Origin of the sequence: Hymenobacter caeli (assembly GCF_013294115.1) — a bacterium.
Lineage (GTDB): Bacteria > Bacteroidota > Bacteroidia > Cytophagales > Hymenobacteraceae > Hymenobacter > Hymenobacter caeli.
Genome location: NZ_JABSNP010000009.1, coordinates 113,435 through 201,111, shown reverse-complemented (window position 1 = coordinate 201,111; position 87,677 = coordinate 113,435). Strand labels below are relative to the sequence as shown.

General features: G+C 65.4%; 67 protein-coding genes and 1 tRNA gene (1 of these 68 cut by a window edge). 40 read left to right on the top strand and 28 right to left on the bottom strand.

What is annotated here, in order from left to right:
* Positions 1-296: 296 nt before the first annotated feature.
* The 3 genes from HNP98_RS11550 to HNP98_RS11540 form a co-directional block, all read right to left on the bottom strand.
* Complete coding sequence (locus tag HNP98_RS11550; protein ID WP_173810225.1) at positions 297-554, bottom strand: hypothetical protein; 258 nt, start codon at positions 552-554, stop codon at positions 297-299.
* A gap of 24 nt (positions 555-578) precedes the next feature.
* A complete protein-coding gene (locus HNP98_RS11545; RefSeq protein ID WP_173810224.1) occupies positions 579-1,349 on the bottom strand; it encodes a prolipoprotein diacylglyceryl transferase in 771 nt (256 codons plus the stop codon).
* Between the two features lie 205 nt (positions 1,350-1,554).
* Entirely contained in the window at positions 1,555-2,619 is a 1,065-nt protein-coding gene (locus HNP98_RS11540; RefSeq protein ID WP_173810223.1) for an SDR family NAD(P)-dependent oxidoreductase, read from the bottom strand.
* A 196-nt stretch (positions 2,620-2,815) separates the two neighbouring features.
* On the opposite strand from HNP98_RS11540, the gene HNP98_RS11535 reads away from it, so the two are divergent.
* Together HNP98_RS11535 and HNP98_RS11530 are read left to right on the top strand one after the other, a co-directional pair.
* On the top strand, positions 2,816-3,307 hold the full coding sequence (locus tag HNP98_RS11535; RefSeq protein ID WP_173810222.1) for a hypothetical protein: 492 nt from the start codon (positions 2,816-2,818) through the stop codon (positions 3,305-3,307).
* 79 nt (positions 3,308-3,386) lie between these two features.
* Positions 3,387-4,442 (top strand): LLM class flavin-dependent oxidoreductase, encoded by a 1,056-nt coding sequence (locus tag HNP98_RS11530; RefSeq protein ID WP_173810221.1) that lies wholly within the window; start codon positions 3,387-3,389, stop codon positions 4,440-4,442.
* Here the strand turns inward: HNP98_RS11530 and HNP98_RS11525 are convergent.
* Both HNP98_RS11525 and dnaB read right to left on the bottom strand, forming a co-directional pair.
* Positions 4,330-5,178: a sulfite exporter TauE/SafE family protein gene (locus HNP98_RS11525; RefSeq protein ID WP_173810220.1), complete on the bottom strand. Its 849-nt coding sequence runs from the start codon at positions 5,176-5,178 to the stop codon at positions 4,330-4,332. The genes HNP98_RS11530 and HNP98_RS11525 overlap by 113 nt on opposite strands.
* A gap of 120 nt (positions 5,179-5,298) precedes the next feature.
* Positions 5,299-7,950 (bottom strand): replicative DNA helicase, encoded by a 2,652-nt coding sequence (gene dnaB / locus HNP98_RS11520; protein ID WP_173810219.1) that lies wholly within the window; start codon positions 7,948-7,950, stop codon positions 5,299-5,301.
* Between the two features lie 205 nt (positions 7,951-8,155).
* Here dnaB and HNP98_RS11515 point away from each other — a divergent pair, with 205 nt between their 5' ends.
* Complete coding sequence (locus tag HNP98_RS11515; RefSeq protein WP_173810218.1) at positions 8,156-9,562, top strand: UDP-N-acetylmuramate--L-alanine ligase; 1,407 nt, start codon at positions 8,156-8,158, stop codon at positions 9,560-9,562.
* Between the two features lie 225 nt (positions 9,563-9,787).
* On the top strand, positions 9,788-10,537 hold the full coding sequence (locus tag HNP98_RS11510) for a hypothetical protein (protein ID WP_173810217.1): 750 nt from the start codon (positions 9,788-9,790) through the stop codon (positions 10,535-10,537).
* A gap of 206 nt (positions 10,538-10,743) precedes the next feature.
* Here HNP98_RS11510 and HNP98_RS11505 read toward each other — a convergent pair whose 3' ends face one another.
* Together HNP98_RS11505 and HNP98_RS11500 are read right to left on the bottom strand one after the other, a co-directional pair.
* Positions 10,744-11,289 (bottom strand): hypothetical protein, encoded by a 546-nt coding sequence (locus HNP98_RS11505; RefSeq protein ID WP_173810216.1) that lies wholly within the window; start codon positions 11,287-11,289, stop codon positions 10,744-10,746.
* 41 nt (positions 11,290-11,330) lie between these two features.
* Complete coding sequence (locus HNP98_RS11500; RefSeq protein ID WP_173810215.1) at positions 11,331-12,125, bottom strand: M48 family metallopeptidase; 795 nt, start codon at positions 12,123-12,125, stop codon at positions 11,331-11,333.
* 166 nt (positions 12,126-12,291) lie between these two features.
* On the opposite strand from HNP98_RS11500, the gene HNP98_RS11495 reads away from it, so the two are divergent.
* The 9 genes from HNP98_RS11495 (at position 12,292) to HNP98_RS11455 (ending at position 21,209) form a co-directional block, all read left to right on the top strand.
* Positions 12,292-12,906 (top strand): fumarylacetoacetate hydrolase family protein, encoded by a 615-nt coding sequence (locus HNP98_RS11495; protein ID WP_173810214.1) that lies wholly within the window; start codon positions 12,292-12,294, stop codon positions 12,904-12,906.
* 200 nt (positions 12,907-13,106) lie between these two features.
* Positions 13,107-15,143, top strand: a complete 2,037-nt coding sequence (locus HNP98_RS11490) for a peptidoglycan DD-metalloendopeptidase family protein (protein WP_173810213.1) — start codon at positions 13,107-13,109, stop codon at positions 15,141-15,143.
* Between the two features lie 232 nt (positions 15,144-15,375).
* Positions 15,376-15,825: a thioredoxin-dependent thiol peroxidase gene (gene bcp, locus HNP98_RS11485; RefSeq protein WP_173810212.1), complete on the top strand. Its 450-nt coding sequence runs from the start codon at positions 15,376-15,378 to the stop codon at positions 15,823-15,825.
* 171 nt (positions 15,826-15,996) lie between these two features.
* Positions 15,997-17,424 carry a vWA domain-containing protein gene (locus HNP98_RS11480; protein ID WP_173810211.1) on the top strand — a complete coding sequence of 476 codons (1,428 nt, stop codon included), beginning with the start codon at positions 15,997-15,999 and terminating at the stop codon, positions 17,422-17,424.
* Between the two features lie 3 nt (positions 17,425-17,427).
* Positions 17,428-18,036: a hypothetical protein gene (locus HNP98_RS11475; protein ID WP_173810210.1), complete on the top strand. Its 609-nt coding sequence runs from the start codon at positions 17,428-17,430 to the stop codon at positions 18,034-18,036.
* Positions 18,037-18,202: 166 nt separating this feature from the next.
* Positions 18,203-18,748: an RNA polymerase sigma factor gene (locus tag HNP98_RS11470; protein ID WP_173810209.1), complete on the top strand. Its 546-nt coding sequence runs from the start codon at positions 18,203-18,205 to the stop codon at positions 18,746-18,748.
* A 52-nt stretch (positions 18,749-18,800) separates the two neighbouring features.
* Positions 18,801-19,271 carry a hypothetical protein gene (locus tag HNP98_RS11465; protein WP_173810208.1) on the top strand — a complete coding sequence of 157 codons (471 nt, stop codon included), beginning with the start codon at positions 18,801-18,803 and terminating at the stop codon, positions 19,269-19,271.
* Positions 19,272-19,291: 20 nt separating this feature from the next.
* On the top strand, positions 19,292-19,807 hold the full coding sequence (locus tag HNP98_RS11460) for a hypothetical protein (protein ID WP_173810207.1): 516 nt from the start codon (positions 19,292-19,294) through the stop codon (positions 19,805-19,807).
* A gap of 208 nt (positions 19,808-20,015) precedes the next feature.
* Entirely contained in the window at positions 20,016-21,209 is a 1,194-nt protein-coding gene (locus HNP98_RS11455; RefSeq protein WP_173810206.1) for an aspartate aminotransferase family protein, read from the top strand.
* Between the two features lie 118 nt (positions 21,210-21,327).
* Here the strand turns inward: HNP98_RS11455 and HNP98_RS11450 are convergent, their stop codons facing one another.
* Positions 21,328-21,774: a tellurite resistance TerB family protein gene (locus HNP98_RS11450; protein WP_173810205.1), complete on the bottom strand. Its 447-nt coding sequence runs from the start codon at positions 21,772-21,774 to the stop codon at positions 21,328-21,330.
* Between the two features lie 231 nt (positions 21,775-22,005).
* Between HNP98_RS11450 and pfkA the strand changes: the two genes are divergently transcribed.
* Positions 22,006-22,977, top strand: a complete 972-nt coding sequence (pfkA, locus tag HNP98_RS11445; protein WP_173810204.1) for a 6-phosphofructokinase — start codon at positions 22,006-22,008, stop codon at positions 22,975-22,977.
* Positions 22,978-23,056: 79 nt separating this feature from the next.
* Here pfkA and miaA read toward each other — a convergent pair whose 3' ends face one another.
* The 3 genes from miaA to HNP98_RS11430 are packed head-to-tail and all read right to left on the bottom strand — an operon-like array spanning position 23,057 to position 26,878.
* Positions 23,057-23,998 (bottom strand): tRNA (adenosine(37)-N6)-dimethylallyltransferase MiaA, encoded by a 942-nt coding sequence (gene miaA, locus HNP98_RS11440; protein ID WP_246275091.1) that lies wholly within the window; start codon positions 23,996-23,998, stop codon positions 23,057-23,059.
* Between the two features lie 2 nt (positions 23,999-24,000).
* Positions 24,001-25,689 carry an amidase gene (locus HNP98_RS11435; protein ID WP_173810203.1) on the bottom strand — a complete coding sequence of 563 codons (1,689 nt, stop codon included), beginning with the start codon at positions 25,687-25,689 and terminating at the stop codon, positions 24,001-24,003.
* 34 nt (positions 25,690-25,723) lie between these two features.
* Entirely contained in the window at positions 25,724-26,878 is a 1,155-nt protein-coding gene (locus tag HNP98_RS11430) for a glycosyltransferase (protein WP_173810202.1), read from the bottom strand.
* Between the two features lie 80 nt (positions 26,879-26,958).
* Here HNP98_RS11430 and HNP98_RS11425 point away from each other — a divergent pair, with 80 nt between their 5' ends.
* From HNP98_RS11425 to HNP98_RS11405, 5 genes are all read left to right on the top strand, one after another.
* A complete protein-coding gene (locus HNP98_RS11425) occupies positions 26,959-30,780 on the top strand; it encodes a PAS domain S-box protein (protein WP_173810201.1) in 3,822 nt (1,273 codons plus the stop codon).
* Positions 30,781-30,824: 44 nt separating this feature from the next.
* Entirely contained in the window at positions 30,825-31,211 is a 387-nt protein-coding gene (locus HNP98_RS11420) for a response regulator (protein ID WP_173810200.1), read from the top strand.
* A gap of 106 nt (positions 31,212-31,317) precedes the next feature.
* Complete coding sequence (locus tag HNP98_RS11415; RefSeq protein ID WP_173810199.1) at positions 31,318-32,085, top strand: MBL fold metallo-hydrolase; 768 nt, start codon at positions 31,318-31,320, stop codon at positions 32,083-32,085.
* A 4-nt stretch (positions 32,086-32,089) separates the two neighbouring features.
* Positions 32,090-32,587, top strand: a complete 498-nt coding sequence (locus HNP98_RS11410; RefSeq protein WP_173810198.1) for a hypothetical protein — start codon at positions 32,090-32,092, stop codon at positions 32,585-32,587.
* 23 nt (positions 32,588-32,610) lie between these two features.
* Positions 32,611-34,203, top strand: coding sequence for an NFACT RNA binding domain-containing protein (locus HNP98_RS11405; RefSeq protein WP_173810197.1), 1,593 nt, complete (start codon positions 32,611-32,613; stop codon positions 34,201-34,203).
* Positions 34,204-34,260: 57 nt separating this feature from the next.
* On the opposite strand, the gene HNP98_RS11400 is transcribed toward HNP98_RS11405, so the two are convergent.
* Positions 34,261-34,342: transfer RNA gene (locus tag HNP98_RS11400), tRNA-Leu, on the bottom strand.
* Between the two features lie 195 nt (positions 34,343-34,537).
* Between HNP98_RS11400 and HNP98_RS11395 the strand changes: the two genes are divergently transcribed.
* The gene (locus HNP98_RS11395) at positions 34,538-35,011 is read left to right on the top strand and encodes a low affinity iron permease family protein (protein WP_173810196.1); all 474 of its coding nucleotides are present in this window, start codon (positions 34,538-34,540) and stop codon (positions 35,009-35,011) included.
* A 54-nt stretch (positions 35,012-35,065) separates the two neighbouring features.
* Here HNP98_RS11395 and HNP98_RS11390 read toward each other — a convergent pair whose 3' ends face one another.
* The gene (locus HNP98_RS11390; RefSeq protein ID WP_173810195.1) at positions 35,066-35,731 is read right to left on the bottom strand and encodes a Dps family protein; all 666 of its coding nucleotides are present in this window, start codon (positions 35,729-35,731) and stop codon (positions 35,066-35,068) included.
* A gap of 174 nt (positions 35,732-35,905) precedes the next feature.
* Between HNP98_RS11390 and HNP98_RS11385 the strand changes: the two genes are divergently transcribed.
* The gene (locus HNP98_RS11385) at positions 35,906-36,484 is read left to right on the top strand and encodes an MOSC domain-containing protein (RefSeq protein ID WP_173810194.1); all 579 of its coding nucleotides are present in this window, start codon (positions 35,906-35,908) and stop codon (positions 36,482-36,484) included.
* 102 nt (positions 36,485-36,586) lie between these two features.
* Here HNP98_RS11385 and HNP98_RS11380 read toward each other — a convergent pair whose 3' ends face one another.
* The 3 genes from HNP98_RS11380 to HNP98_RS11370 all read right to left on the bottom strand — a co-directional run bounded on the left by HNP98_RS11380 (position 36,587) and on the right by HNP98_RS11370 (position 42,443).
* Complete coding sequence (locus HNP98_RS11380; protein WP_173810193.1) at positions 36,587-37,987, bottom strand: RtcB family protein; 1,401 nt, start codon at positions 37,985-37,987, stop codon at positions 36,587-36,589.
* Between the two features lie 384 nt (positions 37,988-38,371).
* On the bottom strand, positions 38,372-39,610 hold the full coding sequence (locus HNP98_RS11375; RefSeq protein WP_173810192.1) for a PcfJ domain-containing protein: 1,239 nt from the start codon (positions 39,608-39,610) through the stop codon (positions 38,372-38,374).
* 1,306 nt (positions 39,611-40,916) lie between these two features.
* Positions 40,917-42,443, bottom strand: a complete 1,527-nt coding sequence (locus HNP98_RS11370; protein ID WP_173810191.1) for a TROVE domain-containing protein — start codon at positions 42,441-42,443, stop codon at positions 40,917-40,919.
* Between HNP98_RS11370 and HNP98_RS11365 the strand changes: the two genes are divergently transcribed.
* From HNP98_RS11365 to HNP98_RS11355, 3 genes are all read left to right on the top strand, one after another.
* Entirely contained in the window at positions 42,442-42,795 is a 354-nt protein-coding gene (locus tag HNP98_RS11365; protein ID WP_173810190.1) for a hypothetical protein, read from the top strand. The genes HNP98_RS11370 and HNP98_RS11365 overlap by 2 nt on opposite strands.
* A 400-nt stretch (positions 42,796-43,195) precedes the next feature.
* The gene (locus HNP98_RS11360) at positions 43,196-44,098 is read left to right on the top strand and encodes a histone deacetylase family protein (protein WP_173810189.1); all 903 of its coding nucleotides are present in this window, start codon (positions 43,196-43,198) and stop codon (positions 44,096-44,098) included.
* Between the two features lie 29 nt (positions 44,099-44,127).
* Positions 44,128-45,123, top strand: a complete 996-nt coding sequence (locus HNP98_RS11355) for a J domain-containing protein (RefSeq protein ID WP_173810188.1) — start codon at positions 44,128-44,130, stop codon at positions 45,121-45,123.
* 394 nt (positions 45,124-45,517) lie between these two features.
* On the opposite strand, the gene HNP98_RS11350 is transcribed toward HNP98_RS11355, so the two are convergent.
* The 3 genes from HNP98_RS11350 to HNP98_RS11340 all read right to left on the bottom strand — a co-directional run bounded on the left by HNP98_RS11350 (position 45,518) and on the right by HNP98_RS11340 (position 49,370).
* Entirely contained in the window at positions 45,518-47,932 is a 2,415-nt protein-coding gene (locus HNP98_RS11350; RefSeq protein WP_173810187.1) for a T9SS type A sorting domain-containing protein, read from the bottom strand.
* 315 nt (positions 47,933-48,247) lie between these two features.
* Positions 48,248-48,970 (bottom strand): PD-(D/E)XK nuclease-like domain-containing protein, encoded by a 723-nt coding sequence (locus HNP98_RS11345; protein ID WP_173810186.1) that lies wholly within the window; start codon positions 48,968-48,970, stop codon positions 48,248-48,250.
* 82 nt (positions 48,971-49,052) lie between these two features.
* Positions 49,053-49,370, bottom strand: a complete 318-nt coding sequence (locus tag HNP98_RS11340) for a hypothetical protein (protein WP_173810185.1) — start codon at positions 49,368-49,370, stop codon at positions 49,053-49,055.
* Positions 49,371-49,606: 236 nt separating this feature from the next.
* Here HNP98_RS11340 and HNP98_RS11335 point away from each other — a divergent pair, with 236 nt between their 5' ends.
* The 7 genes from HNP98_RS11335 (at position 49,607) to HNP98_RS11305 (ending at position 60,927) form a co-directional block, all read left to right on the top strand.
* Positions 49,607-50,026: an EamA family transporter gene (locus HNP98_RS11335; protein WP_173810184.1), complete on the top strand. Its 420-nt coding sequence runs from the start codon at positions 49,607-49,609 to the stop codon at positions 50,024-50,026.
* Between the two features lie 158 nt (positions 50,027-50,184).
* The gene (locus HNP98_RS11330) at positions 50,185-50,985 is read left to right on the top strand and encodes a glucose 1-dehydrogenase (protein ID WP_173810183.1); all 801 of its coding nucleotides are present in this window, start codon (positions 50,185-50,187) and stop codon (positions 50,983-50,985) included.
* A gap of 127 nt (positions 50,986-51,112) precedes the next feature.
* Positions 51,113-53,734 carry an MGH1-like glycoside hydrolase domain-containing protein gene (locus tag HNP98_RS11325; RefSeq protein ID WP_173810182.1) on the top strand — a complete coding sequence of 874 codons (2,622 nt, stop codon included), beginning with the start codon at positions 51,113-51,115 and terminating at the stop codon, positions 53,732-53,734.
* Between the two features lie 485 nt (positions 53,735-54,219).
* On the top strand, positions 54,220-55,314 hold the full coding sequence (locus HNP98_RS11320; protein ID WP_173810181.1) for an efflux RND transporter periplasmic adaptor subunit: 1,095 nt from the start codon (positions 54,220-54,222) through the stop codon (positions 55,312-55,314).
* 132 nt (positions 55,315-55,446) lie between these two features.
* A complete protein-coding gene (locus HNP98_RS11315; protein ID WP_173810180.1) occupies positions 55,447-58,641 on the top strand; it encodes an efflux RND transporter permease subunit in 3,195 nt (1,064 codons plus the stop codon).
* Positions 58,634-60,070 (top strand): TolC family protein, encoded by a 1,437-nt coding sequence (locus tag HNP98_RS11310; RefSeq protein WP_173810179.1) that lies wholly within the window; start codon positions 58,634-58,636, stop codon positions 60,068-60,070. Before HNP98_RS11315 ends, HNP98_RS11310 begins: the two co-directional genes overlap by 8 nt.
* 242 nt (positions 60,071-60,312) lie before the next feature.
* On the top strand, positions 60,313-60,927 hold the full coding sequence (locus HNP98_RS11305; protein ID WP_173810178.1) for a cyclase family protein: 615 nt from the start codon (positions 60,313-60,315) through the stop codon (positions 60,925-60,927).
* Between the two features lie 7 nt (positions 60,928-60,934).
* Here the strand turns inward: HNP98_RS11305 and HNP98_RS11300 are convergent, their stop codons facing one another.
* The 3 genes from HNP98_RS11300 to HNP98_RS11290 all read right to left on the bottom strand — a co-directional run bounded on the left by HNP98_RS11300 (position 60,935) and on the right by HNP98_RS11290 (position 63,938).
* The gene (locus tag HNP98_RS11300; RefSeq protein ID WP_173810177.1) at positions 60,935-61,672 is read right to left on the bottom strand and encodes an outer membrane beta-barrel protein; all 738 of its coding nucleotides are present in this window, start codon (positions 61,670-61,672) and stop codon (positions 60,935-60,937) included.
* A gap of 68 nt (positions 61,673-61,740) precedes the next feature.
* Positions 61,741-62,766 (bottom strand): LacI family DNA-binding transcriptional regulator, encoded by a 1,026-nt coding sequence (locus HNP98_RS11295; RefSeq protein WP_173810176.1) that lies wholly within the window; start codon positions 62,764-62,766, stop codon positions 61,741-61,743.
* Between the two features lie 95 nt (positions 62,767-62,861).
* Positions 62,862-63,938: a glycoside hydrolase family 43 protein gene (locus HNP98_RS11290; protein ID WP_217425735.1), complete on the bottom strand. Its 1,077-nt coding sequence runs from the start codon at positions 63,936-63,938 to the stop codon at positions 62,862-62,864.
* 243 nt (positions 63,939-64,181) lie between these two features.
* Between HNP98_RS11290 and HNP98_RS11285 the strand changes: the two genes are divergently transcribed.
* Both HNP98_RS11285 and HNP98_RS11280 read left to right on the top strand, forming a co-directional pair.
* Positions 64,182-66,602, top strand: coding sequence for a sugar-binding domain-containing protein (locus HNP98_RS11285; protein ID WP_173810174.1), 2,421 nt, complete (start codon positions 64,182-64,184; stop codon positions 66,600-66,602).
* 90 nt (positions 66,603-66,692) lie between these two features.
* On the top strand, positions 66,693-67,802 hold the full coding sequence (locus HNP98_RS11280) for a glycoside hydrolase 5 family protein (protein WP_173810173.1): 1,110 nt from the start codon (positions 66,693-66,695) through the stop codon (positions 67,800-67,802).
* A 265-nt stretch (positions 67,803-68,067) separates the two neighbouring features.
* On the opposite strand, the gene HNP98_RS11275 is transcribed toward HNP98_RS11280, so the two are convergent.
* Together HNP98_RS11275 and galK are read right to left on the bottom strand one after the other, a co-directional pair.
* Positions 68,068-69,180: a UDP-glucose--hexose-1-phosphate uridylyltransferase gene (locus HNP98_RS11275; protein WP_173810172.1), complete on the bottom strand. Its 1,113-nt coding sequence runs from the start codon at positions 69,178-69,180 to the stop codon at positions 68,068-68,070.
* A gap of 165 nt (positions 69,181-69,345) precedes the next feature.
* Positions 69,346-70,515 carry a galactokinase gene (gene galK, locus HNP98_RS11270; protein ID WP_173810171.1) on the bottom strand — a complete coding sequence of 390 codons (1,170 nt, stop codon included), beginning with the start codon at positions 70,513-70,515 and terminating at the stop codon, positions 69,346-69,348.
* Positions 70,516-70,825: 310 nt separating this feature from the next.
* On the opposite strand from galK, the gene HNP98_RS11265 reads away from it, so the two are divergent.
* Both HNP98_RS11265 and HNP98_RS11260 read left to right on the top strand, forming a co-directional pair.
* Complete coding sequence (locus HNP98_RS11265) at positions 70,826-71,869, top strand: glycoside hydrolase family 43 protein (RefSeq protein ID WP_173810170.1); 1,044 nt, start codon at positions 70,826-70,828, stop codon at positions 71,867-71,869.
* Between the two features lie 38 nt (positions 71,870-71,907).
* Positions 71,908-73,488, top strand: coding sequence for a family 43 glycosylhydrolase (locus HNP98_RS11260; protein ID WP_246275090.1), 1,581 nt, complete (start codon positions 71,908-71,910; stop codon positions 73,486-73,488).
* Between the two features lie 102 nt (positions 73,489-73,590).
* On the opposite strand, the gene HNP98_RS11255 is transcribed toward HNP98_RS11260, so the two are convergent.
* Positions 73,591-73,983 carry a hypothetical protein gene (locus HNP98_RS11255; RefSeq protein ID WP_173810169.1) on the bottom strand — a complete coding sequence of 131 codons (393 nt, stop codon included), beginning with the start codon at positions 73,981-73,983 and terminating at the stop codon, positions 73,591-73,593.
* Between the two features lie 296 nt (positions 73,984-74,279).
* On the opposite strand from HNP98_RS11255, the gene HNP98_RS11250 reads away from it, so the two are divergent.
* Together HNP98_RS11250 and HNP98_RS11245 are read left to right on the top strand one after the other, a co-directional pair.
* Positions 74,280-76,442 carry a glycosyl hydrolase gene (locus tag HNP98_RS11250; RefSeq protein WP_173810168.1) on the top strand — a complete coding sequence of 721 codons (2,163 nt, stop codon included), beginning with the start codon at positions 74,280-74,282 and terminating at the stop codon, positions 76,440-76,442.
* Between the two features lie 344 nt (positions 76,443-76,786).
* The gene (locus HNP98_RS11245; RefSeq protein ID WP_173810167.1) at positions 76,787-78,010 is read left to right on the top strand and encodes a CBM35 domain-containing protein; all 1,224 of its coding nucleotides are present in this window, start codon (positions 76,787-76,789) and stop codon (positions 78,008-78,010) included.
* 137 nt (positions 78,011-78,147) lie between these two features.
* Here the strand turns inward: HNP98_RS11245 and HNP98_RS11240 are convergent, their stop codons facing one another.
* A complete protein-coding gene (locus HNP98_RS11240) occupies positions 78,148-79,320 on the bottom strand; it encodes a glycoside hydrolase family 26 protein (protein WP_173810166.1) in 1,173 nt (390 codons plus the stop codon).
* Positions 79,321-79,352: 32 nt separating this feature from the next.
* Entirely contained in the window at positions 79,353-80,387 is a 1,035-nt protein-coding gene (locus HNP98_RS11235; RefSeq protein WP_173810165.1) for a glycoside hydrolase family 43 protein, read from the bottom strand.
* 151 nt (positions 80,388-80,538) lie between these two features.
* On the opposite strand from HNP98_RS11235, the gene HNP98_RS11230 reads away from it, so the two are divergent.
* Together HNP98_RS11230 and HNP98_RS11225 are read left to right on the top strand one after the other, a co-directional pair.
* Entirely contained in the window at positions 80,539-82,539 is a 2,001-nt protein-coding gene (locus tag HNP98_RS11230; RefSeq protein WP_173810164.1) for a sialate O-acetylesterase, read from the top strand.
* Positions 82,540-82,643: 104 nt separating this feature from the next.
* Positions 82,644-83,720 (top strand): SGNH/GDSL hydrolase family protein, encoded by a 1,077-nt coding sequence (locus tag HNP98_RS11225; protein WP_173810163.1) that lies wholly within the window; start codon positions 82,644-82,646, stop codon positions 83,718-83,720.
* Between the two features lie 42 nt (positions 83,721-83,762).
* Here HNP98_RS11225 and HNP98_RS11220 read toward each other — a convergent pair whose 3' ends face one another.
* Entirely contained in the window at positions 83,763-84,638 is an 876-nt protein-coding gene (locus HNP98_RS11220) for a helix-turn-helix domain-containing protein (RefSeq protein WP_173810162.1), read from the bottom strand.
* Between the two features lie 250 nt (positions 84,639-84,888).
* Between HNP98_RS11220 and HNP98_RS11215 the strand changes: the two genes are divergently transcribed.
* Positions 84,889-87,677 carry the 5' portion of a SusC/RagA family TonB-linked outer membrane protein gene (locus tag HNP98_RS11215; RefSeq protein ID WP_173810161.1) on the top strand. Its footprint extends 403 nt past the window's final position, so only the first 2,789 of its 3,192 coding nucleotides appear in the window; it begins with the start codon at positions 84,889-84,891; the stop codon falls past the right edge of the window.

Below are 87,677 nucleotides of genomic sequence, written 5' to 3'. Positions count from 1 at the left end.
TGGCCACCCGGTACGATAAGCTGGATGCGCATTTTCTGGCTTTTATTCACCTGGCCGCAACCGTCCTCTGGCTGCGTGACTGTTAACACTTCCTAATTTCAATCAGGTTGGACTGACTTAGCAGAGCATCCAATGCATCTAGGCTTTTTGCCAATCCCATGTGCCGCTCCACTATCTCGGCATACTCGGCCAGAATTTCGGTAGTCACGCACCACTCAAATGCGCCCGCCCGAAAGCTGCGGAATATCTAGTGCAGTGGTGAGCGGTCGGACACGCATACGAGCATCACATTGGTATCAATGACGCAGCGTAGCATCCACGTCAGGCCGACCGGCCCGCATTTTAGTATTCAACATCCGGTCTACGTCGGCGTTGGTGAAGTTATTGGCATCCCACCAGGCGTTAGCGCCTTCAACGGCCCGCTGTGCGAAATAATCGGCTAACAGCTTCTTAATGTCACGCAATTCTTCGTCGGGTAGATTACGCGAATACAACCGCAGCAATTCCAATTGCAGGTTGCTAAAGCGGGGCGAGGTTTCAGGAATCGGCTGCATGGCGCTACTTATAAATTGAGTGACCTAATGTACTTCTAACGCGGCATTTGCGGGCCGGGGGCCCCGGCTCCACCACAACCAAATATAATACCCCAGCCCGGCTACGCAGGCCCACTGAATGGCCGTGAGGCCCAGCCCCGGCAAGGCCGCCGTGGGCTTGATGAATTCCACCAGCAGGCGGAATAATAAATACCCGGCCAGGAACAGCTCGAAGCGCCGGCCGTTGGGCAGCCGGCGGCTGCGCTCCAGGGCCCCCAGCAGCAGCGCCAGGGCCCCCAGGAATAGGATTTCGTAGAGGTTGGTGGGGTGGCGGGCCACGCCGTCGCCGAAGTTGATGCCCCAAGGCAGGGCGGTGGCGGTGCCGTAGGTGCCGTCCTCCAGGCCGCTGAGGAAGCAGCCGACGCGCCCGATGCCCAGGCCCAGCAGCAGCGGAAACACCATCAGGTCGCCGGAGGAGGCGGTGATGCGCAGGCGCTTTTTCACCAGTTCCACCCCCACCAGGCCGCCCAGGAAGCCACCCACGATGGTTTTGTTGGTGGCGTAGTAGAGCCAGCCGCCGGGCGGGTGCAGCAGCAGGGCGGGGTGCTCGAGCAGGCCCAGCAGCCGCGAGCCGAGCAGGGCCCCGGCGGCGGCCCCCACGAATATCCACTGCCGGCCGGCGTCGCCGATGCGGTCGGCGGTGCGGGCCCGCAGGTACACGTAGAGCCGGTAGCCCAGCGTGTAGGCCAGCGTTTCGCAGAGCAGGTGCACCGGCAGGCGCACAGGGCCCCAGGCCAACTCGACGGGGAATTGCATGGGGCGAAGATGGCAGGAAATTGCGGCTACCAGGCCCAGGGAACCTCACCCCCTAGCCCCCTCTCCAAAAAAGAGGGGGAACTAGCGCTAGTTCTAGATTTTAGAAGCTAAGCCTAAAAACTAGTTCCCCCTCTTTTTTGGAGAGGGGGCTAGGGGGTGAGGTTCTCCGAAACGGAGGCCAGCCTGGCCGCCCGCGCCGGGGGCCCTAGTCCAGCTCGTTGTTGTCGCGCGCGGCTTTGCGGGTGAGCGCCGTCAGGGGCGAGCGGGTGATGGCCGACTCGCTGTCGTAGCCGCGGCGGCGCTCGTTGGCGGCGGGGCTTTCGCCGGTGGCGGGCAGGGCGTGGTTCACCCAGCTCAGCAGGTCGGTGGTGACGCCGGGCAGCAGGCCGTGGAAAGCGGCCAGCAGCTTGGCCGGCAGCGAGAGGATAATTTCGCCGTCGCCGCGGCGGGTGGCGTTCCAGATTTGGCGGGCGGCCTGCTCGGCGCTCATCGTGAGGCCGGGCAGGGCGTCGGCGACGCTGAACCAGGCAAACTCCTTTTTGTGCTTGCCCTTCACCTGGGCCTGGCCGGCGCTGCCGGTGCGCAGCAGGCCGGGGCACACCGTGGTCACGCGGACGCCCTCGTGCCGCAGCTCGGCCCGGAAGCCTTCCGAGAGGCCCACCAGGGCAAATTTGCTGGCGCTGTAGGGGGCCATGTGCGGGATGGCCACCTTGCCGCCCAGGCTGGAGATGTTCACAATGCGGCCCTCGCCACGCCGGCGCATGCTGGGCAGCACGGCCTGCATGGCGTGCAGGGGGGCCCAGAAGTGGGTGGCCATCGAATCCTCAAAGTCGCGCAGCTCCATGTTGTCGAGCGGGCCGGCGGTGATGATGCCGGCGTTGTTCACCAGCACGTCGACGGGCCCCAGGCGGGTTTCTACCTCGGCCACCATCGTGCGCACCTCGTTGGCATCGGTGAGGTCGCGGGCCAGGGTGAGCACGTCGGCCTCGGCGGCCCCGTGGGTCAGCAGGTCCTGGCGGGCGCGTTCCAGCTCGGCCGCGTCGCGGGCGCAGATGGCCACCCGGGCCCCTTCCGCCACCGCCTGCCGGGCCAGCACCAGGCCCAGCCCGCGCGAGCCGCCCGTGATGAGCACCACCCGGCCCGTTAGCTCGTAGCTGCCGCGGCGGTTGGCCCACAGCGTGGCGGCCACGGCGGCGGCCCCCAGGCCGGCAGCCAGCAGCCAGTGGGTAGGTTTGCGGGGCAACGAAGCGGGGGCGGGGGCGTGGCTCATGCGCCTTAGTATGGAAAGCGCGGCGGAAAGGTTACGTTTCGCGCCGAATTGGGCCCCGGGAAAATGGGGCTGGCCCCCGGAAACGCCGCCAGCCCCGGATTGCCGGGGCCGGCCGCCGTTTTTTGGCCCGATATTTACAGGGCCACGGCCAGGAGTGGGCGGCGCTAAATTCCCCGCCGGGCCTTATCTTTTTGTTATGAAGCGTTTCTTTTTCTTATTACTGGGCGCAACGGTTGCCCTGGCCGCGCCGGCCGCCCGGGCCCAGGCCGTGGTCAAAACCAAAACGAAGGCCGACGGCCAGACCGTCATCAAAACCAAAACGACGGCCCCGGCCGACCCGGCCGAAGCGCCGCTGCCCACCTCGGCCAGCGCCGAGGCGCGGGCCAACGCCCTCACGGCCAACATGCAGCAGAACCTGGGCCTTTCGCCCCAGCAAACCGAAAAGGTGCGGGCCATCAACCAGCGCGGCGTGGCCGCCGTGGAAAATGCCCGCGCCCGCTACCGCAACGACCCGGGCAAACTCAAGGGCTTCGTCGAAGGCGTGGGGCAGTCGCGCCTCGAAGCCTTGAAAGAAGTGCTCACCGCCGCGCAGTTCGACAAGTACCAGCGCAAGCGCGAGGAGAAAATGGGCGTGCCCAACGTGCAGGGCGTGCAGGGCAACCCGGCCCCCGGCCTGGGCAACGAGTAGCCGCCGCCGAACTACCGGGCCGGTCGGGCGGTTTAGGAACATCGGGCCAACCCCTGGCCCCCCTCCTTCCGTCTCCGTTATGCCCACTCCCCTGCGCCTCAGCGTCCTCGACCAATCGCCCGTGCGCCCCGGCACCACCGCCCGCCAGGCCCTGCTTGAAACCACCGAGCTGGCCCGGCTGGCCGACCGCCTCGGCTACACCCGCTTCTGGGTGAGCGAGCACCACAACACCCACACGCTGGCCGGCTCGGCCCCCGAAGTGCTGCTGGCCCACTTGGGCAACCACACCGGGCGCATCCGCCTGGGCTCGGGCGGCGTGATGCTGCCCCACTACTCGGCCCTGAAAGTGGCCGAGAACTTCCGCCTGCTCGAGGCCCTGTTTCCAGGCCGCATCGACCTGGGCATCGGCCGGGCCCCGGGGGCCGACCGCCTCACGGCCCACGCCCTCAACCCGCACAACACCTTCAGCGACCAGGACTTTGCCGAGCAGCTGATGGATTTGCAGGCGTATTTGCGCGACGACAGAATCCCCGACACCATCCACGAGCGGGTGATGGCCATTCCGCAGTCGGCCACCCAGCCGGCGCTGTGGCTGCTCAGCTCCAGCGGGCAGAGCGGGCTGTTTGCGGCCCACGTAGGCGCGGCCTTCACATTTGCCCAGTTCATCAACCCCCACGGCGGGCCCCAGGCGGTGCAAAATTACCGCGAACGGTTCCGCCCCTCGCCCGAGCTGGGGGCCCCCGAGGCCAACGTGGCCGTGTTCACGCTCTGCGCCGACACCGAGGAGCACGCCCGGGCCCTGCGCGCCGCGATGGAACTGCAGCTGCTGCGCTTCAACAAGGGCGAGCGGCTCACCTTCCCGACCGCCGAAGACGTGCGTGCCTACCGCTTCACGGCCGACGACCAGTACCAAATTGCCCAAAGCCGCGGCCGCATCGTGAGCGGCACCCCCGCGCAGGTGAAGGCCGAGTTCGAAGCCCTGGCCGACGCCTACGGCGTCGACGAAATCGTGGCCACGACCATCACGGCCGACCACCAGGACCGGCTGCGCTCGTACGAGCTGCTGGCGGAGGCGTTTGCGCTGCCGGCGGCGCAACCGGCGTTGGTGCACGAAATGTCTCCCAGCCTAGCTTGAGGATGAACGTGCCGACGATGGCCAGGAACAGCACCCGCACGAAGCCCGTGCCGCGCCGCAGCGCCACCTGAATGCCCAGCGTGGCGCCCAGCACGTTGCACACGGCCATCGGCAGCGCCACCTGGTAGATGACCTGCTTCGTGTACACGAAGTAGGCCAGCCCGGCCACGTTGGTGGCCATGTTCACAAACTTGGCCGAGGCCGAGGCCGCCAGGAAATCGTAGCCGAACAGGCCCACGAAGGCAAACAGCAGCAAGCTGCCCGTGCCGGGCCCAAAAAACCCGTCGTAAAACCCGATGGCCGCGCCCAGCACCACGCCCACCAGTACCTCGCGGCGGCCGTGCAAGCGCGGCGCGTGCGTGCTCCCAAAGTCCTTGCGCCAGAGCGTGTAGGCGGCCATCAGCACCAGCAGTACCAGCACCAAGGGCCGCACGGCTTCTTTGTGCAGCCCGCTCACCGCCCGGGCCCCCAGCAGCGCAAAGCCCCCCGCCACCAGCGCCGTGATGGCCACCGTGCGCCAGCGCAGCGGCACCGCCGTGGGCCCGCTCAGGTAGCGCCGCAGCGCCGCGGTGGTGCCCGCCAGGCTAGCCACTTTGCCGGTGCCCAGCAGCGTGGGCACCGGCACACCGGGCAGCAGCAGCAGCAGCGCCGGCAGCTGGATGAGGCCCCCGCCGCCCACAATGGCGTCAATGAAGCCGGCCAGGAACGTAAAAAAGCACAGCAGGGCGATGGTCATTCGCGTAAAGATTCTCGCGCAAGGTTTCGCTAAGTAAAAAGCAGGTTTCGCCAAGGTTGATCCACAGGTCAACTTTGGCGAAACCTACTTTTTACTTAGCGAAACCTTGCGCGAAATCAATTAAAAAGGCGGCTCCTCGTACTTGTTCAGGTTACCCTTCGGGAACGGCGTGGGCGACTCGTTGATTTTTGAGCCCAGGCGGATGGTATTAGGCGCGAAATTGCCGCCGCTGGGCTCCTCGTCGAAAGTGCTGGCGGGCAGGCCGGCGGGCTGGTAGCCCAAGGGCCCGCCGAAGCCGCCGCCGGTTTCGCTGTCCAGGTCGGCGAATTTGGTGAAGCGGCCGATGAACTTGAGCTGCACGGTTTCGAGCGAGCCGTTGCGGTGCTTGGCGATGATGACCTCGCCCATGCCCTGCGTGGGGTTGCCCTCGGCGTCCTGGTCGAGGCCGTAGTACTCGGGGCGGTAGAGGAAAATCACCATGTCGGCGTCCTGCTCAATCGAGCCCGATTCGCGCAGGTCGCTCAGCTGGGGCTTCTTGTCGCCGCCGCGCGTTTCCACCGAGCGCGAGAGCTGCGACAGGGCCAGCACGGGCACGTTCAGCTCCTTGGCAATGCCCTTGAGGGCCCGCGAGATGCTGGCAATCTCCTGCTCGCGGTTGCCGCCGCGCCCGTCAGTGTTGCCGCTCATCAGCTGCAGGTAGTCCACGATGATGAGCTGCACGTCCTTCTGCGAGCGCAGGCGGCGGCACTTGGTGCGCAGCTCGCGGATGCTCAGCGCCGGCGTATCGTCGATGTAAATGGGGGCCGCCGAGAGGTCGGTAATCTTGTGGTTGAGCTGCTGCCACTCGTGGTCGGCCAGCGTGCCCTTCTTAATCTTGTCCGAATCCAGTTCCGCCTCGGCCGAAATCAGGCGGTTGACGAGCTGCAACGACGACATTTCCAGCGAGAAAATGGCCACCGGCCGCTTAAACTCTACCGCCGCGTTGCGCATGGCCGACACCACGAACGCCGTGTTGTGCGTCACCGTCAGGTCCTGGAGCAGGAACAGGCGGTTGCCGTCAATCTCGAAGCCGTAGTAGTCATCGACTTTATCGAACTCCACGGTGATGCCCGTCATGCGCCAGTCCACGGGCGAGGCCCAGGGGTTGGCTTTTTTGCGGGCCACGCGCACCGGCACGCGGTCGAGGTCGCCGTAGCAGCGCACGCGCCACACGTCGCACACGTAGCCGATGCGCGTGATGACGGCCCGCTTTTTCGTCAGCGACGTGCGGAAGCCCAGCGAGTCGCACAAAAACTTGATTTGGCGGGCCAGGGCCTCGTTTTTCTGCGTGATTTCGTAGCCGTTGCTCACCACGTTCAGGTGGCCGTCGCTGTCGATAAGGCCGGCCAACAGGCGCAGGCGGTTTTCCGTGGAATTAATTAAGTACCGCTGCGGGATGTGCTTGCGGCCCAGCACGTCCAGCTGGCGCAGCTCGTCCTGCACCGAGAACTGGGCCAGGCTACCGCCCTGCTGCCCGCGTGTGATGCCGTAGCTGTTGCAGCGGTTGGTGGCCGTGCCCACCGTCACCTGCATGTTCAGGTCGGCGGCGTATTCGTGCAGATAGTCAATGATTTCCGCGTCCTGCCCCGTGATGCAGCAGTCGTTGGACGAGCCGTCGCCCAGCCACACGCCCAGGAAATACGGGTCGATGGGCAGCGCCTTTTCCGCAAACTCCACGGCCACTTTGTAGCCCTTGTAGTTGGAGCGGAACTTGGGGCCCCGGGCCAGCCAGTCGCGCACTTCGATGTTCAGCACGTCGCCGTGGCGGTGGGGGCCCTCGGTGCGGCTGCGCTTGAGCGAGAGGATGTGGCTCTCGTTCACGCGGTAGTCGTCGCCCTTGTTCTGGCGCACCCAGTACATGTTTTCGCGGCCCCGGGCAATGCTTTTCACCCGGCGCGGGGTCGAGTCGTCGCCCATCAGCAGCTCACCTTCGCGCACGTCTTCCACGTTGCGCAGGCTGCCGTCAAACATCAGCACCTTTGTACCCTTGCCCAAACATTTTCCCATGCCCGGCCGGGCCGCAATAATCACCAGGTCAGACGGTTGCCAGCCGCTGGTTACGCGGTCCAACGCGGTGAAACCGGAGGGCACGCCGGTGAGGCCGTCCTTTTGGTTCTTCTTCTCCTCCAGCTCCTTGATGGCCTTGCCCATCAGGCTGCGCATGTCGTCGAAGTTCTTGCGAATGTTCGATTCCGACACTTCGAACAGCGACTGCTCGGTCTGGTCGAGCAGGGCGAATACGTCGGTGGTGTCCTCGAAGGCATCGCGCTGGATTTCGCTGGCGATGCGAATCAGCTCGCGCTTGATGGCAGCCTCCGTGATGATGCGGGCGTGAAACTCGACGTTAGCCGCCGAGTTCACCTTCATGGTCAGGCCGGCCACGTAAAATGCACCGCCACAGGCCTCTAGCTCGCCCATCTCGCGCAGCTCGTGCACCACGGTGAGCTGGTCGATGGGCTCCGACTTGTCGAACAGGTTCAGGATGGCTTTGAAGACGCGCTGGTGGGCGTCTTTGTAAAAGCTCTCGGGGCGCAGGATGTCGATGACCGAGGTGAGGGCGTCTTTTTCCAGCATCAGGGCCCCGAGCACGGCTACCTCCAGCTCCAGGGCCTGGGGCGGCAGCTTGCCGGCAGCGCTGGCCTGCTGGGGCTGGCCCCCGGTGCCGCGCCCGGCCCAGGCGGCTTTGGCGCGGGCGGCGGATTGCTTGACGCGGTCGTCCATCGGGTCTGGCATGTGATTGTGAGGCAATTGTAAATATAACGGCAGAAAATCGGCAAAAACCACGGCAGGGCCGAACAACAAAGCTAACCCCCGACGGGGGGAAACGGCTTATAAAATCGTGGCCCGCCGGGGGCCCGGGCCAGATTTGGCGGGGCCGCTTTTGTACTTTCGCGGCCCCCGGCGCGGCGGCCGGGGCCGTCCGCTCACTTCGACTTGCATGACCGATTTAATTCCTACCGATTCTGCGCCGCGCCGCGTCCACCTCATCGCCGTGGGCGGCAGCATCATGCACAACCTGGCCCTGGCCCTGCACCGCCAGGGGGCCCGCGTGACGGGCACCGACGACGAGATTTTTGAGCCCGCCCGGGGCCGCCTGGCCGCCGCCGGCCTGCTGCCGGAGGCCGAGGGCTGGGACGCCGCCCGCATCACCCCCGACCTCGACGCCGTGATTGTGGGCATGCACGCCCGCCCCGATAACCCCGAGCTGCTGCAAGCCCAGGAATTGGGCCTGAAGGTGTATTCCTTCCCCGAGTACATCCACGAGGCCAGCCGTGACAAGCAGCGCGTCGTCATCGGGGGCTCGCACGGCAAAACCAGCATCACGGCCTGCATCCTGCACGTGCTGCGCTTCTACGGCCGCAAGTTCGACTACGCGGTGGGGGCCCAGCTGGCGGGCTTCGACCTGATGGTGCAGCTGACGGACGACGCGCCGGTCATCATCATCGAAGGCGACGAGTACCTGTCGTCGCCGGTCGATAGGCGGCCCAAGTTTCACCTCTACCAGCACCACATCGGCGTGATTTCAGGCATCAGCTGGGACCACATCAACGTGTTCCCGACCGAGGAAATTTACCGCGAGCAGTTCCGCATTTTTGCCGCGATGACGCCCAAGGCGGGCGTGCTCATCTACGACCGCGACGACGAGCAAACCCAGCTCATCGCCGTGCCCACCAGCCCCGACGTAACCTACATCGGCTACGGGCCCCACGAGAGCGTGGTGCGCGACGGCCAAACGTTTTTGCTGACCAAAAAGGACGAGGAGGTACCGATTCAGGTGTTCGGCGAGCACAATTTGCGCAACCTCTCGGCGGCCCGCGAGGTGTGCAAGCAGCTGGGCATCAAGGGCAAGGACTTTTACCGGGCGGTGGCTTCGTTCCCCGGGGCGGCGCGGCGGCTGGAACTGCTGGCCCGTGGGGCCACCTCCGTGGTGTACAAGGACTTTGCCCACGCCCCCAGCAAGCTGCGGGCCACGGCCGGGGCCCTGAAGCAGCAGTTCCCCGGGCGGCGGTTGGTGGCCTGCCTGGAGCTGCACACCTTCAGCTCGCTCAACCCCGATTTCCTCCCGCAGTACGCGCACTGCTTCGACGCGCCCGACGTGGCGGTGGTCTATTTCAACCCCCACGTGCTGGAACACAAGCGCCTGCCGCCGCTACCGCCCGCGGCCGTGACGGCGGCTTTCCAGCGGCCCGACCTGCGCGTCATCACCGACAGCCACGAGCTGGCCGAGTTCCTGCACGCCCAGCCCTGGGCCGACACCAACCTGCTGCTCATGTCGTCGGGCACGTTCGACGGGTTGGACTTGCCCGCCCTGGCGGCGCGGGTGGCGGGGCTGGAGGCGCAGTAAGCCAATCTATATCCTTGTTGTAACGCGCCCATAGCCTTGAAGTTGGTAAAAAAGGCTGCTCCGCCCGCCGCTTGGGCAACAGCAGGCCTGCCGGTCCCAGCGCTACAGCCGGCCAAAGCCGGAAAAACCGATACCTTTAGCAAGTCGGCCAAGCCCCCGTTGGCCCCGGCCGGCCGCCGCAAGCGGCTCGTAGGCAGCGGCTTGTCACCTAATCCCTCGTTTCCTATGCGCTTCGTTCCCCAGTTTTTGAGCCTGGCCCTCGCCGCCGCCTGCGGCGGATTGCTGCCGGGCTGCGCGGCCAAGAAATCCGACCCGAAGGCCACGGCCGTGGCCGACCGCGTGATGCAGGCTATGGGCGGCACCGACGCCTGGAACAACACCCGCTACCTGGCCTGGGACTTCTTCCACGGCCAGTACCAGATTTGGGACAAGAAAACCGGCGATTTCCACTGGGAGCAAGACACGCTGGTGGCCAACTACAACCTCAACTCCAAGCAGGGCCACGTGTACAGCCGCGGCAAGGACATCTCGGCCACGCCCGCCGGCCAGAAAGTGCTCGACGGCCTCTACCCCGCGTGGGTCAACAACTCGTACTGGCTGGACATGCCCTTCAAGCTCCAAGACCCGGGCGTGAACCTCACGTACAAGGGCGCGGGCAAAACCATGGACGGGGCCCCGGCCGACGTGCTGGGCATGACCTTTGAAAACGTGGGCGTGACGCCCGAAAACCGCTACGAAGTGCTCGTGAACCGCGCCACCGGCCTCGTCGACGAATGGGCCTACTTCCCCAAGGCCACCGACGCACAACCCGCCTTCCGCCGCCGCTGGAACGAGTACGCCCGCCACGGCCAACTGCTGCTGGCCGCCGGCCGGAGCGAGGCCGCCAAGCCCGCCCGGTTCGATTTCGTGGCCGCCGCCCAAACCCTGCCCGACGGCGTAATGACGAGCCCGGTGCCCGTCACCAAACTCAAGTAAGACCGGAATGGATTGACCCCGCACCGGCCGGCCGGGTCGGGAAATCGGTCGAAAACCGGGTAAAGCTAAAAAGCCTGCCTATTCGGCGGGCTTTTTGGCTTTGGGGGCCGGCGCGGAGGGCCGGCGGCGGTCGGTGGTGAGGAGCACGGCCAGGGCCGTGAGGGCAGCGCGGAGCAGCCACTTGTGGGCGGGCTTCACGGCGCGGGCTACTTGGGGAAGAGCGTATTGCCCGGCTCGCGGCGCAGGTCGCAGCGGCCGCCGCCGGGGTTACCTTCGCACAGGGTACCCACAATTCGGTCGCCTTCGAAGTTGAAAAAGCACGACGAGCAGCCCACGCCGGTGATGATATAGCGCGAGGCGCTGGGGCTGAGGAACACCGTGTTGTCGCCGCCCCCGAGCAGCGGCAGGGCCATGGCCCGGAACATGCCGTTGCGCAGGCCCATGCCCACCAGGTAGTACACGGTGGGCTCGTTGGGTTCGGCCGGGGCCTTGTGCACCAGCACGCGGTCGATGACGGTGCCGTCGCCAAACTCCCGAATGAAGGCCGTGGCCAGCTCCGACTGCGACACCTTAAAATCTATTTGCTCGCCCGACGTTTGCGCAATCTGCTTATTAGGCACGGTGACTTTGGTGTTGTACTCGGGCATGGTTTGCTCGTTGGTGCTGCGCCGCGAGGTTTCGCAGGCCCCCAGCAGCAGGCCCATTAATAAAGTGAGCAGGCCCAGGCCCAGCAAACGGGGTAGAATCGACATTGCAGTGGTTTAAACGAAGGAAAGGAGATGGCAAAACGTGGTTAGCGGGGCTTGTAGTACTTCTGGGCTTCGGGCAGCAGGCGCCCGATGTCGGCGATGCGGGTGGCGTCGGCGGGGTGGTCGGACAGGAAGACGGGGGTGCTGTTCTGGCTTTGGGCGGCCATGCGCTGCCAGAACGGCAGGGCCCCGCGCGGGTCGTAGCCGGCCATGGCCATGAAAATCAGGCCCAGGTGGTCGGCCTCGCTTTCCTGGCGGCGGCTGAAGGCCAGCGATGCCCCCTGCTCGCCGGCCCCGATGACCGTGTTGAAGAGGCTGCCGGTGGCGGCCGGGTTTTGCGAGAAGGCCGTGGACAGGGCCGTGCCGCCCAGTTGCAGCGCCAGCTGGTCGCTCATACGCTCGGCCCCGTGGCGGGCCACGGCGTGCGAGATTTCGTGGCCCAGCACCACGGCCAGCCCGTTTTCGTCGCGTGTGAGGGGCAGGATGCCGGTGTACACCACCACTTTGCCGCCGGGCATGCACCAGGCGTTCACCGTTTTGGGGTCGTCGATGAGGTTGAATTCCCACTGGTAGCCTTCGAGCTGGGCCGACTGGCCCTGCTGGCGGAAGTACAGCTCCACGGCCGCCTGGATGCGCTGGCCCACGCGCCGCACCGTGGCCACTTCGGCGGCGTTGGTGGAGAGCTTGGCCGTGCCCAGGGTTTGCTTGTACTGGGTCACGGCCAGGGTGTTCATCTCGCCGTTGCTCACCAGGCTGAGCTGGCGGCGGCCGGTGATGGGCACCGTGGTGCAGGCGGCCAGCAGCGTGAGGCCGGCGAGGAGAAGAGGTTTGCGCAGCATGGGAAAGAATGGTTTAGGAAAGATAGAACGGGGGGGTTTCGCCCCTGGCATTTTTTAGGCCAAAGCCGGGCCCGGGGCCCCGAACATACGCAAACCTACCGGCCAAGTGTTCGGGCGGACCGGCCGCCGGCCGTAGTTTTGGGCTTTCGCACCCCCGTCCGCCCCTATGAAAATCATCTGCATCGGCCGCAACTACGCCGACCACATCGCCGAGCTGCACAATGAAACGCCCGCCGCGCCCGTCATCTTCCTCAAGCCCGAAACCGCGCTGGTGCAGCGCGGCCAGCCCTTCTTCTACCCCGATTTTTCTACCGACATTCACTACGAGCTGGAGCTGGTGCTGCGCGTCAGCAAAAACGGCCGCCACATCGACCCGGCCTTCGCCCCCACGTACTTCGACGCCATCGGCCTGGGCCTCGACTTCACGGCCCGCGACCTGCAAAACGACCTGAAAAAGAAGGGCTTGCCCTGGGAGCTGGCCAAGGCCTTCGACGGCTCCGCGCCCATCTCCCCCACCTTCCGGCCCGCGGCCGACTTCGCGGACCTGGCCAACATCAACTTCCATTTGGAAGTGAACGGGGCCACCCGCCAGACCGGCAACTCGGGCCTGATGCTGCACCCGTTCGCCCAGATTATCAGCTTCGTCTCGCGCTACATCACCCTCAAGCAGGGCGACTTGCTGTTCACCGGCACCCCGGCCGGCGTGGGCCCCGTGCACGTGGGCGACCAGTTGACGGGCTACCTCGAAGGCGAGAAGCTGCTGGAAGTGGCGGTGAAGTAACCACCGGCGTTTCGGGCGCGGGGAGGGGCCCGGGTTATTTGCCGCCCCGCTCCCCGGCGGCACCCGGAACGCCAACCATCCACGTAAGAAGCAGTAACAGCTAGTAGTTCATAAGTAAACGAGTCGTTAGCTATTCGTTGTCAGGCCAAGGTTTGTTCCTAGCCTGACAATGAATAGCTGACAGCTTAAATCTGTTGGTTTTGAGGGTATTAAAAAATCAGTTGGCGGCTTTCCGGCAGTGGAAAGCTTGGGGTTGGGCGTTGGTGTGGGGCCTGGCGCTGGGGCTGCGGCCCAGCCCCGCCGGGGGCCAGGAGGCCGACACGGCCGAGGAGCGCCGGGCGGCGCGGCCAGGGCCGGCGGGGGCCCGGCCCGTGGTGGCCCCGGGCTACTTTCTGTTCCCCATCGCGCCGGGCACGCCGAGCTTTCTGGCGGGCAGCATGGGCGAGCTGCGGCCCAACCACTTCCACGGCGGCCTCGACATCAAGACCGCCGGCGGGGTGAACCGGCCCGTGTACGCGGCGGCCGACGGCTACGTGTCGCGGCTCAAGCAGTCGTCGTTCGGCTACGGCAACGTGCTGTACCTCACCCACCCCAACGGGCTGACGACGGTGTACGGCCACCTCAACGCGTTCCGGGGCCCCGTGGCCGCTGAGCTGCTGCGCCAGCAGTACGCGCAGCAGGCCTACGAGGTGGAGCTGTTTTTTCCGAAAGACCAGTACCCCGTGCGGCGCGGCGAGGTGGTGGCCCTGTCGGGCAACACCGGCGGCTCGGTGGGCCCCCACCTGCACTGGGAAGTGCGCGACGCCCAGGACCGCCAGTACAACCCGCTGCAATGGGGCGGCTTCGCCGAAATCCAGGACCACGTGGCCCCCACGCTCCAGGCGTTTGCGGTGGAGCCGCTGGGCATCGAGGCGCGGGTGGATAAGCGGTTCGACAAGAAGCTGTTCGTGCCCCGGGTGCTGCCGGGGCCCGGCGTGGCCACGGCCTGGCCCGACACCATCGGCTGCTTCGGCACCGTGGGCCTGCTGGTGCAGGGCTTCGACCGCTTCGACGGGACGTGGAACAAGAACGGCATCCAGCGGGTGGCGGTGAAGGTGAACGGCGTGCCCTACTACGAGCACCGCATCGACGCCGTGCCCTTCCCCACGGGCACCCGGCAGGTGGCCAACTTCGTCGATTTCCAGTACCAGCACACCCTGGGCCGCACCCTGCAAAAGCTGTGGGTGGACGAGGGCAACGACCTGGCCATGTACACCGCCCCGGGCCCCGGCCGGGGCCGCCTGACCGTGGAGGCCGGCCGGGTGTACACGGTGGACGTGGTGCTGGCCGACTCCTACAACAACCAGACGGCCCTGCGCTTCGTGCTGCGCGGCGAGGCCCCGGCCTACTTCAAAACCCGCTCGGCGCGGGTGAAGCGCCCGGCCCTGCGCTACGAGATTGACCGCAACCTGCTGAAGGCCGTGGCCGCCGACCCCGACACGGCCGCCGTGGGCGGCAACCTGCTGCTGTACAAGGGCAACCGCCAGCTGGAAGTGCGCCCCAGCTACACGGTGGGCAGCGAAAACGTGTACCTCTACGACCTGCGGGCCGGCCTGCCCGACTCGCTGCGCTTCGGGCCCGTGACGAAGAAATTTGACCGCCAGGTAATGATTCCAGCCGGCCGGGAAACCAGCTACGCCACGGCCCACGTCGGCCTGGCGTTCGGGTCCCAGTCGCTGTTCGCCAACCTCTACCTGAGCACCGGCTTCCGGCCCGAGGCCCCCGGCAGCGGCTTCTGGACGGTGGGCTCGCCCCTCGCGCCGCTCTACTACCCGGTGCGCCTCACCCTCAAGCCCGCCGCCCCGCCGGCCGACCTGCGCCGCTCGGCCATTTACGCGGTTGCGCCCGGCAGCGGGCGGGCCTACGTGGGCGGGCTCTGGGACGAACAAGGCCAGATTTCGGCCGTGGTGAAGCAGTTCGCTTCCTACCGCATCCTCACCGACGAAAAGGCCCCCACCGGCAGCCTGGTGGGCCGCCCCGGCGGCCAAGTGCTGTTCCGCGTCGGCGACGATATGTCGGGCCTGGCCAGCTACAAGCTGCTGGTGGGCGGGCAGTTCAGGTTGCTGCGCTACGAGTACAAGAACGCCACCCTCTTCACCGTGCCCACCGATACGCTGGGCCCCCGCCTGCGCGGCCCCGCCGAGCTGCGCCTCACCGACCAGGCCGGCAACGAGCGGGTCATTCCCTTGCAACTGTGAAATGGTTGAATGGAGGAATGGGCGAATGAGTGAATGAGGCCGCCATGCCGAGCGCAGCCGAGGCATCTCGTGTGCTCCACTAATCTCAATCGGTTGGTTTACTCAGTACGCGAGATGCCTCGGCTGCGCTCGGCATAACGGCCTGGGGCCCGCCCATTCACTTTCATCCGCCCATTCACTCATCCACTTTCATCCGCTCATTCACCCATTCACCCATTCAACCCCTCCTCCCATGTCCCTCGCCCCTGGCCAACCCGCTCCCGATTTTTCTGCCCTCGACCAAGACGGTAACACCGTTTCGCTCGTCGCTTTGCGCGGCCAGCGGGTGGCCTTGTATTTCTACCCCAAGGACGACACGCCCGGCTGCACCGCCCAGGCCTGCAACCTGCGCGACCACCAGGCCGAGCTGACGGCCCAAAACATCAAGGTAATCGGCGTGAGCGTGGACGGCGAAACGGCCCACAAGAAGTTCGCCGTGAAGTACGACCTGCCCTTCCCGCTGCTGGTGGACACCGACCACAAAATCGTGGAAGCCTACGGCGTGTGGCAGGAAAAGAAAAACTACGGCAAGACGTACATGGGCACCGTGCGCACCACGTTTCTCATTGACGCCGAAGGCATTATTGAGAAAATTATCAAGAAAGTGGATACCCAGCAACACGCCGGCCAGCTGCTGGCCTGAAACCGGCCAGCGCAAGTGGTAGCGCGAACTTTGTAGTTCGCGTCGCTCGCTTCGTCCCGCCGATTAATCGTTGAGCGGCCGGGCAGCGACGCGAACTACAAAGTTCGCGCTACTATTCGTGCTACGGCGCGTCACGCGTACATTCGCCGCCGGCAAATAGCTCATCCGACGATGGTACTTGGTGGCCTCTTTTCTTTTGTCCGAAAAGCCGGTACTGGGGGGGCCCTGGGGCTGGGCTTGCTGCTGCTCGGTTCCGGGGCGCGGGCGCAAAACGCCCCACCCGAGAAGCCCCAAGTTACCCGCATCCTTTTCCTGCTCGACGCCTCGGGCTCGATGATGGCCCCCTGGGAGGGCCAGCCGCGCTGGGAAGTAGCCAAGCGCATGCTGGGCAAGATGGCCGACTCACTCAACGCCTACCCCAACCTGGAGCTGGGCCTGCGCGTGTACGGCCACCAGTTTCCGAACAGCGCCAAAAACTGCGAGGATTCGCGCCTCGAAGTGCCCTTCGCGCCGCGCAACGCCCAGGCCATCAAGGCCAAGCTCACCACGCTCAAGGCCCAGGGCAACACGCCCATCACGTACGCGCTGCGGCAGTCGGCAGGCGACTTTCCGGCTGATAAAACGGCCCGCAACGTGCTGCTGCTCATCACCGACGGCCTCGAATCGTGTAATGCCGACCCCTGCGCGGCTTCGCTCGACTTGCAGCGCAAGCGCGTGTTTTTGAAGCCGTTCGTAATTGGTATCGGGGCCCAGCAGGATTTTGGTAAGCAGCTCGAATGCCTGGGCCAGTACTACAACGCCGCCGAGGTGAAAACCTTCCGCACGGTGATGAACGACGTCGTTGCCCAAACGCTGGCCAAAACCACCGTGGCCGTGAACCTGACCGACGCCGACGGCCGCCCGGTGGAAAGCAACGTCAACCTCACGTTCGTCAACAACGTGACCGGCCAACCCGAGTACAACTACGTGCACTACCGCGACGCCCAGGGCCGCGCCGACGTGCTGGCCATCGACGCGCTTCAGAGCTACGACCTGGTGATTAACACCGTGCCGGCCGTGCGCCAGGCCAACGTACCCATCCGCGCTGGCAAGGCCAACGTGCTGACCTTCAAAACGCCCCAGGGTACGCTGTTCCTGCAACCCCCGGCGCTCACGCCCAACCCCTACGGCGCGGTACAGGCCGTGGTGCGGGCCGCCGGGGCCCCCGCCACCGCCGTGGCCCTGCCCTTCGGCACCCGCCAAAAACTGCTGGCCGGCCCCTACGACGTGGAAGTGCTGACGCTGCCGCGCCTCACGCGCCGCGTCAGTGTCCGCCAGGGCCAGGAGGTGGCCGTCACCTACCCGGCCCCCGGCACGCTCAACATCACCACCGATTTGAAAGGCTACGGCAGCATTTACCAGCTCAACAACGACGAGTCGCAAACCTGGGTGTACAACCTGCCCGACGGCGGCAGCAGCAAGCTCAACTTACCCATGCAGCCGGGGGCCTACCGCCTCGTGTTCCGCACCAAAACAGCCCTCGGCAGCAAGTTCACCGACGTGCGCAACTTCACGATTCGCAGCGGGCAAACGACGTCAGTGGGGATATTTGGACGGTAGGTTATGAAGAAAGGTCTTTTATATAAATTACTACCTTATATTGAGGTTATCGACTGGGTGCTGGTTTGCGTAGGCTTTGGCTTGATGTGGGCTTTGCGGCCGGCTGGCAGCCGAGTATTTTTGGCAGGAATGCTAGCGTTGGCAACCAGCTATTTCCTGGAAGCATTTAAGCCTTCCCCACCCGCTAACGCAGTCGCAGAAGAATTTTCTGGCGCACAGACTGCGTTGCCACCGGAAACTTCCGGGCCTTTTTTGATGCTCAAGTCTATACTGCTCAAGCTGCTGAATATTTCCGCCGCCGTCGTACTAGTAGGCATTCTTTACAAGCTACTGTTTTTTCCTGGCTCCCGGCCACTTTTGTTAACTGGCACCGTCACGCTGGCAATTGCGGCGGGGCTGCTGGCCCCGACTGATAATCTTGCCAAAAAACACGCCCTCGTCCTGGTGCTAGGCCTGGCTACCTGGGCCACAGACTCCGAAACTTTGGTGCGCCAGTTTCACCGCGACGACCCGGTACTGGTGGAGAAACTAATTTTCAGCCTGCACCATCCGTACGACAAAGCAGCGGCCGAAGACCTGCGCAAATACCGGCAGGCGAAACCAAGCGGGTAGCCTTTCGTGGTGAGCCTACCTACGCAAGGTCAGGCCCATAGATAGCCCCTGACTATTATCAGCCGAACAAGCACTCACTATTGAATCAGCACCGGTTGAGACAGCGCTGTATTAAACCAAAAGTACCTTCCGGCATCCAACCCGCACTCCCGCCCCCGCCCCGCGTTTGGAAGACCACGAAATCCTCCTCAAGTTCCAAGACCCTGCCAGTCGCAATTTGGCGTTTAATCAACTGGTGCGCAAGTACCAGCGGAAGGTGTACTGGCACGTGCGCAAGATGGTGGTGGACCACGCCGACGCCGACGACCTCACCCAGGACGTGTTCATTAAGGTGTGGAAGCACCTCGAAAACTTCCGCCAGGACGCCCAGCTTTTCACCTGGATTTACCGCATCGCCACCAACGAGTGCCTGAATTTTTTGGGCAGCAAGCGCCGCAAGTTCCTGCTGCCGCTCACCGACGTGGGGGCCGAACTGGCCGCCAAAATGGAAGCTGACCCGGCCCTGGCCGGCGACGAGATTGAGTTGAAACTCCAAAAAGCCATCCTGCAACTACCTGACAAGCAGCGCCTGGTGTTCAACCTGCGCTACTACGACGAGATGCCCTACGAGCAGATGGCCGAGGTAACCGGCACCAGCGTGGGGGCCCTGAAGGCCAGCTACCACCACGCCGTGAAAAAAGTAGAAGACTACGTGACCCGCGCCAGCGAGTAAGATTTTTTCGGGACCGGGTTAAACGTTGCCGCGTCCTATTCATCCAACCGCCATGAAAACTGCCTTTAAGCTGGACGCGCACCCCCGGCGGCCTCACCCGCCGCTCAGCGAGCCGCCAGTTGCTTATTTTGATCAACTCCCCGCCCGCGTGATGGCCCGCCGGCCCGTGCCCCGCGCCCTGGCGGGCGGCGCGGCTTGGTGGGCCCTGCTGCCCGGGGCCCTGCGCACCAGCCTAGCCTCGGTGGCCGTGCTGGGGACTTTTGTGGCTTCGTTCTGGCTTGGCCTGGGCAGCCCGGCGGCCCCCGCGGTGAGTGCCAGCGCGGCCGCGGCTGCCCTCGACGCCGTGCCTCAGACCGAGCTGGTGGCCTACTTGCTGCGGCCCAGCGCCCGCCTCGACGCCAACGACCTGGCCCAGATGGTGGCCGCCCGGCCCGGCATGGCCGCAACTTTTCTCCAACCCTCGCAAGACGAGTTGAACGAGGCCCTGGATTCCCAGGCCACGGAAGACGCGCAGTATTTATAGTTCTTGCTTACCCGATGACCATGTTTGTTTTTCCTTTCTCCGTCCGCGCTACGCGCCGGCTGGCCCTGGCCGCGGCCCTGGTGCTGGTCGCTGCCGGCACCCAGGCACAGGTATTTGGTCCGGGCCCGCGCCGCCCCATGCGGGCGGCCCAGGCCGAGCGCCTCACCCAGCTCGACAACGCCCGCATTGCTTTTTTCACCACCCGCCTTTCCCTCACCCAGGACCAAGCCCAGCGCTTCTGGCCCCTGTACAATGAGTTTATTATGCGCCGCCGCGAGCTGAACCGCACCGGCCGGCTATTGAAGCGCGAGCAAATTGAGACCCTTACTGACCAGCAAATCCGCGACAACCTCACCCAAACCTACGCCACCCGGCAGCAGGAGCTGAACCTGGAAAAGGACTACTTCGACAAGTTTCAGCGGGTGCTTTCGTTGCGGCAAGTGGCCCAATTGCTAGCCGCCGAACGGGACTTCACAAAAGAGGTTATCCGGCGCGTGGCCGGGAACCCGGGCCCCGCACCCGTGGGCACTGAGTAGATTTATCGTTCTTGCCTCCCCCCGCTTGCCGGGGCCGCTGCGCCCCGCAGCGGCCCCTTTATTTTTTGCGGAGCGGCCACGGCAGAATCTAAACGGGCCGGCAGCGGTTGCAATGTTTCGCCGCCGCGAAGACGCGGCATCAACCAGCTATCCACCGGATGCGGAACCCCAAAAAGTCCGTTATACCCGTTAAAAATCCGTTAAATCTGTGGTCAGTTACCGCCAGCTTTTTCTTAAACACCAGGCCCAAACGTCCGATTTTCCGCTGCTACTGGAGATTGAGCGGGCCGAGGGCGTATACATGTACACGCCCGAGGGCCGCCCGATTCTCGACCTGATTTCGGGCATCGGCGTGAGCAACGTGGGCCACCGCCACCCGCGGGTGCTGGCCGCCATCCACGCCCAGCTCGACAAGTACCTGCACCTGATGGTGTACGGCGAGCTGGTGCAGGCCGTGCCCGCCCAGCTGGCCGAGGCCCTGCACCGCACCCTGCCCGCGCACCTCGATTCGGTGTACTTCACCAACTCCGGCACCGAGGCCATCGAGGGGGCCCTGAAGCTAGCCAAGCGCCACACCGGCCGCACCGAGCTGGTATCGTGCCTGAACGCCTACCACGGCTCCACCCACGGGGCGCTGTCCATCACCGGCTCCGAAAGCTTCAAGAACAGCTACCGCCCGCTGCTGCCCGACGTGCGCCACATCCGCCACAACGATTTCGCCGACTTGGCCCTGATTACCGAGCGCACGGCGGCCGTCGTCATCGAAACGGTGCAGGGCGAGGCCGGCGTGCGCCTGCCCACGCCCTACTACCTGCCGGCCCTGCGCCGCCGCTGCCGCGAGGTGGGGGCCCTGCTCATCCTCGACGAAATTCAGTGCGGCTACGGGCGCACGGGCACCATGTGGGCCTTCGAGCAGTACGGCATCGAGCCCGACATCCTGGTCTGCGCCAAGGGCATGGGCGGCGGCATGCCCATCGGGGCCTTCATTTCCAGCACCGAAATCATGAGCGGCTTCAAAACCAACCCCATCCTGGGGCACTGCACCACCTTCGGCGGCCACCCGGTGAGCTGCGCGGCGGCCCTGGCCACGCTGCACGTCATGCAGGACGAAAACCTGGCCGCCGGCGTGGCCGAAAAAGCGGCCCGGTTCCGGGCGCAGCTGCACCACCCGGCCATCCGGGCGGTGCGCGGCAGCGGCCTGCTCATGGCGGTGGAATTCGACTCCTTCGAGGTCCTCAAACCCATCATCGACAGGGCCCTGGAACACGAAAACATCCTCACCGACTGGTTCTTGTTCTGCGACAACTCGCTACGCCTGGCCCCGCCCCTGGTCATTACCGACGCCGAGATTGACGCGGCTTGCGCGGGCCTGCTGCGGGCCATTGAGTTTGTAGCAGGTTAATTTTGTCCTCCTTCCACATTAAAAGCACGGGCCGCGGCTCCAGGTTCTGACTGGCCGAGCGGTACACAGTCGGCAGTTAGAGCGTGGAACCGCGGCCCGTTAGTAGATGCAGCAGCGCTTAGCGCTGGGGCAGTGCATTGTAGTTCAGGAAGCTCAGGCTTTCTTCTTTAATACGGTCTTCGGGCAGGCCGTCCTTCACGCCCTGCGAGATTTTGCGGACCAGCACGCCCACGATGGCTTTGCGGAAGCCCAGCTTCTCGGCCATCATGATGCAGAAATCCATCTCGTTCTCGTCCACGATGCCGTCGGAGAGCATCATCTCCACGAGGTCGTAAATCTGGTCGAACCGCTCCGAATCCGTCGCGGGCAGGTCGGAGAGGCAATTGGTGTTGCCGGCCACAATTTTGCGAACTTCGGCCGCGCCCATCCCGTTTTTCTTGCCCACGGTGATGATGAAGTTCATCTCCCGGTCGTCGATGTGGCCGTCGGCTTTGGCCAGGGCGGCGAGGTTGCAGAGGTGGCCTTTGATTTTTTTGGCCTGCTCATTTTCGAAAAACCCAAACATAGGACAAGGATTAGGGGTAGGAAGCGGGTGGGATGCGGCTTCGGGCGAAAGCCGACGGTAAGTTACACGGATTTCATCAAAAAATTGCACTTGTTTGACCGAAAACCTGAAATAGGCCGCCGGCCGCGGCTGCTGTTGCTAACGGCGAAAAACTAGGTTTGTTCCGCCGAAAACCGCACCTTTGCGCGGTTTGCACCGAAAACGGCGCAAAATTGGATTTTTTGAATTGCCATGAAACGAATTGGAGTCTTTACCAGCGGCGGCGACTCGCCGGGCATGAACGCCTGCATCCGGGCGGTGGTGCGCACCGCTACTTACCACGGCATCGAGGTGTACGGCATCATGCGCGGCTACTCGGGCATGATCCGGGGCGAATTTGTGAAGCTGGACTCGGCCTCGGTGTCCAACACGGTGCAGAAGGGCGGCACCATCCTCAAATCGGCCCGCAGCCACTCGTTTCGCAGCAAGGAAGGCCGCCAGCAGGCCTTCGACCAGCTCGTGAACAACGGCATCGAGGGCCTGGTGGCCATCGGCGGCAACGGCACTTTCACCGGGGCCATGATTTTTGAGGAGGAGTTCGGCATCCCCACCGTGGGGGCCCCCGGCACCATCGACAACGACCTCTACGGCACCGACTACACCATCGGCTACGACACGGCCGTGAACACGGCCCTGGACTGCGTGGACAAAATCCGCGACACGGCCGACTCGCACGACCGCTGCTTTTTCATCGAAGTGATGGGCCGCGACTCGGGCTACATCGCCATTCCGTGCGCCATCGGCGGCGGGGCCGAAATCGTGATGGTGCCCGAAACCCAGATGAGCGTGGAGGCGGCCATCGAAACCCTGCAAAACGGCTGGCACCGCCACAAAACCTCGTTCATCGTCATCGTGGCCGAGGGCGACGTGGAAGGCAACGCCCACCACGTGGCCGCCCACGTGAAGGAAGCCATTCCGCAGCTCGACACCCGCGTCACCGTCATCGGCCACATCCAGCGCGGGGGCTCCCCCACCGCCTCCGACCGCCTGCTGGGCTCGCAAATCGGCATCGCCGCCGTGGAGGGCCTCATGAACGGCATGAAGAATGTGATGGCCGGCATCATCGACCGCAAGCTGGTCTACACGCCCTTCATCGACACCATCAGCAAGAAGAAGCCCATCAACCAAAACTTCATGCGCATGGTGGAAATCCTGAGCGTATAATAACCAATGAGTGAATGAGTGAATAGATAATAAAACCATTCCGTAGCAACGTCACTCATTTGCTCATTTCCTTACTCACTCATTGAATTTCCACCCACTGGTAGGCCGCATCCCTTCGCAGCCACGTGAGCTGGCGCTTGGCGTAGCGGCGGGTGTTGCGCTGGAGCAGGCGTACGGCTTCGGCCCAGTCGTATTCTCCGGCGAGGAAGCCGAAGATTTCCTGGTAGCCCACGGTTTGCAGGGCGGGGCGGTGGCGCTGGGGCAGCAGGCTTTTTACTTCTTCTAAGAGGCCCTCCGCCAGCATGTTCTCCACGCGCTGGTTGATGCGTTGGTACAGCGCTTCCCGCTCGCGGGCGAGGGCCACTTTAACGACGCGAAAGGGCCGGGCCGGGCCGCGGGCGGCCGTGTCCTGGGTGTGGAAGCTGGAAAATGGCTGGCCCGTGCCGCGCGTAATTTCCAGGGCCCGGAGCACGCGCTGGGGGTTTTGCGGGTCGATGCGGGCGCGGGCCACGGGGTCGGTGGCGGCCAGCTCGGCCACCAGGGGCCCCAGGCCGTGCGCGGCCAGCTCGGCTTGCAGTTGGGTGCGCACCTCGGGCAGCACGCCGGGCAGCTCGTCGAGGCCGTCGGTCACGGCCTGCACGTACAGCCCCGAGCCGCCGGTGAGGACGACGACGGGGTGCGTTTGAAACAACTCATTGAGCTTGGCCAGTGCGTCGGCGGCGAAACGCCCGGCGCTGTACTCTTCGGCAATGCTATGGCTGTCAACGAAATGGTGTTTTACGCCGTCCATCTCGGCGGCCGTGGGCTTGGCTGTGCCGATGCGCATCTCGCGGAAAAACTGGCGCGAATCGGCCGACACGATTTCGGTGCCGAAATGCTGGGCCAGGCGCACGCACAGGGCCGTTTTGCCCACCGCCGTGGGCCCGGCCACCACGAGCAGCACCGGGCGCGCATCGTCGGCCCGGGGCCCCAATTGGGCCAGGATTTCCGGGGGCAGCAAGTCGGTTGGTGCGTCAGGCAAACCTAAAAATTCAGCGGTGGGTGTTTCTCGTCGAAGTCGGTGGCGTCCTGGTACGCCTTGGCCAGGGCCAGCAGCTTGGCCTCGCCGTAGAGCTGGCCGGTGAAGGTGATGGTGGCCGGCAACCCGTTGGGCCGCATGCCGTTGGGCACCACCACGGCCGGGTGCCCGGTGAGGTTGGTGATGACCAGGCTGGGGCTGTTGAACGAGGGCCCCACGTAGGCGTCGAGGCCCAGCAGGCGCTTGTCCACTTCCTCGATGAGCACGCGGCGGGCCCGCTGGGCCTGGAGGTACTCCACGGCCGGCACGAAGCGGGCGGCCCGGAACGTGGTGGGCCAGGCGTTGCGGCCCTGGTTCACCATCAGCGCGTCGCGGCCCGAGCGGGTGAGGTCGTCGAAGGCCGCCGCGCCCTCGGCGCTGAGCAGAAACGTCAACTCGCCGCCGGGCAGGCCGTGCAGGTCGAGCGGCACCAGCTCCACGCCCAGCTGGCGCAGCACGGCCAGGGTGGCCTGGTCGGTGGCTTTTGACGGGTATTCTCCTTCAAAATCAGCCTTGAGGTAACCCACGCGCAGCTTTTTCACGTCGGTATTGAAGGCGCAGCGGAAATCGGCGGCGGCGCGGGGGCGCAGCAGCGTGGCCACGTCGCGCGGGTCTTCGCCCTGGATGGCCCGGAACACCAGCGCGCAGTCTTCGGCCGAGCGGGTGAGGGGCCCTACTTTGTCCATGCTCCAGCTCAGGGCCATGGCCCCGGCGCGGCTCACCTGCCCGAAGGTGGGGCGCAGGCCGGTGGTGCCGCAGGCCGTGCTCGGGCTCACGATGGAGCCCAGCGTCTCGGTGCCCAGCGCGAAGGGCACCAGCCCCGCCGCCACCGCCGAGGCCGAGCCCGCCGACGACCCGCTGGAGCCCTGCTTGATATCCCACGGCGAGCGGGTTTTGCCGCCGAACCACACGTCGCCCATCGCCAGCTCGCCCAGCGTGAACTTGGCCACCAGCACGGCCCCGGCGTCGCGCAGGCGCGTCACCACGGCGGCGTCCTCGTCCAGCATTTGGTCCTTGTAAGGCACCGAGCCCCAAGTGGTTTTGTAGGTTTTGGTGCTGAACAAGTCCTTCACCCCGAAAGGCACGCCGTGCAGGGGGCCCCGGTAGCGCCCAGCCTTTATTTCGGCATCGGCGGCGCGGGCCTGCTGCATGGCCAGCTCCTCGGTAAGGGTGATGACGCACAACAGTTGCGGCGAATACTTGCGCAGCCGCGCCAGGAAAAATTCCGTCAGTTCGACCGACGACACCTGCTTGGTGCGCAGCAGCTCGCCCAGCTGCCGCACGGTGTAAAAGGCCAAATCGTCGCGGTTGGCGGGCATTTTTACTTTGCCGATGGAAGCCATCCGGTCGGGGCCCGGCTGGGCGGCGGGCACGGCCAGGCGCAGGCGCAGCGGCACCGGGTCGAACACCAGCGCGGGGGCCACGGTGTTGGGCAGCGCAATTTTGCGCAGCTCGTCGTAGCTGCCGCGGTTGCGCCCGACGGGCCCCTTGGCCGAGTCGAGCTGGGCGTCGGTAAAATGCAGGCCCAGCAGCTCCTGGGCGGCCCGCAGCAGCGGCACGGTCACGGGCTCGGCGGCGGTGGGGCGGGCCACCAGGGCCCCGGCCCCGAAGCCGGCCGCGCCCAGCAGCAAAGCGGGTAGTAGTTTTTTCAGCATAAAAAATCTGGGGTAAGTGCTACTGGCAAAGCTACTACGCCGGAGGGCCCAATAGGTCCGCGTACAGCCCCACCAGCACTTTTTCTTCGTGCTCCCAGCTCAGGTGCGGGGCGGCGCGGCGGCAGTTGGCGGCCAGCTGCCGGGCGCGGGCGGCGTCGCCGCCGGGCAGCAGGCGGTTGAGGGCGGCGGCCAGGGTGGCCGGGGCCAGGTCGGGCACCAGCTCGGCCACGTCGTATGTCTCGTTCAGGGCCCGGTACTCGGGGAAGTCGATGAGCACCTGCGGGATGCCGGCGTGCACGTAGTCGAAAAACTTGTTGGCCAGCGAGTAATAGTAGCTCAGGCCCCGGTTTTCGAGCAGCATCACCCCCACCGCCGCCCGGGCCGTCACGGCCCGCAGCGCGTCGGGGCCCACGAAGCCCCGGAATTCCACCTGGCCCGAAGCCAGCAGGCCCAGCCGGGCCGCCTGCGCCCGCAGCCCGGCCGAGCAGTCGCCCTCGCCGCACAGCACCAGGCGGCCCCGCACCAGCGGCATGGCGTCGAGCAGGGCCTCCAGGCCGCGCCCCACGTTCAGCACGCCCTGGTAGAGCACGTAGCCGCCGGCCGGGGCCCCGGCCGGCGCGGGCCGCAGGCGGGCGGCGTTGCGCACCACCGCAAACGGCCGCCCGTAGCGGCCTTCAAACACCCGCGCCAGGGCCGGGCCCACGGTGTAGGCCAGCCGGGCCCGGGGCACCACGAAGGCCTCCACCCAGCGCCAGGCCCGCCGCACGGCGGGCCGGCCCACCACCTCGGGCGTTTCGGTGAACAGCTCGTGGGCGTCGTACACCAGCGGCTGGCCGCCCAGGCGGGCCCGAAGCCACACGGGCAGGGCCGTGTCGAGGTCCACGGCGCACCAGGCGTCGGCCCGCCGGCGCAGCAGGTAGCCCAGCAGCCGCAGGTTGTATTCGAGGTAGAACAGCTTGCCCTGCTGGAACCAGCCGCGCAGGCGGTGCTGCCGGTAGCTTTGGGCCGGCAGGGGCCCCGAGGCAGGCCGCTCCCACCCCACCAGTTCTACCTGGTAGCCAGCAGCTTGCAGGCTGCTACAGATGCGCTGCATGCGCTGGTCGTGGACCAAATCGGAGGTGGCGGCGAAGAGCAGCCGGGGGGCCGGGGGCCGCGGCCGCGTAGGCGATTTTAATTTCCCCGGCGGCATAAGTTTTTTGGTGGTAATTTGGGCAAATTTACGTCCGTTCGCGCCGGGCTCCGCCGGCCCTATTTCCTATCCAATATTTTATGTCTCCCTCCGCTACCGCGCAGCTGCCAACGCCCGTCGTTCCGCCTTTGCCCGCGCTGTTTGACCAGCTGGGCCAGTCGTACGTGCTGGCCGACCGGCAGGGGTTAATTCTGGACGTGAACGCCACGTTCCTGGCCCTCACCGGCTACGAGCGGGAGCAGGTGCTGGGGCGCTCTTTCCACCGGCTGTTCGTGCCGCCCCTCGAACGCGCCCTGCGCGAGCAAACGTACCAGAACTACCTGCAAACCGGGCGCTGCGACGAAGGCCAGGAGCACACCGTGCTCACCCGCTCGGGCTACTCGCGGCTGCTGCGCTGGCAGTGCGGCTTCGCCCGCGACCCCAGCGGCCGCGTGACGGGCATCTGGCTGGCCGGCCAGGAAACGGCCGACCGCAGCGTGGCCCCGCGGGTGCTCACCGGCGACGGCTCGCACCTCCAGGAGTTCCTCGACAACGCCCAGGACCTGGTGATGCACCTGAGCGCCGACAACGCCCTGCTCTTCGTGAACAAGGCCTGGAAGGAAAAGCTCGGCTACACCGACGCCGACCTGGCCCAGCGCACCCTCACCGACGTGGTGCACCCGTACTACAAAGCCAAGCTGCTCTACCAGCTGCGCAACCTGTACGAGGGCGAGCCGGTGAACAAAATCGAAACCGTGTTCCTGACCAGCACCGGCAAGCCGGTGCACCTGATTGGCAGCCTGAGCGCCGTGCGCGAGGCCGGCCAGCCGGTGAGCGGCCGCGCCATCCTGCACGACATCACCGACCGCATCAAGGCCGAGCGCCTGCAAAAGGTGTACTACAGCATCGCCAACCTGGCCATCAGCGCCAAGGACTTGGCCGCCCTCTACGGGGCCATCCACCGCGAGCTGAGCAAAATCATCGAAACCAGCAACCTGTTCATCGCCCTCTGCGACGACGCCCGCACCGAGCTGCAGTTTTCGTACTACGTGGACCAGCACCCCGCGCCCCGGGCCCACGCCCCGCGCCCGTTTTCCAACGGCCTCTCGGAGTACGTCATCCGCGGCGGGCAGCCGCGCTTCCTCACCCGGGCCGAAATGCAGGAGCTGGTGCGCAACGGCACCATCACGGCCTTCGGCCAGCTGCCGGAGGTGATGCTGGCCTCGCCGCTGAGCGTGGGCGAGCGCATCATCGGGGTGCTGGCCGTGCAGGACTACCACCGGCCCGACGCCTACGCGCCCGGCGACCTGGACGTGCTGCACTTCATCTCGAACCAGGTGGCGCTGGCCATCGAGCGCAAGCGCAACGAAGAGCAGATTCAGCGCCAGAACGCCCGCCTGAACGCCATTTTCGAGAGCGGCTCGCACCTGATGTGGACCGTGGACGGCCGGGGCCAGCTGGCCTCGTTCAACCGCAACTACGGGGCCTACTTCCTGCGGCGCAACGGCGTGCCCGCCACCCGCGGCCTCGACCTGCGCAAGGCCGACCTGGCCCGCATGGAGGAAGACGCCAGCGCCACCTTCGTGCAACACTACGAGCTGGCCGAAACCGGCCAGCCCCAGCGCTTCGAGGTGCGCCTGCGCGATTTGCGCGGCCGCGACCTCTGGATTGAGGTGCACCTGAACCCGATCTACCTCGGCGACGGCTCGTTTGAGGAAACCTCGGCCATTGCCCACGACATCACCGAGCAAAAGCGGGCCCAGCTGGCCCTGGAGGCCCAGGAAGAGAAGTTCCGCTCCATCTTCGAGTCGTTCCAGGACGTGTACTACCGCACCGACGAGCAAGGGCTGCTCACCATCGTCAGCCCCTCGGTGCGCGACGTGCTGGGCTACGAGCCCCACGAAGTGCTGGGCCGCCCGGTGAGCGACTTTTACTTCGACGCCGAGGCCAACGCCCGCCTGGCCGGCCTGGTGGAAAACACCGGCAGCCTGCGCAACTTCGAAACCGCCATGCGCCACCGCGACGGCCGGCCCGTGAGCGTGCTCATCAACGCCCGCCAGGCTGTGCAGGGCACCCCCGGCACCGAAGGCATTGCCCGCGACGTGACGGAGCTGCACCAGATGCAGGACGACCTGCTGACGGCCAAGAACACCGCCGAAGCCGCCCTGGAGGCCAAAACGCAGTTCCTGGCCAACATGAGCCACGAGCTGCGCACGCCCATGAACGGCATCATCGGCATGATTGACCTGCTCAACCAGACCGTGGACACCGACGAGCAGCGCGAGTACGTGGACACGCTGCGCAAGAGCAGCGACGCGCTGCTCACCATCCTCAACGACATCCTCGACCTGAGCAAGATTCAGGCGGGCAAGATGCGCGTGCAGGAAGGGGCCCTGGAGCTGAACGCCGTGCTCGAGCGCATCCGGGCCCTGTTCCTGTACCGGGCCGAGCAGAAGCACCTCGCCTTCACCTACCTCATCACGCCCCACACGCCGCGCTACGTGGTGACGGACGAAATCCGGCTGCTGCAAATCCTCTCCAACCTGGTGGCCAACGCCCTCAAGTTCACCAACGAAGGCACGGTGAGCGTGGTGGTGTCGTCGGTGGCCACCGAGGACGACTTCCACACGCTGCGCTTTGCGGTGCAGGACTCGGGCATCGGCATCTCGCCCGACGACGCCTCGCGGCTCTTCACCAACTTCACCCAGCTCGACAACACGTCGAGCAAAACCTACGGCGGCACCGGCCTGGGACTGGCCATCAGCCGGCAGCTGGCCGAGCTGCTGGGCGGCGAGATTGGGGTGTTTTCCGACACCGGCCAGGGCAGCGTGTTCTGGTTCACCATTCGCTGCCGCCAGGCCGAGGCCGGCGACCTGCCCGTGCCGCTGCCCGAATCGGACGAGCCAGTGCAGGTGTTCCTCACGCCGCCCCGCATCCTGCTGGTCGACGACAACCCCATCAACCAGAAGGTGGGCCAGCGCCTGCTGCACAAGCTGGGCTGCCTGGTGGACGTGGCCGTCGACGGTCCCGACGCCATTGCCCAGGCCACGGCGCTGGGCGCGAACTACGATTTGGTGTTCATGGACATCCAGATGCCCGACATGGATGGCGTGACGGCCACCCGCGAAATCCGGGCCCGGCTGGGCAAAGCCTGCCCGCCCGTGGTGGCCATGACGGCCTACTCGATGCAGGAAGACGCCAGCCGCTTCATGCGCCAGGGCCTCGACGACTACGTGGGCAAGCCCGTGAAAACCCAGCGCCTGCACGAAGTACTGCACCGCTGGGTGCGGCCCCGCCCCGCCCCGGGCCGCAAGGCCCGCGCCGCTCCCGCGGCTCCCGCGGCCCTGGGGCGGCCCCCGGTGGTAGCGGCGCCCAAGCCAATGGCCCCGGCCGTGGTGGCCCCGGTGGAAGTGGCCCCGGCAGCATTGGCCCCTGTAGTCGCGCCCCCGGCAGCAGTGGTCCCGGAAGCCACGCCCGTGCCCATTGCTGCCGTAATCCCCGCCGTACAGCTCACTTCTCCCCCCGCGGAAGCAGGGCCCGCCATAAGCACCTTGCCGGCCCTCGACGGGGCCGTGCTGCTCCAGCTCCAGGAGCTGGGAGGGCCCGAGTTCGCGGCCGACTTGTACCGGGAATTTGAGGAAGAAGCCAGCCAGCTGCTGGCCGAAGCCGCGGCCCTGGTGGCCGCGCCCTGCGAGGCCAACGGGACGGCGCTGCTTTCGCCGCTGCACCAGCTCAAGGGCACGGCCGCCACGGTGGGCGCCGTGGCCGTGGCCGCGCAGGCCCGGGTGCTCGAAATTCAGCTCAAAGCCGACCATGCCGCCGACGTGGAACAGAACTTTCTCGTGTTACAGCATTACTTTGCGTCGTTCGTGACTGCCTACACCCTCGCGCTGGCCCTGCCCGCCGACGTTGCCCCGGGCTAGTTGCTGCGCTGTCTTAGTTTTCCACCCCCTTTGCCCCGCCCGCCATGCCCCCCGAAACCAGCACTAAGACCGTGCTCATCGCCGAAGACAGCTCCGTCATCCTCAACCTAACCCGCAAAATATTAGAGCTACAGAAATACAAAATTGTGCTGGCCCGCAACGGCGGCGAAGTCATTAAGCAGCTCGAAGCCACCCCCGTGGATTGCGTGCTGATGGACATCAACATCCCCGTGATGGACGGCATGGAATGCACCCGGGCCATCCGCCGCCACGCCGACCCGGCCATCAACCAGCTGCCGGTTATTGCCATCACCGGCAACGCCAACAACTACTCGATGGAGCAGTTCCGCGAAGCCGGCGTGACCGACTACCTGCCCAAGCCCCTGGACTTCGACGCCCTCGTGCGGGTGGTGAAGCAGTACGTGAGCTGATTGATGAGCTGTTAGCTACTATTTAAGCTGTTTGCTACTAGCTGTTAGCTATTAGCTCTCGTTCAGCGAAGAAGCTAGCAGCTAGCAGCTAACAGCTTAAAAAAGAATGACCGTTACTTTCCTTGGCACCGGCACGTCGTCGGGGGTGCCCATTATTGGCTGCACCTGCCCGGTGTGCCGCTCGCTCGACCACCGCGACCACCGCCTGCGCACGGCCGTGCACATCGCCGTGAACGGCCGCAGCCTGGTGGTGGACACGGGCCCCGACTTCCGGCAGCAAATGCTGCGGGCCCGCGTCACGCAGCTCGACGCGCTCTTGTTCACCCACGAGCACAAGGACCACACCGCGGGCCTCGACGACATCCGGGCGTTTAATTTCCGCCAGCAGCAGGAGATTCCGGTGTACGGCGAGCCCCGGGTGCTGGAGCAGCTCCAGAAGGAGTTCGCCTACATTTTTGCCGAGCACAAGTACCCCGGCGTGCCCCGGGTGAGCCTGCACCCCATCCTGGCCGACGATGCGCCGTTTGAAGCGGCCGGCATTGCCGTGCAGCCGCTGCGGGCCCGCCACCACCGGCTGCCCGTGCTGGGCTTCCGCATCGGCGGCTTCTGCTACCTCACCGACGCCAACCACCTGCCCGACGAAACCCGGGCCCTGATGCACGGGGCCGACGTGGTGGTGCTGAACGCGCTGCGCCGCGAGCCGCACATCTCGCACTTCACCCTGGCCGAGGCCGTGGCCGTGCTCGAAGAGCTGCAACCCCGCCGGGCCTACCTCACCCACATCAGCCACCAGCTGGGCCGCCACTTAACCGTAGACGCCGAGCTGCCCGGCTGGATTCGGCTGGCGTATGATGGGTTGCAAGTGGAGGTGTAACACCATGTGGCTACTTCCTTCTGTGCAGGCGCGGTTTAACTCACCACTCTCCAAAACTGAGCTGTTGCAACGTATTCAAGCCAATACAACCAACCGCATTTTTGAGTGGACTGACAAGCCATTTCGGGGGCAGATTGCCGATAGTTCGTTTGAGCTGCATCGTATCCGTTGGTTCAATAATGTCTCGAATCGGCCCCGTATTACTGGCACGGTCGAACCTTTGCTCAACGGTGAAGGCAGCGAACTCAAATTGCGAATCTGGTTATATCCCGTGGGATTTTGGTTTGGTGCATTCATAGTCTTGCTGATAAGTCTAGTGGCAATGCTGATAGTGGTTGAACCAGTAAGAAGCAGTTCTATGTCTCCACTGGCCATATTTATTCCATTCGGAATATTAGGATTCGGCCTAGCTTCTGTCCTTGGCCCTTTTTGGGTTGAAGTAAAAAGCCTGCGCCTATTGTTGACGAAGCTGCTGCTTTTAACAGAAATTACTCCTGCTTAGCGTTTGGCTACCTGGTTGTCTCAATGCACACCAACTACTATTTCCTGCGCCAACTGGCCCCGGCCCTCACCGCGCAGCTGCGGGGCTACCGGGTGGCCAGCTGCTTCTCGCAGGAAAAGGACGAGCTGGTGGTAGGCCTCACCGACGGGGCCCGGGAGTTTTGGCTGAAGGCGCAGCTGGGGGCCGTTTTTCCGGCCCTGGCCTTGCCCGAAACGTTCCAGCGGGCCCGGGCCAACTCGGTGGACTTGTTCCCAGAGTTGCTGGGCCAGCAGGTGGAAGCCGTGGCCGCCTGGCCCCAGGACCGGGTGCTGCAAGTAAACTTCCGGAGCGGGGCCCGGCTGGTATGCAAGCTGTACGGCCCGCGCCCGAACGCCATTTTTCGCCCCGCGCCCGAGGGCCCGGCGCAGCTTTTCCAGCAAAAACTGCTAGCTGATGCGGACCTGCGCCCCCAGCCCGCGCCGGGGGGGCCCTCCGACCAATCCGCTGAATCCGATACATCCGCGGTTCCGGCCAAGCTGCCCCCGCCCCTGGCCGACCTGCCCGCCCGCTACCTCCGCGCCCACGGCTACGACCCGGCCCCCGCAGCAACCAAGACGCGCCTGCTGCACCGGGTGCTGGCCCAAGTGGAAGCCCCGGCCCACTACTACCTCATCCGGCTCGACGGGCGCACCCGCCTGAGCCTGCTGCCGCTGGGCGACGTGCTGGAGACGCTGCCCGGTGCCGACCCCGTAGGGGCCCTGCGGCGCTTCGTGCCGCTGGCCCTGGCCCGCCGTGCCCTCGAAGCCGAAACCAAGCAGGTGCACCAGGCCCTGGAGCGCCGCGCCGCCGAGGCCACCGCCAGCGCCGAACACGCCCGCCAGCGCCTGCACGCCTTGGCCCACGAGGCCGGCTACCGCCACGCGGCCGACCTCATCATGGCGCACTTGCACGAGATTCCGGCCGGGGCGGCCCAGGTGGAGCTGCTGGACTACTACACCAACCAGCCCCGGCTCATCAAGCTCAAAACCGGCGAAAAGCCCCAGCGCACCGCCGAAAACCTGTACCGCAAGGCCAAAAACCAGCAAATTGAGGAACGGCAGCTCAGCCAGCGCATCGAGCGGCGCGAGGCCGAGGCGTTCGAGGCCCTGGAGCGGCTGGAGGAGCTGGCCACCCGGCCCGCCCTGGCCGAGCTGCGGGCCTTCCGGGCCTGGCGCAAGCAGCACGGGCTGGAGCCCGCCCCGGCAGCCGGCAAGCTGCCCACAGAGCTGCCCTTCAAGGTATTCGAGGACCGGGGCTTTACCATTCTGGTGGGCCGCAACGCCGCCAACAACGACTTGCTGACCCAGAAGTACGCGCACAAAGACGACTACTGGCTGCACGCCAAGGACGTGAGCGGCTCGCACGTGGTGGTGCGCCACCGCGCCGGCCAGCCCGTGCCGGCCCCCGTGCTTGAACACGCTGCCCAGCTGGCCGCGTGGTACTCGCGCCGCCAAAACGACTCGCTGTGCCCGGTCACCGTCACGCCCAAGAAGTTTGTGCGCAAGCCCAAGGGGGCCCGGCCCGGCCAGGTGGTTGTGGAGCGCGAGCAGGTGCTGCTGGTGGTGCCCACCAACCCGTTCGAGGCCCAGGACCGGTAGCAATTTAACCAGCCAAAACATAAAAAAAGCCCGCTTTCGGCGGGCTTTTTTGTTCAGTGCGCGCGGGGAGATTCGAACTCCCACACCCGAAGGCACCACCCCCTCAAGATGGCGTGTCTACCAGTTTCACCACGTGCGCAAACTTGGGGCACTGAACCAGGCACTGCGGCCGAAGCCGGCTCCGCTGAGGCGGCGAAGCGGGTGCAAAGATAAGGTTCTCGGTTGGCCCCCACAACGGCGAGCGGCTTTATTTAGCTACCCCGCTCCCCACCTTCATTGTTTACCAACCGATAAATTGCCTATTTTACTGCTCTCCACGCTCATTCTCTGAACCATGACTACCCAAAGTTCGGCTTCCGACACCGGTTCATTCTTTGGCCGCCTGGCCGAGCAAATCACCAAATTCTCGGGCTCGACGGCGGCTTTTACCGGGGCGGCGGGCGTCGTGCTGCTGTGGGCCGCCACGGGGCCACTGTTTCACTACTCCGAAACCTGGCAGCTGGTCATCAACACGGGCACCACCGTGGTCACGTTTCTGATGGTATTTCTCATTCAGCGGGCTCAAAACAAGGATTCGCTGGTGGTACACCTCAAGCTCAACGAGCTGATTGCCGCCACCCAGGGGGCCAGCAACCGCATGATCAACGCCCAGGATTTATCCGAAGAAGAGATAAACACCCTGCACCGATTCTATTGCCTGCTGGCCGAAAAAGCCAAGCAAGACACCAGCCTCGGCCAAACCCATTCGGTGGAAGAGGCCGAAGACAACCACGACGAGAAAATGGCGGCCCAGCGCGGCGAAAAATAAAAAGGGCCGCTTCCTCGTCGGAAACGGCCCTTTTTGGTCAAAATTGGGGCGGCTCTACCTGGCCTGTACCAGGGGCGAATCCACGAGGTGCTCCGACACGAACCACACTTGCAGCTCGTTGGCCCGCATCACGTCGCTCACCGCCAAGTCATTGGTGCCGTCGTCGCCCGAATCGTCGGCTTTTTTAGCGATTTCGTGGCACTCGGCCAGAATGATTTGGTGGGCTTCGAGCAGCCGCGAAATCTGCACGGGCGCCTCCTCCCGGTCGCGCGGGGGACGGGGGATGAGGGTATTCTCGGCCACGTCGTGCGCCATGGCGATGGCCACGCCGCCCAGAATCTGAATGCGCTCGGCGATGGTGTCCACCAGTTCCGACTGCTCTTCGTAGTGCTTGTCAAACAGCAGGTGCAGCTGGTAAAACGTGGGGCCCGTCACCTGCCAGTGGCTTTTCTTGTAGAGGTCGCGAATCGACATCGTGTCGGCCAACAGCTGGTTCAGCATTCGCACGCTTTCCAGGCGCACGTCGTCGGCCAGGCCGATGGGCAAGCGCTGGCTCACCGTGCCAAATTTCTGGGTGACGGCCGGGGCGTTGATTTGCTGGTTCAGGATGGGCTGCACATTCACCGCCTTGTTGGGCAGGTTGGCAACGGCCACCGAGGTGGTCACGTCTTTCACAGCTTTTTTAGGAGCGGCAACTTTAGTTTTGGCAGGAGCAGCCATAAAGCAAGAAATTTAGAAGATTTTTTAGAGAAAAGGTTGCGGAAGCAACGTGTCCTTTATACGCGAATGCAGCGCCGGGGTTAGGGCCCCGGATATATTTGTGAAGTTTATCGCGCTGTTTTGCAACGCGTACCGAGCAGCCACGAATTTCGATTTTTCCACTACCATCCGTTTATGCCCTTCCCTTTTTTTGGCGACGACAAATCGACGGTGGCGCGGCTGCTGGCCACGCTGCCCCAAACCGGCCGCCTGGAATGGATTGGCCGGCGCCCGGCCCGCCGCCAGCCCCTGGTGAGCGTGCCCGAAGCCGAAGTGCTCGCCGACGCCCACCTGGCCGGCGACCACGCCCGGCCCAAGGCCGGCGGCAAGCGCCAGATTACCCTCATCCAGGCCGAGCACCTGCCCGCCGTGGCCGGCTTCCTGGGCCTGGCGGGGCCCCTCGACCCCGCCCGCCTGCGCCGCAACCTGGTGGTGAGCGGCCTCAACCTACTGGCCCTCAAGGGCCGGCAAATTCAAATCGGCGACGAGGTGCTGCTCGACATCACCGGCGAGTGCCACCCCTGCTCGCGCATGGAAGAAGAGCTGGGCCCCGGCGGCTACAACGCCATGCGCGGCCACGGGGGCCTCACGGCCCACATTGCCCGGGGCGGCACCATCCGGGTAGGCGACGCCGTGCGGGTGGTGGCCGGGACCGACGACTTGACCGCCAACGCTGCATCGCCTTCAGTACCGGGTGCCAAGTCTCCCAAATAAAAAAACCTTTCACCAGGGGCGAAAGGCTTTCTGAAGCTATGAAAACAACTGTGCGTACCTACGCGCGGCGCGGCGCGTTTGGATTGCGGGCGGGCAAAAAAATCAGGCCCCGTCCATCCGCACGATTTTGGGCGTGAACGAGCCGAGCACGTCCACCAGATCGCGCTGGCTGGCCATCACGGCGCGGATGTCCTTGTAGGCCATCGGGGCCTCGTCCAGCCCGCCGCCAATTAGTTCGATGCCGTGGTCGGCGAGGTGCTGGCGCACCTGGCTTTCGCCCAGCTCGGCCTTGGCGCGGGTGCGCGACAGGAGCCGGCCGGCCCCGTGCGAGGCCGAGGCCAGCGACGCCGCCGCGCCCCGCCCCCGCACGATGAAGCCGGGGGCCGTCATCGAGCCGGGGATGATGCCGAGCACGCCCGCCCCGGCCGGCGTGGCCCCCTTGCGGTGCGTGACGACCGCGCGGCCGTCGGCCAGGCGCTCTTTCCAGGCGAAGTTGTGGTGGTTTGCCACCTTTGCCAGGGGCTTTTCGCCGAGGGCTTTGGCCAGGCGGCGGTGAATCTGGTCGTGGCAGGCCGCGGCGTAGTCGCCGGCCAAGGTCATGGCGGCCCAGTATTCCTGGCCGGCGGCGGTGTCGAGGCCGAGCCAGGCGAGGTGCTGGGCTTCGCCGGGCAGCTGGCACACGTCTTTGGCCAGCTGGGTGTAGCGCTCGGCGATGGCCGCGCCCAGGCCCCGCGAGCCGGAGTGCGAGAGCAGGCCCAGGTACTGGCCCACGGGCAGGCCCAGCTCGTTGGCGGGGTCGGTGATTTCGACAAGGCCGAACTCCACGAAGTGGTTGCCGGAGCCGGACGTCCCGACCTGTTCGGCCGCTTTGTCGAGCTTGTTTTTCAGGAAGGGAATCTCCCGAAACTCGGGCCGGTCGAGCACGGCATGGTCCAGCCGCTGGCCCCGCTCGAAGCCCCGGCCGCTGCCGAAACGGGTATTTTCGAGCAGGCGGCCGCGCAGCTCCTGGGTGCGCTGGGCGAGGTAGCGGGGCGGCAAATCGAACACTGACAGGGCCATGCGGCAGCCAATGTCCACGCCCACGGCGTAGGGAATCACGGCGTTGTCTGTCGCCAGCACGCCGCCGATGGGCAGGCCGTAGCCGTGGTGGGCGTCGGGCATGAGGGCCCCGGCCACGGTCACGGGCAGCTTCATGGCAATTTCCATCTGGTGGATGGCCCCCGGCTCGATGTGCTCGGCCCCGAACACGGCGTAGTCCTTGCGCTCGACCAGGGCGATGTGGCGGTCGGGCGGCGGCAGCAACGCGGCGGCCGTGTGGCTCCAGTCAAGGTCCGTGAGGTAATCGTTGGGATGGGCAATGAGTTGCCCCAGCAGCGCCAGCTGGTCGGTTTGAGAGAGTTTTTTGAGGTGCTTGCGCTGCAATTGTGCCAGCGCCAGCCCAATGGCCCGGCCTTCCGGAAACCCGAGGGCGCGAAGGTCGTTGCCGCGTAATAAATTGGCCATAAAAGGGAAAGTTGCACGCGAAGCAGGACCGCGCTAATCAGGGGCCCCGGCGTTGATGAACAGTAAAAAAATTAGCCGCAATGGGCCGGGCAAAAAGGCGCAGCGCCGGTTAGCATTTGCTCTACCAGACTGAGCTACCGCGGGCACGCCAGCGGGCAGGATTCGAACCCGCGACCTAATGAATCGAAGTAAGGCAGTGCTACGGCACCGGCCCGTGGGGGCCATAAAAACGGAGCAACAAGCGGCTGGCGTGGGGCCAAATGGCGACGTGACAGGTCGAAGGAACGCCAGCCTACGGCATCCGTTTAGGGGCAAAAAAGATTGAAAAAGGTATTATACGTGCTTGGACAGGTCCAGCCGGGCTTCGGCCAACCAGCGGCCGACTCAGAGCCGCTCGTCGGCGGCCATGCCGCGGTTGTGGCGGCCCCGGGCCTGCACCACGAGGCGCTGCGGCAGTACTTCGAGCGTGACGACCGGGCGGCGGTTGATTCGCAGCGAAAAGATGCCGCAGCGGCCCCGGCGGCACGATTCCACGTAGGAGGCCACGCAGTGTTGCAGGGTGCGCCCCTCCTCCACCAACTCGCCAAACGTGGTGAGCTGGGTGATGCGCACCCCGCCCTCGTCGCCGCCCACGAAGTTGGGCACGGCCAGGCCCTCCCAGGCCGTGCTGAATGGCAGCGAGCTGTGGGTGTGGCCGCGGAGCCGCGCCAGGCGGCGGTGCCAAGCCGCGGTTTGGGCCAGCAGGCTGGCCACGGTGCGGCCCTTCAGCGAGAACCCGGGCTGCGCCCGCTCGTGGCCGATGCCCACGCTCCGCTTCTGGTGAATCCAGTCGCAGACCGGGCCCAGCTGCCGCGGGTCGACCAAGGGCGCGGCGCGGAAAAGGTCCACCACGCCCAGCCAGAAGTCGTCGTCGGGCCCCGGTCCTTCGCGGCCCAGGCGCGATTCCAGCACCACGCCGAACCACTCCAGCGCATCGCGCACGGCCAGCTGGGCGTAGCGGTAGGCTTCCAGAAAGGTGCAAGCGGCGGACGCTTGGCGCATTTCGTGCTCCAGGCGCTTGGTCAGCGGCACGGGCAGGCCCCCGAAGCTGCGCAGCGACTGGCCCCGCCCGAGGTGGACGGTCAGCGCGGCGAGGTCGAAACCCGGGTGGGCGGCGGGGGCAGCCGTCCAGGCCCCGATCACCCAGGCCAGTACGTCGCCGTACCGGTCGAACAGGTGGCGCACGAGGCTTTCGAGCTGGAAATGCACGTTTTTGCGGTGCGGCGTCCAGTCCGCCAGCTCGCGCTGCCGCGAGCCGTAGTGCGTGCAGAGCGCCCCGAGGGCCCCGGCCAGGTCGGGCCGTTCCAGCAGGGCGCTGCGCCGGCTGGCCAGGGCCAGCAGAAACGCTTTGCTGCGGCACTGCGCGTCGGCCGGGCGGCCGGCTACGCAGTGGGCATAGAGCTCGCTCAGCAGGGAATTGCGGGCGAATTGCGCGTAAAAATCCGGGGTTGACTCAGCGGAAAAAATAAATTCAATTTGCCGGACCGGCGACCAGTTGCGCCAGTTCGCGTGCCCGGTCAGCACGATCAGGGCCCGCTGCGTGCGTGCAGCGCCGGCCGAGATGGGTTTGTTGCGGTTAGACATGGAGCAGAAGCGCGGGCACAAAGCCCGGCAGCCAGTGAAAAATGACGGAATAATTTAGCGAAGCGGAAGTATTGGGGGTGGTCGTTGAGCATGATAAATGGGTCGGTTGAGCCATCGGAATGGTGGTAAAAAAATGACGTTGAGAAGGGCAAAAAACGCGCAGCTGCTTGGTTTTTTCAGTACGAAGGATGGCTGCGCTACGGCACCTTTCCAACGCCTTCCCCCGCCGGGGCAACAAGCGCCCGGCCGTCTAGTCCTGCTCTGCCACTGAGCTACGGAAGCGGCCTGGCGGCCACTTCCGGCGGGACTCGAACCCGCGACCTGGGCATTAAGAGTGCGAAGTATGGCCGGGCTACGGCACCCGGCGGGGGTTGGCTTAGGAAGTATTGGGGCAAAAAGCGGCGGGTGTTTTTTACTGCGCGTCTAGCCGTTTCGCCACCCACCGTTTTCATGCGGCGGGGCGGGATTCGAACCCGCACTCCTTGCGGAATAGTACCCGAAGTAGCACCTGCCTACGGCAGCCAATGCAAGCTTTTGTTTCCGGTTGGGGCAACAGTCGCCCGGCCAGCTGGGGCGGCCCTACCACTGCGCATTCGCCCTGCCTTGCGGCAGCACTTCGGGAGTCGAACCCGCGGCCGCCCCTAATTTGGAGCGAAGGAAGGCCCGGCTACGGCACCCACCCGGAAACGTACTTCGATTTAATTATTATCCGAAAAATTCAGGGCGACAGTCGGCGGGCGTATAGTTTCGTCCGAAACCGAAATTCCGGGCCGGGGCTCGAACCCACAGCGCCGGGTGGGGCGCCGGAAACGACCAGAAGTAACGCCCATCTACGGCACCTGAACCGTGCGGATGCAGCCGGGTTGGGACGGGCCACGCCGTGGCACCGTCCCGGCCGGCGACTGCGCCGAATTGCGCAGCCGTCTTCCCAATCGCAGAAGTTTTTTAAGCTGTTCGTTATTAACCGTTAGTAAATCAATAACTTATTGACTGGCAACATATAATCTGGTTATTTTTTGCATGGCTAATCAATGAATGAATAAGGGATATATTCGTGACATAATTCAGAAATTAACCTGGGAATGACGGCCGCTTTAACAATTAAATAAGTCATTCCCAGGGCCGCATTTTATTAATTAATTCGGGGTAAACAAGGGCAACGAATGGCGGACCCACAGGATGAGGGGAATCGAACTCCCGCCGCCGCGGCGGCCCGCCCGGCACCGGCGAAGTAAGGCCCGCCTACGGCACCTTGCGCCGCGGCGGCCGGGGGTTCCGCTTTAATGCCCGGCCGCTTTTAACAGGTTTACAATTCAATTTTTTCGATTTCGGTGAGGGCCGAGCCGCCGTTGTCCAGGGCCACCAGCACGTCGAACACTTTGTCGGACCAGCCGGCGACGAGGGCCACGCCGTGCTCGGGGCGCACTTCGAGCGGGGCCGTGCCGTGGCCGGCCAGGTCGAAGAGGTAGAGGCGGGCGTGGGGGGCCACGGTGCGGCGGTATTCGGCCCATTCCCGGGCCAGCGAGTTGCTGCTGTCCCACTGGCTGTTCCAGAGCTGGCAGTCGGTGAAAATCATCACCTTGTCCACCGCCTCGCGGCGCTGGCGCAGGTCCTGCACCACCAGGTAGCCGTTGGTGGCGTAGCCCACCTCGCCTTCGCGGCGGTAGAACTCCTCCACGTTGCGCAGCACGGGGCCCCGGGGCAGCGCCACCCGCTTCCAGGTGTTGCCGAACATGCCGGCCACCACGTGCTGGCAGCGGCTGTGCAGCAACATGCCCAGCACCAGGCCCACGTCGTAGAGCAGCACTTTGCTGCGCGCCGAAATGGGTTGCTGCATCGAGCCCGACACGTCGCAGGCCACCACCACGCGGGTGGCGGGGCCGAAGCCGGGCAGGTTGGCCGCGCTGTGCGCCAGGGCCGTTTCCAGGGCCGTGAGCACCCCCGCCACGCGGCCGCCGGGCAGGGCCTTCACCTCGCGGTAGGCGGCCAGGAAACGGAACGGCAGCTGCTTGCTCCGCGCCACGGCTTGGGCGTCGGCCAGGGTGGCCTCCACCTGCGCCAGGGCCACCGCCGACACATCGGCGGCGAGGATATTGCGCAGGTTGCGCAGCAGGGCCATGTAGCCCAGCTTGCCACTGGTAATCAGGGCCTCCCAGGTGGTGCGGATGGCCGCGTGCCGGTCGGCCTCGGTGGCGTAGGCGCGCTGGCCGGCGGCCGACAGCTCGGTTTCCCAGGTGTAGGGCGTGGGCAGCTCGCCGCGCACCAACTGGTCGAACAGGGCTTGCTGGGCCGCGTCTTTCGCAGGCGGGTGCACCAAAAAGAGCGCATCGCGCAGGCGCACGGCCCCTTCGCGGTCGTACTTGGCCAGCTGGTAGCCGTCGAACCGGTTGAAGCTGAGCGCCAAGCCTTTTTGCAGCTGCTTGGAGAGGCGGTGGAGGGTTTTGGGGCCGCTGCGGCCGTTGGCCTGGGCGTAGCAAGCCAGCAGCTCCGTGATTTCGTCGGGGCGCTGCACCACGCGGGCCACCAAGCGGCTCACGAGGCCGTCGCCGCGGTGGTGGCGGGCCAGTTCCACGCACAGCACTAGGGGCACCGAGCGCAAGTGCAGGTGCTCGCGGGCGTACACCGCCAGCCGCGCCACAAACAGCGGCTCGTTGGCGGCTACCAGGGCCCGCAAGCGCAGCAAGCGCACGTCGGCTTTTTCGTAGAACTGGTCGCTGAGCGCGGCCGTGGCCACGGCCGCGTACAGCTCCATTTGCGGCGTGAGGGCGAAGGCCGGGGCCCCTTCGTGGTTCACCACGGGGGCGGCGGCGCGGGAGAAGAAGTTGAAGCGCATGGTGGGAATTATTGAAGGATTAAGGGCAGGAAACGGAGTAGATATTTTTCAATTATTTATTCCAGCGGGTCGTTTTATTGCGGCGGAATTAATTGTTAGTTTCGATTGGACGCACTTTTTCCTGGCAAATAAAACCGGGTTTTATTTGAGAATAAACGACACGAAAAAGCCCGGTTTTAGTGGACCGGGCTCTGCTGTTTCGCGTGATTTGCGCCGGATTATCAGCGCAGCCAGGAAAAGAGAAAAGCACGGTCGCGCCGGTTCAGCTGGCCACGATCGGGCCGGCGCTGGGAAGGCTGGGGCAGGCAACTGGGGCGGCGTGGATGCATGGATTGAATGGGTAAGCGGTTGATAACCGGCTAACAACAAAAAACCCGAGCGTTATGGGCTCGGGCGGTGTCGGGTTTCAGCGGGGCTGAAATCAGGCAAACGTACCGAGCAGAAACAGCCGTTCTGGCTGCGTCTTATCCGAATTGCTGGTGAGTGTCAGGTGGCGGTACATGGCTGTTTGCTTTTGGTGCGACAAAGGTTAGACATTAATTCTAATTGCGCAAATAATTTCTAAAATATTTTAAAATAAATTTATTTCGCCGAATAATAATTAGCGTTTGCCGGAATTGAGCGCGACTAACTCAATACAATTTCATATTGCTTTTAATCTGGTTACGTCACCAGAATGTTGTACCAACCCGGAAGCGGCCGGGTTACCTTTACATTGTTCCTTATTTTACGCACCCCGTTTAAGGGCCCCAATGCCGCGCCTTGCCACTTCCGACCACTACACGCTGGATTTGCCCGCCGGGCACCGCTTTCCCATCGCCAAATACGCCCTGATCCGGGAGCAGCTGCTGTGGCAGGGCGTGGCCGCGCCGGAAGATTTTTACGAGCCCGGGCTGTGCGCCGAGGCCGACGTGCTGCGGGTGCACACCACCGATTACTGGCACCGGGTGCGCGACTTGCAGCTCTCGGCCCGCGAGGTGCGCAATCTGGGGCTGCCGCAGAGCCCGCAGCTGGTGCGCCGCTCGCTGAGCAGCAGCGCGGGCACGCTGCAATCGGCACTGGGGGCCTTGCAACACGGCATCGGGCTGAACCTGGCCGGCGGCACCCACCACGCCTTTGCCGACCGCGGCGAGGGGTTTTGCGTGCTCAACGACCAAGCCATTGCCGCCGCGCACCTGCTGGCGCACGGGCTGGCCCGGCAGGTGCTCGTCGTGGATTTGGACGTGCACCAGGGCGACGGTATGGCCGCCCTTTTCCGCGCCGAGCCGCGGGTGTTCACGTTTTCGATGCACGCCGGGGCCAACTACCCGCTGCGCAAGGAACACTCCGATCTGGATATTCCGCTGGCGCTGGGCACCGGCGATGCGGAGTATCTGCGCATTTTATCCGACACGCTGGGGCCCCTGGTGGACCGCGTGCGGCCAGACTTTGTCTTCTACCAAGCGGGGGTGGACGTGCTGGCCACCGACAAGCTGGGCAAGCTGGCCCTGACGCCCGCCGGCTGCCAGCAGCGCGACGAGTTGGTGTTGGGCCTGTGCCGCGCCCGGGCCCTGCCGGTGGCCGTGAGCATGGGCGGCGGCTACTCCGAGCGGCTGGCCGACATCGTGGACGCGCACTGCAACACGTTTCGGGTGGCGTTCAACCTTTGGCCGTAGCTAGGCGTTATTTACCCGCTGCCGTTGCCATGAAAAAACTCACCGCCTCCACTCATGCCCTACCCGCGCCGGTGCGCGTGCCCGTCACCCTGGCCGAGGCCTGCGCGCCGGGCAGCCTGGCCCAGGCCGCGTTTCGGCGGGCGCTGCTGGCGCTGGAGGGGCTGCGGGCGCAGGTGCAGGCGGCGCAGGAAGCCCGCGCCGCGGCCCGCCAGCGCTACTGGCAGCAGGTGGGGCCCGCGGCGGCGGCCGTAGTAGCGGCCCGGCGGGCGCTGTACGCGCCGCTGGAAGGGGCCCTGCTGACGCCCTACTTCAGCCGCCTGGAGGAGCAGCAGATTGCCCAGTTCATCGTGGGCAACGCCGGGGCCCTCATCGCGCGGTTCGGGGAGGACGAGGCGGCGATGGTGGCCAAATACGCCGCGCCGCGCCCGGCGGGGGCCCCGGCTGAAGCCCCCGCCGGGGCCCCCGCCCCGCCCCCTTCGGCCCAGGAGCAGGCAGCCCAGGCCCGCCAGCAGGCCCGGGCCCAGCGCCTGGCCGAGGCCACTACCCTGGCTGCCCGCGCCGACCAGCAGCGGCTGCAAACCAGCGCCAAAACCGTGTACCGCCAGCTCGCCCGCACCCACCACCCCGACCTGGAGCGCGACCCCGCCCAGCAGCGCGCCAAAACCGAGCTGATGCAGGAAATAACGGCCGCTTACGAGACCGGCGACCTTTACGCCCTGCTGCAACTGATGGCCGACTCGGCCCACGCCGACGCGGCCGATGCCGACGTGCTCATCGAGTACACCCAGGCCCTGCACCGCCAGCAAATCGACCTTAAAAACCAGCTCAACGCGCTGCAATACGGCTCCGATGGCCTGGCCAGCGCCGCCACGGGCAAAAAGCGCGAGCTGGAGCTGCGCCAAATCAAGCGCGACCTGCGGGCCGAGGCCGAGTACGTGCAGCAAGTGGGCCAGCAGCTGCGCGAAACCGCGGGCCTGCGCGAAGTGCTGCGCGAGCTGGCCGCCGAGGGCCTGGACTCGATTTAGCGGCTTGTTAGCAATCCGGAATCCGTTCGCCGTGCTAGTGCTATGAACTTGATGGTGCGGGTTGGTGAATAAAATGCCGGGCTTCGGTGCCTAGCAGCAGTTCTGGCGAATTTTGGTGGTCCAAAATGGGGTGGGTCCAGCGGCTTTTCTAGTCGTCGGGCCACTCTGGCGATTGAACGGGCCCCTGCCCAAGGATAAGAGTGGCCCAACGAAGCCCTTCGGGCAATTCGCCGGACCACCCCGTTTTAGACCACCACCCGAATTTTTAATCCCTAAAACGAGGTAGCGGCGCACCCTGGCAGTTCGAGCTTGAACGATGCGCAGAGGCGACGTTCAAACCCGAGCCGCTGGCATGCGCCGCTACGCTGCGCGAAGGCTGGCAAACAGAAGCTTCTCAGCGCTTAACCACGCGCAAGGTTTGCAGGCCGGTGGGGGTTTGCAGCTGCAACAGGTACAGGCCCGCCGGCTGGCCGCTCAGGTCGAACGCGGCGGGGCCGGTGGCCCCGGGCTCCGGCAGGCGCAGCACCACGGCCCCCAGGGCGTTGCGCACCACGCCCGCGCCGGCCAGGGGCTGGCCATCGGCCCGCAGCACCGCGAACTGGCCCGTGCCCGGGTTGGGCACCACCACCGGCGGGCCCGCTACGGCCGGGGCCGCCACGGTCACCACTGGCGAGAACGCCTCGGTGCCGTCGAGGTCGATTTGGCGCAGGCGATAGTAGGCCAGGCCCGGCAGCGGGTGCTCGTCGGCAAAGCGGTAGGCGCGGGGGCCGCTGCTGGTGCCGGCGGCGGCCACCACGCCCAGGGCCCCGAACGTGCGGCCGTCGGCGCTGCGCTCCACGGCGAAAGAACGGCTGTTTTTTTCGCTGGCCGTGGCCCAGGCGCAGGCCACGGCCGCCCCGCTGCGCTGGGCCGCGAAGCTGGTCAGCTCAACGGGCAGGGCCCCGGTGGGGCGCGACGACACGGCGAACGGCGAGAAGCTGGTGATGCCGGGCCGCGCCACCGCCCACGCGCCGGCCCCGGTGCCCGCAGCGGCCCCCAGGGTGGCGTTGTACGTATCCCAGGCCCCGTTGTAGTAGTGGTTCACGTGGGCCGAGGCGGTCAGGAAATCGGGGCTGGCATCGGCGGCACTCCACTGCAGGCCGAGGGTGATGCTGGAACTGCCGGGCACTTCTTCGGCCACGAGCCAGGTTTTCTTCACGATTTGGGTGGCCACCGCGGGGCCCGCGCCGGTGCCCGTGGCGTCGTAGCCGGGGTACGCGTTGTCGGCCACCCGCACGCTGTAGGTATCCTCCGACTGGGCGGCGGTCTGGCTCAGGGTGGCCGGGGTGTAGGTGCCGGCCGCGGTGCCCACCGGAAACAGCACGCCCACGCCGTCGCTGCTCACGGTGCGGCGCAGGCTGCCCCGGCCGTTGGTCACGAACAGCGTGCCGGCCACGGCCGGGCCCGTGAGGGCGGCCCCTTTCAGCAGCAGCAAGTCGTTGTCGTTGAGGGCCAGCGGGGCGGCCGCCAGGGCATCAAACGCCAGGGCGGTGCCCACCAAAGCGGGGCCCGCCAGGTTTTTGGGGCCCAGGCCCGTCAGCCGGAGGGTGCCGTAGCTGCCGCCGCTCACGCTTTGGGGCGCGGCGGCGCTCAGGTATTCCACCGTGCTGGTGGGGTTGAGGGCCCCCAGGGCAAAGGTGCCGCTGGCCTGCGCGATTTGCAGCGTCGAGCCCGGGCCCACGTCCACGGTGCCCTGCGTGGCGGCGGCGGGCCCCACGTAGAGCGTGGCCGGCACGGTGGGCGTGCCCACGATGATCTTCGAGTTGGCCCCGCTCACCGCCCACGCACCCGCGCCGAGGCGGTTGAGGAGCGTCGTGGTGCCCTGCACGTAGTACGTGGTGTTGTCGGTGGTGAGGTTGAGCGGGTGCGGGCCCGTGCCGTCGGCGTTGGTGCCCCAGCTGGCCAGCGCGTTCAGGGCGGCAGCGTCGGCGGCCGACGAGTAGAAGATGTTCGTTTCCGGGGTGATGGCCACGTCGTCGATGCTCAGGCCGTTGCCGTTGGTGCCCGAGTTGAACACGTAGCCGAAGCGAATCATGATTTCCTCGCCCGCGGCCAGGTTCAGGCCCACCAGGGTGTACTGCATCACGCGCCGGTTGGTGGCGGCGTTGCCGTTGAGCGGGGCAATGGCCGTGGAAGTGGACGGGGCCGCCACGCCGAGCGCGGCAATGGGCGTCCAGGTGCCCGCCACCAGCGACGTGATGCCGGTCGTGGCCCGCTGGTAGTCCACGGTCACGTTGGCGGCCTGGGTTTTGCTGGAGTTGTACCACTGCTCCATGGCGTACATCACCTCCAGGTTTTTAATCACTTTGCTGGAAGCGTTTTTCAGCCGGATGCCCACGTAGCCCTTGCCCGCCGCCACGTTGGTGGAGGCAATGCCGCCCAGGGCCCGGTCGGTGCCCCCGTCCTGGCCGAAGTGGTACCAGGCGGCCCCGTGCGGGGTGCCGTCCGCGTCCACGCTGCTGACGGGGTTGGGGCCCTCCGAACCGTTGTTGGGGCCCAGCTTGGCCTGGGCACCCGAGCCGCGGGTTGAGGACTCATACTCCGTCGGGGAGCCGTCGAGCGTGAACCGGGCGTACACGCCCGGCAGGGTGACGTTGCTGTTGAAAAGGGCCTTGGTGCCGGCCAGCGCATCGAAGTTCTGGGTGTAGGGCCCCAGCCCGTTGGAGTTGACGTCGGGCGCGTCCTTAAATAAGTATTGCGCCCGGCCCGACCAACTGGTGAGGCAGAGCAAAAGCGTTGGAATAAGCCACTGAGTAAGCGTTTTTTTCATATAATAAGAAGAGATAAAATTCGAATACAAATTATATTATATCCGGTTCATAAAACTTGAAACATTTTGCAAATAAAGTGAATATTGCACGACTAATGACCATAAAATCTAGATGAACAGTATTTTTTACCGATAAAAGAAGAAAGTGTATTACTAACTCAAAAATATTTTTTATAACTTTTACAATAAAAAGTTAACTATTATTTCCTTTTATGGATGGCCTCGCCCGGGCCATAGGCTTGGCCCAAACGCACGGGGCCGCGACGCAGCCAGTGCGTCGCGGCCCCAAGGGAGTAGCCTGGTGGGCTTTTTTGTTTAGTCGTGGCCCAGGCCCAGGGCCTCCACGGCGGCTTGCACGGCCTCGGCGCGGTAGGCGGGCGCAGTGGCGGGGGCCCGCAGCAGGCGCAACAGGCGCTGGTATTTCTCGCGGCCCTCGGCCAGCAGCTGGTCGGTTACTTCGAGGGGAAATACGCCGAAGGGCTCTGCTTTTTGCACGCCCACCAGCAAGAACCGCCCGGCCCCCAGCGCATCGGTGTAGAAGGCGGCCTGGCGGTCGTAGTCGTAGGCCGAGCACTGCCAGCGGAAGTGGTCGGCGTCGCGGGCGCTGGTGGTTTTGAAGTCGACGACGGTGTAGGGCTCGCCGGGCACGTCCACCACCAAGTCGGCGCGCAGCTTGCAGAGGGTGCCGGTCTGGGGCTCGGTGAAGAGCACGCTGGGCTCGGGCGTGCCGGCTTCGAGCAGGCGGTTCAACTCGGCGTTGAGCTTCACGCCCTCCACCAGCCACCAGACCAGCGTGTCGTTCAGGCCGGGCTGGCCGGGCTGGTAGTCGGTGGGTTCGAGCAGGGCGGTGTGGAAGGCGGTGCCGAAGCTGAGGGCCCCGGAGTTGCCGCCGTCGGTGCGCGGGGGGCGGCCGTCGAGGGCGTCGCGCAGGCGCGAGAGGTCGGAGTTGGCAATGGCCGGCAGGGCCCGGTAGGTGTCGTAGTCGAGGCGCAGCAGGTCGGGCCGGCGGAAGGCGGGGTCGGCGGGAAGGGAGGACATGATTCGGTAACAGCAGAACGGCGCGTTTTGCTGCATCGGGGGCGGGATTTTTCTTGGAAGTTCATAGCTCCACCTCTAAACCTCAGCGAATTTTGTCAAGTACCAGCGTGGTATAGAACGTTCCAGTAGTAAAAGTACTTTTCAACACGTACCCTTCGCGGTACAAGGCACTTAACACCTTATAGTAGCCCTCGCTAGCGGCCATTAACTGCTTATCCGTCCGTCCGCTTGGGAATTCTATTTTCTCGCTTTTGCCCTCCCCGCGCGTGACCACGAGTTGCGTCGAATTACCATCGCCGGCTATTCGCACCACCACAATGTCCGGGGTTGTCGTCTGGGCGGCGGCGGGCCGCGTGGCGAGGGCCAGCAGGCACACGCTCAAAAGGATGAGTTTTTTCATGGCGGCTAAATAAAACCCGTTGCGTGAATAACGGCTGAGCGGGCGAAGCGAAATGCGCGTATGCATTTTGGCGCAGCTGCGGAACGGGGTGGTCCGGCGACTTTTTCCGTCGTCGGGCCACTCTGGCTACTGCGCGGGGCCGCTGTTCAATCGTCAGAGTGGCCCGACGACGAAAAAAGTCGCCGGACCACTGCGCCGGGCTACCATCTACGCATTTTTCCCGCATTCCCCCACCTATGGCACCCTGGCTCCCCTACGCCCTGCTTTCGGCCGTGTTCGCGGCCCTCACGGCCATTTTTGCCAAAATTGGCATTAAGGATGTCGATTCGGATTTGGCCACGGCCATCCGCACGGTGGTCATCCTCCTGCTGGCCTGGGGCATCGCCATCGGGCGCGGGGCCACGGCGGGCCTACCAGCCCTCACGGGGCGCACGTGGCTGTTTCTGGGGCTGTCGGGGCTGGCCACGGGGGCCTCGTGGCTGTGCTACTTCCGGGCCCTAAAGCTGGGACCCGTGAGCAAGGTGGCCCCCATCGACAAGCTGAGCGTGGCGCTGGCCATCGGGCTGGCGGTGGGGTTTCTGGGCGAGGCCCTGACCTGGCGCAGCGCCCTGGGCGCGGGTCTGATTGTGGCCGGCAGCGTGGTGCTGGCCCTTTAGGCCCCAAGGCGTTGGCCCGCAGTAGCAGCGGCTGGTAAGCCATTTACCGCCAGCATCTTCACCAAAATTTCACCTAACCTTGCGAGCCTTGGGGCCGTTTGTGCGGGCAGCCCGGGGCGTCCGGTTTGCCGTCTCACTCCACCAGCCTCCTTAAAAACATGCGCTTACAGAATCGAATCGCCCTCGTCACGGGGGCCAGCTCCGGCATCGGGGCGGGCATCGCCCGGCAGTTTGCCGCCGACGGGGCCACCGTGTTCGTCAACTACCCGGGGGGGCCCTCCGACCAGGCCGATGCCGTGGTGAAGGCCATTGCCGACGCCGGCGGGCAGGCCTTTGCCGTGGCGGCCGACGTGAGCAAGGAAGACCAGGTGCAGGCCATGTTTGCCCGCATCGTGCAGCAGTGCGGCACGCTGCACGTGCTGGTGAACAACGCCGGCTTGCAGCAGGACGCGGCCTTCGTGGACATGAGCCTGGCCCAGTGGCAGCGCGTGATTGACGTGAACCTGACCGGGCAGTTCCTGTGCTCGCGCGAGGCGGCCCGCGAGTTTTTGCGCCGGGGGCCCCAGCCCGACGTGGCGCGGGCCACGGGCGTAATTCTGCACACCAGCAGCGTGCACGAGGTCATTCCGTGGGCCGGGCACGCCAACTACGCCACCAGCAAGGGCGGCATCATGCAGCTCATGAAAAGCACCGCCCAGGAGCTGGCCCCCCACAAAATCCGGGTGAACAGCATCGGGCCGGGGGCCATCAAAACGCCCATCAACACCTCGGCCTGGAGCACGCCCGCAGCCGAAACGGCCCTGCTCAAGCTCATCCCCTACGACCGGGTGGGCGTGACCGAGGACATTGCCGGCCTCGCCGCCTGGCTCTGCTGCGACGAGGCCGACTACATCACCGGCCAGACGATTTTTATGGACGGCGGCATGACGCTGTACCCGGGCTTCGCCACCGGCGGCTGATTTTCAATTAAAAATGGAGAATTAAAAATGAAACAAAAACGAGGGGCGCGGGTGGAACCGCAAGGCTTGTTTCTCATCTTTCCGGCTTCATTTTTAATTCTTAATTTTTCATTTTTAATTCTCAAGCATGAGTGCTGAACACGAACGGCTGCGCGAAGTGGCCCCCTGGCGCACGTTTGGGCCGTACCTGGCCGAGCGGCAGTGGGGCACGGTGCGCGAAGACTACTCGGCGGGCGGCGACCCCTGGCGCTTCACCACCCACGAGGAGGCCCGCTCCTACGCCTACCGCTGGGGCGAGGAGGGCCTGGGCGGCCTCTGCGACGACCAGCAGCTGCTGTGCTTCGCGCCGGCGTTCTGGAACGGGGAAGACCACATCCTCAAGGAGCGGCTGTTTGGGCTGAGCGGGCCCGAGGGCAACCACGGCGAAGACGTGAAGGAAGCGTACTACTACCTCGACAACACGCCCACCCACAGCTACATGCGGATGCTGTACAAGTACCCGCAGCAGAAGTTTCCTTACGACGCGCTGGTGGCGAAAAACGCTGCCCGCACCCGCCTCGACCCCGAGTTTGAGCTGGGCGATACCGGCGCGTTTCTCGACAACCGGTACTTCGACGTGTTCATTGAATACGCCAAGGCCGGGCCCCAGGACGTGCTCATCCGCCTGAGCGTGCACAACCGGGGGGCGCAGGCGGCCCCGCTGCACGTGCTGCCCACGGCGTGGTTCCGCAACACGTGGTCGTGGGGCGACGACGCCTACGAGCCCACGCTGCGGGCCACCGGGCCGGGGCGCATCGCCGTGGGCCACCGCGCCCTGCCCGGCCTGGCCCTGTACGCCGACGGGGACCCCGAGCTGCTGTTCTGCGACAACGAAACCAACTCGCCGCGCCTGCACGGGGCCCCCGCCCCGCCGGCCGTCAAGTTCTTCAAAGACGGGCTGCACGAGCACTTGGTGGAGGGCAACGCCGGGGCCGTGAACCCCGACCGCAGCGGCACCAAGGCCGCCGCGCACTACGTGCTCAGCGTGGCGCCGGGCGAAGGCCAGACGCTGCGCCTGCGCCTGGGCCCCGACGGCCTGGCCGCGCCGTTTGCCGATTTCGACGCCCTGTTTGCCCTGCGCCAGCAGGAAGCCGACGCCTTTTACGCGGACTTGCAGCACGACCTGCCCGACGCCGACGCCCGCAACGTGCAGCGCCAGGCGCTGGCCGGCATGCTGTGGAGCAAGCAGTTTTACTACTACGACGTGGCCCGCTGGCTCGACGGCGACCCCAACCGGCCGGCGCCGTCGGAGGAGCACCAGCAGGGGCGCAACGCCGCCTGGCGGCACCTGCGCAACATGGACATCGTGTCGATGCCCGACAACTGGGAATACCCCTGGTACGCGGCCTGGGACCTGGCCTTCCACGCCATTCCGCTGGCGCTGGTGGACGTGGAGTTTGCCAAGGACCAGCTCCGGCTGCTGTGCGAAGACCGCTACATGCACCCCAACGGCCAGCTGCCGGCCTACGAGTGGCAGCTCGGCGATGTGAACCCGCCGGTGCACGCCTGGGCCACGTTCCGGGTGTTCAAAATGGACCAGAAGCAGCGCGGCGACGACGGCGACGTGGCCTTTTTGCAAACCGTGTTCCACCGCCTGCTGCTGAACTTTACCTGGTGGGTGAACCGCAAAGACACCAACGGGCACAACATCTTCGAGGGCGGCTTCCTGGGCCTCGACAACATCGGGGTGTTCGACCGCTCGGCCCCGCTGCCCTTCGGCGGCTACATCGAGCAGGCCGACGGCACGGCCTGGATGGCCCTCTACGCCCTCAACCTGATGCGCATGGCCCTGGAGCTGGCCCAGACCAACCCCGTGTACGAGGACATGGCCTGCAAATTTTTCGAGCACTTCCTGGGCATCGCGCAGGCCATGACCGGCTACGGGCCCCAGGACATCGACATGTGGGACGAGGAAGACGAGTTTTACTACGACGTGCTGAATACCCCCGATAAAGGCCGCACGCCGCTGAAGGTGCGCTCGATGGTGGGGCTGATTCCGATTTTTGCGGTGGAGGTGCTCGACGACGAGCTGCTGCAAAACGCCCCGCACTTCCTGGCCCGCATGACCTGGACCCTGGCCAACCGCGCCGATTTGGCCGCCTTGGTGAGCCGCTGGCAGGAGCCCGGCCAGGGCACCCGCCACTTGCTCTCGCTGCTGCGCGGCCACCGCCTCAAGGCCCTGCTGCGCCGGATGCTCAACGAGGCCGAGTTCCTCTCGGACCACGGCGTGCGGGCCCTCTCGAAGTACCACCTCGACCACCCCTACGTGTTCCGCTCGGCCGAGAAGTCGTTCACGGTGGGCTACGAGCCCGGCGAGTCCACGACCAGCCTCTACGGCGGCAACTCCAACTGGCGGGGCCCCGTGTGGTTCCCGGTCAACTACCTGCTCATCGAGGGCCTGCAGCGCTTCCACCACTACTACGGCGACGATTTCAAGGTGGAGTACCCCACCGGCAGCGGCCAGTACACCACCCTGCTCGACATCGCCCACCAGCTCATCGACCGGCTTACCAAGCTGTTTCTGCGCGACGCCAGCGGCCACCGCCCCTGCTTCGGCACCGACATGCAGCAGCAAACCGACCCGCATTTCAAAGATTACCTGCTCTTCCACGAGTATTTCCACGGCGACACCGGCCAGGGCCTGGGGGCCGGCCACCAAACCGGCTGGACCGGCCTTGTGGCTAAGCTTTTGCAGCCCCGCACCGAATAGGCGCTGCCCGGAACCAGCGCATGGCACTGGGGTTGGTACGAACATGAATTATGGCGGAAAAAGGGGCCGCACATACGATTGCGCGGGGTTTTTTGCTTTTTTACTTGCTAAAATTCATGCTATTTTAATGTAGTGAGTCAGTGCTTTGCATCACCCACCATGCACTGCAAGCGGCACCGCTTCGGCATATTCCCACGGGCCTGCTCTCACAGAATTAAATCGGAACCAGCGTTTTCGCTGGCGTTCAGCGGCCCCGGGCCGCCTGGGTAAAGCTGACTGTAAAGCATGTAGAATATAATTATTTGGCGAATCCATCCCCCTGATGGATTCAATGGGATGGGGACGACAGCCGTTGCGCCGGGTTTTTGGCCGGACGACACCACCAGCACGGGCCTGGCAAGCAAGCGCGGGCTCGCCGTGGCCGGCCGGCCCGCGCCCCCACCCCCCGCATTTCCTGCAATTGTTCCTCACCAACTACGGTACTTATGGTCTTCGCAAAGAAAATGTTCCTGTTTATGGGCCTGGGTGCCGCGTGCTGCTACACGGGCTGCACGAGCAAGAAAGAGGAAAAGGAGGAGCAAATTAAATTATTGGTTACCAGTCCACTAGCAAGGGACACGACTGTTACCAAAGAGTACGTGGCGCAGATTCACGCCTTGCAGCGCGTCGAGCTGCGGGCGATGGAAAAAGGCTACCTGCAAAAGATATTCGTGGACGAGGGGCAGAGCGTCCACCAGGGGCAGCCCATGTTCCAGATTCAGCCCCTGATTTACCAGGCCGACCTGCGCAAGTCGCAGGCCGAGGCCAACTACGTGGGCATGGAGTACCGGAACACGAAAAGCCTGGCCGACAGCAACATCGTGTCGCGGAACGAGCTGGCGCTGGCCCAGGCCAAGTTCGACAAGGCCCGGGCCGACGTGTCGCTGGCCCAGACCCACCTGCAGTTCACGGCCATCAAAGCCCCCTTCAACGGCATCATGGACCACTTCCAGGCCCGGCAGGGGAGCGTGGTCAACGAGGGCGACTTGCTGTCCACGCTCTCGGACAACAGCAAGATGTGGGTTTATTTCAACGTGCCGGAAGCGGAGTACTTGGCCTATAAGGAGCACGCCAAGGCCCACGACAGCGCCGAGAAAGTGAAGCTGCTACTGGCCAACGACGAGGTGTTCAACCAGACCGGCGTGGTGCAGACCGTGGAGGCCGATTTCAACAACGAAACCGGCAACATCGCCTTCCGGGCCACTTTCCCCAACCCCGAGGGGCTGCTGCGCAACGGCGAAACCGGCAGCGTGCTCATGACGGTGCCGCTGAAAAACGCCCTGCTCATCCCGCAGAAAGCCACGTTCGAGATTCTGGAGAAGAAGTACGTTTTCGTGGTCGATAAAAACAACGTGGTGCACCAGCGGGAGGTGCGCATCGCCTCCGAAATGCCCGACCTGTACGCCATCAAGTCCGGCCTCGCCGCCACCGACCGGATTCTGCTGGAAGGCCTGCGCAAGGTGAAGGACGGCGACAAAATCAGCTTCGACTACCGGGCCCCGCAGGCGGTTATCTCGCACCTGAAGGCGTACAGCGAGTAGGTTTTTAGCTGTTAGCCACTGGCTGTTAGCGGTTAGCCTTTGGGCAAGCGGTGGGCGGGCAGGTAGTGGCTGGCGGATTTTCCAGAACATAGCTAATAGCTATAAGCTATTGGCTAACAGCTAATCTAACGTATGTTTAGCAAATTCATTCGTCGGCCCGTATTTGCCATTGTTATCTCGGTGGTTATCATCCTGATGGGCGTGCTGGCCATTTTTAAGCTGCCCACCTCGCAGTTCCCGGAGATTTCGCCGCCCCTGGTGATGGTGAGCGCGGCCTACCCCGGGGCCAGCGCCAAGGTGCTCACCGAATCGGTGCTGATTCCGCTGGAGCAGGCCGTAAACGGCGTGCCGGGCATGAAGTACATGACCTCCGACGCCGTGAGCGCCGGCGAGGCCAACATCCAGATTGTGTTCAACCTGGGCACCGACCCCGACCAGGCCGTGGTGAACGTGAACACCCGCATCGCGCAGGTGCTCAACCGCTTGCCCGAGCTGGTGCAGCGCGAAGGCGTGGTGGTGAACCGCGTGGTGCCCAACATGCTGATGTACGTGAACTTGTACAGCAAGGACAAGAACACGGACATGAAGTACCTGTTCAACTTTGCCGGCGTGAACATGCTGCCCGAGTTGCAGCGCCTGAGCGGCATCGGCCGGGCCAACATCCTGGGCAGCCGGCAGTACGCCATGCGCGTGTGGCTGAAGCCCGACCGCATGCGGGCCTACAGCATCTCTGTGGACGACGTGATGAAGGCCCTGGGCGAGCAGAGCGTGATTGGCTCGCCGGGCCGCATCGGCCGCTCCGACGGCGGGCAGGCGCAGTCGCTGGAGTACGTGCTGAGCTACCAGGGCCGCTTCAACGACGTGGAGCAGTACAAGAACGTGGTGCTGCGGGCCAACCCCAACGGGGAAAGCCTGCACCTGAAAGACGTGGCCAACGTGGAGCTGGGCTCGGAGTTCTACGACATCTACTCCAACCTGAACCAGTACCCGTCGGCGGCCATCGTGCTCAAGCAGACCTACGGCAGCAACGCCAGCGACGTAATCAAGGAAGTGAAGGCCAAGCTGGAGGAGCTGAAGAAAACCAGCTTCCCGCCCGGCATGGACTACAAAATCACCTACGACGTGTCGAACTTCCTCGACGCCTCGATCGAGAACGTGATTCACACCCTGCGCGACGCCTTCATTCTGGTGGCCCTGGTGGTGTTCCTGTTCCTCGGCGACTGGCGCTCGACGCTGATTCCGGCCCTGGCCGTGCCGGTGTCGCTGGTGGGCTCGTTCATGGCCATGCAGGCCTTCGGGCTCACCATCAACATGATTACGCTCTTTGCCCTGGTGCTCTCGATTGGCATCGTGGTGGACAACGCCATCGTGGTGATTGAGGCCGTGCACGCCAAGATGGAGCAGGAGCACCTCTCGCCTTACAATGCCGTGCGCAAGGTGGTGGGCGAAATCAGCGGGGCCATCGTCGGCATCACCATCATGATGACAGCCGTGTTCATCCCGGTGTCGTTCATGAGCGGCCCGGTGGGCATCTTCTACCGGCAGTTCTCGATTACGATGGCCACGGCCATCGTCATTTCGGGCCTCGTGGCCCTCACCCTGACGCCGGTGCTGTGCGCCATGATTCTGAAGAACCACAACGGCCAGCCCAAGAAGAAAACGCCCATCCAGCGCTTCTTCGACGCCTTCAACCGGGGCTTCGACCGGCTGACCAACGCCTACACCGGCCTGCTGGAGAAGATTGTGGCCAACCGGCTCGTTACCGCCGCCCTGCTGCTGGCCTTCGGGCTGGGCACCTGGGCCATTGCGGCCCGGCTGCCGGCGGGCTTCATCCCGAGCGAAGACCAGGGCCTGATTTACGCCATCGTGCAGACGCCGCCCGGCACCACGCTCGAGCAAACCAACGCCGTGTCGCAGCGCCTGGCCGGCCTGGCCAAGGACATCCCCGGCATTGCCAACATCTCTTCGCTGGCCGGCTACGAGGTGCTCACCGAAGGCCGCGGCTCGAACGCCGGCACCTTGCTGCTGGACCTGAAGCCGTGGTCGGAGCGCAAGGAGTCCATCGCCGACATCATCGGGAACCTGGAGAAAAAAGCGCACGAGATTCCCGGCGCGACCATCGAATTTTTCGAGCCGCCGGCCGTGCCGGGCTACGGCGCGGCGGGCGGCTTCCAGCTGCAGCTGCTGGACAAAACCGGCACCGGCGACTACAAGGCCCTGGAAAAAGTGAACGAGGAGTTCATGGCCAAGCTGAAAAAGCGCCCGGAGCTGGCGGGCCTGTTCACCTTCTTCTCGGCCGACTACCCGCAGTACGAGCTGAAGATTGACAACGAGCTGGCCATGCAGAAGGGCGTGACCATCGGCAACGCCATGAACACGCTGAGCGTGATGGTGGGCAGCACCTACGAGCTGGGCTTCATCAAGTACCAGCGCTTTTTTAAGGTGTACGTGCAGGCCTCGCCCGAGTACCGCCGCCTGCCGCAGGACATCCTGAACATGTGGGCGAAGAACGACAAGGGCGAAATGGTGCCGTTCTCGGCCTTTATGAAAATCGTGAAGAGCCAGGGGGCCAACGAAATCAACCGCTACAACATGTACACCACGGCCTCCATCCGCGGCGGGGCGGCCGAGGGCTTCAGCAGCGGCGAGGCCATCAAGGCCGTGCAGGAAGTGGCCAAGGAGCTGCCCCACGGCTACGGCATCGACTGGGGCGGCCTGTCGAAAGACGAGGTGAGCCGCGGCAACGAGTCCACCGTTATTTTCCTGGTGGTGCTGGTGTTCGTGTACCTGGTGCTGGCCGCGCAGTACGAGAGCTTCCTGCTGCCGCTGGCGGTCATCTTCTCCCTGGTGGCGGGCGTGTTCGGGTCGTTCCTGTTCATCAAAATGTTTGGCCTGGCCAACGACATTTATGCGCAGGTAGGGCTGGTGATGCTGGTGGGCCTGCTCGGGAAAAATGCCGTGCTGATTGTCGAGTTCGCGGCCCAGAAGCACGAGGAAGGCATGTCGGTGCGCGACGCGGCCATCGAGGGGGCCCGGGTACGTTTCCGCCCCATCCTGATGACCTCGTTCGCCTTCATCGCCGGCCTCATTCCGCTGGTGGTGGCCACGGGGGCCGGGGCCATCGGCAACCGCACCATCGGCTCGTCGGCCCTCGGCGGCATGCTGTTCGGCACCGTGTTCGGGGTCGTCATCATCCCCGGCCTGTACTACGTGTTCGGCACCCTGGCCGCCGGCCGCAAGCTGATTCAGGACGAGAACGAGTACCCGATGCTGGAAGGCATCGAGCCTCGGGTATTAATCGAAGAAGAAGTTGAAACGCATGCTTAGAAGACGCCTTTATGAAAGCCTGGGCGCGGCTGCCCTGGCGCTGGCCATAGCGGGCTGCAAAGTGCCCCAGCTGGTGCAGCGCGACGCGAGCCGCCGCGTACCCGCCGCCTACGCCACCAGCCCCCCGGACACGGCCAGCACGGCCCGGGTGCGGTGGAAGGCGTTTTTTACCGACCCCAACCTGGCGGCCCTCATCGACACCGCGCTGCAACACAACCAGGAGCTGAACGTCACGCTCCAGGAAATCCAGATTGCCCGCAACGAAGTGCAGGCCCGCACCGGCGAGTACCTGCCCACGGTGAGCCTGGGGGCCCGCACGGAGCTGGAGAAGCCGGGGCGCTACACGCTCCAGGGCGCGACGGAGGAGGCCGTCAACATCCAGCCCGACCGCCCCACCCCCACCCCGCTGGCCAACTACCAGCTGGGCGCGTTTGCCAGCTGGGAGGTCGACGTCTGGCACAAGCTGCGCAACGCCCGCAAGGCGGCGGCCGTCCGGTACCTGGCGTCGGTGGAGGGCAAAAACTTCATGGTGACGAACCTGATTGCCGAAATTGCCAACTCGTACTACGAGCTGCTGGCGCTCGACAACCAGCTGCTCATCCTCAAGCAGAACATTGAGATTCAGGACAATGCCCTGCGCATCGTGAAGCAGGAGAAAGAAGCGGCCCGGGTGACGGAGCTGGCGGTGAAGCGCTTCGAGGCCCAGGTGCAGAACACCACCAGCCTGCAATACAAAACGCAGCAGCGCATCACCGAAACCGAGAACAAGCTCAACCTGCTGCTGGGCCGCTACCCGCAGCCGATTGTTCGCGACGACCAGGCGTTCGGGGCGCTGGTGCCGCCCACCATCCGGGTGGGCGTGCCCGCGCAGCTGCTGGGCAACCGCCCCGACATCCGGCGGGCCGAGCAGAACCTGGTGGCCGCCAAGCTGGACGTGCAGGTGGCGCGGGCCAACTTCTACCCGTCGCTGGGCATCTCGGCCGGCGCGGGCTTCGAGGCGTTCAAGCCCCGCCTGCTGTTCAACTCGCCCGAGTCGATGCTCTACAACCTGGCCGGCGACTTGTCCGCGCCGCTGATTAACCGCAACGGCATCAAAGCCCTGTACGCCAGCGCCAACGCCCTGCAACTGCAAGCGGTGTACAACTACGAGCGCACCGTGCTGAACGCCTACATCGAGGTATCCAACCAGGTGTCGAACATCAGCAACCTGCAAAGCAGCTACGACGCGAAGCTGAAGGAAGTGCAGGCCCTCAACCAGTCCATCCGCATTTCCAACAGCCTCTTCAAGGCCGTGCGGGCCGACTACACGGAGGTGCTGCTCACCCAGCGCGACGCCCTGGAGTCGAAGTTCGACCTGACCGAAACCCGGATGCAGCAGCTGAACGCCACGGTGAACGTGTACCGGGCCCTGGGCGGCGGCTGGCAGTAGGCTGGCAATAGGCTGGCAATAGGCTGGCAATAGGCTGGCAATAGGCTGGCAATAGGCTGGCAATAGGCTGGCAATAGGCTGGCAAGTTCGCCGGGCTACTGAGCGGCGGCGCAACGGCGCATCTTTGCGTACTGGGTTTGCACGGGGTTCCAGCGCCCGTTCAAGCCCGGCCCGCCAAGGTGCGCCGCCGCCGTGTTCAAGGGGCCGGCCACCGGCCCCAACCGCCACGTAACTCCCCCGCCATGCCTTACCTCGACATCACGACGCCCATTTCCGACCAGATGGTGCACTGGCCCGACAACGCGCCGGTGCACCTGCGCCTCACCCGCTCGTTTGCCTACGGCGACCCGGCCAACGTGTCCGAAATCAGCATGAGCGTGCACACGGCCACCCACGTCGATGCCCCGCGCCACTTCATCCAAGACGGGCCCGACGTGACGACCATCGACCTGACCACGCTGCTGGGCCCCTGCCGCGTGGCCCGCATCCTCGACCCCCGGCTCATCACCCTGGCCGAAGTGGAGCCGCTCGACCCGCAGCCCGGCCAGCGCATCCTCTTCCGCACCCGCAACTCGGATGCCGACTGGACGCACCAGCCCTTCAACCCCGACTTCGTGAAGCTGGACTTCCCGGCCGCGCAGTTTTTGCAGCAGCGCGGCGTGGTCTGCGTCGGCGTCGACTACCTCTCAGTGGGGGCCGGCAACACCCACCACGCCCTGCTCGACTTCGGCGTCACCATCATCGAGGGCCTAGCGCTGGGCCACGTGGAGCCCGGCAACTACGAACTGATTTGCCTACCCTTGGCCATCGTCGGGGCCGACGGGGCCCCCTGCCGGGCCCTGCTGCGGCCGCTGTAGCGCGGTTTTACAGTGAGAAGAAGTACGTGCCGGTGAGTTGTGCCACCCGGTTGTATGCAGCGTCGGCGTTAAAGTTGTGGCCGTAATCGTAATAAAATGTACCGCCGTCTTGGTGTAAGTTGCGCAAGCCTAGGGCATAGCCAAGTTGCACTTGTAAGGGCCCCTGGCGGTAGCCAACGCCGAAGTTGACGCCCGCATCGAGGCGGCGGTTGTTGGTGTTGGGGCCGTAGGAAACTTGGGTGTCGAAATCTTGCGGAGCAGTGCGGACGGATATGGTCCTGTATACTGTACCCTGCTGATTTCCGCCCACGGCCAGCGCCACGTAGGGCCCCGCGAATGCTTGTAAGCCGTGGTCACCGTGCAGCGTGTACACTACGTTGAGCGGCAATTCCAACCAATTGTAGCGGTTGGTGCTGGTCGTCTCAGTGTAATAGAGAGCATAATCTCCCGAGCTGTAATACGTGTGCAACTTTTCACCCTTTTGCGAAAATACCAGCGCGGGCTGCAAAGCCAGCTTACCAAAACTCATCTCCAGCACTGCGCCCGCCTGCCAAGCGTATACAGGCAATTTATCAGCGGAATAAAATAAGTTAATTCCGTTAATAAAATTACTAGCCCCGTCCACCGTCGTTAAAGCCCGGTTCGCTCCGCCGCGCAAGCCCAAGCGAAACGTGGTTTGGGCCGAAGCCGCAGTTGCGCCGGCCAGCAGGGCCACGGCCAAAAGGGAAGTAGTAATCCGTTTCATGGGGTAGCGGGGAAAGGTGGATTTCCCCAGGAGTACTGACTGGCCCCAAAGGGTTGCATGGCCCCGTCCTACTTCACGCGCAGCGAGGAGGCCCGCACCAGCAAGTCGGGCTGGAGCAGCACGCGGCGCGGCGACACGTTCTGGCGTTTCTCGCCCAGTATTTCGAGCAGCAGGCGCACGGCGGCCTGGCCCATCTGCTCGCAGCGCTGGTCCACGGTGGTGAGCATGGGCTCGAGGAACGACGAGAACAGCTCGTTGCTGAAGCCGGCCAGGGCCACGTCGGCGGGCACGCGCAGGCCGCGCTGGCGCAGCACTTGCAGGGCCCCCACGGCCGTGATGTCGCTGGCCGAAAACACGGCGTCGGGCGGCACGGGCAGCTTTAGCAATTGCTCCATGCCCCGGATGCCGTCTTCGTGGCGCATGTCGCAGGTGAACACCAGGGCTTCGTCGTAGGGCACGTCGTGCTCGCGCAGGGCGTCGAGGTAGCCCTGGCGGCGGTTTTTGTAGATGTTCAAGTGCTGGGGCCCAGCGAAGTGGGCGATGCGGCGGCAGCCCTGGGCCAGCAGGTGCCGGGTAGTTTGGTAGGCCCCCTCGCGGTCGTCGAGCACCACGGCGTTCACGTCGCGCCCCTCCAGGATGCGGTCGAAAAACACCAGCGGCAGGTCGCGCTTCGTGGCCTTGTCGAAGTGCTTGAAGTCGCGGGTGGTGCGCGAGAGCGACACCAAAATGCCTTCTACCTGGGCGTTGATGAGGGTTTCGATGTTTTTGCGCTCGTGCGCCACGTCCTCGTTCGACTGGCAGATGAGGATGTTGAAGCCCGCCTTGGTGGCCACGGTTTCGATGCCCTTCACCACCATCGTAAAAAAGTGGCCGTCGATGTGCGGCACCAGCACGCCCAGCATGTTGCTGCGGCCCCGGCGCAGGCCGGCGGCCAGGTGGTTGGGGTGGTAGTTCAGCTCCTTGGCCAGCTTGGTAACGCGCTTCTTGGTGGCGTCGCTGATGCTCGGGTGGTTGCTCAGGGCCCGCGAAATGGTGGACACCGACACGCCCAGCTTCAGGGCCATGTCGGTGATGGAAGCGCGTTTGGAAGCCAAGTGGCGGGGATGTTTAAAGGCAGGCAGCGAAAACTGCTACGCAAATATCCGCGCAAATTTTGTGTAATGCTGCTGCGGGCTCACCGCTGCGGATTTCAACCCGGCAGCGGCTGGGGCGTGTAGGTGGGCCCCAGGCAGCGGGGCCCCTGGTCGGTCCAGGCTAATTTGTCGATACAGAGCTGACGCTCGGTCATTTGCGGGTTCCAGGCGTGGTACACCAGGTACTCGGTGCGGCCGTCGGGGCCCAGCGCGTGCGAGTGGTGGCCGGGGCCCCGCACGTGGCCCGGTACGGCGTGCAGCACCCGCGCCCCGGCCCCGCCGCCGGCTTCTTCATATGGCCCCAGCACACCATCGGCTACGCAAAAATCGACACCGTAGCGCGCAGTCAGAAAGTTGGCCCCGCTGTAGAAACAGTAGTACTTGCCCGCGTGGCGGCGCACGAACGGCCCCTCCAGCGTGTGCCACTGCGCGAATACTTTACCGCCGTAGAGCGGCATGCGGCGGTTGGCCTCGAAAAGCGTCCAGGGGTGGCGGGCCCGCAGCACGGTGCGCGGCTCGTGGGCCAGCGTGGTCATGGTGGCCAGGCGGTCCACGGCCAGGCCGGTGCCGGGGAAATAGCCGCCGTCCGCGTCGGTGAAGTCGCGGGCATAGAACAGGTACCACTGCCCGTCATCGTCCTGAAACGGGTGGGCGTCGATGGTGAACTGGCTGTCCGGCACGTCGAGCGCGGCCACTTCGGTGTAGGGGCCCTGGGGCAGCGTACTGGTGGCCACGTGCAGGCGGTGCCCCACGCTGGCCGCCACGGCCCCGCCGCCCCGCGAATAGTACAGGTAAAACGTGCCCTCGTGCAGCACCGCTTCGGGAGCCCAGAAGTCGAGCCCTTCGCTGCCCGCCGGGGGCGTCAGGGCCCCGCCCGCGTCGCGCCAGTCCACCAGGTTGGCAGAAGTGAGGACGCTGAAGATGCGCCCGTCGGCCGTGCGGCCCTGGCCAGTGGTGCCGAAGGCGTAGTACGTGCCCTCGTGGAGCAGCACGGCCGGGTCGGGGAAGTTGCGCGGCACCACGGGGTTGGTGTAGGTGCGGGCGGCGGCCCGGGCGTTGCGGCCGGGCAGCAGGGCCAGCAGGCCGCCCGTCAGGGCGGCGTAGCGCAAAAAGGTGCGGCTGGAATCGGGCACGGGCGGGGCGGTGGAGCGTGGGCCCATTCCCTACGCCACCGGGGCCACTTGCAGGCGGCCCCGGCGCGGCGTACTCGGTGGGCGGTGCAGTATACGCACGGCTTGCGGAACGTGCGCCGGTTGGCCCGCCGGCCTTGGGGCCCGCCCCACCCGCTGGCGTTTGGGACTCGATTTTATGACGGTCAATTTCTTTTACCTTTCCCGCCTGGTTCCCTTTCCACCCGCCCAACCCCTCTTGCTGGCATGAAACTTAAATTCCTCCTGGCCCTCCTGGGGGCCCTGAGCCTGCTGCCCGGCCGCGCCCGGGCCCAGCGCCAACGCCTGCTCTTCAACGCCGACTGGAAGTTCCACCGGGGCGACGTGCCGGCGGGCGAAGAGCCGGGCCTCGACGACCGCGCCTGGCGCGCCCTCGACCTGCCCCACGACTGGAGCATCGAGGGGCCCTTCAGCCCGGAGTGGGCCAGTGCCACCGGCTTCCTGCCGGGCGGCGTCGGCTGGTACCGCAAGACGTTTGCGCTGCCCGCCGGCTTTCGGGCAAAGAAGGTGTTCGTTTATTTCGACGGGGTGTACAAGAACAGCGAGGTGTGGCTCAACGGCCACTTTTTGGGCAAGCGGCCCAGCGGCTTCGCCTCGTTCCAGTACGAGCTGACGCCCTACCTGCGCCCCGGCGGCCAAAACGTGCTGGCCGTGAAGGTGGACCATCGTGTGGTGGCCGATTCGCGCTGGTACACGGGCTCGGGCATCTACCGCAACGTGTACCTGCTGGCCACCGCGCCCGTGCACGTGGGGCTGTGGGGCGTGGGCTTCACCACGCCCGAGGTGTCGGCCCGCGCCGCCACGGGCCGCGTGACGGTGGCCGTGGCCAACGCCACCGCCGCCCCGGCCACCGTGCTGGTGACGGGCACGCTGCTCGACGCGCAGGGCAAAACCGTGGCCACGGCCCGGCAGTCGGTGCAAGCCAAGGCCGGCACCGAAACCGCCGCCGCCCTGACGCTGCACATCGCCGCGCCGCGCCTGTGGTCGGTGGCCGCCCCGAACCGGTACCGGCTGCGGGTGGGCCTGGCGGTGGCCGGCCGGCCCACCGACGAGGTAACGGAGGAAGTGGGCGTGCGCAGCATCCGGTTCGATGCCGACCAGGGCTTTTTTCTGAACGGGCAGAACCTCAAGCTCAAGGGCGTGTGCATCCACGACGACGCGGGGGCCCTGGGCGTGGCCGTGCCGCCCGAGGTGTGGGAGCGCCGCCTGCGCACGCTGAAGGAAGGCGGCTGCAACGCCCTGCGCCTGAGCCACAACCCCCACGCCGACTACCTCTACGCCCTCTGCGACCGGCTGGGCCTGCTGGTGATGGACGAGGCCTTCGACGAGTGGGAAATCGGCAAGAACAAGTGGGTGGAGGGCTGGAACGTGGGCACCCCCAGCCAGGCCGGCGCGCACGAGTTCTTCAAGGAGTGGGCCGACCGCGACCTGCGCGACATGGTGCTCCGCAACCGCAACCGCCCCTCCGTCATCATGTGGAGCATCGGCAACGAAATCGACTACCCCAACGACCCCTACAGCCACGAGGTGCTGAACACGGGCCGCAACCCCCAGATTTACGGCAAGGGCTACCTGCCCGACCACCCGGCGGCCGCCCAGATGGGCCCCATCGCCCGCCGCCTGGTGGCCGTGGTGAAGCAGGTGGACGCCTCGCGGCCCGTCACGGCCGCGCTGGCCGGCGTGGTGATGTCCAACTTCACCGACTACCCCGCCGCGCTCGACCTGGTGGGCTACAACTACCAGGAATTCCGCTACCCGGACGACCACAAGGCGTACCCGCAGCGCGTCATCTACGGCAGCGAAAACGGGATGCAGGCCCGCGCCTGGGCCGCCGTCGACTCCAACGCCTACGTGTCGGCCCAATACCTGTGGACCGGCATCGACTACCTGGGCGAGGCCGGCAAGTGGCCCCTGCGCAGCAGCGGCCCCGGCCTGCTCGACCTGGCGGGCTTCCCCAAGCCCGAGTTTTACTTCCGCCAGAGCCTGTGGTCCGAGCAGCCCGTGCTCTACCTGGGCACCGCCGCGCCCGCCGCCGCCGACCAAAAACCCGTGGGGCCCCAGCAATTGAATACCACCTGGAACTGGCCCGCCGGCACCCAGGTGCGCGTGGTGGGCCTCACCAACGCCGAAACCACGGAGCTGCTGCTCAACGGCCAGTCGCTGGGCCGGAAAACCGGCCACACCCCCGCCTGGGACGTGGCCTACGCCCCGGGCGAGCTGCTGGCCCGCGGCTACCGCAACGGCCAGGAAGTGAGCCGCGCGGTGCTCAGAACCACCGGCGCGCCCTACGCCCTCCAGGCCACGCCCTACGGCAACGCGCTGGCCGTCAAGCCCCAGGGCGTGGCGCAGCTGGAAATTACCGTCGTGGACCGGGACGGCCACCGCGTGGACGACGCCGCGGCCGAAATCACGGTGGCCCTGGCCGGCCCGGCCCGGCTGCTGGGCCTGGAAAGCGGCAGCCACGACAGCCACGAAGACTACAAAGCCCCCCAGCGGCGGGCCCTGCACGGCCGGCTGCTGGCCTACGTGCAGGCCACGGCCGGCCCCGGGCCCGTCACCGTCACGCTCCGGGCCCCGGGGCTGGTGGCCAAAACCCTGACGCTGGCCGGCGGGGCAGGCACCAACTGACGGGGCCCCGGCACCGGGCGGCGGCCTCCCGGTGCCGGGTGCAGCAGTGGATATTTACGCCCCGCCCTCACCTAACCCCCGCCCTTCCGCATGAAAAGATTCCCGTTTCTCCTGCTGCTACTCGCGGCGCTGCTCGGGGCCCCCAGGGCCCACGCCCAGAAAGTCAAAACCAAAACCAAGGGCCCCGGGGCCGCGCTAGCCGCGGCCCCAAGCGCCCGGTGGACGGCCGAAAAAGCCAACGCCTGGTATAAAACCCAGCCGTGGCGGTCGGGGGCCAACTTCATCCCCAGCACGGCCATCAACCAGCTCGAAATGTGGCAGGCCGCCACGTTCGACCCCGCCACCATCGACCGAGAGCTGGGCTACGCCGAGGGTATCGGCTTCAATACCATGCGCGTGTTCCTGCACCACCTGGCATGGCAGGCCGACCCGGCGGGCTTCAAAAAGCGGGTGGGCGAGTACCTGGCCCTGGCCGACAAGCACCGCATCCAAACCATTCTGGTCATTTTTGACGACTGCTGGAACAAGGAAGCCCAAGCGGGCCCCCAGCCCGCGCCCAAGCCCGGCGTCCACAACTCGGGCTGGGTGCAGGACCCCGGCGACCCCGCCTCGCGCGATTCGGCCACGTTCATGCAGCTGCGGCCCTACGTGACGGACGTGCTCACGAGCTTCGGGCACGACAAGCGCGTGCTGCTCTGGGACTTGTACAACGAGCCCGGCAACTCGGGCAAGGGCGTGGCCTCGCTGCCGCTGCTGCGCAACACCTTCGCCTGGGCCCGCGCCGCGGGCCCCGAGCAGCCCCTCAGCGCCGGGCTGTGGGATTGGAGCTTCCAGGCCCTGAACACGTTCCAGGCCCTGCACTCCGACGTCATCACCTACCACTGCTACGACGAGGTGCCGGCCCACCAGCGCATCATCGAGCTGCTGGCCGTGCAGGGCCGCCCGCTCCTCTGCACCGAGTACATGGCCCGGCCCCGCAACTCGCGCTTCGTCAACATCCTGCCCCTGCTAAAGAAGTACCGCGTGGGAGCCATCAACTGGGGCCTGGTGGCCGGCAAAACCAACACCAAGTACGCCTGGGACACCCCCCTGGCCGACGGCTCGGAGCCCGCCGAGTGGTTCCACGAGGTGTTTCGCCCCGACGGCACGCCCTACCGCCAGGACGAGGCCGATTTAATCCGAAAGCTGAACGGCAAGTAGCCCCAAGCAAGTAGCCAGAATAATTTCAGGAACAGGGCGCCGCCATGAATTAGTAGCGCCGTAGCGCGGACTTTGTAGTTCGCGTCGCTCGCTTCGTCCTGCTGATTAATCGTTGGGCGACCGGGCAGCGACGCGAACTACAAAGTTCGCGCTACGGTACACCGGCCCCGACGCCGCATTAGAAAGCCCCGCCGATGCGTATCGACGGGGCTTTTAATTAACGGTAAGGGCTCGGCCCCGTTTTGGACGGTTGCCGGGCTCCGCGCTATTTGCCCGGGGCCTCGGCGGGGGCCACTTCGGGCGAGGGCGGCGCGGCGACGGGTACGGTGGCCTGCTTGTAGTGGGTTTCGGACAACGAGCGCAGGCGCTCGGCGGCCCACTCGGGCGTCACGTCGCGCTGGGGGTTGGCCAGCATCTCGTAGCCCACCATGAACTTGCGCACCGTGGCCGAGCGCAGCAGCGGCGGGTAGAAGTGCATGTGCAGGTGCCATTCGGGGTGCGCCTGGCCGTCGGTGGGGCGCTGGTGCCAGCCGGCCGAGTACGGAAACGACAGCTCGAACAGGTTGTCGTAGCGGATGGTGAGGCGGCGCAGGATGTCGGCCAAATCGTTCTTCTCGGCCTCGTGCAGCAGCTCCAGCGAGGCCACGGCGCGGCGCGGCAGCAGCAGCGTTTCGAAGGGCCAGGTAGCCCAGAAAGGCACCAGCACCACCCAGGTATCGTTTTCGATGACGACGCGCTGCTGCTCGCGCAGCTCGGTGGCGAGGTAGTCGGCGAGCAGCGTGCGGCCGTGCGCTTCAAGGTAGGCGGCCTGCTGTACCGTTTCCTTGGCGGGGTCCACGGGCACGGTGTGCTGGGCCCAGATTTGGCCGTGCGGGTGCGGGTTCGAGCAGCCCATGATGAAGCCCTTGTTCTCGAAAATCTGCACGTAGTTGATGTCCGGCCGGGCCCCCAGGGTCTGGTACTCGTCCGCCCACACGTCCACCACGCCCCGGATGGCCGCCGGGGTCATCTCGGGCAGGGTCAGGTCGTGGCGCGGCGAGAAGCAGATGACGCGGCCCACGCCGGTTTCGGCCTCCGCAATCAGCAGGTTATCAATGTTGATACCCCCGGCGGGCCCGTCGGGTTGCAGGGCCGCAAAGTCGTTGTCGAACCGAAACGTGCCGGGGTACGGCGGGTTGTGGGCCCCGTTGGCCCGCACGTTGCCCGGGCACAGGTAGCAGGTGGGGTCGTAGGCGGGGCGGTGGTCGGGGGGCGTTTTTTCCTGCTGGCCCTGCCAGGGGCGCAGGGCGCGGTGGGGCGAAACCAGCAGCCACTCGCCGGTGAGCGGGTTGTAGCGGCGGTGCGACTGGTGGGTGGGGTCGAAGGCGGGAGTGGGCATGGGTGGCAAACGCAGCGGGCGCAAAAAACGGACGGGTTAGCGCATTTTCGGAGCCAGCGGGCAGAAATTAAAGAAGTTAAAAGTTGAGAGTTAAAACCACGAGCAGCCAGGGCTTTAACTTTTAACTCTCAACTTTTAACCGGGTTCATGAATTGAAAAACCGCGCTAGGCCGGCACGGCGGCGGCCTGCATTTCGCCAACGCCGCCTACGATGGCCGTGTGGTACGTCTCCAGCTTTTGCTGGAAGCGCTGCGCGAAAGCGCGTTCCATCGCCGCCACAAACCCGTCGACGTACTCCACGGCCACCAGGTTGATGGTGCAGCCGCCGAAGCCGCCGCCCATCATGCGGGCCCCCAGCACGCCGGGCAGCGGGCGGGCCATTTCCACCAGCTCGTCCAGCTCCCGGCAGCTCACCTGGTAGTCGTCGCGCAGGCCCGCGTGCGAGGCGTACATGTGCCGGCCCACGGTGGCCATGTCGTTGGCGTTCAGGGCGTCGCAGGCGGCCTGCACGCGCAGGTTTTCCTGCACCACGTAGCGGCAGCGGCGGTACACCACGTCGCCCAGGTCGTCGCGGTGGGCTTCCACCTGGGCCAGGGTGGCGTCGCGCAGGCTCTGGATGGCGGGGTAGTGCCGTTGCAGCACGGCCACGCCCTGGGCGCACTCCTGGCGGCGCTTGTTGTACTCGGAGCTGGCCAGCGCGTGCTTCACGCCCGAGTTGCACAGCACGAGGTGGTAGCGGCGGGCGTCGAAGGGAAAGTACTCGTAGGCCAGCGAGCGGCAGTCGAGGCGCACCACGTGGCCGGCCCGGCCGAACAGGCTGGCGAACTGGTCCATGAGGCCGCTCATCACGTGGGCGTAGGTGTGCTCGGCCTGCTGGCCCATGTGCGCCAGGGCCATGCGGTCGAGGCCGGTGTGCAGCAGCTCGTTGAGGGCAAACGCCAGCCCGCACTCCACGGCGGCCGACGACGACAGGCCCGCCCCAATCGGTACGTTGCCGCCGAACACGCAGTCGAAGCCCGGCACCGCCACCCCCCGCGCCTGGAACTGGGCCACCACGCCCAGCAGGTAATTGGCCCACTGGTGGTCGCTGGGGGCCACTTCGGCAATGGCCACGTCGAAGACGTCCCCCATGTCGAAGGCCACCAGCCGGACCTGGTCGCCGCCGTTCAAACCCACCGCGAAAAACACCTCCTTGTCGATGGCCGCCGGCAGCACCAGGCCGTCGTTGTAGTCGGTGTGCTCGCCGATGAGGTTGATGCGGCCGGGGGCCCGCACCAACAGGGGCTCGTAGCCAAAACGGCGGTGAAAATCGGCGGCGATGGCGGCACTGGGCATGGCGTGGGGAGGGGGTTAACGGTGGGAGGATAATTATTCGGTAACACTAAGTTGAAACTTTTTTTTAAGTTGAACAAACGTTTGCACAAAATAGGCACCTTAATTTACTATAATACATTGTCTTACAGAGGGATAATTATGGGAAAACGTTAGCACAATAATTCGTCGGATCCACTATTTTGCTTTGTTTTGACTCTTTCATAAGCACGCGCTTGGAGCAAATTTTGGGGAACCGGTGGGCCCTCACACGCTGGCCTAAAAAGCGCCACCTTCGCGGCGGCGTTCCCTTCGCGCCCATTTTCGTTCAGTTATGACGCTGCCCAACTTACTACTCGGCACCGTGCTGGCCGCCGCTCTGCTGGGCTGCCGGGGCACGGCGGTTCCCGGGGCCGGCCGGCCGCCGGCCCGCACCTTTACCAACCCGCTGCTGAAAACGGGCCCCGACCCGTGGGTGTACCAGAAAGACGGGGTGTACTACTACCTCAACACCACGGGCGTGAACGTGACGCTGTGGAAAACGGCCCGCATGAGCGAGCTGGGCGCGGCCGTGGGCCAGGTGGTGTGGACGCCGCCCGCCGCCGGGCCCAACGCGCACGACGTCTGGGCCCCGGAGCTGCACTTTCTGGACGGCAAGTGGTACATCTACTTCACGGCGGGCCCGGGGCCCTGCTGCGGCGGCCAGCGCCTGTGGGTGCTCGAAAACGCCGGCCCCGACCCCACGGCCGGCACCTGGACGGAAAAAGGCCGGCTGGCCGTACCCGGCCAGGACCTGTGGGACATCGACGCGACCGTGTTCGAGCAGCGCGGCCGGCGCTACCTGCTGTGGTCGGGCCAGGAAGCCGGCTCCGACCAGCAGAACCTTTACATCTGCCGGCTGCAAAACCCCTGGACGCTCACCGGGGCCCGGGTGCGGCTCAGCCACCCGGAATACGCCTGGGAGCGGCGCGGCTTCCCCAAGGTGAACGAGGGCCCGGAGGTGTTGCAGCACGCCGGCCGCACGTTTGTGGTGTACTCGACCAGCCATTGCAGCACCGACGACTACGCCCTGGGCATGCTGACGGCCAGCGCCGCGGCCGACCCGATGGACGCCCGCGCCTGGCAAAAGTCGGCGACGCCGGTGTTCACGCAGAGCCCCGCCAGCCACGCCTACGGACCCGGCCACAACGCCTTTTTCGTCTCGAAAAACGGCCGGGAAAACTGGCTGATTTACCACGCCAACAGCCACCCCGGCGAAGGCTGCGGCAACGCCCGCAACCCGCGGATGCAGCCCTTTACCTGGAACGCCGACGGTTCGCCTAACTTCGGCACCCCCGTGGCCACCGGCGTGCCGCTGGCCCGGCCCGGCGGCGAGTAGCCGGAGGCCCGCGTTGGGCCCGCTTTCCCATCCCACCCATGACGACCACCACTTTCTGCCGCTTGCTGGCCGCGCTGGCCCTGCTGGGCCCCGCGCCGCTGGGGGCCCGGGCCCAGGCCCCCGCCGCTGCCCCCGCCGCTGCGGCCAACCCCGTGCTGCCCGGCGACTTCCCCGACCCGTCGGTGACGAAAATCGGCAGCACGTACTGGGCCACGGCCACGTCGTCGAACTGGGGGCCCGTGTTTCCACTGCTGAAATCGACCAACCTGACCGACTGGACGCTGGTGGGCAGTGTGTTTCCGGACCGGCCGCCGACCTGGGCCGACCACTACTTCTGGGCCCCGGAAATCAGCCAGGACGGCGGCAAGACCTATATTTTCTATACCGCCCACCGGCGCGGCGGCAACCTGTGCGTGGGCGTGGCCAGCGCCGACCGCCCCGAGGGCCCCTACCGCGACCACGGCCCGCTGGTGGGCCAGCCCGACGGCTCGATTGACGCCTTCCCGGTGCGCGACGAGAAAGGCCAGCCTTACCTGGTGTGGAAGGAAGACGGCAACAGCATCGGCCAGCCCACGCCCATCTGGGCCCAGCCCCTGAACGCGGCCCGCACCGCCCTCACGGGCCCCAGAACCGAGCTGTTTCGCAACACCGCGCCCTGGGAAGGCAACCTCGTGGAGGGCGTGAGCCTGGTGCGCCACGGCGGCTATTTCTACGCCTTTTACGCCGCCAACGGCTGCTGCGGGGGCGGCTGCACCTACGCCACCGGCGTGGCCCGCGCCCGCACCCTGCTGGGCCCCTGGGAGAAGTACGCCCGCAACCCCGTCCTCACCCAAAACGCGGCCTGGAAGTGCCCCGGCCACGGCACCGCCGTGGAGCGCAACGGCCGCTGGTACCTGCTGCACCACGCCTACGCCGCCGCGCCCGGCAGCGAGATGGTGGGCCGCCAGGGCCTGCTGAGCGAGTTTACCTGGAGCACCGGCGGCTGGCCCGTGTTCGCGGGCGGCGCGGGCGGCGGGCCGGGGACGGCCCCCGCCCGGCCCGCGCCGCCCGTGCGCGACGGCTTCGACGGGACCGCGCTGGGCCTGGCCTGGCAGTGGCCCGTGGAGTACCCGCCCGCCGCGGCCGTGGGCGGCGGCCAGCTGCACCTCAGCGCCCGGCCCGACCACGGCGGGGCGGCCCTGGGCCACACCATCTACGCGGCCGACTACGACGCCACGGCCACGCTGCTGCACCCGGCCGCGCTGCCCGCCGGCACCGCCGCCGGCCTGGCCGCCCTCGGCGACCCCGACAACGCCCTGGCCCTGCTGGCCGGCGACGGCCGCCTGCGCCTGGTGCGCCGCGCCAAGGGCCAGGAAGAAGTGCTGCTGGAAACGGCGCTGCCTGCCGGGGCAGGGCCTTTAGGCCTGCGTCTGCAAGCCCGCCGCAGCACGCGCTTCGCCTTTGCCTACAGCACCGACGGGGGCGCTACCTGGCGGCCCCTGGTGCCGCCCGGCTCCCCCGACGTGAGCGGGGCCTACCTGCCGCCCTGGGACCGGGGCATCCGGGTGGGCGTGCTGGCGCAGGGCCCCGCCACGGCCGTGGCCGATTTTGACGGGTTCACGCTGACCGGCCAGCCGTAGCCCGTTGGTTAAAAGTTAAAAAAGGGGCTCCGGCGGCTGCCCGGCGGGGCCGGACCAGCCCCGCCGGGCAGCCGCCGAAAATCCTGCTTCTGCCTAAATGAGCTACGGCTTGGGCGCGGCCGGGCGGCGGGCTTGCTGGCGGCGGGCTTCCTCAGCAGTATAAAAGGCGGTTTCTTGCTGGTAGGCGGCTTGGTCCCAGGTGGGCACTACGGCGGCGGCCTGGTGGGCGGCCTGCTCCACGGCATCGGCCCGCCAGTAGGGAAACACGGCGGTGGTGGGACTGGCCGTGAAGGCCGCGTAGGCTTGCTGAAGCAGCGTTTCGAGGCGCAGGATTTCGGCCTGCCCTTCCGGGGGCAGTTGCGCGACGGGCGTGCGCCGGCGCGGAAACGACGGTTCCTGGCGCGGGGCCCCGGCCGCCGGGGGCGGGCCGCACGCCCGGGGCCCCGGCGCACCACCGGCCAAAGCGCCGACCAACAGCAGCCATTTTACGTACATGGTACCGCGTTGAATGGGGTATGGAAGAAAAGGGTGAGCGAAGTAACTCATTTGTGGGGCTTGCCCGAGTAATTGGCTTGTTCGGAGGCAGTGCGCCAAGCGGATGGGCGGCCATACAATGGGTTGCGGAACCGATGCTACTGCACCGATACGCTAAGAAAAGGCTTGATTAGTATTAATCACAATAGTTTGACTAGCATACTTTTACACAACAAGCAATTGCTTATGGACCGCTCGTCGGTTATTTTCGAATCGATTGCTTTCCAATTATTTATCAAAAAAATCTACCCATTTTCATGCACGCGAATTTTTTACTTACCCGCATTGGCCGTTGGGGGCAGGTCCTGGCGGTGACCGGCGTGGCGCTGGCCCCCGTGGCGGCGCAGGCCCAAAGCCCGACCCTGATTCACCTCGAAGCCGAGAGCGCCATTCTGAAGGGCGTCGTCAACACCACCACTAACACGGGCTACTCCGGCACGGGCTACGCCGCCGATTTTGAGAACAGCACCGACAGCCTGATTTTCACTTTTCCGGCGCAGGCCACCCGCTACCAGCTGGTGGTGCGCTACACGGCATCTCCCGCCACCGCCACCAACTTGAGCGTGAACGGCGTGATTTCTTCGCCGGCCCTTGCCAACACCGGCACCAATTTTGGCTCCGCCACGGTGGGCACGTTCGTGCTGCTGGCCGGCACCAATAAAATATCCTTCGCCGCCGGCCGGGGCTACTACGGCATCGATTACATCGAACTGGCTCCGGTGGTGACCAAAATTGCGCCCCTGACGAACGGCCGCGCCGAAGCCGAAGACGGCCTGCTGAACGGCGTGACCGTGGCCACCACGCCCACCGGCTTTTCGGGCACTGGCTACGTCACGGGCTTCGACAACAGCGACGCCAAAAACGCGGCCATCTCGTTCAACAACCCCACCGCCGGCCTATTCAAATTGACCATCGGCTACACATCGCCCTATGACACGAAAGTGGCTAACGTGACGGTAAACGATTCCAAAACCACGGCTTCGTTCATGAAAACCGCTACCGGGACCGACTTCTTGGTTAGCGACGGCGGCACTTTCCTGCTACCGCAGGGCACGAACACGGTCACCATCGGCGGCGGCTACGGCTACTACGGCATCGACTACATCCAGATTACGCCCACCACGGTGTCGCTGCCCACCAAGCCGGCCAAGCAGCTCACCGACCCGCTGGCCACGCCTACGGCCAAAGCGCTCCACTCGTACCTCGTCGATTTGTACGGCACCAAAACCCTGTCTGGGCAGCAGGATGACCAATACGCTAATAGCGGCTCGGAGGTAAAATACGTGCTGGCCACCACCGGCAAGGAACCGGCCATCGTCAGCATGGACCTGCTCAACTACGCTTCGGCGGCGGTGGCGAGGTACGGGCCGTCCAGCGATGCCGAGCGCTACCTCCAGTGGAGCCCGAGCGGCAACGGCCGCGGCATCACGGCCCTGATTTGGCACTGGCGGGCCCCCGCCGACAACGTGACGACGGCCAACCCGACCGGCGACCCGGGCGGAGCTTTTTACACGACTAACACGGCCTTCAACTTCGCCGCCGCCCTGAATGATACCACCAGCACCAACTACCACTTGCTGCTGAAAGACATCGACCTGATTTCTGTTCAGCTCAAGAAGTTTCAGGATGCGGGCATCCCCGTGCTGTGGCGGCCCTTGCACGAAACCCCCGGCACGTTTTTCTGGTGGGGCAACCAGGGCCCGGACAACTTCAAGAAGCTGTGGCAGCTGCTGTACACCCGCATGACGGGCCGCAACCAGCTGCACAACCTGATTTGGGTGTACTGCGCCAACGCCATGCCCGACCCGACCTGGTACCCGGGCGACAATTTTGTAGATGTGGCCGGCGACGACATCTACCAGTCCAGCGCGACGCCCGACCCCAACGTGAACATCTCGGGCAACTGGACCGCCATGCGGGCCATGGCCCCCAACAAGCTAATCGCCCTCACCGAAACCGAGAGCCTGGTGAACCCCGACCAGGAGCGCGGCTACGCCACGTGGTGGTCGTGGTTCTGCGCTTGGCAGGGCAGCTATATCCGCAACCAGCCGGTAGCCTTCCTGCGGAGCTTGTACGCCGACGCAGACATCATCACCAAAGATGAGCTAGCCGACTGGGCGGCCACGGCCCTGGCCACCCGCAGCGGCGCAGCCGCTACGGCCGCGGGCTTGGCCGTGTTCCCCAACCCGGCCACCGGCTCCGTCCTGAACGCTCGCCTGCGCCTAACCGCGGCCCAAGAAGTAACGGTGGAGTTGGTGAACACCCTGGGCCAGCGCTTAGCTGTGCAGCACCCGCGCCTGATTGCCGGCGACAACCAGTTTCAGGTGCCGCTGGCTGGGGTAGCCCCCGGCGTGTATCAGCTAGTGGTGCGCCAAGCCGGCCAATCGGCCCTGAGCCAGCGCGTGCTAGTGACGCCATAACCGGCCCTGCCTGATTCATTGCCAGTGCCCGGCTTGTGGGGCGGCCCCAGGGCCCGCCGCAAGCCGGGCACTTGCGTTGAGAAGGACACGGGCCAATTTGCCCAGCATGGCCCCAGCCACTACAACCGGCTCTGCTCTACTAAACAGCTCAACGCACCAATACATCTGGCTGCAGCCGTTTCGTATATAAAGCAAATTGAGGACAATTAAACGCTTTATTTGTATCATTCGCAATCGTTTGCAATATTTACTTTTACCTTAGTATTCGGAACAGCAAACCGAGGGCATTCCAGACTAACAGGTCACTCATCAAGCATTTTTTCATCTTTCACCTTTTTTTACCCATGAAACAACTGTACCCTTCTTCCCAAAAGCGCAACTTGCTGGCTCCTGCCCTGGGTGCCTTCGCGCTGGGCGCTGCCCTACTGGCCGCACCGGCGGCCCACGCCCAAACCAGAATCGAAGCCGAAGCGGCCACCAACACCCTTACTGGCGGGGCCGTCGTGGCGATGACCCTTGCTACTGCTTCCAACGGAAGCTATGTCGATTTTAACGGTGCGCCGAGCGGTCTGACAATTCCTTACACTGCGGCAACAGCTGGTGCCTACGACCTCATTATTCGTTACGAGTCGCAGTATGACTTCAAGTACGGTACCTTGAGCATAAACAACACGGCCGCGACTGCCCCCTCGATACAGCTGTACTTTAAGTCCACCAAAACCGGTTCTACCTTCCTCAGCACCAGCAAGATTCGGGTTAACTTGGTGGCCGGGGCCAACACCATCACCATTGCGGGTGGTTATAACTACTACGGCATCGACTACATTTCTTTGCAGGCCGCGCCTGCTACCGTTACGCCTCTTGCCCTGAGTGCCGCGGGCCGGGTAGAAGCCGAATTGGGTACGCTTTACCTTGCGCAAGCCGTTACTAGAGATGGCGAAGCAGCGACTGTTTCAGGAACCACTGCCGCCACCACTGGCTATGTTACCAACTTGGCAGTGGCGGTAAACAGCACCATCACTTTACCAATCACGGTCGCCACGACAGGTCTGTATCAGATTGCCGTGGGAGCACGCGCCCAGTTTGCGCTCAAGAGTTTTGACCTTTCTGTAAACGCACGCGGCAAGCTCACCACCGCCGTACCCACTGCTGACCCCGGGTTTGCGTCGTTCGTGGTAGGCAAGTACAACCTTACGGCCGGTACCAACACCATTACCATCAGCAACGCTGATTACGTCGATTTCGACTACATGGACGTAACGCCCACCACGGGCACGGCCACGGCGGCCCGCGCCAGCGCCGACGCCCAGAAGGCCCTCACCGTGTACCCCAACCCCACCGACGGCCAGAGCCTGAACGTGAGCCTCGACCTAGCCACCGCCCAGAACGCCACCATCGAGCTGGTGAACACCCTCGGCCAGCGCGTGCTGAGCACCAGCCGCAACCTGAAAGCCGGCGGCAACCAGTTCCAGGTAGCCACCGACCACGTGGCCGCCGGCGTGTACCAGCTGGTGGTGCGCAACGGCGACCAGCCCACCCTGAGCCGCCGCGTGCTGGTTTCCAAGTAGGCACTCGCCGGATTTCTACCGCGCAAAAAAGCCCGGCCACTTCGGTAGCCGGGCTTTTTCGTTTAAGGCGGGGAAGCGTTGGCCTTGCATCGCCCGCCATTTCCGGAGCGGCCGTGCCACTTGCTGGTGAGTCCCGCTCAGCGCTTGGCTCCCGGGGGCAAGGTGTACAGCTGCGGGTGGTCGCTTTCGAACACCGTGAGCGGGTCGGCGTAGAACTTCAGGAAGCCGGGCACGCTGGCCTGGCCGGGGTAGGGCGCGTAAAAATGGCCCGGGTGGGCGTTGCGCCACACCATGAGGTAGGCAATCTGGCGGGCCTGCGGGCTGGCCTTGATTTGGCCCAGCAGGTTGTCGTCGAACCAGTTCGGGTTCGGCACCTTTTCCAGGCCGGCTTCGGTGAGGGCCGCGATTTTGCCGCGCCGGTGGGCTTCGGCCACCAGGGCCTCCAGCGTGGCCACGCCTTTGTTGGGGGTGGTGAGGTTGGTAAAATCACCGTAGTCGTCGAAGCCCAGCACGTCCACGTAAGCGTCGCCGGGGTAGCGCTCGAAGTACGCCGCCATGTCGGGCACGCGGTCGGGCGAGTAGGCAAACAGCAGGTTGTGGACGTGTTTTTCGTCGCGCAGGTACCGCACCGTGAACTGCCAGAGCTGCACGAACTCGGCCCGGGTGCAGTGGCGCCGGCCCCACCAAAACCACGAGCCGGTGTGCTCGTGAAACGGCCGGAAGATGACGGGCACCGGCGTGCCGTCGGCCGCCCGCAGGTGGTTGAAGTAATCGGCCACAATGTCCAGGGCCCGGCGGTAGTCGGCGTGCCGGGCCCCGCCCGGCAGGATGGCGGGCACCACGGCCGTGGTATCGTAGAAGTTCTTGCCCGTCACGAAGTTGTCCATGTGCCAGCAAAAGGTGTTGAGGCCCCCGCGCTCGTAGGCATCCACCACCAGCTGGCGGTGGCGCACCAGCACCGAGTCGGTGGCCGGGCGGCCGCGCAGCCGCGCGTTCACCAGCTCGGCCACGTCCCAGCCGTAAAGCGCGGGGTGCGAGCCGCACACGCTTTTCACGTCGCTGCGGTCGGGCTGGTCGTGCCAGCCCACGCCGTACTGCGTGGCGTCTTGCTGGCCGAACAAAATGCCCGGGCGGGCGGGGTGTTGCAGGTTGTAGAACAGGGCTTTGGTGGCGTAGGTGGCGTGCGCGTCCACGACGCGCACCGGGTACGGGAAGCGGGCCGCCGGGCCCCCGCCGGGTTGGCCGGCGCGGCAGCCCAGCAGCCCCGCGGCCGCGGCGGCCACGAGCCACCAGTTGGCTTGGTTTGACATGGTTTGGAAAGGGAAAAAGAAGGAGGAATTTATTAGCGGAGCGGCCGGGGGGCCACGCCTTGGGTGGTCATGCGCACGGGCCGGATGTGGCCGGCCGCGTCGAACTCCATCCGGTCGATGCACACCACGCGGTGGTTGCCTTCGGCGTCGCCGGGCGGGCGGCGGTGGTACACGAGGTACCAGTCGTCGGTGCCCGGCACCTGGAGCACGGAGTGGTGCCCGGCCCCGGTGCCGATGGCCGCGTCCTGCTGCAACACCTTGCCCTCGCGCCGGAAGGGCCCAAACGGCGAGGTGCCCACGGCGTAGGCCACCGCGTACGAGGGGCCCGTCCAGTCGCCTTCCGACCACATGAAGTAGTACTTGCCCTGGCGGCGGAACATCACGGGGCCCTCCACGTAGCCCGGGGGCGTGATGGCGCGGAACGTGGTGCCGTCGGCGAAGGGCACGAAGCCCGTGAAGTCGTCCTTAAGCTGGGCAATGTTGCAGTGCTGCCAGCCGCCGTACACGAGGTAGTACTTGCCGTTGACGTCGCGGAACACGAACTGGTCGATGGGCTGGGCCCCGTTGTAGAACTTGTCCACCAGCGGGTGGCCCAGGTAGTCGCGGAACGGCCCGGCGGGGTTGTCGGCCCGGGCCACCCCGATGCCGCCGCGCTGCCGGTCGTTCTGGATGTCGTTGGCCCCAAAAAACAGGAAGTACTGGCCGCCCTTGGCCACGATGGCCGGGGCCCACACGGCGCGGCGGGCCCAGTGCACGCTGGCCGTGTCCAGCACGTGCGGGTGCTTGGTCCAGGTCACCAAATCGGGCGAGGAAAACGCGTCCAGGAACACCTGCTGGGCGTAGGCCTTGCGGCTGCCCACGGCTTCGTTGGCCGGATACGTGTCGCCCACCACGGCCGAAAACGTGGGGTAAATCCAGTACAGCTGGCCGAAGATGGCCGCTTCGGGGTCGGCGTACCAGCCGGGCAGCACGGGGTTGCCCGACGTGGGAGGGGCCGGCGGGCCGGTTTGGGCGGTGCCGGGGCGGCCCAGCGCCAGCAGGCCGGCGAGCCAGTATAATTTCTTCATGGGGCGGTTAAAGTAATTTCTGTGGGGCACAGCCCCGGCCAACGAGCCGGCGACGGGCGCTCCGTACACGTTTTCGTCAAAAAGGTACCAGGATTATTCTCATCTGCGGGGCGACCTTCGCCCCGTCCTCCCGCCCTCTTTCCCGCCCGCCATGCCCACCCGCCGTTCGTTGCTACTACCCGCCCTGCTCCTCGCCCTGGGGGCCTCCCCCGCGGCCCGCGCCGCCGTGCGCCTGCCCGCGCTGGTGGGCTCCCACATGGTGTTGCAGCGCGACGCGAAGCTGCCGCTCTGGGGCTGGGCCGCGCCGGGCGAGCAGGTGAGCGTCACGTTCCGGGGCAAAACCTACCCGGCCGTGCCCGGCGGCCCCGACGGCCGCTGGCAAGCCACGCTGCCGCCCCAGCCCGCCGGGGGCCCCTACACCCTCACCGTGCGGGGCCAGAACACCATCGAGCTGACCGACGTGCTGGTGGGCGACGTGTGGCTGGCCTCGGGGCAGTCGAACATGCAGTTCAAGGTGAAGGACCCGAACCGCGGCGGCTACCAGCCCGTGCAGAACGCCGACCAGGAAATCGCGGCCGCCAACTGGCCCAACCTCCGGCTGTTCACCGTGAATCAGACCGCGGCCTACCGCCCGCAGGCCGAAGCGCCGGCCAACGGCTGGCAGGTGTGCAGCCCGGCCACGATTGCCGAGTTCTCGGCCGTGGCCTACTTTTTTGGGCGCGACCTGTACCAGCAGTACCGGGTGCCCATGGGCCTGATTGCCGACAGCTGGGGCGGCACCCCGGCCGAGGCCTGGGTGAGCGCCGAGGGCCTGCGGGCCTTTCCCGAGTTCGGGGCAAAGGTGGCGGCGTTCAGTCAGCGCACCACTAGCTTGGCCGACGACCAACGCGCCTTCCAGACCCAGCAAAAAGCCTTTCAGCAGTCCATTAACACGCGCGACCAAGGGTACTTGCCCGGCGGCAAAACCTGGGCCGCACCCGATTTCGATGCCCGGGCCTGGGCCACCCTGGCCGTGCCCGGGGCCTGGGAGGCCAGCCCGGCCCTGGCCGGCTACGACGGCGTGGTGTGGTTCCGCAAGGAGATTGAGCTGACCGCCGCCGATGCCGCCCGCTCCCTCACCCTGGCCCTGGGCCGCATCGCCGACGCCGACAGCACCTGGTTCAACGGCGTGAAGGTGGGCGGCACCGGCGGGGCCGGCACGCCCCGCGCCTACGACGTACCCGCCGCGCTGGTGCACCCGGGCCGCAACGTCATCGCCGTGCGCGTGGTGGACGCGAGCGGCCCGGGCGGCTTCGTGGGGGCCCCGGCCGACCTGGTGCTCACCACCGCGGCCCGCAGCCTGGCGCTGGCCGGGGCCTGGCAGTACCGGCCGGGCATCGCCCCGGCCGACGTGCCCCGGCCGCCGGTACCCGGCGGGGCCCAAATGGCCCCCACGGCCCTCTACAACGGCATGATTGCCCCTATGCAGCCCCTGGCCATCAAGGGGGTTATCTGGTACCAGGGCGAAACCAACGCCGAGCGGGCCGAGCAGTACCGCACCCTCTTCCCGGCCCTCATCGCGGACTGGCGGGCGCACTGGGGCTACGAGTTTCCGTTCCTGTTCGTGCAGCTGGCCAACTTCAACCCGGCGCTGCCCCAGCCCGCCGAGTCGGACTGGGCCGAGCTGCGCGAAGCCCAGGCCGGGGCCCTGGCCCTGCCCCGCACCGGCATGGCCACGGCCATCGACCTCGGCGACCCCGCCGACATCCACCCCCACAACAAGCAGGAAGTGGGCCGCCGCCTGGCCCTGGCCGCCCGCCGCGTGGCCTACGCCGACCCCGGCGTGGTGGCCAGCGGTCCCACCTACGCCGGCATGGCCGTGGCAGGCCCGGCCGTGCGCCTGCGGTTCGACCACCACGGCTCCGGCCTGCGGGCTCCGGACGGGCCCCTCAGGGGCTTTGCCGTGGCCGGGGCCGACCACAAATTTTACTGGGCCACGGCCCAGGTGCAGGGCGACGACGTGGTGGTGAGCTCCGCCGAGGTGCCCGCCCCCGTGGCCGTGCGCTACGATTGGGCCACCAACCCCGACGGCAACCTCTACAACCGGGAAGGCCTGCCCACCGTCCCGTTTCGCACCGATACGTGGCCGGGCGTCACGGCGGGGCGGAAATAGCGCGGCGGCCACTGGCCGGTGGCCGCATTATTACGCTTCCTCCCCTTCGGAGCCGGCAGAAAAACAAGCTCCCGCGGCTGCATTGGCCCTTTATTTCCCCAAGCATGAGATTTATCACTATCCTGGCGCTGGTGCTGGCCAACACGCTGGTATCGGCGGGGCCTGCCGCCGCCAAACCGCCCAAAACCGCCTTCTTTTTTGCCGACGACAAGCGCCTGCAATACACCGGGCGCATCGATTTTTCGGACGCCAAAAAGCCCCGCTTCTGGGCCCCGGGCGTGTACGTCACGGCGCGGTTTCGGGGCCCCTCGTGCGCGGTGGTGGTGCATGACGAGCTGCGCTACGGCACCGACCACAACTACGTGGTGCTGGCCGTGGACGGCGTGGCCACCCGCCAGCGCCTGGCCGGCCGCACCGACACGCTGCGCGTGGCGGGCCTGGCCGCCGGCCCCCACACCCTGGTGCTGTGCAAGGCCACCGAAACCGGCCAGGGCTACCTGGAGCTGGTGGGCCTGCGCTGCGCCCGGCTGCTGCCGCCCCCGCCCCGGCCCACGCGCCGCCTCGAGTGCATCGGCAACTCCATCACCTGCGGCACGGGCAGCGACTTGTCGGTGGCGCCCTGCGGCCAGGGCAAGTGGTACGACCAGCACAACGCCTACCAGGCCTACGGCCCCCGCACGGCCCGGGCCCTGGGGGCCGAGTGGCAGCTCACGGCCGTGTCGGGCATCGGCCTGATGCACAGCTGCTGCGACATGAAGACGGTCATGCCCGAGGTGTTCGACCGCCTGAACCCGGGCGACAAGGCCAGCCCCGCCTGGGACTTCCGCCGCTACCAGCCCGACGTGGTAACCATCTGCCTGGGCCAAAACGACGGCGTGCAGGACTCCGTAGCGTTTTGCGGCCGCTACCTGGCGTTCCTGAAAACCGTGCGGGCGGCCTACCCGGCGGCCCACCTCGTGTGCCTGAGCAGCCCTATGGCCGACGCCGTGCTCACGGCCGTGCTGCACCGCTACCTCACCGGCGTGGTGGCCGCCGCCAACGCGGGCGGCGACGCCGGGGTGCACAAGTACTTTTTTTCGCGCCGCTTCAGCAGCGGCTGCGGCACCCACCCCGACCTGGCCGAGCACCAGCTCATTGCCCAGGAGCTTACTGCCTTCCTCAAGCAAACTATGCACTGGTAGCGGCCGGCCCCGGGGCCCCGCCACCAGCCGGGCCGCCCGTCGCTAGATGAAGATGCGGGTGCCCGAGAAGTTGCCGCGAAACTCCTTGGGCGTGCAGCCTTTCTTTTTTTTGAAGGTGCGGTTGAAATTGGAGATGTTGTTGAAGCCGCACTTGTAGGCCACTTCGGCCACGTTGTGGGTGGTTTCGATGAGCATGCGCGTGGCGTGGCCCAGCCGTATTTCGTTCAGGCTGTCGATGAACGTGTTGCCGATGCGCTTCTTGATGAAGCGGCTGAACGAGGCCTCGGGCATGTTGGCTACCTTGGCCACTTCGGTGAGGGTGATGGCGCGGCTGTAGTGGGCGTTCATGTACTCAAACACCTTCTCGATGCGGCGGCTGTTGTAGTTGAGCTGCTCGTGGTTGGAGCTGGAATCGGACAGCGTGCGGATGTTGCGCGAGGTGGACAAATCGTGCAAAATGGAGAGCAGCTCCAGCACCGAGTCGAACCCGTTTTTTTGTCCCAGCGCCAGGATGCGGGGCTTGAGCCGCTCGACGGTATCGGACGAGAACAGGATGCCCCGCTGGGCCTTCTCAAACATCGTTTTGATGAAGCTGAGCTGGTTCTTGCGCAGGAACCGGTCTTCGAACAGGTCTTTGTGAAACTGGATGGTCAGCTCCCGGATTTCCTCGCTTTCGCACTTGTGCGTGAACCAGGCGTGGTACAGGTTGGGGCCCACCAGCACCAGCTCCAGCTCGTCGATGGCCTCGATGTGGTCGCCCACGATGCGCTTGGCCCCCTTGGCGTTCACGATGAGGTTCAACTCGTACTCCTCGTGGTAGTGCAGCGGGAAATCGAACTTCTTCTTGACGCGGGAAAACAGCGTGAAGCAGTCGCTTTGGGTAAGCGGGGTGATTTCACGCATGATATCGGGCTTCATAGGTAGAAAAAAAGAAGGTGTCCTTCAATAAAAGTATAGTCCCCGCGTCAGAAAGATATCACTGTGCAATCCATTGCAAGCGGGTGCAAATTACGACATTTTTCGCTATTAAGAGCTTCAGTCCATTGTTATCGCATTGCCACCAGTATAGCACGATAATACCATACAAGCAATTGGCATAATAGTATTATTAATTGCCTATCGATTGCGAGACCTTTGTTTCACTTACTTTTCACCAAATTGACAACATATGAGAACGATTTTACTCTCGGTGCTCGCCCTGTTTGCGTTGCTGACGGCCCTACCGGCGGCGGCTCAGCAACGGGTGGTGCAAGGAACGGTGCTCGACACAAAAGGCGACCCGCTGATTGGGGCCGGCGTGCGGGTAAAGAACACGCAGCTGGGCACCACCGTGGATGCGGCGGGCAAGTTCAGCCTTTCGGTGCCCAAGGGCAGCGACGCGCTGATTGTGAACTTTGTGGGCATGTCGCCGCAGGAAATCACCCTCGGCGACCGCACCCAGGTGGACGTGGTGCTGCGCTCGGACGGGCAGAGCCTGAACGACGTGGTAGTGGTGGGCTACGGCAGCGTGAAAAAGAGCGACCTCACCGGCTCGGTGGCGTCCATTAAGCGCGACGAGCTGCTGGTGGGCACGCCCCTCTCGTTCGACCGCGGCTTGCAGGGCAAAGTGGCCGGCGTGCAGGTGTCGCAAAACGACGGGGCCCCGGGCTCGGGCATCAGCATGCAAATTCGGGGCGTCAACTCGTTCGGCAGCAACACTCAGCCGTTGTACGTGATTGACGGTGTACCGCTGGAAGTGAACAACGAGTCGCAAACGGCCTCCGGGGCCACCAGCCGCAGCGACGCCGCGGTGCTGAGCACCAACGTGCTGAACTTTCTGCGGCCTTCCGACATCGAAAGCATCGAGGTGCTGAAAGACGCCTCGGCCACGGCCATCTACGGCTCGCGCGGGGCCAACGGCGTGGTCATCGTGACCACCCGACGCGGCCAGAGCGGGGCCGACCGGGTGGATGTGTCGTTCCGCTCGGGTTTCGACCAGGTGGCCAAGCGCTACAAAATGCTGGACGCGGAAACCTACGCCAACTACTTGAACGAGAAAAACTTCTACAACGACAAGTACCTGGGCACGAATTACACCGACAGCCTGGGCGGCAACTTCGGCGTACCGTTTTCGGGCCGCATCGACCAGCGCACGGGGTTTCATACCCCCGTGCCGTCGGACTTCGTTGGCCACAGCACGGACTGGCAGGACGTTATTTTCCAGAAAGCGCCGATCAACGAGGCGTCGGTGACGTTCTCGGGCGGTGGTGCCGACAAGGGCAGCTTTGCCATCTCGGCCAACTACGTTAAGCAGGCGGGCATCATCACCAACTCGGCGTTCGAGCAAGGCAACTTGCGCATCAACATCACCCGGAACCTGACCAAGTGGCTGACCTTTGAAACCAATACCCAGGCGAGCCGCTCGCTTAACAAGCTGGTGAAAACGGCGACCAGCTTCAACGGCGGCGACCCGGGCGTGATTTACGCGGCCCTGCGCTTCGGGCCCACCGTGTCGCCCAGCGGCATGCAGCTCATCAACGGCGGCACGTACATCGCGCCCCCCGACCAGCTGCCCACCACCAACCCGCTTTCCTACATCAACGATGTAAAGAACCAGAACCTGGTGAATTCGATTTTTTCTTCTAACTCACTGGTATTTAACGTTATTCCGGGTTTGCAGCTGCGCACCCGCCTGGGCCTGAACTACTACACCTCGGGCCGGAACGTGTACTACCCGCGCACCACCTTCGAGGGCAACGCCCTGGGGGGCACGGCCACGGTGTCGAGCTTTAACCAGTTCGAGCTGACGTCGGAAAACATTGCCACCTACACGCGCAAGTTTGGCGAAAAGAGCGACCTGACGGCCGTGGGCGGCTTCACCTACACCAAGAGCGACTACAACACGGAGAGCGTGAACGCCACGAGCTTCCTGAACGATGCCTTGCAGGATAACAACCTGAACGCGGCCACCAAGCGCGACACGTATTCGGGCCGGGGCCAATCGACGCTGCTCTCGTACCTGGGCCGCGTCAACTACAACTACGCCGGCAAGTACCTGTTCACGCTTACGGGCCGGATTGATGGCAGCAGCAAGTTTGCCCTCAACAAAAAATACTCGCAATTTGGGGCCGCCGCCTTCGCCTGGCGCGTGGCAGACGAGAAATTCATCAGCGACCTGGATGTGTTCAGCGACCTGAAGCTGCGCCTGAGCTACGGCACGTCGGGCAACCAAGCCATCGGGGCCTACCAGTCGCTGGCCCGGTTGAGCAGTGCGAGCTACGTCTTCAACGGGCAGCTGGTGAACGGCGTGTACCAAAGCGGGCTGCCCAGCCCCAACCTGACCTGGGAAACCACTTACCAGAGCGACGCCGGCATCGACATCGGCCTGCTGAAAGGCCGCCTGAACCTGACGGTGGACGTGTACGACAAGCAAACCAAGAACTTGCTTCAGGGCCTGACGGTGCCGCCCGACACCGGCTACGGCTCGGTGCAAATCAACGCCGGCCAGGTGCAGAACCGCGGCCTGGAAGTGGCCCTGAACGTGCGGGCCGTGGACGGCAAGGACTTCAAGTGGACGCCCTCGGGCAACATCTCCATCAACCGCAACCAGATTGTGGAGCTGGGCGCCAACAAGACGGTGGACTTCTCGCCCAACATCTCCTACGACGTGCGGCCCTTCATTCTGGAAGCCGGCAAAGCCATCGGGCGGATTTACGGGTACCAGGAGGACGGGATTTTTCAGAGCACGGACGACGTGCTGAAATCCTTCCCGAAGCTGGACGGGGCCGCGGCCCTGGCCCTGGTGGGCGAGGTGCGCTACAAAGACCTCAACGGCGACGGGGTGATTGACCAGAACGACCGCGAAGTGATTGGCAACGTGAACCCCAAATTCGTGTGGGGCGTGAACAACACCTTCAATTTCAAGAGCTTCGACGCCGGTTTCTTCTTCCAGGGCAGCGTGGGCAACGACATCATCAA

Excerpts from the sequence above, each read along its gene's own strand:
- HNP98_RS11250 (WP_173810168.1), top strand. The coding sequence starts at position 74,280 with ATGCACGCGAATTTTTTACTTACCCGCATTGGCCGTTGGGGGCAGGTC.
- dnaB (WP_173810219.1), bottom strand. The coding sequence starts at position 7,950 with ATGCCAGACCCGATGGACGACCGCGTCAAGCAATCCGCCGCCCGCGCC.
- HNP98_RS11380 (WP_173810193.1), bottom strand. The coding sequence starts at position 37,987 with ATGGCCAATTTATTACGCGGCAACGACCTTCGCGCCCTCGGGTTTCCG.
- HNP98_RS11390 (WP_173810195.1), bottom strand. The coding sequence starts at position 35,731 with ATGGCTGCTCCTGCCAAAACTAAAGTTGCCGCTCCTAAAAAAGCTGTG.
- HNP98_RS11535 (WP_173810222.1), top strand. The coding sequence starts at position 2,816 with ATGAAGCGTTTCTTTTTCTTATTACTGGGCGCAACGGTTGCCCTGGCC.
- HNP98_RS11370 (WP_173810191.1), bottom strand. The coding sequence starts at position 42,443 with ATGCGCTTCAACTTCTTCTCCCGCGCCGCCGCCCCCGTGGTGAACCAC.
- HNP98_RS11530 (WP_173810221.1), top strand. The coding sequence starts at position 3,387 with ATGCCCACTCCCCTGCGCCTCAGCGTCCTCGACCAATCGCCCGTGCGC.
- HNP98_RS11450 (WP_173810205.1), bottom strand. The coding sequence starts at position 21,774 with ATGTTTGGGTTTTTCGAAAATGAGCAGGCCAAAAAAATCAAAGGCCAC.
- HNP98_RS11315 (WP_173810180.1), top strand. The coding sequence starts at position 55,447 with ATGTTTAGCAAATTCATTCGTCGGCCCGTATTTGCCATTGTTATCTCG.
- HNP98_RS11220 (WP_173810162.1), bottom strand. The coding sequence starts at position 84,638 with ATGAAGCCCGATATCATGCGTGAAATCACCCCGCTTACCCAAAGCGAC.
- HNP98_RS11345 (WP_173810186.1), bottom strand. The coding sequence starts at position 48,970 with ATGTCCTCCCTTCCCGCCGACCCCGCCTTCCGCCGGCCCGACCTGCTG.
- HNP98_RS11395 (WP_173810196.1), top strand. The coding sequence starts at position 34,538 with ATGACTACCCAAAGTTCGGCTTCCGACACCGGTTCATTCTTTGGCCGC.
- HNP98_RS11265 (WP_173810170.1), top strand. The coding sequence starts at position 70,826 with ATGACGCTGCCCAACTTACTACTCGGCACCGTGCTGGCCGCCGCTCTG.
- HNP98_RS11550 (WP_173810225.1), bottom strand. The coding sequence starts at position 554 with ATGCAGCCGATTCCTGAAACCTCGCCCCGCTTTAGCAACCTGCAATTG.
- HNP98_RS11425 (WP_173810201.1), top strand. The coding sequence starts at position 26,959 with ATGTCTCCCTCCGCTACCGCGCAGCTGCCAACGCCCGTCGTTCCGCCT.
- HNP98_RS11240 (WP_173810166.1), bottom strand. The coding sequence starts at position 79,320 with ATGTCAAACCAAGCCAACTGGTGGCTCGTGGCCGCCGCGGCCGCGGGG.
- HNP98_RS11420 (WP_173810200.1), top strand. The coding sequence starts at position 30,825 with ATGCCCCCCGAAACCAGCACTAAGACCGTGCTCATCGCCGAAGACAGC.
- HNP98_RS11510 (WP_173810217.1), top strand. The coding sequence starts at position 9,788 with ATGCGCTTCGTTCCCCAGTTTTTGAGCCTGGCCCTCGCCGCCGCCTGC.
- HNP98_RS11340 (WP_173810185.1), bottom strand. The coding sequence starts at position 49,370 with ATGAAAAAACTCATCCTTTTGAGCGTGTGCCTGCTGGCCCTCGCCACG.
- HNP98_RS11235 (WP_173810165.1), bottom strand. The coding sequence starts at position 80,387 with ATGAAGAAATTATACTGGCTCGCCGGCCTGCTGGCGCTGGGCCGCCCC.
- HNP98_RS11245 (WP_173810167.1), top strand. The coding sequence starts at position 76,787 with ATGAAACAACTGTACCCTTCTTCCCAAAAGCGCAACTTGCTGGCTCCT.
- HNP98_RS11300 (WP_173810177.1), bottom strand. The coding sequence starts at position 61,672 with ATGAAACGGATTACTACTTCCCTTTTGGCCGTGGCCCTGCTGGCCGGC.
- HNP98_RS11275 (WP_173810172.1), bottom strand. The coding sequence starts at position 69,180 with ATGCCCACTCCCGCCTTCGACCCCACCCACCAGTCGCACCGCCGCTAC.
- HNP98_RS11405 (WP_173810197.1), top strand. The coding sequence starts at position 32,611 with ATGCACACCAACTACTATTTCCTGCGCCAACTGGCCCCGGCCCTCACC.
- HNP98_RS11525 (WP_173810220.1), bottom strand. The coding sequence starts at position 5,178 with ATGACCATCGCCCTGCTGTGCTTTTTTACGTTCCTGGCCGGCTTCATT.
- pfkA (WP_173810204.1), top strand. The coding sequence starts at position 22,006 with ATGAAACGAATTGGAGTCTTTACCAGCGGCGGCGACTCGCCGGGCATG.
- HNP98_RS11385 (WP_173810194.1), top strand. The coding sequence starts at position 35,906 with ATGCCCTTCCCTTTTTTTGGCGACGACAAATCGACGGTGGCGCGGCTG.
- HNP98_RS11355 (WP_173810188.1), top strand. The coding sequence starts at position 44,128 with ATGAAAAAACTCACCGCCTCCACTCATGCCCTACCCGCGCCGGTGCGC.
- HNP98_RS11545 (WP_173810224.1), bottom strand. The coding sequence starts at position 1,349 with ATGCAATTCCCCGTCGAGTTGGCCTGGGGCCCTGTGCGCCTGCCGGTG.
- HNP98_RS11375 (WP_173810192.1), bottom strand. The coding sequence starts at position 39,610 with ATGTCTAACCGCAACAAACCCATCTCGGCCGGCGCTGCACGCACGCAG.
- HNP98_RS11435 (WP_173810203.1), bottom strand. The coding sequence starts at position 25,689 with ATGCTGAAAAAACTACTACCCGCTTTGCTGCTGGGCGCGGCCGGCTTC.
- HNP98_RS11365 (WP_173810190.1), top strand. The coding sequence starts at position 42,442 with ATGGTGGGAATTATTGAAGGATTAAGGGCAGGAAACGGAGTAGATATT.
- HNP98_RS11495 (WP_173810214.1), top strand. The coding sequence starts at position 12,292 with ATGAAAATCATCTGCATCGGCCGCAACTACGCCGACCACATCGCCGAG.
- HNP98_RS11225 (WP_173810163.1), top strand. The coding sequence starts at position 82,644 with ATGAGATTTATCACTATCCTGGCGCTGGTGCTGGCCAACACGCTGGTA.
- HNP98_RS11335 (WP_173810184.1), top strand. The coding sequence starts at position 49,607 with ATGGCACCCTGGCTCCCCTACGCCCTGCTTTCGGCCGTGTTCGCGGCC.
- HNP98_RS11360 (WP_173810189.1), top strand. The coding sequence starts at position 43,196 with ATGCCGCGCCTTGCCACTTCCGACCACTACACGCTGGATTTGCCCGCC.
- HNP98_RS11350 (WP_173810187.1), bottom strand. The coding sequence starts at position 47,932 with ATGAAAAAAACGCTTACTCAGTGGCTTATTCCAACGCTTTTGCTCTGC.
- galK (WP_173810171.1), bottom strand. The coding sequence starts at position 70,515 with ATGCCCAGTGCCGCCATCGCCGCCGATTTTCACCGCCGTTTTGGCTAC.
- HNP98_RS11505 (WP_173810216.1), bottom strand. The coding sequence starts at position 11,289 with ATGTCGATTCTACCCCGTTTGCTGGGCCTGGGCCTGCTCACTTTATTA.
- HNP98_RS11480 (WP_173810211.1), top strand. The coding sequence starts at position 15,997 with ATGGTACTTGGTGGCCTCTTTTCTTTTGTCCGAAAAGCCGGTACTGGG.
- HNP98_RS11305 (WP_173810178.1), top strand. The coding sequence starts at position 60,313 with ATGCCTTACCTCGACATCACGACGCCCATTTCCGACCAGATGGTGCAC.
- HNP98_RS11255 (WP_173810169.1), bottom strand. The coding sequence starts at position 73,983 with ATGTACGTAAAATGGCTGCTGTTGGTCGGCGCTTTGGCCGGTGGTGCG.
- HNP98_RS11260 (WP_246275090.1), top strand. The coding sequence starts at position 71,908 with ATGACGACCACCACTTTCTGCCGCTTGCTGGCCGCGCTGGCCCTGCTG.
- HNP98_RS11330 (WP_173810183.1), top strand. The coding sequence starts at position 50,185 with ATGCGCTTACAGAATCGAATCGCCCTCGTCACGGGGGCCAGCTCCGGC.
- HNP98_RS11515 (WP_173810218.1), top strand. The coding sequence starts at position 8,156 with ATGACCGATTTAATTCCTACCGATTCTGCGCCGCGCCGCGTCCACCTC.
- HNP98_RS11475 (WP_173810210.1), top strand. The coding sequence starts at position 17,428 with ATGAAGAAAGGTCTTTTATATAAATTACTACCTTATATTGAGGTTATC.
- HNP98_RS11230 (WP_173810164.1), top strand. The coding sequence starts at position 80,539 with ATGCCCACCCGCCGTTCGTTGCTACTACCCGCCCTGCTCCTCGCCCTG.
- HNP98_RS11320 (WP_173810181.1), top strand. The coding sequence starts at position 54,220 with ATGGTCTTCGCAAAGAAAATGTTCCTGTTTATGGGCCTGGGTGCCGCG.
- HNP98_RS11430 (WP_173810202.1), bottom strand. The coding sequence starts at position 26,878 with ATGCCGCCGGGGAAATTAAAATCGCCTACGCGGCCGCGGCCCCCGGCC.
- HNP98_RS11325 (WP_173810182.1), top strand. The coding sequence starts at position 51,113 with ATGAGTGCTGAACACGAACGGCTGCGCGAAGTGGCCCCCTGGCGCACG.
- HNP98_RS11280 (WP_173810173.1), top strand. The coding sequence starts at position 66,693 with ATGAAAAGATTCCCGTTTCTCCTGCTGCTACTCGCGGCGCTGCTCGGG.
- HNP98_RS11460 (WP_173810207.1), top strand. The coding sequence starts at position 19,292 with ATGTTTGTTTTTCCTTTCTCCGTCCGCGCTACGCGCCGGCTGGCCCTG.
- HNP98_RS11285 (WP_173810174.1), top strand. The coding sequence starts at position 64,182 with ATGAAACTTAAATTCCTCCTGGCCCTCCTGGGGGCCCTGAGCCTGCTG.
- HNP98_RS11540 (WP_173810223.1), bottom strand. The coding sequence starts at position 2,619 with ATGAGCCACGCCCCCGCCCCCGCTTCGTTGCCCCGCAAACCTACCCAC.
- HNP98_RS11410 (WP_173810198.1), top strand. The coding sequence starts at position 32,090 with ATGTGGCTACTTCCTTCTGTGCAGGCGCGGTTTAACTCACCACTCTCC.
- HNP98_RS11415 (WP_173810199.1), top strand. The coding sequence starts at position 31,318 with ATGACCGTTACTTTCCTTGGCACCGGCACGTCGTCGGGGGTGCCCATT.
- HNP98_RS11500 (WP_173810215.1), bottom strand. The coding sequence starts at position 12,125 with ATGCTGCGCAAACCTCTTCTCCTCGCCGGCCTCACGCTGCTGGCCGCC.
- HNP98_RS11310 (WP_173810179.1), top strand. The coding sequence starts at position 58,634 with ATGCTTAGAAGACGCCTTTATGAAAGCCTGGGCGCGGCTGCCCTGGCG.
- HNP98_RS11465 (WP_173810208.1), top strand. The coding sequence starts at position 18,801 with ATGAAAACTGCCTTTAAGCTGGACGCGCACCCCCGGCGGCCTCACCCG.
- bcp (WP_173810212.1), top strand. The coding sequence starts at position 15,376 with ATGTCCCTCGCCCCTGGCCAACCCGCTCCCGATTTTTCTGCCCTCGAC.